General features: G+C 65.0%; 104 protein-coding genes, 1 tRNA gene and 4 pseudogenes (2 of these 109 only partly in view). 74 read left to right on the top strand and 35 right to left on the bottom strand.

Going from position 1 to position 111,895, the window contains the following annotated elements:
- Nucleotides 1-373: the 5' end (the start) of a diaminopimelate decarboxylase gene (lysA, locus tag DFLDMN_RS15620; RefSeq protein WP_423195800.1), read on the bottom strand. Its footprint begins 887 nt before the window's first position; 373 of the gene's 1,260 nt are visible here — the first part of the coding sequence; the start codon lies at nt 371-373; the stop codon falls past the left edge of the window.
- A gap of 2 nt (nt 374-375) precedes the next feature.
- Nucleotides 376-810, bottom strand: a complete 435-nt coding sequence (locus DFLDMN_RS15625) for a hypothetical protein (protein WP_423195801.1) — start codon at nt 808-810, stop codon at nt 376-378.
- Between the two features lie 50 nt (nt 811-860).
- Between DFLDMN_RS15625 and cyaY the strand changes: the two genes are divergently transcribed.
- Nucleotides 861-1,193, top strand: a complete 333-nt coding sequence (gene cyaY, locus DFLDMN_RS15630) for an iron donor protein CyaY (RefSeq protein WP_423195802.1) — start codon at nt 861-863, stop codon at nt 1,191-1,193.
- Nucleotides 1,194-1,250: 57 nt separating this feature from the next.
- On the opposite strand, the gene DFLDMN_RS15635 is transcribed toward cyaY, so the two are convergent.
- Nucleotides 1,251-3,632: a penicillin-binding protein 1A gene (locus DFLDMN_RS15635; RefSeq protein WP_423195803.1), complete on the bottom strand. Its 2,382-nt coding sequence runs from the start codon at nt 3,630-3,632 to the stop codon at nt 1,251-1,253.
- Nucleotides 3,633-4,150: 518 nt separating this feature from the next.
- Here DFLDMN_RS15635 and pilM point away from each other — a divergent pair.
- From pilM to DFLDMN_RS15690, 11 genes and pseudogenes are all read left to right on the top strand, one after another.
- Nucleotides 4,151-5,221 carry a type IV pilus assembly protein PilM gene (pilM, locus tag DFLDMN_RS15640; RefSeq protein ID WP_423195804.1) on the top strand — a complete coding sequence of 357 codons (1,071 nt, stop codon included), beginning with the start codon at nt 4,151-4,153 and terminating at the stop codon, nt 5,219-5,221.
- A 20-nt stretch (nt 5,222-5,241) separates the two neighbouring features.
- On the top strand, nt 5,242-5,883 hold the full coding sequence (locus tag DFLDMN_RS15645) for a PilN domain-containing protein (RefSeq protein ID WP_423195805.1): 642 nt from the start codon (nt 5,242-5,244) through the stop codon (nt 5,881-5,883).
- A 2-nt stretch (nt 5,884-5,885) separates the two neighbouring features.
- The gene (locus DFLDMN_RS15650; RefSeq protein WP_423195806.1) at nt 5,886-6,557 is read left to right on the top strand and encodes a type 4a pilus biogenesis protein PilO; all 672 of its coding nucleotides are present in this window, start codon (nt 5,886-5,888) and stop codon (nt 6,555-6,557) included.
- Nucleotides 6,554-7,087, top strand: a complete 534-nt coding sequence (locus tag DFLDMN_RS15655; protein ID WP_423195807.1) for a pilus assembly protein PilP — start codon at nt 6,554-6,556, stop codon at nt 7,085-7,087. The genes DFLDMN_RS15650 and DFLDMN_RS15655 overlap by 4 nt, the downstream gene beginning before the upstream one ends.
- On the top strand, nt 7,084-9,216 hold the full coding sequence (gene pilQ, locus DFLDMN_RS15660) for a type IV pilus secretin PilQ (protein ID WP_423195808.1): 2,133 nt from the start codon (nt 7,084-7,086) through the stop codon (nt 9,214-9,216). Before DFLDMN_RS15655 ends, pilQ begins: the two co-directional genes overlap by 4 nt.
- A 318-nt stretch (nt 9,217-9,534) precedes the next feature.
- A pseudogene (locus DFLDMN_RS15665) lies at nt 9,535-10,044 on the top strand (shikimate kinase); the annotation flags it as partial.
- A 140-nt stretch (nt 10,045-10,184) separates the two neighbouring features.
- Nucleotides 10,185-11,291: a 3-dehydroquinate synthase gene (gene aroB, locus DFLDMN_RS15670; protein WP_423195809.1), complete on the top strand. Its 1,107-nt coding sequence runs from the start codon at nt 10,185-10,187 to the stop codon at nt 11,289-11,291.
- Between the two features lie 81 nt (nt 11,292-11,372).
- Nucleotides 11,373-12,509, top strand: coding sequence for a deoxyguanosinetriphosphate triphosphohydrolase (locus DFLDMN_RS15675; RefSeq protein WP_423195810.1), 1,137 nt, complete (start codon nt 11,373-11,375; stop codon nt 12,507-12,509).
- 116 nt (nt 12,510-12,625) lie between these two features.
- A complete protein-coding gene (locus DFLDMN_RS15680) occupies nt 12,626-13,357 on the top strand; it encodes a transposase (protein ID WP_423195811.1) in 732 nt (243 codons plus the stop codon).
- Nucleotides 13,358-13,779: 422 nt separating this feature from the next.
- The gene (locus tag DFLDMN_RS15685) at nt 13,780-18,447 is read left to right on the top strand and encodes a glutamate synthase-related protein (RefSeq protein ID WP_423198438.1); all 4,668 of its coding nucleotides are present in this window, start codon (nt 13,780-13,782) and stop codon (nt 18,445-18,447) included.
- A gap of 125 nt (nt 18,448-18,572) precedes the next feature.
- Nucleotides 18,573-20,036: a glutamate synthase subunit beta gene (locus DFLDMN_RS15690; protein ID WP_423195812.1), complete on the top strand. Its 1,464-nt coding sequence runs from the start codon at nt 18,573-18,575 to the stop codon at nt 20,034-20,036.
- 244 nt (nt 20,037-20,280) lie between these two features.
- On the opposite strand, the gene DFLDMN_RS15695 is transcribed toward DFLDMN_RS15690, so the two are convergent.
- On the bottom strand, nt 20,281-20,820 hold the full coding sequence (locus DFLDMN_RS15695; protein WP_423195813.1) for a GNAT family N-acetyltransferase: 540 nt from the start codon (nt 20,818-20,820) through the stop codon (nt 20,281-20,283).
- A gap of 208 nt (nt 20,821-21,028) precedes the next feature.
- On the opposite strand from DFLDMN_RS15695, the gene DFLDMN_RS15700 reads away from it, so the two are divergent.
- From DFLDMN_RS15700 to DFLDMN_RS15835, 28 genes are all read left to right on the top strand, one after another.
- Complete coding sequence (locus DFLDMN_RS15700) at nt 21,029-22,099, top strand: tripartite tricarboxylate transporter substrate binding protein (RefSeq protein WP_423195814.1); 1,071 nt, start codon at nt 21,029-21,031, stop codon at nt 22,097-22,099.
- A gap of 224 nt (nt 22,100-22,323) precedes the next feature.
- Nucleotides 22,324-23,124, top strand: a complete 801-nt coding sequence (locus DFLDMN_RS15705; protein WP_423198439.1) for an ABC transporter ATP-binding protein — start codon at nt 22,324-22,326, stop codon at nt 23,122-23,124.
- Nucleotides 23,121-23,906: a lipid asymmetry maintenance ABC transporter permease subunit MlaE gene (mlaE, locus tag DFLDMN_RS15710; RefSeq protein ID WP_423195815.1), complete on the top strand. Its 786-nt coding sequence runs from the start codon at nt 23,121-23,123 to the stop codon at nt 23,904-23,906. Before DFLDMN_RS15705 ends, mlaE begins: the two co-directional genes overlap by 4 nt.
- 32 nt (nt 23,907-23,938) lie before the next feature.
- Entirely contained in the window at nt 23,939-24,505 is a 567-nt protein-coding gene (gene mlaD / locus DFLDMN_RS15715; RefSeq protein ID WP_423195816.1) for an outer membrane lipid asymmetry maintenance protein MlaD, read from the top strand.
- Nucleotides 24,505-25,368, top strand: a complete 864-nt coding sequence (locus DFLDMN_RS15720; protein WP_423198440.1) for an MlaA family lipoprotein — start codon at nt 24,505-24,507, stop codon at nt 25,366-25,368. Before mlaD ends, DFLDMN_RS15720 begins: the two co-directional genes overlap by 1 nt.
- Nucleotides 25,369-25,607: 239 nt before the next feature.
- Entirely contained in the window at nt 25,608-26,231 is a 624-nt protein-coding gene (locus DFLDMN_RS15725; RefSeq protein ID WP_423195817.1) for an MlaC/ttg2D family ABC transporter substrate-binding protein, read from the top strand.
- A 198-nt stretch (nt 26,232-26,429) separates the two neighbouring features.
- Nucleotides 26,430-26,726, top strand: a complete 297-nt coding sequence (locus tag DFLDMN_RS15730; RefSeq protein WP_423195818.1) for an STAS domain-containing protein — start codon at nt 26,430-26,432, stop codon at nt 26,724-26,726.
- Nucleotides 26,727-27,083: 357 nt separating this feature from the next.
- Complete coding sequence (locus tag DFLDMN_RS15735; protein ID WP_423195819.1) at nt 27,084-28,034, top strand: ABC transporter ATP-binding protein; 951 nt, start codon at nt 27,084-27,086, stop codon at nt 28,032-28,034.
- On the top strand, nt 28,031-28,888 hold the full coding sequence (locus tag DFLDMN_RS15740) for an ABC transporter permease (protein ID WP_423195820.1): 858 nt from the start codon (nt 28,031-28,033) through the stop codon (nt 28,886-28,888). Before DFLDMN_RS15735 ends, DFLDMN_RS15740 begins: the two co-directional genes overlap by 4 nt.
- A gap of 41 nt (nt 28,889-28,929) precedes the next feature.
- Nucleotides 28,930-29,181, top strand: a complete 252-nt coding sequence (locus DFLDMN_RS15745; protein ID WP_423195821.1) for a BolA family protein — start codon at nt 28,930-28,932, stop codon at nt 29,179-29,181.
- A gap of 6 nt (nt 29,182-29,187) precedes the next feature.
- Nucleotides 29,188-30,438: a UDP-N-acetylglucosamine 1-carboxyvinyltransferase gene (gene murA, locus DFLDMN_RS15750; protein WP_423195822.1), complete on the top strand. Its 1,251-nt coding sequence runs from the start codon at nt 29,188-29,190 to the stop codon at nt 30,436-30,438.
- Nucleotides 30,439-30,519: 81 nt separating this feature from the next.
- On the top strand, nt 30,520-31,194 hold the full coding sequence (gene hisG / locus DFLDMN_RS15755; protein WP_423195823.1) for an ATP phosphoribosyltransferase: 675 nt from the start codon (nt 30,520-30,522) through the stop codon (nt 31,192-31,194).
- 19 nt (nt 31,195-31,213) lie between these two features.
- Entirely contained in the window at nt 31,214-32,551 is a 1,338-nt protein-coding gene (gene hisD, locus DFLDMN_RS15760; RefSeq protein ID WP_423195824.1) for a histidinol dehydrogenase, read from the top strand.
- Between the two features lie 34 nt (nt 32,552-32,585).
- The gene (hisC, locus tag DFLDMN_RS15765) at nt 32,586-33,686 is read left to right on the top strand and encodes a histidinol-phosphate transaminase (protein ID WP_423195825.1); all 1,101 of its coding nucleotides are present in this window, start codon (nt 32,586-32,588) and stop codon (nt 33,684-33,686) included.
- Between the two features lie 7 nt (nt 33,687-33,693).
- Nucleotides 33,694-34,281, top strand: a complete 588-nt coding sequence (gene hisB, locus DFLDMN_RS15770; RefSeq protein ID WP_423195826.1) for an imidazoleglycerol-phosphate dehydratase HisB — start codon at nt 33,694-33,696, stop codon at nt 34,279-34,281.
- Between the two features lie 77 nt (nt 34,282-34,358).
- Nucleotides 34,359-34,982: a YchE family NAAT transporter gene (locus DFLDMN_RS15775; protein ID WP_423195827.1), complete on the top strand. Its 624-nt coding sequence runs from the start codon at nt 34,359-34,361 to the stop codon at nt 34,980-34,982.
- Nucleotides 34,979-35,629: an imidazole glycerol phosphate synthase subunit HisH gene (gene hisH / locus DFLDMN_RS15780; protein ID WP_423195828.1), complete on the top strand. Its 651-nt coding sequence runs from the start codon at nt 34,979-34,981 to the stop codon at nt 35,627-35,629. The genes DFLDMN_RS15775 and hisH overlap by 4 nt, the downstream gene beginning before the upstream one ends.
- Nucleotides 35,630-35,759: 130 nt before the next feature.
- Nucleotides 35,760-36,503 (top strand): 1-(5-phosphoribosyl)-5-[(5-phosphoribosylamino)methylideneamino]imidazole-4-carboxamide isomerase, encoded by a 744-nt coding sequence (hisA, locus tag DFLDMN_RS15785; RefSeq protein ID WP_423195829.1) that lies wholly within the window; start codon nt 35,760-35,762, stop codon nt 36,501-36,503.
- A gap of 78 nt (nt 36,504-36,581) precedes the next feature.
- Nucleotides 36,582-37,352 (top strand): imidazole glycerol phosphate synthase subunit HisF, encoded by a 771-nt coding sequence (gene hisF / locus DFLDMN_RS15790; protein ID WP_423195830.1) that lies wholly within the window; start codon nt 36,582-36,584, stop codon nt 37,350-37,352.
- A 3-nt stretch (nt 37,353-37,355) separates the two neighbouring features.
- The gene (gene hisI / locus DFLDMN_RS15795) at nt 37,356-37,760 is read left to right on the top strand and encodes a phosphoribosyl-AMP cyclohydrolase (protein ID WP_423195831.1); all 405 of its coding nucleotides are present in this window, start codon (nt 37,356-37,358) and stop codon (nt 37,758-37,760) included.
- Nucleotides 37,757-38,128 (top strand): phosphoribosyl-ATP diphosphatase, encoded by a 372-nt coding sequence (locus DFLDMN_RS15800; protein ID WP_423195832.1) that lies wholly within the window; start codon nt 37,757-37,759, stop codon nt 38,126-38,128. Before hisI ends, DFLDMN_RS15800 begins: the two co-directional genes overlap by 4 nt.
- A gap of 125 nt (nt 38,129-38,253) precedes the next feature.
- Nucleotides 38,254-38,631 (top strand): DUF4870 family protein, encoded by a 378-nt coding sequence (locus DFLDMN_RS15805; protein ID WP_423195833.1) that lies wholly within the window; start codon nt 38,254-38,256, stop codon nt 38,629-38,631.
- Between the two features lie 96 nt (nt 38,632-38,727).
- On the top strand, nt 38,728-39,084 hold the full coding sequence (locus DFLDMN_RS15810; protein ID WP_423195834.1) for a histidine triad nucleotide-binding protein: 357 nt from the start codon (nt 38,728-38,730) through the stop codon (nt 39,082-39,084).
- Between the two features lie 167 nt (nt 39,085-39,251).
- Nucleotides 39,252-39,488, top strand: a complete 237-nt coding sequence (gene tatA, locus DFLDMN_RS15815; protein ID WP_423195835.1) for a Sec-independent protein translocase subunit TatA — start codon at nt 39,252-39,254, stop codon at nt 39,486-39,488.
- 99 nt (nt 39,489-39,587) lie between these two features.
- Nucleotides 39,588-40,121 carry a Sec-independent protein translocase protein TatB gene (gene tatB / locus DFLDMN_RS15820; RefSeq protein WP_423195836.1) on the top strand — a complete coding sequence of 178 codons (534 nt, stop codon included), beginning with the start codon at nt 39,588-39,590 and terminating at the stop codon, nt 40,119-40,121.
- Nucleotides 40,122-40,178: 57 nt separating this feature from the next.
- Nucleotides 40,179-40,967: a twin-arginine translocase subunit TatC gene (gene tatC / locus DFLDMN_RS15825; protein ID WP_423195837.1), complete on the top strand. Its 789-nt coding sequence runs from the start codon at nt 40,179-40,181 to the stop codon at nt 40,965-40,967.
- Nucleotides 40,968-41,581: 614 nt separating this feature from the next.
- Entirely contained in the window at nt 41,582-43,066 is a 1,485-nt protein-coding gene (locus tag DFLDMN_RS15830) for a YadA family autotransporter adhesin (protein ID WP_423195838.1), read from the top strand.
- A 439-nt stretch (nt 43,067-43,505) separates the two neighbouring features.
- The gene (locus DFLDMN_RS15835) at nt 43,506-44,654 is read left to right on the top strand and encodes a porin (protein WP_423195839.1); all 1,149 of its coding nucleotides are present in this window, start codon (nt 43,506-43,508) and stop codon (nt 44,652-44,654) included.
- A gap of 518 nt (nt 44,655-45,172) precedes the next feature.
- On the opposite strand, the gene DFLDMN_RS15840 is transcribed toward DFLDMN_RS15835, so the two are convergent.
- On the bottom strand, nt 45,173-46,369 hold the full coding sequence (locus DFLDMN_RS15840; RefSeq protein WP_423195840.1) for a Do family serine endopeptidase: 1,197 nt from the start codon (nt 46,367-46,369) through the stop codon (nt 45,173-45,175).
- A 19-nt stretch (nt 46,370-46,388) separates the two neighbouring features.
- Here DFLDMN_RS15840 and DFLDMN_RS15845 point away from each other — a divergent pair, with 19 nt between their 5' ends.
- Nucleotides 46,389-47,135: a Nif3-like dinuclear metal center hexameric protein gene (locus DFLDMN_RS15845; protein WP_423195841.1), complete on the top strand. Its 747-nt coding sequence runs from the start codon at nt 46,389-46,391 to the stop codon at nt 47,133-47,135.
- 34 nt (nt 47,136-47,169) lie between these two features.
- On the opposite strand, the gene mscL is transcribed toward DFLDMN_RS15845, so the two are convergent.
- Nucleotides 47,170-47,598 (bottom strand): large conductance mechanosensitive channel protein MscL, encoded by a 429-nt coding sequence (mscL, locus tag DFLDMN_RS15850; RefSeq protein WP_423195842.1) that lies wholly within the window; start codon nt 47,596-47,598, stop codon nt 47,170-47,172.
- Between the two features lie 216 nt (nt 47,599-47,814).
- On the opposite strand from mscL, the gene petA reads away from it, so the two are divergent.
- The 8 genes from petA (at nt 47,815) to DFLDMN_RS15890 (ending at nt 53,439) form a co-directional block, all read left to right on the top strand.
- A complete protein-coding gene (petA, locus tag DFLDMN_RS15855; protein WP_423195843.1) occupies nt 47,815-48,432 on the top strand; it encodes a ubiquinol-cytochrome c reductase iron-sulfur subunit in 618 nt (205 codons plus the stop codon).
- A 2-nt stretch (nt 48,433-48,434) separates the two neighbouring features.
- On the top strand, nt 48,435-49,838 hold the full coding sequence (locus DFLDMN_RS15860; protein WP_423195844.1) for a cytochrome b: 1,404 nt from the start codon (nt 48,435-48,437) through the stop codon (nt 49,836-49,838).
- A 39-nt stretch (nt 49,839-49,877) separates the two neighbouring features.
- Nucleotides 49,878-50,621 carry a cytochrome c1 gene (locus tag DFLDMN_RS15865; protein ID WP_423195845.1) on the top strand — a complete coding sequence of 248 codons (744 nt, stop codon included), beginning with the start codon at nt 49,878-49,880 and terminating at the stop codon, nt 50,619-50,621.
- 256 nt (nt 50,622-50,877) lie between these two features.
- Nucleotides 50,878-51,489 carry a glutathione S-transferase N-terminal domain-containing protein gene (locus DFLDMN_RS15870; RefSeq protein ID WP_008643086.1) on the top strand — a complete coding sequence of 204 codons (612 nt, stop codon included), beginning with the start codon at nt 50,878-50,880 and terminating at the stop codon, nt 51,487-51,489.
- 27 nt (nt 51,490-51,516) lie between these two features.
- The gene (locus DFLDMN_RS15875) at nt 51,517-52,011 is read left to right on the top strand and encodes a ClpXP protease specificity-enhancing factor (RefSeq protein ID WP_423195846.1); all 495 of its coding nucleotides are present in this window, start codon (nt 51,517-51,519) and stop codon (nt 52,009-52,011) included.
- Nucleotides 52,012-52,062: 51 nt separating this feature from the next.
- Nucleotides 52,063-52,138, top strand: a tRNA-Thr gene (locus DFLDMN_RS15880).
- Nucleotides 52,139-52,666: 528 nt separating this feature from the next.
- Entirely contained in the window at nt 52,667-53,170 is a 504-nt protein-coding gene (locus DFLDMN_RS15885) for a hypothetical protein (RefSeq protein ID WP_423195847.1), read from the top strand.
- 20 nt (nt 53,171-53,190) lie between these two features.
- A complete protein-coding gene (locus DFLDMN_RS15890; protein ID WP_423195848.1) occupies nt 53,191-53,439 on the top strand; it encodes a hypothetical protein in 249 nt (82 codons plus the stop codon).
- 218 nt (nt 53,440-53,657) lie between these two features.
- Here DFLDMN_RS15890 and DFLDMN_RS15895 read toward each other — a convergent pair.
- Nucleotides 53,658-53,921, bottom strand: a pseudogene (locus DFLDMN_RS15895) (hypothetical protein); the annotation flags it as partial.
- Nucleotides 53,922-54,004: 83 nt separating this feature from the next.
- On the opposite strand from DFLDMN_RS15895, the gene tnpA reads away from it, so the two are divergent.
- The 3 genes from tnpA to tnpC are packed head-to-tail and all read left to right on the top strand — an operon-like array spanning nt 54,005 to nt 56,440.
- Complete coding sequence (tnpA, locus tag DFLDMN_RS15900; protein ID WP_008652244.1) at nt 54,005-54,469, top strand: IS66-like element accessory protein TnpA; 465 nt, start codon at nt 54,005-54,007, stop codon at nt 54,467-54,469.
- Nucleotides 54,469-54,819 carry an IS66 family insertion sequence element accessory protein TnpB gene (gene tnpB, locus DFLDMN_RS15905; RefSeq protein WP_008652247.1) on the top strand — a complete coding sequence of 117 codons (351 nt, stop codon included), beginning with the start codon at nt 54,469-54,471 and terminating at the stop codon, nt 54,817-54,819. The genes tnpA and tnpB overlap by 1 nt, the downstream gene beginning before the upstream one ends.
- A 31-nt stretch (nt 54,820-54,850) precedes the next feature.
- Complete coding sequence (tnpC, locus tag DFLDMN_RS15910) at nt 54,851-56,440, top strand: IS66 family transposase (protein ID WP_008652249.1); 1,590 nt, start codon at nt 54,851-54,853, stop codon at nt 56,438-56,440.
- Nucleotides 56,441-56,488: 48 nt separating this feature from the next.
- On the opposite strand, the pseudogene DFLDMN_RS15915 reads toward tnpC, so the two are convergent.
- From DFLDMN_RS15915 to DFLDMN_RS15930, 4 genes and pseudogenes are all read right to left on the bottom strand, one after another.
- Nucleotides 56,489-59,383 (bottom strand): annotated as a pseudogene (locus DFLDMN_RS15915) (BPTD_3080 family restriction endonuclease); the annotation flags it as partial.
- Nucleotides 59,384-59,394: 11 nt separating this feature from the next.
- Nucleotides 59,395-62,130 carry a site-specific DNA-methyltransferase gene (locus DFLDMN_RS15920; protein ID WP_423195849.1) on the bottom strand — a complete coding sequence of 912 codons (2,736 nt, stop codon included), beginning with the start codon at nt 62,128-62,130 and terminating at the stop codon, nt 59,395-59,397.
- 113 nt (nt 62,131-62,243) lie between these two features.
- The gene (locus DFLDMN_RS15925) at nt 62,244-62,402 is read right to left on the bottom strand and encodes a hypothetical protein (protein WP_423195850.1); all 159 of its coding nucleotides are present in this window, start codon (nt 62,400-62,402) and stop codon (nt 62,244-62,246) included.
- Between the two features lie 58 nt (nt 62,403-62,460).
- Nucleotides 62,461-62,874, bottom strand: a complete 414-nt coding sequence (locus DFLDMN_RS15930; RefSeq protein ID WP_423195851.1) for a DUF6573 family protein — start codon at nt 62,872-62,874, stop codon at nt 62,461-62,463.
- A 1,097-nt stretch (nt 62,875-63,971) separates the two neighbouring features.
- On the opposite strand from DFLDMN_RS15930, the gene DFLDMN_RS15935 reads away from it, so the two are divergent.
- Nucleotides 63,972-64,589 carry a replication-relaxation family protein gene (locus tag DFLDMN_RS15935; protein ID WP_423195852.1) on the top strand — a complete coding sequence of 206 codons (618 nt, stop codon included), beginning with the start codon at nt 63,972-63,974 and terminating at the stop codon, nt 64,587-64,589.
- Between the two features lie 808 nt (nt 64,590-65,397).
- Here the strand turns inward: DFLDMN_RS15935 and DFLDMN_RS15940 are convergent.
- The 5 genes from DFLDMN_RS15940 to DFLDMN_RS15960 form a co-directional block, all read right to left on the bottom strand.
- The gene (locus DFLDMN_RS15940) at nt 65,398-66,501 is read right to left on the bottom strand and encodes a helicase RepA family protein (RefSeq protein WP_423195853.1); all 1,104 of its coding nucleotides are present in this window, start codon (nt 66,499-66,501) and stop codon (nt 65,398-65,400) included.
- Entirely contained in the window at nt 66,498-66,716 is a 219-nt protein-coding gene (locus tag DFLDMN_RS15945; protein WP_423198441.1) for a DNA-binding protein, read from the bottom strand. Before DFLDMN_RS15945 ends, DFLDMN_RS15940 begins: the two co-directional genes overlap by 4 nt.
- A gap of 350 nt (nt 66,717-67,066) precedes the next feature.
- Nucleotides 67,067-68,074 (bottom strand): hypothetical protein, encoded by a 1,008-nt coding sequence (locus tag DFLDMN_RS15950; protein WP_423195854.1) that lies wholly within the window; start codon nt 68,072-68,074, stop codon nt 67,067-67,069.
- A 34-nt stretch (nt 68,075-68,108) separates the two neighbouring features.
- Nucleotides 68,109-69,503 (bottom strand): tyrosine-type recombinase/integrase, encoded by a 1,395-nt coding sequence (locus DFLDMN_RS15955; protein WP_423195855.1) that lies wholly within the window; start codon nt 69,501-69,503, stop codon nt 68,109-68,111.
- Nucleotides 69,504-69,797: 294 nt separating this feature from the next.
- On the bottom strand, nt 69,798-71,144 hold the full coding sequence (locus DFLDMN_RS15960; protein WP_423195856.1) for an MFS transporter: 1,347 nt from the start codon (nt 71,142-71,144) through the stop codon (nt 69,798-69,800).
- Between the two features lie 302 nt (nt 71,145-71,446).
- On the opposite strand from DFLDMN_RS15960, the gene DFLDMN_RS15965 reads away from it, so the two are divergent.
- From DFLDMN_RS15965 to DFLDMN_RS15980, 4 genes are all read left to right on the top strand, one after another.
- The gene (locus DFLDMN_RS15965; protein WP_423195857.1) at nt 71,447-72,484 is read left to right on the top strand and encodes a LacI family DNA-binding transcriptional regulator; all 1,038 of its coding nucleotides are present in this window, start codon (nt 71,447-71,449) and stop codon (nt 72,482-72,484) included.
- A gap of 172 nt (nt 72,485-72,656) precedes the next feature.
- The gene (locus DFLDMN_RS15970) at nt 72,657-74,438 is read left to right on the top strand and encodes an IlvD/Edd family dehydratase (RefSeq protein WP_423195858.1); all 1,782 of its coding nucleotides are present in this window, start codon (nt 72,657-72,659) and stop codon (nt 74,436-74,438) included.
- A gap of 29 nt (nt 74,439-74,467) precedes the next feature.
- Entirely contained in the window at nt 74,468-75,661 is a 1,194-nt protein-coding gene (locus DFLDMN_RS15975; RefSeq protein ID WP_423195859.1) for a fumarylacetoacetate hydrolase family protein, read from the top strand.
- Nucleotides 75,662-75,968: 307 nt separating this feature from the next.
- A complete protein-coding gene (locus tag DFLDMN_RS15980) occupies nt 75,969-76,913 on the top strand; it encodes a DUF535 family protein (protein WP_423195860.1) in 945 nt (314 codons plus the stop codon).
- A 6-nt stretch (nt 76,914-76,919) separates the two neighbouring features.
- On the opposite strand, the gene DFLDMN_RS15985 is transcribed toward DFLDMN_RS15980, so the two are convergent.
- The 7 genes from DFLDMN_RS15985 to DFLDMN_RS16015 form a co-directional block, all read right to left on the bottom strand.
- Nucleotides 76,920-77,144 (bottom strand): hypothetical protein, encoded by a 225-nt coding sequence (locus DFLDMN_RS15985; protein WP_423195861.1) that lies wholly within the window; start codon nt 77,142-77,144, stop codon nt 76,920-76,922.
- 321 nt (nt 77,145-77,465) lie between these two features.
- Nucleotides 77,466-78,167 carry a GntR family transcriptional regulator gene (locus tag DFLDMN_RS15990; protein ID WP_423195862.1) on the bottom strand — a complete coding sequence of 234 codons (702 nt, stop codon included), beginning with the start codon at nt 78,165-78,167 and terminating at the stop codon, nt 77,466-77,468.
- Between the two features lie 181 nt (nt 78,168-78,348).
- Nucleotides 78,349-79,344, bottom strand: coding sequence for a 2Fe-2S iron-sulfur cluster-binding protein (locus DFLDMN_RS15995; protein WP_423195863.1), 996 nt, complete (start codon nt 79,342-79,344; stop codon nt 78,349-78,351).
- Between the two features lie 54 nt (nt 79,345-79,398).
- Complete coding sequence (locus DFLDMN_RS16000) at nt 79,399-79,878, bottom strand: GlcG/HbpS family heme-binding protein (RefSeq protein WP_423195864.1); 480 nt, start codon at nt 79,876-79,878, stop codon at nt 79,399-79,401.
- A 35-nt stretch (nt 79,879-79,913) separates the two neighbouring features.
- Entirely contained in the window at nt 79,914-81,374 is a 1,461-nt protein-coding gene (locus tag DFLDMN_RS16005) for an aldehyde dehydrogenase family protein (protein ID WP_423195865.1), read from the bottom strand.
- 123 nt (nt 81,375-81,497) lie between these two features.
- Complete coding sequence (locus DFLDMN_RS16010) at nt 81,498-82,229, bottom strand: TenA family transcriptional regulator (RefSeq protein ID WP_423195866.1); 732 nt, start codon at nt 82,227-82,229, stop codon at nt 81,498-81,500.
- A 157-nt stretch (nt 82,230-82,386) separates the two neighbouring features.
- Entirely contained in the window at nt 82,387-83,313 is a 927-nt protein-coding gene (locus DFLDMN_RS16015) for an ornithine cyclodeaminase family protein (protein ID WP_423195867.1), read from the bottom strand.
- Between the two features lie 406 nt (nt 83,314-83,719).
- On the opposite strand from DFLDMN_RS16015, the gene DFLDMN_RS16020 reads away from it, so the two are divergent.
- The 6 genes and pseudogenes from DFLDMN_RS16020 (at nt 83,720) to DFLDMN_RS16045 (ending at nt 89,385) form a co-directional block, all read left to right on the top strand.
- A complete protein-coding gene (locus tag DFLDMN_RS16020) occupies nt 83,720-85,270 on the top strand; it encodes a hypothetical protein (protein ID WP_423195868.1) in 1,551 nt (516 codons plus the stop codon).
- Nucleotides 85,271-85,414: 144 nt separating this feature from the next.
- On the top strand, nt 85,415-85,762 hold the full coding sequence (locus DFLDMN_RS16025; RefSeq protein WP_423195869.1) for a 2Fe-2S iron-sulfur cluster-binding protein: 348 nt from the start codon (nt 85,415-85,417) through the stop codon (nt 85,760-85,762).
- A gap of 35 nt (nt 85,763-85,797) precedes the next feature.
- On the top strand, nt 85,798-86,100 hold the full coding sequence (locus DFLDMN_RS16030) for a ferredoxin (RefSeq protein ID WP_423198442.1): 303 nt from the start codon (nt 85,798-85,800) through the stop codon (nt 86,098-86,100).
- Nucleotides 86,101-86,130: 30 nt separating this feature from the next.
- Nucleotides 86,131-86,421 (top strand): annotated as a pseudogene (locus DFLDMN_RS16035) (2Fe-2S iron-sulfur cluster-binding protein); the annotation flags it as partial.
- A gap of 167 nt (nt 86,422-86,588) precedes the next feature.
- Nucleotides 86,589-88,061, top strand: a complete 1,473-nt coding sequence (locus tag DFLDMN_RS16040) for a gamma-glutamyltransferase family protein (protein WP_423195870.1) — start codon at nt 86,589-86,591, stop codon at nt 88,059-88,061.
- Nucleotides 88,062-88,413: 352 nt separating this feature from the next.
- Entirely contained in the window at nt 88,414-89,385 is a 972-nt protein-coding gene (locus DFLDMN_RS16045) for an endo alpha-1,4 polygalactosaminidase (RefSeq protein WP_423195871.1), read from the top strand.
- On the opposite strand, the gene DFLDMN_RS16050 is transcribed toward DFLDMN_RS16045, so the two are convergent.
- Nucleotides 89,380-89,874 (bottom strand): YgjP-like metallopeptidase domain-containing protein, encoded by a 495-nt coding sequence (locus tag DFLDMN_RS16050; protein WP_423198443.1) that lies wholly within the window; start codon nt 89,872-89,874, stop codon nt 89,380-89,382. The genes DFLDMN_RS16045 and DFLDMN_RS16050 overlap by 6 nt on opposite strands.
- Nucleotides 89,875-89,924: 50 nt before the next feature.
- On the bottom strand, nt 89,925-90,146 hold the full coding sequence (locus tag DFLDMN_RS16055; protein WP_423195872.1) for a hypothetical protein: 222 nt from the start codon (nt 90,144-90,146) through the stop codon (nt 89,925-89,927).
- A 195-nt stretch (nt 90,147-90,341) separates the two neighbouring features.
- Here DFLDMN_RS16055 and ettA point away from each other — a divergent pair, with 195 nt between their 5' ends.
- Nucleotides 90,342-92,009: an energy-dependent translational throttle protein EttA gene (ettA, locus tag DFLDMN_RS16060; RefSeq protein WP_423195873.1), complete on the top strand. Its 1,668-nt coding sequence runs from the start codon at nt 90,342-90,344 to the stop codon at nt 92,007-92,009.
- Between the two features lie 70 nt (nt 92,010-92,079).
- On the opposite strand, the gene DFLDMN_RS16065 is transcribed toward ettA, so the two are convergent.
- The gene (locus DFLDMN_RS16065) at nt 92,080-93,213 is read right to left on the bottom strand and encodes a metallophosphoesterase (protein WP_423198444.1); all 1,134 of its coding nucleotides are present in this window, start codon (nt 93,211-93,213) and stop codon (nt 92,080-92,082) included.
- Between the two features lie 266 nt (nt 93,214-93,479).
- On the opposite strand from DFLDMN_RS16065, the gene DFLDMN_RS16070 reads away from it, so the two are divergent.
- The gene (locus DFLDMN_RS16070) at nt 93,480-95,936 is read left to right on the top strand and encodes a carbohydrate-binding family V/XII (RefSeq protein WP_423195874.1); all 2,457 of its coding nucleotides are present in this window, start codon (nt 93,480-93,482) and stop codon (nt 95,934-95,936) included.
- Here DFLDMN_RS16070 and DFLDMN_RS16075 read toward each other — a convergent pair.
- A complete protein-coding gene (locus DFLDMN_RS16075) occupies nt 95,933-96,406 on the bottom strand; it encodes a winged helix-turn-helix transcriptional regulator (protein ID WP_423195875.1) in 474 nt (157 codons plus the stop codon). The genes DFLDMN_RS16070 and DFLDMN_RS16075 overlap by 4 nt on opposite strands.
- A gap of 159 nt (nt 96,407-96,565) precedes the next feature.
- On the opposite strand from DFLDMN_RS16075, the gene DFLDMN_RS16080 reads away from it, so the two are divergent.
- From DFLDMN_RS16080 to DFLDMN_RS16090, 3 genes are all read left to right on the top strand, one after another.
- Nucleotides 96,566-97,978 (top strand): chloride channel protein, encoded by a 1,413-nt coding sequence (locus tag DFLDMN_RS16080; RefSeq protein ID WP_423195876.1) that lies wholly within the window; start codon nt 96,566-96,568, stop codon nt 97,976-97,978.
- Nucleotides 97,979-98,151: 173 nt separating this feature from the next.
- Nucleotides 98,152-98,496: a hypothetical protein gene (locus DFLDMN_RS16085; protein WP_423195877.1), complete on the top strand. Its 345-nt coding sequence runs from the start codon at nt 98,152-98,154 to the stop codon at nt 98,494-98,496.
- 81 nt (nt 98,497-98,577) lie between these two features.
- Complete coding sequence (locus DFLDMN_RS16090; protein ID WP_423195878.1) at nt 98,578-99,417, top strand: hypothetical protein; 840 nt, start codon at nt 98,578-98,580, stop codon at nt 99,415-99,417.
- Between the two features lie 40 nt (nt 99,418-99,457).
- Here the strand turns inward: DFLDMN_RS16090 and DFLDMN_RS16095 are convergent, their stop codons facing one another.
- Nucleotides 99,458-99,907 carry an Lrp/AsnC family transcriptional regulator gene (locus tag DFLDMN_RS16095; protein WP_423195879.1) on the bottom strand — a complete coding sequence of 150 codons (450 nt, stop codon included), beginning with the start codon at nt 99,905-99,907 and terminating at the stop codon, nt 99,458-99,460.
- A 138-nt stretch (nt 99,908-100,045) separates the two neighbouring features.
- Between DFLDMN_RS16095 and DFLDMN_RS16100 the strand changes: the two genes are divergently transcribed.
- The 3 genes from DFLDMN_RS16100 (at nt 100,046) to DFLDMN_RS16110 (ending at nt 103,087) form a co-directional block, all read left to right on the top strand.
- Nucleotides 100,046-101,227, top strand: a complete 1,182-nt coding sequence (locus DFLDMN_RS16100; protein WP_423195880.1) for a saccharopine dehydrogenase C-terminal domain-containing protein — start codon at nt 100,046-100,048, stop codon at nt 101,225-101,227.
- Entirely contained in the window at nt 101,224-102,744 is a 1,521-nt protein-coding gene (locus DFLDMN_RS16105; protein ID WP_423195881.1) for an aldehyde dehydrogenase family protein, read from the top strand. The genes DFLDMN_RS16100 and DFLDMN_RS16105 overlap by 4 nt, the downstream gene beginning before the upstream one ends.
- A gap of 124 nt (nt 102,745-102,868) precedes the next feature.
- Nucleotides 102,869-103,087, top strand: coding sequence for a hypothetical protein (locus DFLDMN_RS16110; protein ID WP_423195882.1), 219 nt, complete (start codon nt 102,869-102,871; stop codon nt 103,085-103,087).
- Nucleotides 103,088-103,274: 187 nt separating this feature from the next.
- Here the strand turns inward: DFLDMN_RS16110 and DFLDMN_RS16115 are convergent, their stop codons facing one another.
- The 6 genes from DFLDMN_RS16115 to hemA form a co-directional block, all read right to left on the bottom strand.
- Nucleotides 103,275-103,901 (bottom strand): UbiX family flavin prenyltransferase, encoded by a 627-nt coding sequence (locus tag DFLDMN_RS16115; protein WP_423195883.1) that lies wholly within the window; start codon nt 103,899-103,901, stop codon nt 103,275-103,277.
- Nucleotides 103,902-103,909: 8 nt separating this feature from the next.
- On the bottom strand, nt 103,910-104,221 hold the full coding sequence (gene grxD, locus DFLDMN_RS16120; protein ID WP_061953372.1) for a Grx4 family monothiol glutaredoxin: 312 nt from the start codon (nt 104,219-104,221) through the stop codon (nt 103,910-103,912).
- A 132-nt stretch (nt 104,222-104,353) separates the two neighbouring features.
- Nucleotides 104,354-105,175 carry a peptide chain release factor N(5)-glutamine methyltransferase gene (gene prmC, locus DFLDMN_RS16125; protein WP_423198445.1) on the bottom strand — a complete coding sequence of 274 codons (822 nt, stop codon included), beginning with the start codon at nt 105,173-105,175 and terminating at the stop codon, nt 104,354-104,356.
- 350 nt (nt 105,176-105,525) lie between these two features.
- On the bottom strand, nt 105,526-105,849 hold the full coding sequence (locus tag DFLDMN_RS16130; RefSeq protein ID WP_423195884.1) for a hypothetical protein: 324 nt from the start codon (nt 105,847-105,849) through the stop codon (nt 105,526-105,528).
- Nucleotides 105,850-106,162: 313 nt separating this feature from the next.
- Complete coding sequence (gene prfA, locus DFLDMN_RS16135) at nt 106,163-107,245, bottom strand: peptide chain release factor 1 (RefSeq protein ID WP_423195885.1); 1,083 nt, start codon at nt 107,243-107,245, stop codon at nt 106,163-106,165.
- A 124-nt stretch (nt 107,246-107,369) separates the two neighbouring features.
- Nucleotides 107,370-108,674 (bottom strand): glutamyl-tRNA reductase, encoded by a 1,305-nt coding sequence (gene hemA, locus DFLDMN_RS16140; protein ID WP_423195886.1) that lies wholly within the window; start codon nt 108,672-108,674, stop codon nt 107,370-107,372.
- 158 nt (nt 108,675-108,832) lie between these two features.
- On the opposite strand from hemA, the gene DFLDMN_RS16145 reads away from it, so the two are divergent.
- Nucleotides 108,833-109,087 (top strand): GlsB/YeaQ/YmgE family stress response membrane protein, encoded by a 255-nt coding sequence (locus DFLDMN_RS16145; protein ID WP_423195887.1) that lies wholly within the window; start codon nt 108,833-108,835, stop codon nt 109,085-109,087.
- Between the two features lie 65 nt (nt 109,088-109,152).
- On the opposite strand, the gene DFLDMN_RS16150 is transcribed toward DFLDMN_RS16145, so the two are convergent.
- Nucleotides 109,153-109,920: a 5'-methylthioadenosine/adenosylhomocysteine nucleosidase gene (locus DFLDMN_RS16150; RefSeq protein ID WP_423195888.1), complete on the bottom strand. Its 768-nt coding sequence runs from the start codon at nt 109,918-109,920 to the stop codon at nt 109,153-109,155.
- A 235-nt stretch (nt 109,921-110,155) separates the two neighbouring features.
- On the opposite strand from DFLDMN_RS16150, the gene DFLDMN_RS16155 reads away from it, so the two are divergent.
- Complete coding sequence (locus tag DFLDMN_RS16155) at nt 110,156-111,280, top strand: DUF2157 domain-containing protein (protein ID WP_423195889.1); 1,125 nt, start codon at nt 110,156-110,158, stop codon at nt 111,278-111,280.
- Nucleotides 111,277-111,895: the 5' portion of a DUF4401 domain-containing protein gene (locus DFLDMN_RS16160; RefSeq protein WP_423195890.1), read on the top strand. Its footprint extends 500 nt past the window's final position; only the first 619 of its 1,119 coding nucleotides appear in the window; it begins with the start codon at nt 111,277-111,279; the stop codon falls past the right edge of the window. The genes DFLDMN_RS16155 and DFLDMN_RS16160 overlap by 4 nt, the downstream gene beginning before the upstream one ends.

The following is a 111,895-nucleotide window of genomic DNA, read 5'->3' on the forward strand; positions in this document are numbered from 1 at the left end:
CATTGAAGCCGCGCACGTCGTGCGCGAGCGCGAGTTCCATCTCGGCCTCGCTCTTGCCGACGCCCGAGAACACCACCTTGCGCGGATCGCCACCGGCGGCCAGCACGCGCAACAGTTCGCCCCCGGAGACGATGTCGAAGCCCGCGCCGAGCCTGGCAAAGACCTGCAGCACGGCCAGGTTGGAGTTGGCCTTCATCGCGTATTGCACGTGGGCACGGTAGCCCTTGCAGGCGGCCGCATAGGCCTGGTACGCGGCGGTCAGCGCGGCGCGCGAGTAGACGTAGGTCGGTGTGCCGAAGGCCTCGGCGATGCGGGCCAGCGGTACCTGCTCGACGGCGAGGGCGCCGTCGCGGCGGTGAAAAAATGCGTTCATGTTCAACGGGCGGTGGGGACGGGGGCGCCGGGGCGGGCGTCGGGGGCGCGGTCGGCCGGCATCGCGGATGCACCTTCGGCGCCACCGCGGGTCGGACTGGCGGCCGCGCCATCGGGGGCTGCCCCGGGAGCGGACTCAGGCGCGCGCGGCGGCACCGTCGTCAGCGGGAGATTCGGGTTGCCGAGGCCGGGGTCGGGCACGTTCGGCGCGGTCGGTGCCGGCGGCACCCGCGGCATCGTGAGCGGCCCGCGAATGCCGCATCCGGCAAGGGGCATCGCGAGGCCGGCGGCAAACGCCGATACAATCGCGGCACGGCGCAGCATCGGGAAGTCCTTCATGGTCTGGATGGCTAGGAAGTCAATGATCAGCGGGATAACCGGCGGATGCGGTGCCAGCAGCCATCGACGAAACGAATCAACCGGCCGGGCCGGCCGCAACGCCTATCCACGTCACGGTATGCGTGCGGACGGCGGCCATGGAGTTTAGCATGCCCCCCATGAGTGAAACCGAGTTCCTGACGCTGGCCAGCGAGGCCCTGGACCGGCTCGAAGCCGCCGTGGAAGCGGCCGCCGATGCGGCCGATGCCGATATCGAGATCAATCGTACCGGCAACGTGCTGGAGTTCGAGTTCGAGGACGGTTCCAAGATCATCGTCAACAGCCAGGCGCCGATGCAGGAACTGTGGGTGGCCGCCAAGGCCGGCGGCTTCCACTTCCGCCACGACGGTGGCCAGTGGATGGATACGCGCGGTGGCGGGGAGCTGTACGGCGCGCTGTCGGCCTACATGAGCCAGCAGGCTGGCACGACCATCCAGCTGTAACGGAGTCGGGGCGGGCCATGGCGACAGGGGTGTCGTCAGGGCCGCGCCGCGGGCGCATCACGCGCCGCCGAACATCTCCAGGATCTTCTTCTTTTCCGACTCGGTATCCGGAGTGGGCGCATGCGGCGTCTCCTCCGGCTTGCCCGGCCACGGGTCGCCCAGGCCCACCGAGGCCACGCCTGCACCGCCGGCGTTCTCCTCGAAGGCCCAGTCGCCCGCCACCATTACCACGCCCTCGGGCGGCTGGCGCTCCGGCGATTCCGGCACGCCCTTGAGCACCTTGCCCATGTAGCTGGCCCAGATCGGCAGCGCCAGGCCGCCACCGGTTTCGCGCGCGCCCAGGCTCTTGGGCTGGTCGTACCCCATCCAGGCGATGCCTACGAGCTTGGGCGTATAGCCGGCAAACCAGGCATCGACGGAATCGTTGGTGGTGCCGGTCTTGCCGGCAAGGTCGTTGCGGCCAAGGCGCTGCTTGGCCGGATTGGCGGTACCCGAGCGCACCACCTCGCGCAGCATGCTGTCGGCGATAAACGCCGTGCGCGCGTCGAGCACGCGCACGGCGTCCTGGCCGGCGCGTTGCGGCTGCGTTTCCGACAGCACCTTGCCGCGCGAATCGACTACCCGCTGGATCAGGTACGGATTGACGCGATAGCCGCCGTTGGCGAATACCGCGTAGGCCCCGGCCATCTGCAGCGGCGTGACGGTGCCGGCACCGAGCGCCATCGGCAGGTAGGCGGGATGCTTGTCGGCTTCAAAGCCGAAGCGCGTGATGTAATCCTGCGCGTACTGGGTGCCGATGGCGCGCAGGATGCGCACCGAAACCAGGTTTTTCGACTTGGCCAGCGCGCGGCGCATGGTCATCGGGCCTTCGAACTTGCCATCGTAGTTCTTGGGCTCCCACACCTGGCCGCCGGTGTCCGGGCCGATGGTGAGGGGCGCGTCGTTGATCACGGTGGCAGGCGAGAAGCCCTTCTCGAGCGCGGCCGAATAGATAAACGGCTTGAAGCTCGAGCCCGGCTGGCGCCATGCCTGTGTCACGTGGTTGAACTTGTTGCGGTTGAAGTCGAAGCCGCCGACCATCGCGCGGATCTCGCCGTCCTCCGGGTTCATCGAGACGAACGCGGCGGCCACCTCGGGCAGCTGCGTGACCGACCACGTATTGTCCTTGCCGTCCTGCGTGACGCGGATGATCGCGCCAGGCCGGATGCGTACCTTCGGCTGCGCGTTGCTGGCCAGCGAAGGCGCGATAAAGCGCAGCGCCTGGCCCTCGATGGTGGCAACCTCGCCCGACAGCAGCGTGGCCTTGACCTGCTTGGGCGAGACACTGGTGACAACGGCCGAGCGCAGGTCGTCGCTGCCCGGGTGCTCGACCAGCGCGTCGTCGATGGCCTGCTCGCGCTCGGCCGGATCGGACGGCAGCTCGATAAACGCCTCGGGACCACGATAGCCGTGGCGGCGCTCGTAATTCATGATGTTGGCGCGCACGGCGTCGTACGCGGCATCCTGGTCCGGCTTGAGCAGCGTGGTGTAGACGGTGAGCCCGCGCGTGTAGGTTTCTTCGCGGTATTGCGCGTACATCAGCTGGCGCACAATCTCGGCCACGTACTCGGCATGAGTCGAGAACTCGTTGCCCTCGCTGCGCACATGCAGTTCCTCGCGCACGGCCTGGTCGTACTGCTCGGGCGTGAGGTAGCCCAGATCGCGCATGCGCTGCAGGATATATTCCTGGCGCACCTTCGCGCGGCGCGGGTTGACCACGGGGTTGTAGGCGGACGGCGCCTTGGGCAGGCCGGCCAGCATCGCCGCCTCTGCGGGGGTGACATCCCTGATCGACTTGCCGAAGTACACGCGCGCCGCGCTGGCAAAGCCGTAGGCGCGCTGACCCAGGTAGATCTGGTTCATGTACAGCTCGAGGATCTGGTCCTTGGTCAGGTTGCGCTCGATCTTGTACGCCAGCAGCATCTCGTAGATCTTGCGCGTATAGGTCTTCTCGCTCGAGAGGAAGAAATTGCGCGCGACCTGCATCGTGATGGTCGACGCGCCCTGCGACAGGCCGCCACGCAGGTTGGCGAGGCCGGCGCGCAGCACGCCGACAAAGTCCACGCCGCCGTGCTCGTAGAAGCGATCGTCCTCGATCGCCAGCACGGCTTTCTTCATGACATCGGGAATCTCGCCGATGGGCACGAAGTTGCGGCGCTCCTCGCCGAACTCGCCGATCAGCACGTTGTCGGCCGTGTAGATGCGCAGCGGAATCTTGGGCCGGTAGTCGGTGATGGTGTCCAGCGACGGCAGGTTCGGGTTCGCCACCAGCAGCGCGTAGCCCACCAGCAGTGCGACCGCGACGACACCCGCGACGAACAGTCCGACCACCCAGAACATGGCGCGCACCCAGAGCGGGCGGCGAACGGGAAGGGACGGCTTCTGTTGTGCTGTGGCCATAAAGGTTTACCTGATCAGAATGCCCCGGATTATATCGTCGGGCATGGCCCGATCCAGGCACGTGGTGAGGCAAGAGGCGCTATCACGCTGTTACAAGATGTAATGCTGTTGAGATCTGCCTTTAACGCAGCCTTAGACGCAGGGGAGACGACGTGGCGGCGAGGGGGGAGCGCCGACCCGCGCTGCGGGCGGACTGCGAATCCATGAATCCGCGAATCCGCGAATCCGCGAATCCGGCGGGGATTCGATAGTGCGATGTCTCGTACGGCGCGGGGTGTTGGCGATGGCGCGAGCCTCGGACGCGGCGCCGAGCGTCGGATTTTGGCAACGCTTTCAGGGACGACCTCACAAAAAGAAAGCGTGTTGAAACAGCCACATTGCCACGGTCCCGGCTTTTTGTGAGAATCCTCCAACAATAAAAGAGCAAACGTTTCATCCAAGAAACTGAATCGCACCATTAGAGCAGTCATGCCGTGTGCGAGTTCAAATGTCAGGGGGTCACCTTGCGACGGGGCATCTTGTCGGGTCTTCTGCGCCGGACTACGGTCGGCGTGGATATTGGGTCGTCTAGCGTCAAGGTTGTCGAGCTGTCCGTTGGGGCGGGCAGGCACGATTACCGGCTGGAGAAGTGTGCCAGCGAACTGCTGGACCGGAATGCCGTTGCCGATGGCAACGTCATCAACATCGAGGCCGTGGGCATCGCGCTGAAGCGCGCGCTCGGCAAGGCCGGCATTCGCACCAAGGATGTGGTGCTGGGGGTGCCGTCCATGCTGACCGAGTCCCAGACGGTCAGTCTGCCGGACAACCTGTCCGAGGACGAACTCTATTCCCAGGTCGAATCCGAGGCGCATCGCCTCTATCCGCCTTCGCAGGCGGTCAACTTCGATTTCGCGGTCATCGGACCGAACGAGACCGAGGGCGGGATCGGCGTGCGGGTGACTGCGGCCAACAGCGACCGCGTGCAGGAGCGCGTGACCGCGGCGGAAATGGCCGGGCTCAAGCCCCAGGTCATGGACGTCGAGGAGTACGCCGTGCAGCGTTCCATCGTGCAGATGCTCGGCGTGCCCGAGGGCCTGACCGAGGCGGACGCCAAGGACCTGCCGGTGATGGCGGTGATCCACCTCGGTGGCAGCCGCTCCAAGGCGATCTTCTACCAGGGCTGGAAGGAGCTGTACGAGCAGCCGCTCAACAGCTACGGCGACCAGCTCACGCAAAGCGCGGCGCGCATGTTTACGCTCGACGCGCTCAAGGCGGAAATCAAGAAGCGCAAGAACACGCTGCCGGAAGCCTGGCGCGCCCAGTTGCTCAAGCCCTCGCTGGAGGCGCTGGCAATGGAGGTGCAGGGCGCCATCGGCAACTTCATTGCGAGCTCGAGTCTTGGCCGGGTCGACGAGATCCTGCTCTCGGGCGGCCACGCCTCGTTACTCGGCGTGCAGGCCGCCATTCAGCAGCAGACGCAGATCACCACCACGCTGGCCAATCCTTTCGCCAACATGACGACCGCGGGCAAGGTCAATGAGCGCTATCTCCAGCGCGACCTGCCGGCCTATATCGTCAGCGCGGGACTGGCATTGCGCGGGCTGCAATAACCCAAACCGGGGGGAGAAGCATGTCCACGAACACGATCCCGTCGGTCAACCTGCTGCCGTATCACGAGGCGCGCAAGGCAGCCCGGCGCAAGAAGGTCTACACCATGCTCGGCGGCGCCGCTGGCGCCGGCGCGCTGGTGGTGCTGGCGGGCGGGTTCTATATCGATCACCGCATCGATGCCGAGGTGGCCCGCAACGCGCAGCTCAAGGCGGCGAATGCGCAGATGGATGCGCAGATCCGCGAGGTCAACACGCTCAAGAAGGATATCGAGGCGCTGCTCGAACGGCAGCGCGCGATCGAGGGCCTGCAGGCGCAGCGCAACCTGCCCGTGCAGTTGCTCGAGGAACTGGTGCGGCAGGTGCCCGAGGGGGTCTACCTGACGGGGCTCACGCAGACCGGCGACGCGTTCGTCATCAAGGGCGTGGCGCAATCGAACGAGCGTATCTCCGAACTGCTGCGCAACCTCAGCCTGGTGAGCTGGCTCGACAAGGCCGAGCTCAACGAGTCGAAGGCGGTCACCATGACCAACAACCTGCGCGAGCAGCGCCGGTTGTTCGATTTCTCGATGCGCTTTGCCTATCGCGCGCCCGAAGGAGCCGACAAGAAGAAGACCGGCGCCAGTGGCGTGCAGGCGGCGGGCACCCAGGGCGGGAAGGTCTGATCATGGCACTCGATACCAATCTCTCGCTGACGGATCTCACCGCGCAGTTCCGCGGCCTCAACCTCAACGAACCGGAAAGCTGGCCGGCCGCGCCGCGCTTGCTGTTCTCGGTGCTGGCGGCCGTGCTGGTACTTGCGCTCGGCTGGCAGTTCTACTGGAGCGACAAGACCGACGAGCTGGAGCGCAAGCAGGCCGAGCAGCAGCAGTTGCGCCAGGCGTACCAGAGCAAGGTTGCGCAGGTGGCCAACCTGGACGCATTGCGCGCGCAGAAGGTCGAGGTGGAAAAGCGCGTCGCGCTCGCCGAGCGCCAGTTGCCCAACAAGACCGAGATGGATGCGCTGCTGGCGGACGTCAACCATGCCGGCGTGGCACGCGGGCTGCAGTTCGAGCTGTTCAAGCCGGCTGCTGCGACGGTACGCCAGTACTACGCCGAGATTCCGGTCGACCTCAAGGTCACGGGCCGCTACCACGACATCGCGCAATTCAACGCGGACGTTGCCGCGCTCTCGCGCATCGTGTCGATCCGCGGCCTGAACCTGGCCACGGGCAAGGACGGCGTGCTGTCGATGGGCGCGATCGCGATGGCCTATCGCGCGCTCGATCCCGACGAGCAGGCCGCACAGCGGCGTGCCGCCGCGGATGCCGCCGCCAAGAAGACCGGAGGTGCCAAATGAGCCGCGCCCACGCTCCCCGGGTCTGCCTCACCGTCGCCGTGATGGCGCTGGCCACGAGCCTGCTCGCCGCGTGTGGCGGCGGCGAAGACGAGAACCTGCAGCAATGGATGGCATCCACGCGCGCGGCCCGGGTGCCGCCGCCTGAACCGCTGCCCGACGTCAAGCCGTATGTGCCGCGCGAATACGCGGGCCGCGGCGCGCCGGAACCGTTCGCCCAGACCAAGATCGGCGAACTGAACAAGGCAATGTCTGAGTCGCCGGAGGCCGGACGGCGACACGAGCCGCTCGAGGATTTTCCGCTGGAAAACTTCAAGATGCTCGGCATGATGAGGAAAAACGGCGAGACCTACGGTGTGGTACGCGTAGATAACAAGATCCACCACGTCAAAGTGGGTCAGTATCTCGGCCAGAACTATGGCCGGGTGGTCCGCATCAGCGATCAAGAGATCGTGTTGCGCGAATTGGTTCGGGAAGGGGTCACAGATTGGAAAGAGAAAATGACCAGCCTGAAGCTGGAGGGGTCCGCATGATCACGGCACGTTGGTACCGGGCGCTTGCGGGCGCTGCAGCGATGGCGCTGGTGCTGGCCGCACCAGTCGCCCAGGCGCAGACAAACCAGGTAAAGCAGGTGGACGCCAACGTGATTGGCGAGCAGACCGTATTCACGGTCGACCTGCAATCGGCGCCGGCGGAGAAGCCGGTGGACTTCACCACGCAGACGCCGGCCCGGATCGCGATCGACTTTATCGACACGGGTTTTGCCGCAGGCCGCGCGCAGTACGATTACGCGGGCAAGCTGCTCAAGGGCGCCAACGTGATGCAGATCGGCAACCGCACGCGCGTGGTGCTGGACCTGACGCGCTCGGCGCCGTATCGCACGGAGGTGCGTGGCAACCAGTTCGTCGTGCTGCTGGAGAACGCCGCCCAGGCCACGCGGCCGAGCGCGCCGACCTTTGCGCCAGGCCCGGCCGCTGCCGCCGCGGTGGCCGCCAACCGGCCCTCGGTGCGCAATATCGACTTCCGCCGCGGCGCCGATAACGCCGGCCGGGTGGTGGTGGACCTGTCCTCGCGCGACTCGGGCATCAATATCGCGCAGCAAGGGCAGAATCTCGTGGTCGATTTCATCGGCACCACGCTGCCCGCGGATCTGCGCCGGCGCTTCGATGTCAGCGACTTCGGCTCGCCCGTGCAGGCGATGCGTGCCAGCGATACCACCGGCAATGCGCGCCTGACCATCGAGCCGCGCGGTAACTGGGAGTACAGCTCGTACCAGACCGACACGCAGTTCGTGGTGGAGGTGCGTCCGGTCAAGGAAGATCCCAACAAGCTGATCGCGGGCTCGGGCTATCGTGGCGAACGGATGTCGCTGAACTTCCAGAACATCGATATCCGCTCGCTGCTGCAGGTATTTGCCGACTTCACCGGCCTCAACATCATCACGAGCGATACCGTGCAGGGCAACCTGACGCTGCGACTGAAGGATGTGCCGTGGGACCAGGCGCTGCAGATCGTGATGGACTCCAAGGGCCTCGCGTCGCGCCGCAATGGCAACGTGCTGTGGGTCGCGCCGAAGAACGAGCTGGCCGAGAAGGAGAAAGCCGAGCTCGAGGCGCGCGCGCAGATCGTGGAACTGGAGCCGATGCGCAGCCAGGTGTTCCAGCTCAACTACCAGCGCGCCGACGACGTGCGCCGCATGCTGCTCGGTATCGCCACCGGCGGCGCCGCGGGCGGCGCGGTGGCCCCGGTCGGTGGCGTGGGTGGCGCGTCGGCCGGACGTATCCTGTCCAAGCGTGGCTCGCTGACGGCGGATCCGCGTACCAACCAGCTGTTCGTGTCGGACATCGGCAGCAAGCTCGAGGAAGTGCAGTCGTTCCTGCAGAAGATCGACATCCCGGTGCGCCAGGTCATCATCGAGGCACGCATCGTCGAGGCCACCGATACCTTCAGCCGCAATCTCGGCGTCAAGCTCGGTTTCGCCTCGCAGCGTAGCGGCGCGGGCTACGGCAACTCGTACACCAACGTGACCAGCCCGTTCACGCAGAATGCCACCTGGGACAACAGCCCGGCGCTGAGCCTGCCGGCCGCGGCGATCGGCGCGGCCAACCCGGCCTCGGTGGCGGTGAGCCTGTTCAACGCCGGTGCCGGCCGCTTCCTGGCGCTGGAGCTGTCGGCGCTGGAGGCCGATGGCAAGGGCAAGGTCATTTCGAGCCCGCGTGTGGTGACGGCGAACAACATCAAGGCGCTGATCGAGCAGGGCACGGAACTACCGTACCAGCAGTCGACGTCGAGCGGCGCCACCTCGATCGCGTTCAAGAAGGCCAACCTGAAGCTGGAAGTCACGCCGCAGATCACGCCGGAAGGCAACGTGATGCTCGATGTGGACGTCAACAAGGACACCCCGGGCGATCCGACGCCGGGCGGTCTGGCCATCAATACCAAGCACGTGCAGACCCAGGTGCTGGTGGAGAACGGCGGCACCGTGGTGATTGGCGGTATCTACCAGCAGACGCTGAAGGACAACTCGAACAAGGTGCCCTGGCTCGGCGACGTGCCAGTGCTCGGCTACCTGTTCCGGGACAACTCCAAGCAGGACGATCGCACCGAGCTGCTGGTGTTCCTGACGCCGCGTATTCTCAACGACAGCGTTTCGCTGAAATAACGGCGGCGGGTCGTCCAGACCTTCCGGATGCAGTAGACTGGCAGGCCGCGTCACATCGACGCGGCCTTTTTGTTTGTCGCACCGTTTGCCATCCGGCTGGCATCGCGATGTGATGCTTTAAGCGTCACATTCCGCTGACGGGACGATGCCAACCGATGCCAACCGATGCCAACCGATGCCAACCGGTGCCAATCGATGCCAACCGATGGCAATCGGTGCTACCCGGTGCCAGCCGGTGCCGACACCACAGAGTAAATCGCAGCAGTGACCGCAGCCACTCGTCCGAATCTTCCCCCCAACCTGTTCTTCGTCGGTCTGATGGGGGCCGGCAAGACGACGGTTGGCCGTACCGTGGCCAAGCGCCTCGACTACCCGTTCTTCGATTCCGATCATGAACTCGAGGCCCGTTGCGGCGTGCGTATTCCGGTAATCTTCGAGCACGAGGGCGAGGCCGGCTTCCGCGATCGCGAGACGCAGGTGATCGCCGAACTGACCGGGCGGCGCGGCATCGTGCTGGCGACGGGCGGCGGTGCGGTATTGCGTGAGGCCAACCGGGCCGCGCTCAAGGCTAACGGCACGGTGGTGTACCTGCGCGCCAGCCCGCACGATCTCTGGCTACGCACGCGTCACGACCGCAACCGGCCGCTGCTGCAGACCGAAAATCCGAAGGCTCGCCTCGAAGCGCTCTACGCCGAGCGCGACCCGCTCTATCGTGAGGTGGCGGACTTCATTATCGAAACCGGCAAGCCATCGGTGGCACAGCTTGCTAATATGGTTCTCATGCAACTCGAAATGGCCGGTGTGGTGTTTCCGTCCGGGCAGTCGTCGGCACCGCCTGGGATGGTGCCCGTGATGGCGCCCGTGAAGGTGCCCGTGAAGGTGCCAGCGGTGGCGCCCTCGGTGGCGCCCGGCGCGGATGCCGACGCGGAAGCCAACGCGGATGCCGGGCCAGTGCAGGATTCTCACTCATGATTACGCTCCAAGTCGATCTGGGCGCGCGCAGCTACCCGATCCATATCGGCGGTGGCCTGCTTGGCCGCGCCGACCTGCTGGCTCCGCACGTGCGTGGCCAGCATGCCGTCATTGTCACCAACGAGACCGTGGGTCCGCTCTATGCGGCGCGCGTCGAGGCCGCGCTCGCATCGCTCGGCAAGACCGTGCGCGTGGTGACGTTGCCCGACGGCGAGCGTTTCAAGCAGTGGGAAACGCTGAACCTGATCTTCGACGCGTTGCTGCGGGCGGGTGCCGACCGCAAGACCACGCTGATCGCACTCGGCGGCGGCGTGGTGGGCGATATGACGGGGTTTGCCGCGGCCTGCTACATGCGCGGCGTGCCGTTTGTGCAGATGCCGACCACCTTGCTCGCGCAGGTCGATTCGTCGGTGGGCGGCAAGACTGGCATCAACCATCCGCTCGGCAAGAACATGATCGGCGCGTTCCACCAGCCCAACGCGGTGATCGCCGATATCGACGCGCTGCGCACGCTGCCGCCGCGCGAGCTGGCGGCGGGGCTGGCCGAAGTCATCAAGCACGGCGCCATTGCCGATGCAGGATACTTTGGCTGGATCGAAACCCATATCGGCGCGCTGAACGCGTGCGATGCCGAGCTGATGGCCGAGGCGGTGCGGCGCTCGTGCGAAATCAAGGCCGCCGTGGTGGCGCAGGACGAGCGCGAGGGCGGGCTGCGCGCCATCCTCAATTTTGGCCATACCTTCGGCCACGCGATCGAAGCCGGCATGGGCTACGGCGAATGGCTGCACGGCGAGGCGGTGGGCTGCGGCATGGTGATGGCGGCCGACCTGTCCCACCGGCTCGGCTTTATCGATACGGAGGCGCGCGCACGCATCCGTACCCTGACGCAGGCGGCCATGCTGCCGGTGGTGGCGCCGGACCTTGGGGCCGACCGCTATATCGAACTGATGAAGGTGGACAAGAAGGCCGAGGCCGGGAGCATCAAGTTCATCCTGTTACGGCGCCTCGGGGAAGCGTTCATTACCACCGTGCCGGACGCGGACCTGCGCGAGACGCTGCGCCACGCGATCCTGAAACCCCCCACCGAGGCACCGGTCGCCTGACCGATCGGCCATGCCTCGCAACCCCGAACCCAACGCCAACTTCCCCTGGTACGTTGCAATGTTGGCTCCACGGATTGCCGCATGACCGATCTCGAAACCCATCTCGCTCCCTACGCCGCACGCTCCGCGCAGTCGCGCGGGCGCGTGCATGCCGAGCCGGCGTCGTCGTCGCGCAGCGAATTCCAGCGCGACCGCGACCGCGTGATCCACAGCACCGCATTCCGGCGGCTCGAGTACAAGACCCAGGTCTTCGTCAACCACGAGGGCGACCTGTTCCGTACCCGGCTCACGCACAGCCTGGAAGTCGCGCAGATCGCACGCTCGATTGCGCGTAACCTGCGCCTCAACGAGGACCTCGTCGAGGCCATCTCGCTCGCGCACGACCTCGGCCACACGCCGTTCGGCCACGCGGGGCAGGATGCGCTGAACACCTGCATGAAGAACCATGGCGGCTTCGAGCACAACCTGCAAAGCCTGCTGGTGGTCGACGAGCTGGAGGAGCGCTACGGTGGCTTCAATGGCCTGAACCTGACCTTCGAGACGCGCGAAGGCATTCTCAAGCATTGCTCGCGCGTCAACGCGGCCGCGCTCGGTGAACTCGGGCGGCGCTTTCTGGAAGGTTCGCAGCCATCGCTGGAAGCGCAGCTGGCCAACCTCGCCGACGAGATCGCGTACAACAATCACGATATCGACGACGGCCTGCGCTCGGGCCTGCTGACGCTGGAACAACTGGACGAGGTGCCGATGTGGGCCCGCCATCGTGCCGAAGTATCGACGGCGTTCCCGGGCATCAACGGCCGTCGGGCCATCAACGAGACCGTCCGGCGCATGATCAATACGTTGATCGTCGACCTGATCGATACCACCACGCAGAACATCGCGGCCGCTGGCGTGAAGTCGATCGATGCGGTGCGCGCGGCCCGGCCGCTGGTGGCATTCAGCCCCAAGGTGCATGAAGAGGCGGCCGCGCTCAAGCGCTTCCTGTTCCGGCATCTGTACCGGCATTACCTGGTCATGCGCATGTCGGCCAAGGCGCAGCGCATCGTCTCGGACCTGTTCGGCGCGTTCATGGCCGACTGCCGCCTGTTGCCGCCCCAGTACCAGGCCGGCCATGGCGGCGACCAGCCGCGCCTGATCGCGCATTACATCGCCGGCATGACCGACCGCTATGCGATTCGCGAGCACCGGCGCATCTTCGCGGTCAGCGAAAGCAACTGACCCGCCCAGGGGCGAAAAAATAGGGACGGATTGGCCTCCGCGCCGGCATCGCCGGGAAGCACCGGAGCTATCATGTCGGCATCGCTGATGCCGGCTCGCCCCGAACCCCCTTCCGCATGGCCCGTCTTCCCCGTTTTTCTCCCGCCGGTCTGCCGGCGCTCGTGTTGCAGCGTGGCAACAACCGCCAGCCAGTGTTCCTCGGCCCCGACGACTACGCGTACTACCTCGACTGCCTGCGCATGGCCGCGCGCGAGCACGACCTGGCCGTGCATGCCTATGCGCTGCGGCCAAACCACATCCACCTGGTGGCCACGCCCAAAGGGCCGGACTCGCTGAGCCTGGTCATGCAGGCGGTGGGCCGTCGCTATGCGCGGCATTTCAACCGCGTGGCGGCGCGCACCGGCACCCTCTGGGAAGGCCGCTTCCGCTCCGCCGTGATCGAGCCCGAGGCGTGGGTGTTGCCGGCCATGCTGTACGTCGAAGGCAACGCCGTGCGGGCGGGCGACATCACGGCGCCCGAACTCGATCCTTGGAGCAGCTACCGGCATCACGCCGGCATCGAAGCCAGTCCATTTGTGAGCGATCACTCCTGCTATTGGGCACTGGGCAACACGCCCTTCGAGCGGCAATCCAACTATCGGCTACTGATGGCCGAGGGGCTCTCGGGCCAGACGCTGGCGACCTTGCGGCGCCACGCCCATAGCGGCTGGCCGTTGGGCAACGATGCGTTCCTGGCGCAACTCGAGCGCCAGGCGACGCGGCGGGTGCAGCCGCTGCCGAAGGGGCGACCGAAGGGTGAGTCGAAGGGTGAGTCGAAGGGAGCCCGAGCCGTCGAGCTCACACCCTAGACCTCTACCGGAGTAATCTGTCCCCACATAATGACCCTGTTCAAAATGGTGCGACCATAAATATGTTCTGACCCCATTTAATATTTTTGCGAGTCATTCCTGATTCTCATATAGTTGCTCCACCCACATTCATTGTGCGGCGCGTCACGCCCGTGTACGCCGCTGCGGTCCCCGTTGCCAGCCACCGGCCCTTGAGAGCCAGGTGCGGCAGCGACGCCCTCCGGTCTGCCCGTGCTGGCTGCGCAGCCTTCACCGGAATTCTGCCCGTGGACCACTCGCAACACTCTTCCGACCTGCCTGCTCACGTCACCGTGGGCCCCATCGTGGACACCACCGTGGGCGTCACCGAGGCAGCCGCCGGGCGCCCGCAGGCGCAGGGCCTCTATGACCCGACCAACGAACATGACGCGTGCGGCGTCGGCATGGTCGCGCATATCAAGGGCAAGAAGTCCCACGAAATCATCTCCCAGGGCCTGAAGATCCTGGAGAACCTCGACCACCGGGGCGCGGTCGGCGCGGATGCGCTGATGGGCGACGGGGCCGGCATCCTGATCCAGATCCCCGACCAGTTCTACCGCGAGGAAATGGCGCGCCAGGGCGTGACGCTGCCGCCGGCCGGCGAGTACGGCGTCGGCATGATCTTCCTGCCCAAGGAACATGCATCGCGCCTCGCCTGCGAACAGGAACTCGAACGCACCGTGCGCCTGGAAGGCCAGGTCGTGCTCGGCTGGCGCGACGTGCCGGTGGACTGCAACATGCCGATGTCGCCGACGGTCCGCAAGACCGAGCCGGTCATCCGCCAGATCTTCATCGGCCGCGGCCGCGACATCATGACCACGGACGCGCTGGAGCGTAAGCTCTACGTGATCCGCAAGACCGCCAGCCACGCGATCCAGGCACTCAAGCTCAAGCACGGCAAGGAGTATTTCGTGCCGTCGATGTCGGCGCGCACGGTGGTCTACAAGGGCCTGCTGCTGGCCAACCAGGTCGGCGAGTACTACCTCGACCTGCAGGACTCGCGCACCGTCTCGGCGCTCGCACTGGTGCACCAGCGCTTCTCCACCAATACCTTCCCGGCCTGGGAACTGGCCCACCCGTACCGCATGGTCGCCCACAACGGCGAAATCAATACGGTCAAGGGCAACGTGAACTGGGTCAACGCGCGTACCGGCGCGATCTCGTCGCCGGTGCTCGGCGACGACCTGCCCAAGCTGTGGCCGCTGATCTATCCGGGCCAGTCCGATACCGCGTCGTTCGACAACTGCCTCGAGCTGCTGACGATGGCCGGCTATCCGCTCGTGCACGCGATGATGATGATGATCCCGGAAGCGTGGGAGCAGCACACGCTGATGGACGACAACCGTCGCGCATTCTACGAATACCACGCCGCCATGATGGAGCCGTGGGACGGCCCCGCCGCGATCTGCTTCACCGATGGCCGCCAGATCGGCGCCACGCTCGACCGTAACGGCCTGCGTCCGGCACGTTTCTACGTGACCGAGGACGATTTCGTGGTGCTCGCCTCGGAAGCCGGCGTGCTGCCGTTCCCCGAGTCGCGCATCGTGCAGAAGTGGCGTCTGCAGCCCGGCAAGATGTTCCTGATCGACATGGAGCAGGGCCGCATCATTGACGACAAGGAACTCAAGGACAACCTCGCCAACGCCAAGCCTTACAAGAGCTGGATCGATGCCGTGCGCATCAAGCTCGACGAGCTCGACGCCAAGGCCGAGGACGTGGCCGCCGAGAAGAAGCCGGTGGCGCGCCTGCTCGACCGCCAGCAGGCGTTCGGCTACACCCAGGAGGACGTCAAGTTCCTGATGGCGCCGATGGCGCTCGCGGGCGAGGAAGCCACGGGCTCGATGGGCAACGACTCGCCGCTGGCCGTGCTGTCGTCCAAGAACAAGACGCTGTACCACTACTTCAAGCAGCTGTTCGCGCAGGTAACCAACCCGCCGATCGACCCGATCCGCGAGAACATGGTGATGTCGCTGGTGTCGTTCATCGGCCCCAAGCCGAACCTGCTCGAGCTGAACAACATCAACCCGCCGATGCGCCTGGAAGTGTCCCAGCCCGTGCTGGACTTCAAGGACATCGCCAAGATCCGCAACATCGAGCACTACACGGGCGGCAAGTTCCGTTCGTACGAGCTCAACATCTGCTATCCGACCGCGTGGGGCAAGGAAGGCATCGAGGCGCGCCTGGCGTCGCTGTGCGCCGAGGCGGTGGACGCGGTGCGTTCGGGCTACAACATCCTGATCATCTCCGACCGCCGCGTCGATGACGATCACGTTGCCATCCCGGCGCTGCTGGCCACCTCGGCCGTGCATCACCACCTGGTGGAGAAGGGCCTGCGTACCTCGACCGGCCTCGTGGTGGAAACCGGCTCCGCGCGCGAGGTGCACCACTTTGCGCTGCTGGCCGGCTACGGCGCCGAAGCCGTGCACCCGTACCTGGCGATGGAAACCCTGGCCGACATGGCCACGGGCCTGTCCGGCGACCTCTCGCCCGACAAGGCCGTGAAGAACTTCGTCAAGGCGATCGGCAAGGGCCTGTTCAAGGTGATGTCCAAGATGGGCATCTCGACGTACATGTCGTACACCGGCGCGCAGATCTTCGAGGCCATCGGCCTGTCGCGCGAGCTCGTGCAGAAGTACTTCCACGGTACGCCGTCGAACGTCGAGGGCATCGGCATCTTCGAGGTTGCCGAGGAAGCGCTGCGTCTGCATCGCGACGCGTTCGGCGACAGCCCCGTGCTCGAGAACATGCTCGATACCGGCGGCGAATATGCGTACCGCGTCCGCGGTGAAGAGCATATGTGGACACCGGACTCGGTGGCCAAGCTGCAGCACTCGGTGCGCGCGGACGACGGCAAGGGCGCCTACCAGACGTACAAGGAATACGCCAACATCATCAACGACCAGAGCCGCCGCCACATGACGCTGCGCGGCCTGTTCGAGTTCAAGGTCGACCCGGCGCGCGCCATTCCGCTCGACGAAGTGGAACCGGCCAAGGCGATCGTCAAGCGCTTTGCCACCGGTGCCATGTCGCTCGGCTCGATCTCGACCGAGGCCCACACGACGCTGGCGGTGGCGATGAACCGCATCGGCGGCAAGTCGAACACCGGCGAAGGCGGCGAGGACGAGAAGCGCTACCGCAACGAACTGCGCGGCATTCCCATCAAGCAGGGCGATACGCTCAAGGGCGTGCTGGGCGATCACGTGATCGAACGCGACCTGCCGCTGCAGGCCGGCGATTCGCTGCGCTCGAAGATCAAGCAGGTGGCATCGGGCCGGTTTGGCGTGACCGCCGAATACCTGGCGTCGGCCGACCAGATCCAGATCAAGATGGCGCAGGGCGCCAAGCCCGGCGAGGGTGGCCAACTGCCCGGCCACAAGGTGTCCGACTACATCGGCAAGCTGCGTTATTCGGTGCCCGGTGTGGGCCTGATCTCGCCGCCGCCGCACCACGACATCTACTCGATCGAGGATCTGGCCCAGCTGATCCATGACCTGAAGAACGTGAACCCGGCCTCCGATATCTCGGTGAAGCTGGTGTCGGAAGTTGGCGTGGGCACCGTGGCCGCGGGTGTGGCCAAGGCCAAGGCCGATCACGTGGTGATTGCCGGTCACGATGGCGGCACCGGCGCTTCGCCGTGGTCGTCGATCAAGCACGCCGGCACGCCGTGGGAACTGGGCCTGGCCGAGACCCAGCAGACGCTGATGCTCAACGGCCTGCGCAACCGCATCCGCGTGCAGGCCGACGGCCAGATGAAGACCGGCCGTGACGTCGTCATCGGCGCGCTGCTCGGCGCCGACGAATTCGGCTTTGCCACCGCGCCGCTGGTAGCCGAGGGTTGCATCATGATGCGCAAGTGCCATCTGAACACCTGCCCGGTCGGCGTGGCCACGCAGGATCCGGCGCTGCGCAAGAAGTTCCAGGGCAAGCCGGAGCACGTCGTCAACTTCTTCTTCTTCGTGGCCGAGGAAGCGCGCGAGATCATGGCGCAACTGGGCATCCGCACGTTCGACGAGCTGATCGGCCGCGCCGACCTGCTGGATACGCGCGCCGGCATCGAGCACTGGAAGGCGCGCGGCCTGGACTTCAGCCGCATCTTCTACCAGGCCCCGTTCCCGGCGGAGCTGCCGCGCTTCCACACCGACGTGCAGGATCACGGCCTCGCGCCGGAAGCCGGCAAGGCGCTCGACCATGTGCTGATCGCCAAGGCACGGCCGGCCATCGACAAGGGCGAGCGCGTGTCGTTCATCCAGCCGGTCAAGAACGTCAACCGCACGGTCGGCGCGATGCTGTCGGGCGTGGTGGCCAAGCAGTACGGCCACGAGGGGCTGCCCGACGACACCATCCATATCCAGCTGCAAGGCACGGCCGGCCAGTCGTTCGGCGCGTTCCTCGCGCACGGCATCACGCTGGACCTGGTGGGCGACGGCAACGACTACGTCGGCAAGGGCCTGTCGGGCGGCCGCGTGATTGTGCGCACGCCGCACGAGTTCCGTGGCGATCCGACCCGCAACATCATCGTCGGCAACACGGTGCTGTACGGCGCCATCGCGGGCGAGGCGTTCTTCAACGGCGTCGCCGGCGAACGCTTTGCGGTGCGCAACTCCGGCGCCACCGCGGTGGTGGAAGGCACCGGCGACCATGGCTGCGAGTACATGACCGGCGGTACGGTGGTCGTGCTCGGCGGGACCGGCCGTAACTTTGCCGCGGGCATGTCGGGCGGCGTGGCCTACGTCTATGACGAGGACGGCCTGTTCGACAAGCGCTGCAATACGTCGATGGTGGCACTGGAAGCCGTGCTCGCCGCGGCCGACCAGGAGAAGGGCCAGCCGCAGGCGCAATGGCACAAGCTCAACGGCAAGCGCGAGCTGGACGAAGCGATCCTGCGCGGCCTGATCGAGCAGCACTTCCGCTACACCGGTTCCGAGCGCGCCAAGGCGCTGCTGGCGGACTGGACCACGGCGCGCCGCAAGTTCGTCAAGGTCTTCCCGACCGAGTACAAGCGCGCCCTGGGCGAGATGTACGCGAAGGAGCAGGCCGCACGCGACAGCGACCGCGAGGCGATTGCCGCCTGAGCAGCCTCGGCGGGCCCTCGTGCCACGAACGGCGCCGCGCACCGCGCGGCGTCCACAAGACTATGACCTCACAGCGGGGCTGGCAGCATCGTGCCGGCTCCGCCCAGCAAGACCAAGGACGCAACATGGGTAAGGCGACTGGCTTTCTCGAATTTCCGCGCCAGAACGAAGGCTATGAACCGGTAGTCAAGCGCGTGAAGCATTACAAGGAATTCGTGTTCGCGCTCTCCGACAGCGAAGCGAAGCTCCAGGGTGCGCGCTGCATGGACTGCGGGATTCCGTTCTGCAACAACGGCTGCCCGGTCAACAACATCATTCCGGACTTCAACGACCTCGTGTATCGCCAGGACTGGAAGTCGGCGATCGAGGTGCTGCACCAGACCAACAACTTCCCCGAGTTCACGGGCCGCATCTGCCCGGCACCGTGCGAGGCCGCCTGCACGCTTGGCATCAACGAGCTGCCGGTGGGCATCAAGTCGATCGAGCACGCCATCATCGACAAGGCGTGGGAAGAAGACTGGGTGGCGCCGCAGGTGCCCCGGCACAAGACCGGCAAGACCGTGGCCGTGGTCGGCTCGGGCCCGGCGGGCCTGGCCGCCGCGCAGCAGCTCGCGCGTGTCGGCCACGACGTGACCGTGTTCGAGAAGAACGACCGCATCGGCGGCCTGCTGCGCTACGGTATTCCTGACTTCAAGATGGAGAAGTCGCTGATCGACCGCCGGATCGAGCAGATGCAGGCCGAAGGCGTGACGTTCCGCCCCGGCGTGATGGTGACCGACGGGGCGCTGCCGGCCGGCATCAAGAACTATGCGCGCGAAACCATCAGCGCCCAGGCGCTGATGGACCAGTTCGACGCCGTGGTGCTGGCGGGCGGGTCCGAAGTCCCGCGCGACCTGCCGGTGCCGGGCCGCGAGCTGGCTGGCGTGCACTACGCGCTGGAATTCCTGATTCCGCAGAACAAGGAAGTGGCCGGCGACGGCGAGAACGACATTCGCGCCGAAGGCAAGCACGTGATCGTGATCGGCGGTGGCGATACGGGTTCGGACTGCGTCGGTACCTCGAACCGTCATGGCGCCGCCTCGGTGACCCAGTTCGAACTGCTGCCGCAACCGCCGGAAGAAGAGAACAAGCCGCTGGTGTGGCCGTACTGGCCGATCAAGCTGCGCACGTCGTCCTCGCACGAGGAAGGCTGCTCGCGCGACTGGTCGGTGGCGACCAAGGAATTCATCGGCGAGAACGGCAAGCTCACGGCGCTCAAGGCGTGCCGCGTCGAATGGCGGGACGGCCGCATGCAGGAAGTGCCCGACAGCGAGTTCGTGCTGCCGGCGGATCTGGTGCTGCTGGCCATGGGCTTTACCAACCCGGTGGGTTCGGTGCTCGAGGCATTTGGTGTGGACACCGATGCGCGCAAGAACGCCAAGGCCTCGACCGAAGGCGAGCGCGCGTACTACACCAACGTACCGAAGGTGTTTGCCGCCGGTGACGTGCGCCGTGGCCAGTCGCTGGTCGTATGGGCCATCCGCGAAGGCCGCCAGGCCGCCCGTTCGGTGGATGCGTTCCTGATGGGCCACAGCGAACTGCCGCGCTGAGTCGCCGCCGGCGTCGTTGCCACACGGCGCGGGCCGGCTGCGGCCGGCCCCGGTGCGGGTCTGTGTTCGCGCCTTTGCCCTCGCGCTGCCGCTGGCCTGGCGCGAGGGGGCGTGCGAAGGGGAGTGCAAAGCGGCGGGCAACCGGGGCCTGCCAACCGGCCACGCCCGACCGGACGTGCCAACCGGACGTGCCCAACGGAGGCGACCAACGGACGCGCCCAACCGGACGCGCCGATCGCGCATGCTAATCCTGCCGCCGATCGCGCCCGTCCGCCAGGCACCGTTCCATCATCACGGCTGCCTCTCCATACGCCGCCAGCTTGGCCGCGTACTGCGCCTGCGCCACGACCGGCGCGTACCCAAGCCTGCACCACCATGGCGCCGCCGCCTGCACGGCGATCAGGCGCGACCGCGTCAGCGCCAGCTTCCGGGCCGCCGCGTGCGCGGCCGCATAGAGCCGTGCCGCCACGCCGGTGCCACGCCCCGCGGGCGCGACCGCGAGGTCGTGGATAAACCAGACCAGCGGTTCATCCGCGCCCCAGTCGCGCACGAGCCGGCCGTCGAGTGCGGGCAGGCCGGCCGCCGGCCACGCGTGGGTCAGCAGGTAGGCCATTGGCACGCCGTCGGCGCGCGTGGCGAACCAGCAGGTATCGGGGGAGAGCGTGAGCCGGCTTTCGAGCGCGGCGACGGACTCGAGCAGGGCGTCGCCATAGCACTGTGCCTGCACGGCGAGCACGCCGGGCAAGTCGGCGCCGGTCATGTGCCGGAGAATGAATTCGGACATGGCGCGATTATAAGGACCGCCCCCGCCCCTTTTCGTCTCGCGTGCCGCCATGGGGTTCACCCGGCTATGGTTTACGTGGTCTGTGCCGGCCCGGAGCGAGTTCGTACAATGCCCCGAACGAGACCAGACGAGTCCCGGGAAGAGACTGCCTCGCTATCCCTTTCAGCCGATCATGAGCCATGGCAATGCCGCGGCCCGGAGGAAATTGATGCCCGAAGTACGCATTTGGACGCGGCTTTGGCGAGGTCAAGCGCAGTTGCCTGCGCTCGCTGCCATCATCCTGTCCCTGGCCTGCTGGGCTGTGCCGGCGCTCGCGCAGGCACAAGCAGGCACGACCGCCGCCGCCATCCCGCCGACCACCAATCCGGTCCGGCCAGGAGCGTTTCCTGCCGGCACGATCCGCCTGATCGTGCCATTTCCGGCCGGTAGCGTGGCCGACGCCGTCGCCCGTCTGCTGGCGGAGCGGCTGGCGGCGCGCTTCGGCGTGCCGGTGGAAGTCGACAACCGGCCGGGCGCGGCTGGCACCATGGCCGGCGACGTGGTGGCCAAGGCCAGTTCCGACGGCCAGACGCTGCTGTTCCACCAGGCCAACATGCTGATCCAGTCCGGGCTGGAACCGGTGCCCTACGACGTGGTGCGCGACTTCACGCCGGTCGCGCGCGTGGCCGCGATGCCGCTGTTTCTGGTTATCGACGGCCGCTTGCCGATGCAGACCACGCAGCAGTGGAGCACCGCGGTGCGTGCCAACCCGGCGTCGTACAGCTACGGCTACGGCCAGCCCGGCAGCCCCGCCCACCTGTATGCCGAATACGCGGTACGCGGCGTTCCCAACGGGGCGGTGCCGCTGATTGCGGCCAAGGGCGAGAACGCGGTGGTGCAGGAGATGCTGGCCGGGCGCATCAGCGCCTGTTTCTGTTCCTATGCGGCGGTGCAGACCCATTTGCGCAGTGGCGCGCTGCGCATGCTTGGCGTTACCGGCGTGGCCCGCTCCGCGTTGGCGCCGCAGGTGCCGACGCTGCAGGAATCCGGCCTCGAGGGGTACGCGGCGGGGGCCTGGTATGGCGTGATGGCGCCGGCCAAGACGCCGCGCGCGATCGTGGCCCGCCTGGCCGCCGAGCTCGACAACGTGGTGGCCGAGCGCGAGGTCCGGGCGCGCCTGCTGGCGGCCGGGCTGACGCCCGAGCGCGATTCCCCCGAAGCCTTTGCGGTGGCGATCCGCAGCGAATCGATCCAGTGGCAGGTCATCCTGCGCCAGACCGCGCAGGGGCGCGAACCCTGAGGCAGATCCCGCCGATGGGACGGTCATCGCTAATTGGCGAATTTGCCATTAGTGATGACTGCGCGTGTAAATGTAACGCGACCCACACAGCATCCGGCACGTCTAGGTGGTAGCCCTTATAATGGCCGCCTGTCCAATCCGGTGCCAATGTGACCGCTTCCACTCCCGACCTTTCCGGCCGACCGCTTCCCGCCCCCGGGGCCGGCACTGACGCGCGTCCCGATATCGTCGTGCTGCATGACGTGGATTTTGCGTACGCGGACGGCGACAAGCCGATTCTTTCCGGACTGAGCATGCGCTTTCCGCGCGGCAAGGTGGTCGCCGTCATGGGCGGGTCCGGCTGCGGCAAGACTACCGTCCTGCGCCTGATCGGCGGGCAGGTCCGCGCGCGTCGCGGGCAGGTCTCGTTCAACGGCGACGATATCGACCGGCTTGACCAGCACGGCCTGTACGCGGCACGCCGCCAGATGGGCATGCTGTTCCAGTTTGGCGCGCTGTTCACGGACTTGTCGGTCTTCGACAATGTCGCCTTTCCGCTGCGCGAGCACACCGACCTGCCCGAGTCCATGATCCGCGACCTGGTGCTGATGAAGCTCAACGCGGTGGGCCTGCGCGGCGCGCGTGACCTGATGCCGGCGCAGATTTCCGGCGGCATGGCCCGGCGTGTGGCGCTGGCGCGCGCCATCGCGCTCGATCCGACGCTGCTGATGTACGACGAACCGTTTGCCGGCCTCGATCCGATCTCGCTCGGCCTGACCGCGCGCCTGATCCGCAGCCTCAACGACGCGCTCGGCGCCAGCACGATCATCGTGTCGCACGACGTGCACGAGACCTTTCTGATCGCCGACTACGTCTACTTCATCGCCAATGGCCGTATTGCCGCCGAAGGCGAGCCGGACGCCCTGCGCGCCTCGTCGGACCCATTCGTGCACCAGTTCGTCCACGCCGAGGCTGACGGGCCGGTGCCGTTTCACTATAACGGCCCCACCCTGGCCGACGATTTCCTTGCCGGAGGGCGCCGATGAACGCGGTGGCGTCGTTCTTCAGCGCCATTGGCGCATTCGTGCGCGAGGGCGTGACCGGCGCCGGTCATGGCGCGCGCATGTTCCTGTCGATGCTGGCGCTCTCACCGGCGCTGCTGCGTCGGCCGCGGCTGATCAGCGACCAGGTTTTCTTCGTCGGTAACCTGTCGCTGGTGATCATCGCCGTCTCGGGCCTGTTTGTCGGCTTCGTGCTCGGGCTGCAAGGCTACTACACGCTCAATCGCTATGGTTCCGAGCAGGCGCTGGGCCTGCTGGTCGCGCTCTCGCTGGTGCGCGAGCTCGGGCCGGTGGTGTCGGCGCTGCTGTTCGCGGGCCGCGCCGGTACCTCGCTGACGGCCGAGATCGGCCTGATGAAGGCCGGCGAGCAGCTCACCGCGATGGAAATGATGGCCGTCAATCCGCTGCAGCGCGTGGTGGCGCCGCGCTTCTGGGCCGGCGTGATTGCCATGCCGGTCCTGGCCGCGATCTTCAGCGCGGTCGGCATCCTCGGCGGTTATCTGGTGGGCGTGCAACTGATCGGCGTGGACGCCGGCGCGTTCTGGTCGCAGATGCAGGGCGGAGTCGACGTGCGGGCCGATGTGCTCAACGGGGTGATCAAGAGCTTTATTTTCGGGGTCGCGGTGACGTTCATCGCGTTGTACCAGGGCTTCGAGGCACGGCCCACGCCGGAAGGCGTCTCGCGCGCCACCACGCGCACCGTGGTGCTGGCCTCGCTGGCCGTGCTCGGGCTGGACTTCCTGCTGACCGCGCTGATGTTCAGCTGAGTCGGCAGCAACAGAATGGACAAGAGAATCGCATGAAGAAAAATTCCCTCGATTTCTGGGTGGGGCTGTTTGTGGTGGCCGGGTTTGCCGCGCTGCTGTTCCTCGCGCTCAAGGCCGGCAACATGAGCTCGTTCTCGTTCGAGGACACCTATCGCGTGCAGGCCCAGTTCGACAATATCGGCGGCCTCAAGGCACGCGCCCCGGTCAAGAGCGCAGGCGTGGTGGTGGGCCGCGTGGCGGACATCCGCTTCGACGACAAGACCTACCTCGCGACGGTGGAGCTGAACCTCGAAAAGCGTTACCAGTTTCCGAAAGATACTTCGGCCAAGATCCTGACGTCGGGTCTGCTGGGCGAGCAGTACATCGGCCTGGAGGCGGGTGGCGATACCGCCATGCTGGCCGACGGCGGCAAGATCACGATGACGCAGTCGGCGGTGGTGCTCGAGAACTTGATCGGCCAGTTCCTGTACAACAAGGCGGCCGATGCGGGCGCTGGCGGCGGTGGCGGCGGTAATGGTGGTGGCGGCGGCGGTGCGGCCCCGGCCAGCGGCGGCGCTTCGCTGCCGGCCGCGCCGGGCATGGGCGGGAGCGGCAAATGATGCGCTCGCAAGCAATGTACCGCCTGCGCGCGGGCCTGGCGGTGGCCTCGTTCGTTGCCATGGCAGGCTGCGCGACCGGTCCCGACGCGAATCCGCGCGATCCGCTGGAGCCGTTCAACCGCGGGGTTTCGCGCGTCAACGACGAAATCGACAAGTACGCGCTCAAGCCGGCCGCGCAGGTCTATAGCGACTATGTGCCGTCGCCGATGCGCACCGCGGTGGGTAACTTCTTCTCCAACGTCAGCGACGTCTACTCGGCGGTGAACAATCTGCTGCAGGGCAAGCCGAGCCGCGCGCTGGAAGACACCATGCGGGTCGCCATCAACTCGACCCTCGGCATCGGCGGCCTGATCGATATCGCCACGCCGGGCGGGCTGCCCAAGTACAAGGAAGACTTCGGCCAGACCCTGGGCGTATGGGGCGTGCCGTCCGGCCCGTACCTGGTATTGCCGCTGTTCGGGCCGAGCAACGTGCGCGATACCGGCGGCATGCTGGTCGACCGCCTGATGGACCCCACCTCGTATATCTACCCGGTGTGGGCGCGCTTTGCCGTCTCGGGCGTGCGCGTGGTGGATGGCCGCTCGCAACTGCTGGCCGCCACCAGCCTGATCGATGCCGCGGCGCTGGATCGCTACACCTTCCTGCGCGATTCCTACATGCAACGCCGCGAATATCTGATCTATGACGGCAACCCGCCGGGCCGCGACGACGGCGCGCCGGAGGGCTCGTCCGACGGTGCCCCCGACGGTTCCGGCAACCGCGCGCCGGCCGGTGGCGGCGCGAGCCAGGCGCCGGAGCAGCAGTCGCTGCCAGTGTCGCCGGCCCAGCGCTTGATTCCAGGCAGCGGTATCCGCATTCGCTGAGCGCTCGCCCGGGCGGGGTGACCGGTGCCTGGAATCCACTGTGAAAGTGCTGTGATCCCTGAAACAAAGTGTTTGGAAGTGGCGCTCAAGGCTCGCGACGTGCGCGCAGCGGCCGGGCGCCTGTGTTTCAATGGGCCCGGTAGCCGGTCGCGCCGATGCGGCCTGGCGACAGCCGGGGTCGAAGGGCGGCTCCGGCGGCAACGCTCCAGACACGCTCTAGATAGAAAGGAAATACGCTCATGTTGAAGCGACTGTTGGTTCCCCTCCTCACCGTTCTCGCCTTCGCGGGTACCGCGCAGGCTCAGTCGGCGGACACCTCGTCGCCCGATGGCCTGGTCAAGTCCGTGGTGACGGACGTGATGAACACCGTCAAGAGCGACAAGGACATGCAGGCCGGCAATATCGGCAAGATCACCGAGCTGGTCGAGCAGAAGATCTTCCCGCATGCCAACTTCCAGAAGACCACGCAGATCGCGATGGGGCGCAACTGGTCCAAGGCCACGCCGGAACAGCAGAAGATCATCACCGACGAGTTCAAGATGCTGCTGATCCGCACCTACGCCGGCGCCATCGCGCAGATCCGCGACCAGACCGTGCAATACCGTCCGTATCGCGGCACCGCGGGCGACACCGACGCGACCATCCGTACCCAGGTGATCAACAAGGGCGAGCCGATCCAGATGGACTATCGCCTCGAGAAGACTCCCGAGGGCTGGAAGGTCTACGACATCAACGTGCTCGGCGCCTGGCTGACGGAAGCCTACAAGGGCAGCTTCAACACGATCGTGTCGCAACAGGGCGTCGATGGCGTGATCAAGACGCTGCAAGACCGCAACAAGCAGCTCGCCAACGCCAGGAACTGAACGCCGGGCGCGCGGCCGGCGCTGGCGCGCGCCGAACTGGCGTACAATGCCTCTCAGCGCCCGCGGCTTGCGCCGCGGGCGTCTCGTTTGGGGCGATTGCTGCCAGCCCGCAGCACCGCCGCGCCGAAACTTGTCTCGATACCTGTCCCGATACCTGTCTCGATACTCACCTCGACTCTCACCTCGATAGCCCCTTCGATGCCTTCGCTCGGAACCTCGCTCACCAACCGCAACGCCGCCGCCGTGCTGCGCGACGGGCTCGCGCGCGTAGCCCAGGGCGATGTCGCGGTCGATTGCAGCGGGCTGGCCCAGGTCGACTCCTCCGCGGTGGCCGTGTTGCTCGGCTGGCAGCGTGCCGCCACGGGTCGAGGCCAGGCGTTATCGATCGTCAATGTGCCGCCGCAGCTTGGCGAGCTGGCCGCGCTCTACGGCGTGGCGGAGCTGCTTGGCCTGCCTGCCGCCGCCGGCCATTCTCCGGTCCACCATCGACATTGAACCGGCATCCTCGGTAGCCTGGCCCGATATCGGGCCGGGGCCCACCGAAGCGATGCCCGGTGGCGGGTCCCCCAGCGGGACCTACCCCTGATCCCCTATAATTCCGGGTTGTTTGGCCCATATGCGCCCCCATATGCGCCCCTGTATGTCCCGTAAGTGCGAATTGGTGTGAGCGGCGTGAAGCCAGTGGGCCGCAACGTGGCAGCGATGGATGGCCAGCGATGTGCGGCCTGAGATGCCCTCACACCAGCCCCGCCGGGTGCAGCGCAACATATCCGGGTACCCCCATGCCATGCCAGGCCGGGCCTTCAGGCCAGGTCAATCTGACAAGCGGACCCCGCTACAAGACATTCGGCCATGAAAGCCATTGAAATCACCGACGTTCGCAAGCGCTACCGCAGTCTGCAGGCGCTCAAGGGCGTCAGTTTCACCGTCGAACGCGGCGAGTTCTTCGGCCTGCTCGGGCCCAACGGCGCGGGCAAGACCACGCTGATCTCGATCCTCGCCGGCCTCAACCGTGCCGATTCCGGCAGCATCCGCGTGCTCGGCCACGACGTGGTGGACGACTACCGCATGGCCCGACGCATGCTCGGCGTGGTCCCGCAGGAGCTGGTATTCGACCCTTTTTTCACGGTACGCGAGACGCTGCGCCTGCAGTCGGGCTACTTCGGCCTGCGCCGCAACGACGACTGGATCGACGAGATCATGGCCAACCTCGATCTCACCAGCAAGGCCGATAGCAACATGCGCCAACTCTCGGGCGGCATGAAGCGTCGCGTGCTGGTGGCGCAGGCGCTGGTTCACCGGCCGCCGGTCATCGTGCTCGACGAACCGACCGCGGGCGTCGACGTGGAACTGCGCCAGACCTTGTGGAAATTCATCTCGCGGCTGAATCGCGAGGGCCACACGATCATCCTCACCACGCACTACCTCGAGGAAGCCGAGAATCTCTGCGATCGCATCGCCATGCTCAAGTTCGGCGAGGTGGTCGCGCTCGACCGCACCAGCAACCTGCTGACGCAGTTTGCCGGATTGCAGTTGGTGCTCACCCTCGCGCATGGCGTTCTGCCGCCCGCCCTGGAGGCGCTGCGCATGCCGGCCAATCCGGGCGAGCGCGCGCATCGGCTGCGACTGTCCGGCTACGAGGCCGTGGAACCGATCCTGGCCGCGCTGCGCGAGGCCGGCTGCGAAGTGGAAGATATGGAAATCAGCAAGGCCGACCTCGAGGACGTGTTTGTCCAGATCATGCGCCGCGAGGGACACATGCCCGGCGCGGTGCCGGCTGCCGCCATGGAGGCAGCGGCATGAAGCGTCCGGTCGAGATCGAGGTATCCGAACGGGCCGGCGACAGCGCGCCCGAGGCCCTGTCCGAGCACGCGCGCCTGGCCGCCATGTCGGTCGGCGGTTTGGTGGGTTTCCGCACGCTGCTCTACAAGGAAGTGTTGCGCTTCTGGAAGGTCGCCTTTCAGACTGTGGCTGCGCCGGTGCTGACTGCGGTGCTGTACCTGCTGATCTTCGGGCACGTGCTCGAAGGCCGCGTGCAGGTGTACGACCAGGTCACGTACACCTCCTTCCTGGTGCCGGGCCTGGTCATGATGAGCGTGCTGCAGAATGCGTTCGCGAACAGTTCGTCGTCGCTGATCCAGTCCAAGATCACGGGCAACCTCGTCTTCATCATGTTGCCGCCGTTGTCGCACTGGGAGATGTTCGGGGCGTACGTGGCGGCGTCCGTCATCCGCGGCATCTGCGTGGGGCTGGGCGTGCTGATCGTGACGGCGCTGCTGGTGCCGCTGCACCTGGCCAATATCGGCTGGGTGCTGGTATTCGCGGTGCTCGGCGCCGGCATTCTCGGCACCCTCGGCCTGATCGCGGGGATCTGGGCCGAGAAGTTCGACCAGCTGGCGGCATTTCAGAATTTCCTGATCATGCCGGCGACGTTCCTGGCCGGCGTCTTCTACTCGATTCACTCGCTGCCGCCGGTCTGGCAGGTGGTATCCCATGCCAACCCGTTCTTCTACATGATCGACGGGTTCCGCTACGGATTCTTCGGCGTGTCCGACGTATCGCCGCTGTACAGCCTCGCGGTGGTCGGCATTGCCTTCGTGGTACTCGCGGCGCTCGCGCTGCGACTGCTGAGGTCGGGTTACAAGCTGCGGCACTGACGACGCGCCTGCCGCACATACGGATTTCACAAGAGACAGACATGCTGCCAACACCGGAACAAGTCAGGGACTACATTGCCCAAGGATTGCCCTGCGAACATCTGGAGGTCGAAGGCGACGGCCAGCACTTCTTTGCGACCATCGTCAGCGCCGAGTTCGACGGCAAACGCCTGATCCAGCGTCACCAGCGCGTGTATGCGGTGCTGGGCGATCGCATGCGTGCGGAGATCCACGCGCTGTCGATGAAGACCCTCACGCCTGCCGAGTGGCAGGCCGACGCGGGACGCAACTGATACGACATGGACAAATTCCAGATCCAGGGCAACGGCCCGCTCTCCGGCGAGATCCGCATCTCGGGCGCCAAGAACGCGGCCCTGCCGATCCTGTGCGCGGGCCTGCTGACGGCTGACGACGTGGTCATCCGCAACGTGCCCGACCTGCAGGACGTGCGCACCATGCTCAAGCTGCTGCGCGAGATGGGCGTGCGCGCCGAGCGCGACGGCGCCACCGTGACGCTCAACGGCGCCGGCATCGACCGCCCGGAAGCCTCGTACGAGCTGGTCAAGACCATGCGCGCGTCGATCCTCGTGCTGGGCCCGCTGGTGGCGCGCTTCGGCGAGGCCCGGGTGTCGTTGCCGGGAGGCTGCGGCATCGGCGCGCGCCCGGTGGACCAGCACATCAGGGGCCTGCAGGCGATGGGCGCCGAGATCGCGATCGAGCACGGCTTTATCCATGCCCGCGCGCGCCGCCTGAAGGGCGCGCGCGTGGTCACGGACATGATCACCGTGACCGGGACCGAGAACCTGCTGATGGCGGCGGTGCTGGCCGAGGGCGAGACCATCCTGGAGAACGCCGCGCGCGAACCCGAGGTGACCGACCTGGCGCAGTTGCTGGTCAAGATGGGCGCGCAGATCGAAGGCATCGGTACCGACCGCCTGGTGATCCAGGGCGTGGAGCGGCTCCATGGCGCCGAGCACACGGTGATCGCCGACCGCATCGAGGCCGGCACCTTCCTGTGCGCGGCCGCGGCGACGCTCGGCAGCGTGGTGCTGCGCAATGTGCCGCCGCTGATCCTCGATGCCGTGCTGGCCAAGCTGGCCGAAGCGGGTGCGACGCTGGAGACCGGCGACGACTGGATTCGCCTGGCCATGCCGCGCCGCCCGCAGGCGGTCAGCTTCCGCACTTCCGAATATCCGGCATTCCCGACCGACATGCAGGCACAGTTCATGGCGCTCAACGCGGTGGCGGAAGGCTCGGCGCGCATCACGGAAACGATCTTCGAGAACCGTTTCATGCACGTGCAGGAGCTCAACCGACTCGGCGCCAACATCACGGCCGAGGGCAATACCGCGGTGGTGACCGGCGTGCCGCGCCTGTCCGGCGCGCACGTCATGGCGACCGACCTGCGGGCCTCGGCGAGCCTGGTCATTGCCGGACTCGTGGCCGACGGCGAGACGGTGATCGACCGCATCTACCACCTGGATCGTGGCTACGACCGCATGGAAGACAAGCTGTCCGCGGTGGGCGCCCGCATCCGGCGCATCGCCTGAGCCATCGACCATCGATCCGCGACCCCAGCGACCGCCCCCAGGCCATAGCTAGCCGCCCCCGAACATTTACGAGAACATTCCATGAGTCCCGCCTTCCATGCCTCCCCCGGTCAGCTCACGCTGGCGCTGTCCAAGGGCCGCATCTTCACCGAAACCCTGCCGCTGCTCGAAGCCGCCGGGATTCACGTGACCGAGGACCCGGAAACCTCGCGCAAGCTGATCCTGCCGACGTCGGATCCGGCCGTGCGCGTGATCATCGTGCGCGCCTCGGATGTGCCGACCTACGTGCAGTACGGCGCCGCCGACTTCGGCGTGGCCGGCAAGGACGTGCTGCTGGAGCATGGCATGACCGGCCTGTATGCGCCGATCGACCTCAATATCGCCCGTTGCCGCATGTCGGTGGCGGTGCCGGCCGGATTCGACTACGCCAACGCGGTGCGCCAGGGGGCGCGGCTCGCGGTGGCCACCAAGTATGTGCAGACCGCGCGCGAGCACTTTGCCAAGAAGGGCGTGCACGTGGATCTGATCAAGCTGTATGGCTCGATGGAACTGGGCCCGCTGGTGGGCCTGTCCGATGCCATCGTCGACCTCGTCAGCACCGGCGGCACGCTGCGTGCCAACAACCTGGTCGAAGTCGAGGAAATCATGCAGATCTCGTCGCGGCTGGTGGTCAACCAGGCCGCGCTGAAACTGAAACGCGAACGTCTTGCGCCGATTCTCGAGGCATTCGAGGCCGCCTCGGCGGCGCTCGCCTGAGAACGCGAGGAAGGATGTCATGAACGAAACCGATATGGAAAACCTGTCGATCCGCCGGCTCGACTCCGCCGAGCCCGGGTTTGCCGCGGCGCTGCGCCAGGTGCTGGCCTTCGAGGCTGGCGAGGACGAGGCGATCGATCGCGCGGCGGCGCAGATCCTGGCCGACGTGCGCGCGCGCGGCGATGACGCCGTGCTGGAATATACGAAGCGCTTCGACCGCGTGGAGGCCGCCTCGCTGTCCGCGCTGGAACTGACGCAGGCCGAACTCGAGGCCGCGCTCGAGGAACTGGAGCCCAAGCGCCGCGCGGCGCTGGAGGCCGCCGCCGCGCGCGTGCGCGCATACCACGAGAAGCAGAAGATCGAATGCGGCAGCCATAGCTGGGAATACACCGAGTCCGATGGCACCATGCTGGGCCAGAAGGTGACCCCGCTCGACCGCGTGGGCCTGTACGTGCCCGGCGGCAAGGCCGCCTACCCGTCGTCGGTGCTGATGAACGCGATCCCCGCGCGCGTGGCCGGCGTCAAGGAAGTCATCATGGTGGTGCCCACGCCGGGCGGCGTGCGCAACGAGCTGGTGCTGGCCGCCGCCCAGATCGCCGGCGTGGACCGTGTGTTCACGATCGGCGGCGCGCAGGCCGTGGGCGCGCTCGCCTATGGCACCGCCACCATGCCGCAGGTCGACAAGATCGTCGGCCCGGGCAATGCCTATGTGGCGGCCGCCAAGCGCCGCGTGTTCGGCACCGTCGGCATCGACATGATCGCCGGCCCGTCCGAAATCCTGGTGATCTGCGACGGCACCACCGACCCCGACTGGGTGGCGATGGACCTGTTCTCGCAGGCCGAGCACGACGAGCTCGCGCAGTCGATCCTGCTGTGCCCCGATGCGGCGTACCTCGATGCGGTCGAGGCCAGCATCCAGCGCCAGATCGGCACCATGCCGCGGCGCCAGGTCATCGGCGCCTCGTTGTCCGGCCGCGGCGCGCTGATCAAGGTGCGCGACATGGAGGAAGCGTGCGACATCGCCAACGCGATCGCGCCCGAGCACCTTGAGATCTCCGCGGAAAACCCGCGCCAGTGGAGCGAGAAGATCCGCCACGCCGGCGCCATCTTCCTGGGTCGCTTCACCAGCGAATCGCTCGGCGACTACTGCGCCGGACCCAACCACGTGCTGCCGACCTCGCGCACCGCACGCTTTTCGTCGCCGCTCGGCGTGTACGACTTCCAGAAGCGCTCGAGCCTGATCGAGGTGAGCGAGGGAGGGGCGCAGATGCTGGGACAGATCGCCGCGGAACTCGCCTATGGCGAGGGTCTGCAGGCGCACGCGCGCAGTGCCGAGTACCGCTTCAAACGTTCCTGATCGTTGACCGTTTTTCTACCGTAGAGGATTTTTCATGTCAGTCGTAGCGCCTTCCCTGATCGAACGCATTATCCGTGACGACGTACGCGCCATGGGCGCCTATCACGTGGCGGACTCGCATGGTCTGGTGAAGCTCGATGCCATGGAAAATCCGTACCGGCTGCCGCCGGCCCTGCGCGAGCAGCTCGGCAAGCGCCTGTCCGAGGTGGCGCTCAACCGCTACCCGGTGCCCACCAGCGAGGCGCTGCGTGCCAGGCTGAAGACGGTCATGGAGGTGCCGGCCGGCATGGACATCCTGCTCGGCAACGGCTCCGACGAAATCATCAGCATGCTGGCGATGGCCGCGGCCAGGCCGGGCGCCAAGGTGCTGGCGCCGGTGCCGGGCTTCGTCATGTACGCCATCTCGGCGCAGTTTGCCGGCCTGGAGTTCGTGGGCGTACCGCTGCGCGCCGATTTCACGCTCGACCGCGCCGCGATGCTGGCGGCCATGGCCACGCACCAGCCTGCCATCATCTACCTGGCCTATCCCAACAATCCGACCGGCAACCTGTTCGATGCCGCCGACATGGCGGCCATCGTGCGCGCCGCCAACGGCGAGGTCTGCCAGAGCCTTGTGGTGGTCGACGAAGCCTACCAGCCGTTTGCGCAGGACAGCTGGATGCCGCGCCTGGCGGACTTCGGCAACCTGCTCGTCATGCGTACCGTGTCCAAGCTCGGCCTGGCCGGTATCCGGCTCGGCTACATGGCCGGCGCGCCGGCGTGGCTGGAGCAGCTCGACAAGGTCCGCCCGCCGTACAACATCAATGTGCTGACCGAAGCCACCGCGCTGTTCGCGCTGGAGCACATCGATGTGCTGGACGAACAGGCCGCGCAGTTGCGCGACGAGCGCGCGCGCCTCGCCGCCGCGCTGGGCGCGTTGCCGGGCGTGACGGTGTTCCCGAGCGACGCCAATTTCCTGCTGCTGCGCGTGCCGGATGCCGCACAGACGTTCGATCGCCTGCTCGCGCGGAAGGTATTGATCAAGAACGTGAGTAAAATGCACGCATTGCTGGCCAACTGTCTGCGCGTGACGGTCAGCACCCCCGAAGAAAACGCGCAGTTTCTGGAAGCCTTTGTCGCTTCGTTGCAGGATTAACCCCACCATGCGTGTTGCAGAGGTCACCCGCAATACCTCCGAAACGCAGATCCGCGTTTCGCTGAATCTCGACGGCACCGGTCGCCAGAAGCTGGCTTCCGGGGTGCCGTTCCTCGACCACATGCTGGACCAGATTGCCCGCCACGGCATGATCGACCTCGAGGTCGAAGCCACCGGCGACACCCATATCGACGATCATCACACGGTCGAAGATGTCGGCATTACGCTCGGCCAGGCGGTCGCGCGCGCGATTGGCGACAAGAAGGGCATCACGCGCTACGGCCACAGCTATGTGCCGCTCGACGAATGCCTGTCGCGCGTGGTGATCGACTTCTCCGGCCGTCCCGGCCTGGAGTTCCACGTGCCGTTCACGCGCGCCCGCGTGGGCAGCTTCGACGTGGACCTGACCATCGAGTTCTTCCGTGGCTTCGTCAACCATGCCGGTGTGACGCTCCATATCGACAACCTGCGCGGCATCAATGCGCACCATCAATGCGAAACCGTGTTCAAGGCGTTTGGCCGGGCGTTGCGCATGGCGGTGGAGCTGGATCCGCGCGCGGCCAACACGATTCCTTCGACCAAGGGCACGCTCTGACCTAGCGCTTCAGGCAATTCCCATCAGGCGAGCCGGCTGGTTGCGGCGGCCAGATTGTCAGCGATCGACCGCAACCCATGGATACGCTCAAATCGTTCATTTCGCTGCTGGCGCTGATCAATCCGATCGGGGCGATCCCGTTCTTTATCAGCCTGACCAGTCAGCAGACCGAAGCGGAAAAGCTGCGAACCATCAAGACGGCGTCGATCTCGGTGGCAATCGTGGTGGCAGTGTCGGCATTGCTGGGCCAGCAGATCATTGAGTTCTTCAATATCTCGGTGGCCTCGCTGCAAGTGGGCGGCGGCCTGATCATGATCATGATGGCGATGAACATGATCAACGCACAGGCGGGCCGCACGCGCGCCACGCCCGAGGAAGAGGACGAGGCCGAGATCAAGTCGAGCATTGCGGTGGTGCCGCTGGCGCTGCCGCTGCTGACGGGACCGGGTTCGATCAGTACGGTGATCGTGTATGCCGGCAAGACGCAGCACTGGTATCAGCACCTGGTGCTGGTCGGGATTGGCGTGGTGCTGGGGGCGGTGGTGTACCTGACTTTCCGCGCCGCCGATCCGATCGCCCGCGTGATTGGCCGGACGGGCATCAATATTGGCACGCGCCTGATGGGACTGATCCTGTCGGCGCTGGCCGTGGAATTCATTGTGGACGGGCTCAGGACCCTTTTGCCTGTTTTGAAATCATGACTACCATAGCAATTGTGGATTACGGCATGGGCAACCTGCGCTCGGTGGCGCAGGCACTGCGCGCCGCGGCGCCGGAGGCCGATGTTGAGGTGGTGGACCGCCCTGAAGCCATCCGCGCGGCGGACCGCGTGGTGTTGCCGGGGCAGGGCGCGATGCCGGACTGCATGCGAGCGCTGGGCGAGTCGGGCCTGCAGCAGGCCGTCATGGAAGCGGCGGCGAGCAAGCCGATGCTCGGTGTGTGCGTTGGCGAACAAATGCTGTTTGGCCACAGCACCGAAAGTCGTTCCGATGCCGTCACGCCGTGTCTCGGACTGATGCCGGGAGAAGTCATCCGCTTCGAGCTGGAAGGCCGCACGCAGCCGGACGGCTCGCGTTACAAGGTGCCGCAGATGGGCTGGAACCGCGTGCGGCAGGCGCGCGGGCACGCGCTGTGGCAGGGCATTCCGGACGACAGCTGGTTTTACTTCGTGCACAGTTACTATGTGCACGCGCAGGACCCGGCGCATATTGCCGGAGAGACCGAATACGGCGTCGTGTTTACCAGTGCGGTGGCACGCGATAATATTTTCGCCACGCAGTTCCACCCCGAGAAGAGCGCAGCAATGGGTTTGCAGCTATACCGGAACTTCGTGCACTGGAATCCCTGAGATCCTGAGAGCTGACCGACCCTTAGTGCCAGACCCGCAGCGCCCCGATCATCCGTCGTGCCTGGACCTGTAAATCCGCGCCGGTCCGGTTTATCTTTTTCCTTTTTACACAACCACGCTCGTCACGCATATGTTGCTCATTCCGGCCATCGACCTGAAGGACGGTCAATGTGTACGCCTCAAACAAGGCGACATGGACCAGGCCACCGTCTTTTCCGAAGATCCCGCCGCCATGGCACGTCACTGGGTGGACCAGGGCGCGCGCCGTCTCCATCTGGTCGACCTCAATGGTGCGTTCGTGGGCAAGCCCCGCAACGAAGCCGCGATCAAGTCGATCATCGCCGAAGTCGGCGACGAGATTCCCGTGCAGCTCGGCGGTGGCATCCGTGACCTCAACACGATCGAGCGCTGGCTCGATGACGGGCTGTCGTACGTCATTATCGGCACCGCCGCGGTCAAGAATCCCGGTTTCCTCAAGGACGCCTGCTCGGCGTTCGGCGGCCATATCATCGTTGGCCTGGACGCCAGGGATGGCAAGGTGGCGACCGACGGCTGGAGCAAGCTGACCGGGCACGAAGTGGTCGACCTCGCGCGCAAGTACGAGGACTACGGCGTGGAGGCGATCATCTATACCGATATCGGCCGGGACGGCATGCTGCAGGGCATCAACATCGACGCGACGGTCAAGCTGGCGCAATCGATGTCGATTCCGGTCATCGCCAGCGGCGGACTGTCCAATCTCAGCGATATCGAACGCCTGTGCGAGGTGGAGCGCGAGGGCGTGGAAGGTGTCATCTGCGGCCGCGCCATCTATTCGGGCGACCTCAATTTTGCCGACGCGCAGGCGCGCGCCGATGTGCTGGGCGCCGAGTAATTTTTATACACACCCGGCGCCGGGTCGCCGCCACACGGAAGAACGACGCAACGCCGGTGGCGGCGTCGAAGGATCCTCATGCTAGCCAAACGTATCATCCCCTGCCTGGACGTCACCAATGGGCGGGTGGTCAAGGGCGTCAACTTCGTCGAGCTGCGCGACGCGGGAGACCCTGTCGAAATCGCGCGCCGCTACGACGAGCAGGGCGCTGACGAGATCACATTTCTCGATATCACCGCCACCAGCGATGGCCGCGACCTGATCCTCCATATCATCGAGGCGGTTGCCTCGCAGGTATTCATTCCGCTCACGGTGGGTGGCGGCGTGCGCGCGGTGGAAGACGTGCGGCGCCTGCTCAACGCGGGCGCGGACAAGATCAGCGTCAACTCGTCGGCGATCGCCAATCCGCAACTGGTGTCGGATGCCACCGGAAAGTACGGCTCGCAGTGCATCGTGGTGGCCATCGACGCCAAGCGCTGCTCGGCAGCGGGCGAGCCGCCGCGCTGGGAAGTCTTTACCCATGGCGGCCGCAAGGCCACCGGGCTGGACGTCGTGTCGTGGGCCCGCGAGATGGCCGCGCGCGGCGCCGGCGAGCTGCTGCTGACCAGCATGGATCGCGACGGCACCCGGAGCGGCTTTGACCTGGAGCTGACGCGCGCTGTCAGCGACGCGGTGTCCGTTCCCGTTATTGCATCGGGTGGGGTCGGCGGCCTGCAGGATCTGGCCGACGGCATTACGCTCGGCCATGCCGACGCGGTGCTGGCCGCCAGCATCTTCCACTATGGCCAGCACACCGTTGGCGAGGCGAAGGCGTTCATGGCCCGGCAGGGCATCGCGATGCGGATCTGAATCATGGCAAAAAAGTGGCTCAATAAAGTGAAGTGGGACGATAACGGCTTGGTGCCGGTAATCGTCCAGGAAGTCGGCTCCAACGATGTGCTGATGTTTGCGTTCATGAATCGCGACGCGCTGCAGCGGACCGTGGAGATCGGCGAGGCCGTATTCTGGTCGCGCTCGCGCAAGCGCCTGTGGCACAAGGGCGAGGAGTCGGGTCACGTGCAGAAGGTGCATGAAATGCGCCTCGACTGCGACGAGGATGTGGTGCTGCTGAAGGTCGAGCAGGTAGACAGTATCGCGTGCCATACCGGCCGCCATTCCTGTTTCTTCCAGAAGTTCGAGGGCGATGTGGAAAACGGCGACTGGCAGACCGTCGAGCCCGTGCTGAAGGACCCGTCCACCATCTACGCCAAGCCATGAGCGCTTCTCAACCGAATGCGGCCGACGTGCTCGCGCGCGTGGCCGCCACGCTGGAATCGCGCAAGCCCGAGAACGGCGGCGATCCCGACAAATCGTATGCGGCCAGGCTGTTCCACAAGGGCGACGACGCCATCCTGAAGAAGATCGGCGAGGAAGCCACCGAGACCGTCATGGCTGCCAAGGACGCGCGTGCGGCCGGGCTTTCCGCCGAGGCGACCGGCAAGGTCGTCTACGAGGTGGCGGACCTGTGGTTCCACAGCATGGTGCTGCTGGCGCGCTTCGGCCTGCAGCCCGCCGACGTGATCAACGAACTGGCGCGACGCGAGGGCATGTCCGGTCTCGAGGAGAAGGCGCAGCGCAAGGAGTAAGGTAACGGGTACGGCAGCGAACGGGTACGGCAGCGCGCCATTTGCCACAACGCCTTGCCTTCGGATCCTGGTCCTCGATCCTGGCTCAGGTCCCCGGCCAGGACCTTCACTTTGGGAGCGCCACGATGGCACACGACTTTACCAGCCAGGTCACCACCACCGCCGACAGCGGTCAACTGGACAGCCTGCGGAAGCTGACGCACATCCTGTATGCGCTGTACGCGATTTTCTGGGTGACCGGCGGCATTACCGCGCTGATCGCCATTGTCATCAACTACGTCAAGCGCGACGATGCGCGCGGCACGCTGTACGGCTCGCACTTCACGTGGCAGATCCGCACCTTCTGGTGGTACCTCGCGTGGATGGCGCTGGGCGGCCTGTGCGCGATCACCGTGCTGCTGTTTCCGCTGGCAGTCGCCATATGGAGCATTTTGTCATTGTGGATGCTGTATCGTATCGTCAAGGGTTGGCTATACCTGAACGACAGCAAGCCCATGTATTGAGGACAAGGCGCGGGGCAAACCTCCAAGCCAGAACCTTTGAGCGCCTGGTCGGAACGCGACAACGGTAATGTTCCGACAAACCGCAACAAAAACTTCATGAAATCCCAGGACAATTGCATTTTCTGCAAGATCGTGGCCGGCCAGATACCGTCTCGCAAGCTGTACGAGGACGATGAACTGCTGGCGTTTCACGATATCCACCCCAAAGCCCCGGTACACTTTCTGCTGATCCCGAAGTCGCACGTCGACTCGTTGGCGGATTGCGGCCCCGGGGAGGCGGAGGTGCTTGCTAGAATGATGCTCAAGGTGCCCGAACTCGCGCGCCAGGCCGGCTGCGACAATGGCTTCCGCACCGTGATCAATACCGGTCACGATGGCGGGCAGGAGGTGTATCACCTGCATGTCCATGTGCTCGGCGGCCCGCGCGACCAGTGGAAGGCACCGGCACCCTGACGGCGCGGATCACGCTGACGTTAGGGGCAGCCTGGGCATAAGGCGGCCGGAAGACGATTCCGGCCTGTTGTCGCGTCGGCAACCGTCGCCCGATGCGATCTTCGAAGGACGGAAAATACGGGGCGGAACGGCAGGATGGCCGTTCGAGGCTTCATCAGGAGCAAAAGATGGGTTCGTTTAGCATTTGGCACTGGCTGATCGTGCTGGTGATCGTCATGCTGGTGTTCGGTACCAAGAAGCTGCGCAATATCGGCCAGGACCTGGGCGGCGCGGTCAAGGGCTTCAAGGACGGCATGAAGGACGGTAGCGAAGACGCGCAAGGCACGCCGGGCGCGCCCGCCAAGGAGCTGCGCGATTCGACCACGATCGACGTCGAGGCCAAGGAAAAGTCGCGCCAGCAGTAAGCGGCCGGCTATTTTCTCCGGAATCGCCTTGCGTTTCTCCTCATCGGCGGCCACGTTGCGCGTGGCCCGCATTCCCCGTGTCCCTGGTTCGACGTCAGCATGATCGATCTCGGCATTTCCAAGCTGGCACTGATCGGCGCCGTGGCGCTGATCGTGATCGGTCCCGAGCGCCTGCCCAAGGTCGCGCGCACGGTGGGCGCGCTGGTCGGACGCGCCCAGCGCTATATCAATGACGTCAAGGCCGAGGTCAGCCGCGAAGTCGAGCTCGACGAACTGCGCAAGATGCGCACGGAATTCGAGAACGCCGCGCGCAACGTCGAGCAGACCATCCACAAGGAAGTCAGCGACCTCAACAAGGAGGTCAGCGACCAGGCGCAGGCGTTGAACGAAGCGCTGTCCGGCACTGCCGGCGCGGGCACGCACGATGATACGGGGCTGGGCGGCGGCTTTGTCCCGAGCTGGGATACCGCGCACAAGTCCCACAATGGCCGCAAGAGCTGGCGTGTCAAGCAGGGTGCGCGTCCGCTCTGGTTCAAGCGCCAGCACAACACGCGCGTCTGGGTGCAATCCGGCGCTGCCCGCGTCAAGCGTCACCGGCCGGCGCGCGGCCAGGCGCGCTCCTTTTTCGACTAGCATGCCGGTCGCCCACCGAATTCCTATGCCAGCCAGCGTGGCTGAGCGGTCCTTGCCATGAGCGACACGCACGCCCCCGATCCTCAAGACGAATCCCAGCAGGAAACCTTCATCTCGCACCTGATCGAGCTGCGCGAGCGGCTCGTCAAGGCGGTGGCGGGGGTTCTCATCGTGTTTCTCAGCCTGGTCTACTGGGCGCCGAACATCTTCAACCTGTTTGCACGGCCGCTGATGGAATCGCTGCCGAAGGGCGGCCGGATGATCGTCACCGATGTCACGGGCTCGTTCTTCGTGCCGATGAAGGTGACGCTGCTGGTGGCGTTTCTGATCGCGCTGCCGTGGGTGCTGTATCAGGTCTGGCAGTTCGTCGCGCCGGGGCTGTACCAACACGAGAAGAAGCTGATCGTGCCGCTGGTGTCGAGCAGCTACTTCCTGTTTCTGTGCGGCGTCGCGTTTGCGTATTTCCTGGTGTTTCCGACCGTCTTCCACTTCATGGCGCATTACAACGCGCCACTGGGCGCGGAGATGTCGACGGACATCGACAAGTACCTCGGGTTCGCCATGACCACGTTCCTGGCGTTCGGCATCACGTTCGAGGTGCCGGTGGTGGTGATCGTGCTGGTGCGCTTTGGCGTGGTCGAACTCGCCAAGCTCAAGCAGATCCGCCCATACGTCATCGTGGGTGCATTCATCATCGCTGCCGTCGTCACGCCGCCGGACGTGCTGTCGCAAATGCTGCTCGCGGTGCCCCTGATCGCGCTGTACGAACTCGGCCTCCTGATGGCACGCTTCGTGACCAGGCCCGCGGTCGAGATGCCCTCGGCGAGCGAAACCACGTCGGACTGATCCGGCACACGAACGCCCCGGTTTTCCTCTTCATGCAAACGGCCGACGCCAGCAGCGTCGGCCGTTTGCATTTACGCCGCGCTCTTTTATCCGCTTTCTCCATTGCGCGGATTTTCACTCACGTCACATACGGAACTGGGCCGGTCAATTAAGCGTCGGCCTAGTTCATTCCCTTTATCGCCCACCTATTCTGCACCACTGATTCAGTGCTCCAAAAAAGCGATAAAGGGTATTCCTGTTCCACGCCCCGATTGCCACGGATATCCGTCCGCGGCGTCCGCGCGGTAAGTCCCCCGACGTCAGATATCGCCGCCGTCCCGGTGGCGTAAAGGTACTCGCTTCCGCCTCGTCGCAATGCGCTGCAGCCATGGCCGCAGCCGTGCCGCCCGGAGCGGGTCGCGATGCAATTGGCACTGGATTCAATGGGCGCCATTTATCTGCTTCTGATGGCGAAGTCGTATTAAGTCGCAACACATATCCGATCTGCAGAAATTGATCGGTGGCTCTCTGCTGCGGCGTCTACAGATAGTTGAATAGCAATGAGTAACATTCGTAGCGTCAAATCAACGCGCACAACCCTTCAATTCACCACGCCGATTCCTCGCACCTTTCGCATGGGCAATCTGATTTTCGCGCGTGCCGTTTCCGCCATCGCACTGTGCGCGGCAAGCCATGCGGCGCTCGCGGGTAGCCTGGATGGCGGCACGAACTCGGGATCGCTGTCAGCGGCTTATGGGCCGTCCGCCCGGGCCGATGGCGCCGGCTCACTTGCGGTTGGCGGCGAAGCCGGTGCGATGGCGGGCGATGCGACTGCCATCGGCGCCGGCGTGGTGGCCACTGGCGTCAATTCCACGGCGGTAGGTAACCAGGTTCAAGTCGACGCCGAGGGCGGTATCGGCATTGCGGGAAATTACGGCACGCGCGTTGCCGTGGACAGCGCCTCCGTGAACGGCATCGCCATCGGCACCAATTCAGCGGTCCGGAACGCTCCGTCCGCTATCGCAATCGGTCGCGCGACCAGCACGACGGCCGAGAACGGCGTGGCAATCGGTGGCGCCGCCTCGGCAACGGCAGCCAATTCCGTGGCACTGGGCGCGGGCGCCAAGACGACTTCCGATCTGGCGGCCGCGGGCTATAACCCGGGGAGCGGCGAGCTTTCCGGTGTGGCCTCCGTCGCCAACGGCGAAGTATCGCTGGGCAGCTCCGGCGCCGAGCGTCGCATGACCAATGTCGCGGCCGGCTCTGCGCCGACCGACGCCGTCAACGTCAGCCAGTTGAAGTCCGCCGATGCCAAGATCAACGAGATTGGCGGCAGCACGGCAGCGGCGCTCGGCGGCGGCTCTGCGTACGACGCCACCACCGGCAGCATCTCCGCTCCTGCCTACACCATCCTCAAATCCGATGGCACTGCCACGACGGTTAACAGCGTCGGCGACGCCCTTGCCGCGGTGAGCGCCACGGCAGGCTACTTCCGCGCCGACGGCAATGGCGACGGTACGGATGCCGCAACCGTAGCCGCTGGCATGCATGCTGTCGCGATGGGTGCCAATGCCAGCGCGCAAGCCGAGAACAGCGTGGCGATCGGCGCCAATTCCGTGGCTGATCGCGCCAACACCCTGTCCGTGGGCAGCGCTGGCAGCGAACGGCAGGTCACCAATGTTGCCGCGGGCACGCAGGACACCGACGCGGTCAACCTCGTTCAGATGAAGGAATACGGCACCGGCGTGTTGCAGCAAGCCAACGCCTATACAGATCAGCGGACTGGCAACGCACTGCAGCAGGCGAATGCCTATACAGATCAGCGGACCGGCAACGCACTGCAGCAGGCGAATGCCTATACGGACAAGCAGGTCGCCGGTGTGCGGCGCGACGCCAACGCCGGTTCGGCTTCCGCCATGGCGATGGCGGGCCTGCCGCAAGCGGTGTTGCCTGGCAAGGGCATGGTCGCCCTGGCCGCCAGTACGTACGCCGGAGAATCGGCACTTGCGTTGGGCGTGTCGACCCTCTCGGGTACGGGCAAATGGGTCTACAAGGCCAATCTGACTACCAACACGCGAGGGAATGTCGGCGCCGCGGTCGGCGCGGGGTTCCACTGGTAATTTCCGCGGATAACACAGGGATACGGCGCGCAGGGATACCGCGCGCGCATTCGTCTCCCGCTTCCCATGCGATAGCCTTGCAGCGGCCACGTCACTTCACGGTGCGTGGCCGCGCCTCCTTGGGTTCTCGTACACGCTTCCCCAGCGGCGCGGCAAGCCATTGATTTTTCTGACGATGGCGGTGATCTGCACGCCTTGTCGCAACGCCCCGCGCCGGCCACCCTCGCAATAGCGGGATGGCACCGGCGTGGTGAATGGTGTTTCGAGGGTTGTTGCAGTATCACAACAAATCACGTTCGCACTTCGCGTTTACGGCGAAAAAGTCTTCTGGCGAGCTGGACCCCTGTCACATAATACGACGCAGACGTGAAGGTTAATGCGTCGCCCAAGCACTTGGGCAACCAAGATTTCCCAATCAGTTGACAAGGAAAGTGTCGATATGAAGATGAAACTGTTTGCAGCTGCCGTTGCCGCCCTGGCCGCCGGCGGTGCGTATGCCCAGTCGAGCGTGACCCTGTACGGCGTGGTTGATGCCGGTATCGAATACCAAAACCATGCACCGAACGCCGCTGGCGTGACCGGCAGCCACGACGTGGTTCGCCTGACCTCGGGCAACATGTCCGGCAGCCGTTGGGGCCTGCGCGGTGTGGAAGACCTGGGTGGTGGCCTGAAGGGTGTGTTCGTGCTGGAAAGCGGTTTCAGCGTTGACACCGGTACCTCGGGCCAAGGTGGCCGTCTGTTCGGTCGTCAAGCCTTCGTCGGTGTGCAGAACCAGTTCGGCACCCTGACCCTGGGTCGTCATCAGACCCCGTTCTATGAATTCGGTCTGGCCTTCGACCCGATGGCCATCTCGACGAACTACTCGATCACGGCTCAAGGTACCGAGTTCCAGTCGCGCGCCGACAACTCGCTGAAGTACATGGGCAAGTTCGGTGGCGTGAGCGCCACGTTGCTGTACAGCACCGGTAGCAACACCGGCGCGACCTCGGGCAATGCCTTCCAAGGCAACGCTGGCGAGATCCCGGGTAACTACCACACCGGCCGTGAGTACAGCGCCAGCCTGTCGTATGCAGGCGGCCCGTTCTCGGTTGGCGTGATCTATGACGAATCGAACGTCGGTATCAACACCGTTGCTCTGCAAGACGCCAAGATCCGTCGCGCAGCTGTTGCCGGTACCTACGCTTTCGGTCCGGTCAAGGCCTTCCTGGGCTACCGCTACGCCAAGGCTTCGGACGGCGCACTGCTGCCGGGCGCTACGCCGCTGGGCTTCGCAGCTCCGGTGACCGACAAGTCGAACCTGTACTGGGGCGGCGTTGGCTACCAAGTGACCCCGGCTCTGTCGCTGACGGGCGCGGTGTACTACCAAGACTTCCGCAACACCGGTGCTGATCCGTGGCAATTCGTGGTGTCGACGGACTACGCTTTCTCGAAGCGTACCGACGCATACCTGAACCTGGCCTACGTGAAGAACAAGGACGGTTCGACCCTGGGTCTGTCGGGCACGGGCGCTGCTGGTTCGGGCTTCGGCGCGAACGTTGGCGCGGCCAACATGTTCGGCGCAGTGGTTGGTCTTCGCCACAAGTTCTAATTCGACGCAGGCGTAAGCCTGCTTTGAATTGGCTTGAAACGCCGGCATCCGCAAGGATGCCGGCGTTTTGTTTTTGTCGTCCTTCGCTCGCGTCGATATGTCGGCCGAGCGCCATCTGCGCGCGGTCTTCCGGCATGGCCGCGTTGCCAATGGGCGCGGCAACCTCTGCGCCGCGGTAATGCTGCAGGCCGCTTGACCGTTGGCTTGGCTCGGCCGCCGGCCAGGGCGAGGGCAGCGGGTAAGGCAGCGGAAGGTAAAGCGGGGAAGGTAAAGCGCGAAGGTAAAGCGAAGCGAGGAAGCGGGGAGAAGAGGGGGAAGAGGGGGAAGAGGGGGAAGAGGGCAGGCAGGGAAGTCGCAGAAACTGCTGCGTAGGCAAGCAAGGTTCCCGTATGTGACGTGGCACCCCGTCGGACGGGTCGCCGCCTGGCGGCAACGACCCATCGTCAACGCAATTCAAAAGCTGGCAGGACAGAACAGGCCGCAGCCCGCGGCCTTACAAAGCGAAAGCCGCTACGCGTTCAGTTCTCTTCGTCGAGCGGCATCGCGCGGCGCGGCGGCGGAGGGCGCTTGCCGATCGTCACGGTGACTTCCGCGGGCTTGCCGCGGCGGATTACCTTCATCCTGACCTCCGCACCCGGCTTCAGTTGCGCGATGGCATTGAGCAGTGCCGTAGTATCGTTGATCGACTGGCTATCCACCGACACCAGCACATCGCCCGGCCGCACGCCTGCCTTGTCGGCCGGTCCACCCTGGACCACGGCGGCAATCAGCGCGCCTTCCTTGGCGTCGAGGCTGAAGGACTCGGCAATCTCTGGCGTCATGTCCTGCGGTTCCACGCCGATCCAACCGCGCGTGACCGTGCCGGTGGAAATGATCGACTCCATGACCTGCTTGGCCGTCGACACCGGGATCGCAAAACCGATCCCGAGTGAACCGCCCGACCGCGAATAGATCGCCGTATTGATCCCGAGCAGATTGCCCTGCGCATCGACCAGCGCGCCACCGGAGTTGCCGGGATTGATCGCCGCGTCGGTCTGGATAAAGTTCTCGAACGTGTTGATGCCCAGATGGCTGCGGCCGAGCGCCGACACAATGCCCATCGTCACGGTCTGGCCGACGCCGAACGGATTGCCGATGGCCAGCACCACGTCGCCGACCTTCACGTTCTCGATGCGGCCAAGCGTAATGGCGGGCAAGTCCTTGAGCGTGACCTTGAGCACCGCCAGATCGGTCTCCGGGTCAGAGCCGACCACTTTGGCGTTGGCCTTGCGACCGTCGGTCAGCGCCACTTCGATCTCGTCGGCACCGTCCACCACATGGTGGTTGGTTAGAATGTAGCCCTCCGCGCTGACGATCACGCCCGAGCCCAGACTGGATACCGGCTCCTGGCGCTGCTCCGGCGGCCGGTCGCCAAAGAAGAAACGGAACCACGGGTCCTCGGCCTGCGGATTCGGCGAGCGTCTGTTGCCGTTCTTGCTGGTGAAAATATTGACGACGGCTGGCATGGCCTGCTGTGCCGCGCCGCTGTAAGACCCCTCGGCCGCGCTGCCGGCCACGTTTGGCACCACTTCCTTGAGTGCCACGATGGGTGAGCCCGATTGCACGGCCACCCGGCCCCGTTGCAGCCACTCGGGTTTGAGTGTGGCGATCACGAACCACACGGCCAGCACAACGGTGACGGCCTGAGCGAAGAACAGCCAGAAGCGGCGCAACATATCGGAGATTGATCAGAAAATGAAAACAAAAGAGCTTGAATTGTACTTGAACGAACTTCTGGAAGTTCCTCGTTTCAAGGACTATTGCCCGAATGGATTGCAAGTGCAAGGCCGGCTGGAAACCCTGCATGTGGTGACCGGAGTGACCGCGAGTCTCGCGTTGGTCGAGGCGGCGATCGAGGCAGGCGCCGATGCGATCCTGGTGCATCACGGTTATTTCTGGAAAAACGAGGATGCGCGTGTGATCGGCCAGAAGCATGCGCGTCTGAAACGCTTGCTGGGCGCCGATATCAACCTGATGGCCTATCACCTGCCACTCGATAATCACGCCGAGTTAGGCAACAACGCCCAACTCGGCGCGCAGCTGGGCATCACCCCGACGGGCCGCTTTGCGGACGATCAGCTCGGCTGGACCGGCACCTTGCCACGCCCGATGCCGTTGTCGGAGCTGGCCGCGCACGTGGCCGGGGTGCTTCAGCGCGAGCCGCTCGCCATTGGCGATGCCGACCGGCCCGTCCGTACGGTGGGCTGGTGTACCGGTGGCGCGCAAGGGTATTTCGACGCCGCAATCGCGGCCGGCGTGGATGTCTATATCAGCGGCGAAGTGTCGGAGCAGACCACGCATCTGGCGCGCGAGAGCGGAGTGGCCTATCTCGCGGCCGGCCATCATGCCACCGAGCGCTACGGCATTCGCGCGCTCGGCGAGCATGTGGCGCAACGCTTCGGGCTGCGCCATACCTTCATCGATATTCCCAACCCGGTCTGACCTGAAGTCGGGCGGCCAGCCCGCCGTGCCGCGGTCAGGGACGCTTGAGGCTGTCGCGGATCTCGCGCAGCAACTGGATGTCTTCCGGCGTCTCGGCGGGCTTCGGCGCCTCCTCGTGCTTGGCGCGCATGTTGTTGAACGCGCGGACCATCAGGAAGATGATGAACGCCAGGATGATGAAGTTGACCACGATGGTCAGGAAATTGCCGTAGGCAAAGACGGGGACCCCGGCCTTCTTGAGCGCGTCGAGTGTATGGGGTACGCCCGGGGGCGGCTCGGCCAGCGCGACGAACATGTTGGAGAAGTCGAGTTTTCCGATCACGCGGCCGACCAAAGGCATGATCAGGTCGTTCACCACCGAATCCACGATCTTGCCAAAAGCCGCGCCGATGATCACACCAACGGCCAGATCGATGACGTTGCCGCGCATCGCGAAGGTCCTGAATTCGGTCATCATGCCCATGCGTTTTCTCCTTCTTGTTGCTTGCGATTAACGTTCCGAAGTCTCAAAGACTGCCGCAGGACTTCCCTGAGTGCAAGCCTGCAAGCGGCTATCGCGCATGCGTGACCGATAATCGACCAATTACCTATAGGTGGTTTGCCTATCGCTGGCAGATGTGCCTCGGGTATAATTTTCGGTTGACGCAAGATCAAAATTGACAATCCCCTGGGGTTTGGAATGAGTGACCAGCAGAACGTGAATAACGTGGACAAAGGTCGCCGCAATTGGTTGATCGCGACTTCTGTCGCGGGCGGCGTAGGAGGCGTGGCTGTAGCAGTTCCTTTTGTCAGTACCTTCGCACCCTCGGAGAAGGCCAAGGCCGCCGGTGCCCCGGTGGAGGCCGATATCGGCGGACTGAAGGCCGGCGAGATGATGACCGTTGAATGGCGAGGCAAGCCGGTCTGGATTCTGCGTCGTACCCCGGAGATGCTCGCATCGCTCAAGAAGACCGATGCGGAAGTCGCCGATCCCAATTCCGACGTCCCCTTCACCATGAAGACGCCGGATTACTGCAAGAACGAGACGCGATCGCGTGCCGAGCACAAGGACGTGCTGGTCGTGGTGGGCATCTGTTCGCACCTGGGCTGCTCGCCGTCGGGTCCCTTCGCTTCGGGCGCCAATCCGCAGCTTGGCGCCGATCCGGGCTTCCTGTGCCCGTGCCACGGATCCACCTTCGACCTCGCCGGCCGCGTGTTCAGGAACAAGCCGGCCCCGCAGAATCTTGACGTACCCCCGTACCAGTTCCTGACCGACACCAAGATCGTGATCGGCAAGGACGAGAAAGGAGAAGCTTGATCATGGCGGCCGAAAAAGAAGTCAAGACTACTGGCCTGCTCGGCTGGATCGACGCCCGCTTCCCCGCCACGCAACTTTGGGAAGACCATCTCTCCAAGTACTACGCGCCGAAGAACTTCAACTTCTGGTACTTCTTCGGCTCCCTGGCGTTGCTTGTGCTGGTGATCCAGATCGTCACCGGCATCTTCCTCGTGATGAACTACAAGCCGGACGGCACGCTGAACGCCGCCGGTATTCCCGTGGCCTTTGCCAGCGTGGAATTCATCATGCGCGAAGTTCCCTCGGGCTGGCTCATCCGCTATATGCACTCGACGGGCGCCTCCGCGTTCTTCGTCGTGGTGTACCTGCACATGTTCCGCGGCCTGCTCTATGGCTCGTACCGCAAGCCGCGTGAGCTGGTGTGGATCTTCGGCTGCCTGATCTTCCTGTGCCTGATGGCCGAAGCGTTCATGGGCTATCTGCTGCCGTGGGGCCAGATGTCGTACTGGGGCGCGCAGGTGATCGTGAACCTGTTCTCGGCCATTCCCGTGATCGGCCAGGACCTGTCGCTGTTCATCCGCGGGGACTACGTGGTGAGCGATGCCACGCTGAACCGCTTCTTCTCGTTCCACGTGATCGCGGTTCCGCTGGTGCTGCTGGGCCTGGTGGTGGCGCACATCATCGCGCTGCACGAAGTGGGCTCGAACAACCCGGACGGCGTCGAGATCAAGGCGAAGAAGGATGCGAATGGCGTGCCGCTCGATGGCATTCCGTTCCACCCGTACTACTCCGTGCACGACCTGCTGGGCGTGGCCGTGTTCCTGATCTTCTTCTCGGCGGTGATCTTCTTCTTCCCCGAGGTGGGCGGCTACTTCCTTGAGGCGAACAACTTCTTCCCGGCCGATCCGCTGAAGACCCCGCCGCATATCGCGCCGGTCTGGTACTTCACGCCGTTCTACTCGATGCTGCGTGCCACGACGTCGAACTTCCTGCCGATCCTGTGGGTGTTCTTCGCGGTGGTGCTGGGCATGGTGATCCTGCGCAGCAAGGACACGCGCGTGAAGATCGGTTCGGTCCTGATCCTCGTGATCCTGGCGCTCGGCTTCTGGCAGATCGACGCCAAGTTCTGGGGCGTGCTGGTGATGGGCGGCTCGGTCATCGTGCTGTTCTTCATGCCCTGGCTGGACTGCTCGCCGGTCAAGTCGATCCGTTATCGTCCTGCTTTCCACAAGTCGATCCTGATCGTCTTCGTGGTGGTGTTCCTGGTCCTCGGCTACCTCGGCGTGCAACCGCCGTCGCCGGTGGGTGAGAAGGTGTCGCAGCTCGGTACGCTGCTGTACTTCGCCTTCTTCCTGACCATGCCGCTGTGGAGCCGCGCCGGCGAATTCAAGCCGGTGCCGGAGCGCGTCACGTTCCACCCGCACTGAGCGTCGCGCGCATTCCCGACAAGAGGACAAGGACACAAGATGAAAAAGCTGCTTTCGATCTTCGCGCTGGTCGGTGCCTGTTTCGCGACCATGCCCGCCATGGCCAGCGAGGGGGGCTATCCCCTCGAGCCGGCACCGCTCGATACGAGCGACATCTCGTCGCTGCAGCGGGGCGCCAAGCTGTTCGTCAACTATTGCCTGAACTGCCATAGCGCCTCGATGATGCGCTACAACCGGCTGAAGGACCTGGACCTGACGGATGACCAGATCCGCCAGAACCTGCTGTTCTCGGCGGACAAGGTGGGCGAGCTGATGACCATCTCGATGCCGCCGAAGGATGCCAAGGCGTTCTTCGGTGCCACACCGCCGGATCTGTCGGTGATCGCGCGTGCGCGCGGCAACGACTGGCTCTATACGTACCTGCGCACGTTCTACCGCGACGACAGCCGCGCCACCGGCTGGAACAACCTGGTCTTCCCGAGCGTCGGCATGCCGCACGTGTTGTGGGAGCTCCAGGGCCAGCGCGGCGCCAAGTTTGCCGAGGTCGAGGAACACGGCGAGAAGGTGCACAAGTTCGCCGGCTTCGAGCAACTGACGCCGGGCAAGATGAATACGCAGGAGTACGACCAGGCTGTGGCCGACCTCGTGAACTACCTGAACTGGATGTCGGAACCGGCCCAGAGCCACCGCAAGCGCCTTGGCGTATGGGTGATTCTGTTCCTGCTGGTATTCACGGTATTTGCCTGGCGCCTGAACGCGGCATTCTGGAAAGACATCAAGTAAGTTGTAACAGAAATACCGGGTAAACCCTAAGGGTCGGCGCGGACGTTGCCTTATCGCAGCACCGCGCCGGCCCTTTTGCCATGCGGCTTTCGAGGATTCAGTGGCGCCGGCGCCACGTCTCGTATTTGTAACTTATTTGCTTTCCAATAGGGCGTTCTGACAGAATGTTTGCCCTGTCTGAACCAGCGCTGCCGGTTCGTCGATCCGACACGGTTTGTGCGTCGATCCGACGACCTTCCACCCAAGGAATCCAACCATGATGGTGTTGTATTCGGGTACGACTTGCCCGTTTTCTCAACGTTGCCGCCTTGTCCTGTTCGAAAAGGGCATGGACTTCGAGATTCGCGACGTTGATCTCTTCAACAAGCCCGAAGACATCTCGGTCATGAACCCGTACGGTCAGGTGCCGATCCTGGTCGAACGCGACCTGATCCTGTACGAGTCGAACATCATCAACGAGTACATCGACGAGCGCTTCCCGCATCCGCAGCTGATGCCGGCCGATCCGGTCCAGCGCGCGCGCGCGCGTCTGTTCCTGTTCAATTTCGAAAAGGAACTGTTCACCCACGTGTACGTGCTCGAGAACGAAAAGGGCAAGGCCGCGGAGAAGAACCACGAGCGCGCCCGTGCCGCGATTCGTGACCGCCTGACGCAACTCGCGCCGATCTTCGTCAAGAACAAGTACATGCTGGGCGAGGAATTCTCGATGCTCGACGTGGCTATCGCGCCGCTGCTCTGGCGCCTGGACCACTATGGCATCGAACTGTCGAAGAACGCCGCGCCGCTGCTCAAGTATGCGGAACGAATCTTCAGCCGTCCGGCCTACATCGAAGCACTGACCCCGTCTGAAAAGGTGATGCGTCGCTAAGACGGATCTGACGCCACCGCAAGCGCAATGTCTGAAACTTCCACTAAGCCCTATCTGATCCGCGCCATCTACGAATGGTGCACCGATAACGGTTTCACACCGTATATCGCGGTCTTTGTCGACGCCAACACCAGCGTCCCGCGCGAGTTCGTCAAGAACAACGAGATCGTGCTGAACGTGAGCTTTGACGCGACCAGCGGCCTCGATATGGGCAACGACTGGATTACGTTCAGCGCGCGCTTCGGCGGGGTATCGCGCAAGATCGATGTGCCGGTAGAAAACGTACTGGCCATCTATGCGCGCGAGAACGGCCAGGGCATGGCCTTCCCGGTGGAGCGCAGCGTCCCCGAGACGCAGGCCGCCACCGAGCGCGAGAACAATCCGCCGCCGAAACTGGCACCGGTCGAATCCGATGCGCCCGCGCCGGTGACTGCCGAAACCAGCGAGCCGGAAGACGATCCGACGCCGCCGCCGGTACCGCGGATCGGGGGCAAGAAGCCGTCGCTGAAGGTGGTCAAATAAGCTTCCGACTTTGAGACCGCATGCAGTAGAATCGCGGTCTGCACCAGACATGCCGGCTTAGCTCATCAGGTAGAGCAGTTGATTTGTAATCATCAGGTGGCGGGTTCGAGTCCTGCAGCCGGCACCAATAAAATCAAGGGGTTACAAGATTTTTCTTGTGACCCCTTGTTCATTTCTAAAGCCGTGTAGGCACCGTGTAGGCATTTCATGCCATCTTGGCGGCGCTGTGCGGTTGCCGTCAGAGCGGGCATCGACCAGGCTGACCCGCTTACGGGAACTCAAGTGAGGCGGCCAAGCCGTTTCACCTGGCCACTCTAATCGCTACCTCCGGTGTCGGTGTCCCGGCGGGTGTCGGGGATTGCCCCGCCCCTCACTCTGCCGACAGCACCCGTCGCAGCTCGGTTTCAGTCACTTTCCCCAGTGGTGGTGGCCCACTTGCGAAGCATTTCTGCTGAAACCGGTCGGTCAGGCACGGGCGGTCATGGCCGTCACGCGATTCTCTCCAGGTAGTTGGGTGTAAATACCCCAGCCCCCCACTCTTGCGCCCCCACTGGCACCCCACCTGATTCTGTCGGTGCTGTGAGCGACGCCACGTAAGGCGAAATGCTCAGACGCACAAAGGCAATTTCAGCAAGCTACCAATGGAGAAATGACTATGCTGCCGCAAGAACAACTGACCGACGACCTGAGCCTGCCGTTCATGCGAACGATGATGAGCCTCTATTTTACCAACGAGGTCACGCCGTATGCCGGTCAGGATGAAGCGAAAACGCTCCCGCCGATGGAGGCACTCGTGCTCGGTATGATGTGCCTGACACAAACGTACAACAGTCAGCACGTCAATAACCTGCTCTATCGCAAGTACCGCATGTTCAGTTCGCGGGAGTGCGGCATCTTCGCCGAAGTCGGCATCCTCGGGCTGGTGGCACGCGGATACTTGCGGCCCGCTTCAAAAAAAGCTGAACAGGCCATCTGCGAGCGGAACGAGAGAGTCTGGGGCCTCGGAAACGTGCCGTTCGTCGTGACTGCGAAAGGTGCCCGTCGCATCGGCTACCTGGTAGCTAACCTCCGGGGCGGGCTCTACAAAGATGTCGTCAAGGAGTTGCAAGCCGAGTCGCGCGCAGCCGCGAAAGGCTGGCGAGCCGATGTCCGCGCCTAACTGAGGCTAGGAACATCAAGATGTTGGAATTCGAAACCCTCGAAGAATTCTCGGTGGCATCGGAGGTCAGCGACGCCACGGTCACCGTGAAGCTGCGTCGTATGCTAAACCACAAGCCGACCCGGTTCAGTCCCGAGCCGTACTGTCTCGACCTGGCGGTCGGAAGCATCTGTCGTCAGCATTACGGCATTGACGAGCTGCGCGCCCACGGGACGGCTGCTCGGTTCTTGATGAAGCACGTTAAGGGGATTGCTCCGCCGCTACATTGAAGGCAACTTGGTTGAGAGAAAGCCGTCCCGTGAGAGGTGACTTCCGACCCGTCCCATAACGGAATCCATGACTACAACAACGAAGAAACCATTGTAAAAAATTGGCAGCAACAGTTACCTCCACGTGCCCCGCCAAATAGCCGAATAATCGAGCAGAATCAAAAGGCCACAGAACGGAAGTTTCCATGGCCTTTTGACCCGAATGACCACGTAAGTGCTCAATCCAAGTTATCGAGCAACTGCATCAAGTCTGCCGGGTGCTTCATCAGGTGATAGCTCCAGCGACCGTATCGGCCGTCGCGGTTCACGGCCTCGCACCACCGCTTGGCTGCCGCTTCTTTTATGAGAGCGTCGTCAATCACTTGTCCCTTGATTTCGACCACCAGCTTTTCGCCCGACACCAGCTCGACGATGAAGTCCGGCAAGTAGTTCCGCTTGGTTCCATCTTTCCGATACGGTACGACGAAGCCAAGGTGGTCGTTCGTAAGCGCTCAATTGACGACGTCTGGTATTGAAGGCTGAACGTTGGCAGGCTAGCGTCCGCAAAGACTTTGCGGACGCAAACATGATCCAAGACGAGATTGACCTATTTCCGCTGCAGGCGGTGCGAGTCCGCTCCAATGGGAAGCGCGACTACGAGCCAGCGGCCAAGCGGCGTCTGATTGAGTTCTGTCTTCAATCGGGAGCATCGGTCTCGGGCACGGCGCTCAAGGCCGGTATCAACGCTAACCAGTTGCGCAAATGGATTCGGGACTACCGAGATTCAGTGCAGGCGCGAGGTGCGTTGCCGGCATTCGTGCCGGTTGTCCAGGAGGTTCAGGATTCGCGGCCAATCGAGACACTTGCAAAGGTTGCGGTGCCGCGTCACGAAGCGGCATCAGCGACTGGCGATCCGCCACCGCGGCAAGCGCAACCGCTGGCGCTCTTGAGCGCAAAGCTGCCCAACGGTGTATCACTTGAGCTCGAATGCAGCGAGCGAGACGTTGGGCTCGTAAAGGCAATGATCGAAGCACTGAGTGGAGACCGTTGATGTTTCGGCTCGACGCTGAGCTGCGGGTGTATCTGCATCGCGACGCAGTGGACTTCCGTAAGAACATCAACGGCCTGGCACTGCTGGTCGAGCAGACGCTCGGGCTGGATCCGTTTGCATCGGCTGTATTTGTGTTCCGTAACCAGCGGGCCGATCGCATCAAGATTCTCGGGTGGGATCGCAACGGCTTCTGGCTATTGTTGAAGCGATTGGAGGCGGACCGGTTTGCCTGGCCACGCGAGGCGGCTGTGGCTACGCTGACGGTCGAACAGTTGCACTGGCTGCTCGAGGGAATCGACATCGAGGCGATGCGCCGGCACCCGCACCGAGAATACCATCGCGCTGCGTGAACGCTGTTTGGCGGCAGCGGTCTAACCCGCCATGCCATCCACGCCCGTCACCGTTACCGCCGCCGAGCTGCAACTGTTGCGAGACGCCGAGCGCGAGCTCAAGGCAATACTCGCGGAACGCGAGGCAATCAAGGGCGAACTGCGTGTGATGACGGTCCAGCGAGACCTGCTCTTGGAACAGCTCAAGGCGTTTCAGCGTAAGCTGTTCGCCGCAAAGAGCGAGGCGCGAGGCTCGGAGCAGAAGGACTTGTTCCTCAATGAGGCCGAGGCCTTGGCGACGGCGGCCGCGCAGCCGGCGCAGGAAGAAGAAGGTACGCCCGAGACCGAAGTGGCCGGACACAAACGCAAGAAGCGCGGCCGCAAGCCGCTCGACCCGGCGCTGCCCCGTGTCGAGGTTCGTCACGAACTACCCGAATCGGAACGCGTCTGCCCCCTCGATGGCCAGGCTCTGGTCGAGATTGGCGTCGAGGTCAGCGAACAGCTCGACATCGTGCCGCAGCAGGTCCGCGTGATCCAGCACCAGCGGGTCAAGTACGCCTGCCCATGCTGCGACGGCGGCATCAAGACGACGCCGGCACCGGCGCGCATTATTCCCAAGGGACTCCTTACCGAATCGGCGCTGGCCTGGTGCATCACCTCGAAGTATCAGGATGGCCTGCCGCTGTACCGCCAGGCAGCGCTGCTGCATCGCTTCGGCGGGGACCTCTCTCGCGGCACCCTGGCCGCAAGCATAGTGCGAGTAGGCCAGGCGGTGCAGCCAATCATCAACCTGCTGCGTGACCATCTGCTGGAAGCAGACGTCGTGTACGGTGACGAGACAACGGTACAGGTGCTCAAGGAGCCCGGCAGGCCTGCCCAGAGAAAGAGCTTCCTATGGGCGCAGATGAATGGCACAGGGCCGCCGGTACGGTTGTTTGCCTATAGCCCGACACGCGAGACAAAGCAGGCTACGGCTCTCTATGCCGGCATCAAGCCTGGGGCGGTGTTGATGACCGACGGCTATGCACCATACGACGACGTCGCAAACACCTATCAGTTGGTGCATCTCGGATGCTGGGCACACGCGCGCCGCTACCTGGTCGAGGCGGAGCAAGCCTTGCCCAAGGACAAGCGCCCCGACCACCCGGTCACCGGATTCCTGCAGCGCATCGGCAAGCTGTTTGCCATCGAAAGCCACACGCTCAAGATGAAGCCGGAACAACGGCAGCAGGTTCGCGCCGAACAAAGCCAGCCGCTGCTGGCCGAGATCGAAACGATGCTGCTGCAACATCTGCATACCGTGCTGCCGCAAAGCCTGTTCGGCAAGGCGCTGCACTACCTGCATGGGCAGTGGCCAAAGCTCGTGCGCTACATCGAGAACGGAACCTGGCCGATCTCGAACAATCCCTGCGAGAACGCGATTAGGCCATTCGTGATCGGACGGAGAAACTTCCTCTTCTGCGACACCGTGGCCGGTGCCAACGCTAGCGCAAGTCTTTACTCGCTGGTGGAAACCTGCAAGGCCAACGACGTCGATCCGTATCAGTATCTCGTTGCCTTGTTCAAGGCGTTGCCACACGCACAGACCGCCGACGACTACGAGGCTCTGCTGCCCTGGAGGCTCAAGCCCTCAACCGTCTAGCGGATACCGCCGGCGGCCGCAAGGGGCGCCCTTAAAAGACCGCTTACGGTCGTTCTTGACCCAGGCTCGAACCTGCTGGTGCGTATCGAGACAGTAGGCCGCACTCTGCTCCCATTTCTTAGTATCCGCCACCATCGCGTTCAGGTGGCTGCGCGTAACCGGCCAGAGGTCGCGGCCCGTGGCAAATTCAACGAAGCGCGTCGAACGCATGCCCGCTGCGCCTGCCGTAATGATGGGCCGCTCCTGAGCCTGTCCGCTCTCATCGACGGCCTGCAAGTTGTCGATGATGTAGCCGACCGCCTTGCCGAAATACGGGTTCAGCGCCACGTCCTGCGGCGCACGGTTTCCCTTGCAGACGAGCTTAGTCGCCAGAAACTGCTGCGCGTAAGCCAGAAGCTGCGGAAAGAGACGATGCATCGGAATACTGTCGCCTTTTTCTTTCTGCCACTGTTTGACCAGTGTGCTCGCAAGGGTGAAAGCGACCTGCTGTACGCGAATACGTGCTCGCCACGCTTCCAACGTGACCAGTTCAGCGGCGCCAGGGCCATAAGCGGCAAGGCTGCCATCGGCACCTGCCAACCCCTTCATGAGGGTCGTATCCGGCACCTCAAGCGGGTCGAGTGTGAGCGTGGGAATCTTGGCCCAATCCAGCGAAATGCGAGTGATGCCGGGGTCTGCGTAGCCTTCGACCACAGGGAAAGCGATTTCAAAGCCAGCCTTGGCCGGGTCAGCGTATATCTGGTTAGACGGCGGTGTCGGGGGTGGTGCTGCACCACCTTCAACTTTGAACGGAATCAGCTCGAACGGGACGCCGAAAACCTTGGCGGTTTCCTCTCGGAAAAAACCTGTGGCCTCGTCGATAGCGTAGGAAGTACGGCGCAGCGCGCGGCCCACCACCTGCTCACACAGCAACTGCGAGCCAAAGGGACGCAGGCCGACGACGTGAGTCACGGTGTTGCAGTCCCAACCTTCCGACAGCATCGCGACGCTGATGATGCATCGCACGTCGCGCCCAGGGGGAATGCTGGCGTCGATGGTCACTAGACCGCTGTCTTCATCGTCCAGTGCTTTGCGGTTGTGTTTCTCGACCAGTGCTTCGTATTCTTCTGGGATATGGCCGCCAGGCCAGGCTGTCTTACCAATGGTGTCCAGCACAAAACGCAGACGCCGAGCTTCATCGCTACCACTCGCACCGGAAGCGATGTCCTCCGCAATCTTGCTGTCCACACGGATGGTATTTTCCTGGCCTGGCTTGTTGCGGAACTCAATCGGCGACTGGCCATAGTCCTGCTTGCCATTGGCCAGCCATTCATACAACTCCTTGGCCAGCGCGGTATCGCGGCACACGACAATGAAGACAGGTGGCACATCGGTCTTGCGGAAGCCCTCTTTGAATTGGGCTTTCCACGTATCCAGTGTCTTGCGCCACTCATCGGCGAGCTGAGTGATAGGCGTCGTGGCATATCGCATCACCATGTCCGGACTGAGTTTCGCTTTGCCGCCACCGTCTTGCTCGATACGCTCTTGAACCCAGCGCCACACATTGAAGTAGGCCGGAGTTTCACCACCGGTGATGTCCTGGGTCGGCAACTGCGGGATTTTCACTAGCCCCGCTTCAATGCCCTCCAGCAGGCTGAAGTCGGACACCACCCAAGGGAAGGGTTTGCCCACTTCGTTGCCGGAACCTTGGATGAAGAAGGGGGTAGCAGACAGGTCAACGCATAGGCGCACGCCATTCTTCGACCCATTCAATGCCTTGTTGATGCGGTCCAGTCCTTCAATCCAGACGGTGGCCTCGCGCGCATCGGCGTCGGCGGTTTCCTCGTCGAGAGCGTATTCATCGTCGGGTTCGGCCTTGCCGCGCCGGTAGGCGTGGTGGGCCTCATCATTCATCACCATGATGGCGGAACTGCGCCCCTTGCGGTTGCCCAGCACCCGGCGCAGGAATGCAGTGTCGCTCTCGTAGTATCTGGTTTCCTTGACCTCGAAAGCCGTCAAAACACCGTGGCGGTCCTTCACCTCGCCCACGATTTCAAACGCGCCCGTCAGCGCCTGCTGCCGAAGGTCAGCCTCAGTCAGTTGGTCTTTGCCGCCCAACTTGACCGTGCGGCGCTTTTCCATAGGCGTGCCGCGCTTTACTACCTTGGCCGACGTGCCATTTACGTCCGAAAGCTCGCGGCGCTCAAGGTTGTGCCAGTTGGTAACAAACACCTCGCCACGACGGAGGTCGGGCATACGATGCAGCGGTACCAGCTCACGTGTGCGATAGAGGCTGATTTCGTCCAGGTTGGGGTCAAGTTCGTGCAACCGGTCGCGGACGGTGACGTTAGGACAGACGATGAGCACCGTGTCCGAGTAATTCGGATTGGTGGAATCGGCCACCTTGTTCAGAATCGACCACGCGGCCAGCATGCCCATAACCGTGCTCTTACCTGAGCCGGTACACATCTTCACTGCGTAGCGGATAAATGCCTTGTATCCGGCGGCCTTGGCATCATCTCCGGGCTCATCGGTAGGGATGCGGATACCCTGCTTGAGGTCCTCCGGACCTTCTACGAGAAGGAGTATCGTTTCGACCGCCTCAAGCTGGGCGAAGAAAAGTCGCTGCTTACGGTCGGCCGAGTGCCACAGAGCTATCAACTCCTTCGTGATTTTCGTCGCTCCGCTGTATTCGCGAGCACGCCATTCCTTCAGGCGCTGACGGATGAGGTTCGCTGTATCGAGCAGGTACTCGTTGCCTTTTGCGTCCTGGTCGAACAGCACAGTCTGCTTCTTGGTTTTTTTTCCGCGGCCGGCATGTTCCGGCACGCGGAAGAAGTAGCTGGCTGGGCGACGACCTTCCCGCTTTTGTGGCTGCTTGCCTTCCTCGATGTGCCAGTGGAATTTCGGCTCATCGAACGGGGAATTGATGATGGGCGCTTCGACGGCGTTGATTTGCGACATTGCTTGCTCCCTTATGCAATGTTCTCAATAACGCGCATCAGCTCGTTGCCACGCTCGTCAATTACCTTCACTGCAATCCGGCGACGCTCGCCCAGCACAAACGGCTCGCTCGTGGTACCTGCCAAGTGCGACCACACCGATTCATCGAAACTGGCCTTCAGCGACTTTTGTAGATTGTCCCAGGCGCCAGTCTTCGGGAAGAACACCTGCGTGGCGTAAAAGGAGCCAGACGGGTCGTAGTCTGTATCCAGCATCCAGCACGGCAGGTTTTCCCCTTCGACTGACTCCTGTTCCATGTTTGCTGGGTTGAAGATGTCTAAGCCCTTCACATCCACCTGATAGAGAGCCTCGCCCGAGTTGTTCTTCTGCTGAAGCTTGGTAAGCTTCACGTCCGGCAGGCCGGTGACCGAGAAGATTTCCGATGCACGAGTGGTCTTGAGCAGGTCGCTCATAGCGACGTCTGGTGTAACGGCCACGTAGGTGCAATGAATGCGTAGCTTGGGAGCGCCATCCTTATTGCGTTCCTCAATGAGTTCGCGTGCTTTGGCCTGAATAGCAAAGGCGAAGAAGTACAACTGGTCATAGCGCAGGAAGTGGGCTTCACGCGCGGCCTCAAACACCATGTCAGCCGAAATAGCACCGGATTCGGGTCCGAAGACGATGGCGACACGTTTACCATCCGCATCACTGGCTTCGGCATGCAGGATGTCGCCGTCATTGGTGCGGCGAACCTGCTCTAGCACTAGTTCTCGATTTCCCGGTAAGTGCAGTGTCTTGGACTGGCGCAGCACCTGAGTCATGCGTTCGATGTGGGTGGCTACATCGCCGTGGGTCACCATTGGCTCGGCATCAACCACCGTACCGTCACTTTGCGCCCTAGCAGTACCATCCAACGCTTCCATTGTTTGCGCTGGAGCAATGGTCGCCTCGACCACAAACGGACCCGCAACTCGCACTACGTCCTTGCGGTCTCGCTCTTCAGGTCTGTCAACTAGCACTTCCATTGCAGGCTGTTCGTCGTTAGCAATTGACTTCAACGTAACGTGTGGTACCAACCCTCCCACTTCTTCGCCTTTGCGGTTTTGCTTACGCTGGTAGATGAAGCCACCGGCGGGGCCTAGCTTTGGGTCTTTTAGCTCGTAATAGGGGAAGGTGGCCGTGAGCAGGCGTTGGCGTGCTAAGGCCAAAGGTACCCGCGACGTGTCACAGGTAATCCAACGACGTCCCCACTGTTCGGCGACATATGCCGTCGTCCCAGAACCGCAGGTCGGGTCGAACACCAGGTCACCAGGCTCCGTGCACATCAGCATGCATCGCTGGATTACCTTCGGCGAGGTTTGAACAACATACAGTTTGTCGGAGCTAAACCCAGCAATCCCGGTGTCAGCCCACAAGTTATTTAACCCAGACACCGGGAAATCGTCGAGATAGCGAATGAATCGCAGAGTATTTCCCACGGCGGATATTCGTCCAGCCTCAATCAGGCGAGCCATCGATTCGGGCGTTGTTCCCCACCACCGAGCTCCGGGGCTGAAGCGACGTCCCTCGAAGTCTACGTCGTATCGCGAGCCAGGCCCGGGCTTGGTCAAATCGGAAAGCGTGAAAATACGAGCCCCCTCTGGAATGGGGGATTTCCCAGCCACTTCGTCACTCGTCATGCGACGTGAACTTCCGTCTTTGAGCAAAATGTGGGTATAGCCGGAACTTCCGAGCGCAGATTTGGATTCCCACAGGCTTCTGTATTTAACCCTTTCTTTATCCCTCGCATACCAAACCAGATAATCGCAGGCGGATGAAAGCGAGGAAGCTGCTTCCAATCCAGATGTTTTGGCAAATTGAATAATTGAGACAAAATTATTTTGCCCGAATACCTCATCCATCAATTCGCGAACGTGGTGAAGGTTTTCGTCAGAGATTTGAACGAATATGCTACCGCTCTCGTTGAGCAATTCCTTCGCGAGCATCAGCCGGTCTCGCATATACGTCAAATAAGAGTGAAGCCCTAACTCCCATGTGTCGCGATAGGCTTTGACCATTTCGGGTTCGCGGGTCATCGCGTCGTCCGCGCCATGCTTCACGTCCCGTTTACGAACAAAAGGCTGAAAATTCGAGCCGAACCTCACGCCGTAGGGTGGGTCGAAAAACACCATCTGCACCTGCCCGCCTAAGCCCTCGAATTCCAGCATGGAATTCATGACCTGGAGACTATCGCCCAGAATCATTCGGTTTTGCCAAGGCCCTTTGTGTTCGTAGGCGTCGAGCCGGTCGGTCACGTCCAGGTGCGGGTCGCCGAAGAGGTCAAGGTTGGTACCTTTTGCTTTGCGGCTCTCAATGCCTTCCAGAATAGCTTTGGTGGAATGCCGCTCATGCACGAACAACGGCGTGGTCGGCACGCTGAGCTGATGTCGTTCAGCTTTGCCAGCCCAATTCAAGAATGGCTGCGAGAGCGTCTGCAGCAAGCCCGTCGCTGCCTTGAGAGACTGCACCTGAACGCCGCCACCATTCCAGACTTGCGGCCCCTGAAAAACTGCCGCTTCGCCTTCCTCCGCGCAGCGGGCAACCAGACCAATGAGCCACTCACCAAGTTCGCGTTCGCGGTTCTCGTCCCATGACATGGCCGGGTCAAGACTGGAATCGTAGCTATAGACTCGGTTCGGCTTCTTGATGCTGAACTGGTCCTGGACACCTACGTCAGGGCGTTGCACCGCTTCTTGTTTGTGTTCGTATTGGGCTGACGTGTCGCTCACAGGGGCTCCTTTATCCCATCGCTGGTCATCTGACTAACCTCGGATGATAGCGCCTCGGCTTGGAGTGGTCATTCATTTGCCGAGGCGCTGTGCAGCGGTACGACTAGGTAGGCTTAAAAACCATCGCTCATACAGCCAAAATCGGTGGAAATCCACGGATTATGATGCGTGTGAATGTCGATGCCGTACGGGCTGCCGCCGACATCGACTCCACCGTAACCGTCGCCGGTCATCGGCAGGCCGGTCGCGGGGTTAATCGGGGTATGTGACATAGTTGCTCTCCTGTCGAGGATGGTTAAATGCCCGCTGCAATCAGCGGGGCGGAAAACGTCAGTCGTCGCCTGGAAACATGAAAGTCACGACGGGCTCAGCGTTATCTCCCGGCCCAATGGCCATCAGGAGGGTTATCGGTGTGCGATGCACGAAATTCCCACCGCGCGGCACGCGATGATGCTGAAAAGGCATGCGGTTGCCTTTGTGATAGCGAGCGAGGTTGACGGCAGCCCACAGCAGGTCGTTCAAGCGTCCGTGTTCGTCCTGATGGATTTGTCGGGCGCTGTCTTCGGCTGACCATGCCACCACCTCCGCCCAAACCGTCGCCGTGAGTGCCACCGGGACTTTGAAGCCCGCATCGTTTGCCTCTGCCGTGACATCAATCAGCACGCCATCCGCGATTGCCTGCGCGCGCGTGTACATCGAAATAACTTCACCGAAGATGTCTTGCAGACCGTCTCGTTTTTCCATAGTGCTTTCTCCAAGGCTGACCGGGTTCCAAGATTCCGAGCCCCCTCACGTTCCCGGCTGCGGCGTGGGGGTGGTGCTGCTGTTTTGCTACCGTCCTTCCTGAGTTCGTCGCCCTGGCGTCGCGCGACACCAGGCGAGAAGGCTGGATGGCAAGGGCACGCCCGGAAGCCGCAGCCCCGCAGGGGACCGGGTGAGGACGTGCGCGGAAGCGCCGCAGGTCCTTGCCATGCAGACCGCCTGGGGTACTGTCGCCAGTGGGTGGGCGGCGAATCAGGAAGGATGGGGGCAAGCACCAAACTGACGACGCAGACGATGTCGCGGTCTATGACCGCGACCTAAGCGCGGCCATGCCGCGCGTGACCTGCAAGCCAAAGGCGCGCAGTCTGAGCGTGAGCGCGCAGACGGTAGGGGAGCCGCAGCAGCCCGCAGGGATGGAGTGGGGCAAGTGCGTTCAGCACGCCGCCCAATCCGGCGCACCAGCCCCCAGGGCTGGTCGGTGGATTGCAGGGGGGAGCCGGTCATCGCTGGAGGCCCCAGCCTCCAGAAGGTGCCCCAGCCACCTGATAGATGAACCGGGGGGCAGCAATGCCCCGCGCCCCGAGCTGCGCGCGGGCAAGGTAGTCATGTCGTAGCGCAGCAAAGACCGTAGGCCAAAGGCCGGAGCCAGCGTCGCGTTCAGCGAGGCAGGGTGAGTACCTTGCCCGCGCGCAGTGCGGGGCGCCGCTTTTGGAGACATGAGCTACGTCCAGTGGCGAAAATGCCCGGCAAAACGTCCAGTTTTGTGAAAAGGGCATGGTGGCTCGCCGCGCAAGCGGCTACGCCTTCCGTGTTCGTCCTCCGCCGTCCAGGAGGTCGAACGCGGGATGCTGCGTCTTTCGCGCTATACGAAATATCGACACCTTTTTGGGAGATACTTCGTGACAGCGCGGGACGGACGCATCATCGCAGCAGAGGCAGAGGGACGGCTGCTAAGGTCGCTCGCGCGCTTCGGATTCTTGAGAACCCGAGATTGCGCCGCATTGCGCCCGGTCTGGTCCAGTGGCGCATCCGGTGAGCCAGCGCTAGAAGCGCCGGTCGCCACGGCGTCCGACCTACGCATGGCGCAACGCACGCTCCGGCGGCTCGCCGATGCCCGGCAGGTACTGCGCGGGCAGGGACCGGACGGCAGCGTGATTTACGCACTGTCCGAGGCTGGCGCACGTCGCCTGCAACACATGGGCATTGCGGCAACAACGGGAAAAGACCTGGTGCGAGCGTTTAGCTCCGCGCACTTTCGGCACCGCACGATTGCCAACCAGATTGCCATTCGCGGCATCCTGGACGGCTATCGCGTCTCGACCGAACGCGAGATTGCTCAGGACAGGTGGCTGGGCGGCGTCGATGGCATCGCGGGTAAGAAACCCGATGTTCTGTTACGGGGTGCGGATGGTCGGCTATGGTTCGTGGAAGTCGAACGAAGTCGTAAAAATGCCTCGGATTACGCCAAGTTATTGAAATGGCTCGACGCTGTTGCCGCCGATGCGGCCAGTGCGTCGGGCTCCAAGCTGCTGGGGAATGGCCTGAGATGGGGCAAGGTCATCTTCGTCTGCACGCCTGCGTTCCGTGCGAAGCTCACGCGCGACCTGATGGCAAAGGGCTGGAAAAAGAGTGCGCTCGATGCGCTCATCGCGTTCTCGACGGAGCTATACAAATTCGAGGACATCGTGTTTGCCTGATGGCCTGGGCGTTCGTATCCAGGCCGTCAGCAGGATAGGCAATCGACGGGGGGAGACACCTCCCCAGCCTGCGGCATTGACCCGCCGCTTGTACTCGTGAACTCCTTCGTGGCTACCTTTTAATTTGAAGGTGTCCGCCGTGCAGAATGCATCTTGGTCTCTGCCTGAAAAAAGAGGATTGGGCAGCGTCCCCATCGGAGGCATCTGGTGGGGGCGTTGCTTTTTTGTGCGTCCAGTTTCGGCACGAAACTGGTCGGTCTGGTCGTTGCGGTCATGAGCGATTTCGCCTCGCCGCCGCTCGATGAGGCATAGGCTTACCCGGGGCCTGGTTTGTGCTGTCATCGCGCGTCCGCAATCTGCGAGCGGGCCACTCGCCCGCGACGGGGCGTGTGACCGACTCGCCGATTTGCTGGCGCCGTGAGAAGCATGGGTAAGCCCGCACGGGCTACGCCCGTGATTGCGCCGTGCCGGATGCCTCTGGCAGCGCGACGGCTTGCCTCCGCGCACTGCTCTTCCTGGTGGCCCATCGTCCGCGCAGAACGGGCGAATGAAATCGCTGTCTTGAACGATGGCTTATGCGTTGCGCCAAGGAGGAAAGGCGGGCAGCCAGGAAGCGATGCTGATGGCGTGGTGCCGTCCATCGTTTTCCTGGTCAGCTGGGTTTTCATAACGCTTCCCATCCAACTTGTTGCGAGCACAACGTTTAGGTACGTAGGTACACATCTATATAGATGTGTACCTACGTACCTAGATGTACGCCGGGTACGTGTTCGGCTTTAGTACCTGCACGTACCTCTATGCACCTGATTTACGTCGCAGTGCCTGTGACGGACAGGACATCATCAGCCTCGCGAAGTTGCTCTGCCGTTACCAGGTCCTGGATGACGCGATACACCGATGATGCTGCGCCGCCGCCCTTGACGACATGCTCGACAACATCAGCTTTCTTCATCCCAGTGGTGTGCTCACGCAGGAGCGCCATGACCCTGCTCTCGATTGTGCTGTGCTTCGGGCCACTGCTGCGTTTTGAGCTGCTGCCGGTTCTCGTGCCACTGCGGCGCTCGGGGGCAGCGGCTGGAGCAACTACGCAAGTTGTCGCCGTTTCTCCCCATTTCGTCGTGCCAGCCTCGACCACATCCAGAGCGAAGCCAATGCGCTCGCCCTTTGAGCCGAGGTCACGATTCTTCGTCACTTCAGCGCATCGTCCGCCCGCATGGTCAGTTACTTCGAGTTCGACATCAACGGCCGCTCGCACGCCATTCCATCCTCGGGCACCAGCGGCGGCATTCTTGCCACTGTGATGAATCAGCATGAAATGCGCTCCGCACTCGATGCGAATGCGGTCGATACGCGAAACGACGACCCCCATGTCCTGGCCCATGTTTTCGTTCGCACCTGCGCTCAGGCGAGCCAGCGTATCGCCGACAATCAGGCGCACCGGCTGTTTGCGTCGAGCCTCCATCATCTTGACCGTTTTGATGATGGCGTCGGTATCAGTGTCGTCTGCGAATAGGTTCATCGGGCTCTTGACGACGGCGAAGTTGGGCATGCGTACACAGTAATGCCTCTTATACGCCTGAAGCCGAGAGCGTACCGAATCAGGGGATTCGGCAGCCAGGTAGAGCACCAATCCTGGCTCGGTTCGCCGTCCCATCCAGTCGATACCGAGAGCGATTGCAGCCGCCAGGTGGATGACGAAGAATGTCTTGCCACTATTCGAGTCCCCATACACCAGGCTGCTGCCGCCAACGGTCAACAGCCCTTGTACCAGCTCGTCGGGAGCTTCATAGGTGTCTGGAAGCTCATCTGCAAACACGACATCCAGAGGAAATTTCTCCTCCTTTTTCAGGGGCGCGGATGCGGGCGTGGTGGTGCGAGCGACCAGGTCTTTCGCATTGGTTTCTGCGCTCATGCTGCCACCCCGCCCAGCAGAGCCTGAATATCGGCGACTCGCCACGCCAGGCGACCGTTGATACGGACAGGGCGGATTGGGCCGTTTTCAAGACAGGCCCATTTGCGCAAAGTCTGCGGGCGGCGGTTCAGCGCGGCGGCGGCGATGTCGGTCGGAACGACAGCCTGGATGGCATCACGGCTGAAGCTAAACGAAATACGGTTGGTCGTGTTCATGTCAACGATTGCATCTTGCCGTGCGCAGCGGGGCTCGAATGTCTGTTGATAACGCGCCGAATTCGTTTCAACGTTCATCCGAGCATTCCGCTGTGTGTGGCTGTTTTCTTCGGCGTTGACGAACTATCAAGTCGGGGGATGGTGGAGTCGCAAGACTGGAGGGGTGGGGTATTTGCGCCCCACTACTGGCGGGACGGTGTCTGGTGTTTCGCCGCGTGACCGTGGTGACCAGACTGACTGGCTTTTGCAGAAAAGCGTTGCACGTGGATTGCCGTTGCAGCGAGGGGCGTACAGGCAAGTAAAAAGGCCATCGCAAACCGCGATGGCCGGGTTGCATCTGGGCGATGCGCCTACCGCCCGGCGAACTTGTTTCGGTTCGCCATCACGATTCGGTCGGCTTTGCTTGCCGCTTTCCAGGCATCATCGAACGGAGAATCACCCGCGCCGAACAGGCTTGGATGTGCAGCTTTGCATAGGTCACGAAGCCTCGCTTTGCCGCCATCCGGGATTTGCTTGCGTGGATACCGCTCTTTGTCGGCCATGTCCTCGATGGCTCGAATCTGCTGCTCTCGCCTTGTCATCCCGCCATCATGCTCACCTGGCGTCCTGGCCAGTTGCATTTGCTGGTCTGTTGGCGGCACGGCATTCGCTTCGTTATCTGGTTGTGCTTCTGGCGCTTCGAGCGGCCACACGTGGCCCTGGTGCGCAAACCAGGCGCGCACGTCGGCGTGGGCTAGCATCCGCTTCCCGGAAGCCGTCGACTCGCCAATAGTCCCGCGCTCGACTGCGTCGGACAGCGCCTTGCCCCATCTATCAAAGACATCGTCATGGTCGGGCGAATGGCGTTCGGCTGCGACCGTACTGGCTGTGAGAATTCCCACGGCCCGGCTGTATGGAATCCAAGCCTGGCAGTCGTAGCCCAGTATCCAGCCAGGAATACGCCGCCCATCAGGAAAGACTCGGTTCTCGGAGTCCTCGTCACCTGGGCGCGCAATGGCAATGTCGTGGCGGGCAAGGAATGGGTAGATGTCGGACGTGTAGAACCCGAATCGCTCGAATGTCGTCGGAGCTTCGTCGTTCGGTATGCCGTCATCATCGAACAGCGTGCCCTGGCTTCCGAAAATATTGAGCAGCCGCACCAGGCGCAAACGGCCATCTATGTCGAGTGGACAAAGAATGCCCAGTTCGTCACGGCGACGGATGAAGTTCATGCCTACAGGGTCATCGGACAGGCAGGAGGCAAAATCACGAGCAGCCTCGTAGCCATATATCGCCTCAGCTTTTCCAATCTGAGCAAACAGTTCCCACAAGCTGATAAATTTGCCGCCGTCGCCCGGGCGGTTTGCCGCTTCACTCACTGCTTCCTCGCATGTACCAGGTTAATTTCGGCAGCTATTCTAACGGTGGGAGTTCGGTGGTTTCATTGGTGACCGGGGCTTTGAAGTCGATGCCAGCCTGCTCAAGCATCCACGCCTCAATCTGGTCATGCCACTTGCGTAACAGGTCAATCGTCCGACGGCGGTAATGCTTCTCGGCAAGTGCGCTCGGCTTGTGACCCTGGATTTGTGCCACGATGCCCACGGGCGCATCGCACCATTCCGCTAGCGTGCCGAACGAACGGCGTAGGCCGTGCAGCGTGATATGGGGGAGGCCTGCCGCCTCGATTGCCGCCTGGTGTGCATAGCGGGGTTCCGCGATGTGACCGCTTTTGGACGTGGCGCTTGGAAATACCCACGGCGATGGCTCCCACGTTTTGCCCTTGGCTGCCATGACCTTCAATTCGATGACGCCGGGCGGTGTTTCGTTGGCGGTCTTGAGACCAAGCAGCAGAGAACGGAAATAGGGCGTCAGAGGAATTCTGCGAGAGCCTTCTACCTTGTCGCGAAGCGTGATGCTGTTCCAGTCGAAATCGACGTCTTTCCACTTCAGTTCAGCCATTTCCTCTCGGCGTGGGCCATTGATGAGCAAGCCTTGCAGATACGCCGAGAGGACAGGGTTACTCAGGCCGCGCACCGCAGAAAACCACACCGCCAGTTGTTCGCGCTGTAGGCTGTCGCCATCCTTGGTGCCTGCGCTGGGTAGCAGGGCTGTCACCTTCTGGGACGAATAGCAATCAGCCGGAATCAGGCCAGAGAATCGTTCTTGACCCTCGCACCACCTCGCCCAGGCCTTAAGCATGCGGTAGGCGTAGGCTGCACTGGTCGGGCGTTCGGCCACTTCATCTTCTAGCCATGCAGCTATCTTCGTGCCGGTCATTGCCGACAGTTTTAGTGGCATGAGCGAATGAAGCGGACCCTGCGAAGTCAGTCCTTTACCCCGTTTCTTTTCCGTGCCGCCCGCCGCTGCTAGCTTGCGATGGTCCTCAATGTATTGCGGACTGCGCGGTTTTTTTGTCTTTGGGGAAACCTTCTTCTGTAGGTCGGCGAGATAAGCATCCCATGCGTCTGCAAAGGTCACGCTTTGGCGCACCACTTCCGCCTTTCGGGCGGAGTGTGCCGCTTGCTGCTCGGCGGCCTGCTCGCGAGGGTCCTGGCCGCCGTCAATAACGGTTTTCAGGCGGGCCGCCTCGGTGCGGGCCTTGGCGAGTGGCCACGCCTGAGCGGTGCCGATGGTCACTCGGATGGTTTTGCCAAAGAGGCGGGACTCGAAGATGTATGACCGTGCCCCGCCTGGGGTCACGCGCAGGCCTAGCCCCGCCGCTTTGGCATCCCAGTAAATCGTCTGTGTCTTGCCGGGAGCTGCCTCGAATGAGGACACTCTTTCTGCCGTGAAGCTGACCTTTGCCATCTCTTTTTCCGTGTAGGCATCATGTAGGCAAATTGTGTGGCAAACGGTCAACTCTGGTCAACATGAAAAATCATCGGGTATCCATGATGGTCATTGATTTATATGTATTCTGCCTGCCTACATGATTGAGCATCAACATCCAGGAATACATATTTCCGATGATTTGTAATCATCAGGTGGCGGGTTCGAGTCCTGCAGCCGGCACCAGAAATTGAGAAGGGGTCACGCGATTGCGTGACCCCTTTTGATTTTGACCCGCGCACACCGTGCGCCCACCTCACCGCTTCATCGGCGTCATCGCTCCGCCGGCGGATTCAGCATGCTCTTCGGAATCAGCGTGATCAGCACGCAGCTCACCAGCAGGCAGGCGCCGAGGGCGTAGGTGCCGTTGTTGATGTCGCCCGTCAGCTCTTTGGCGACGCCGGTGATCATCGAGCCGGTGAAGCCGGACAGGTTGCCGACTGAATTGATGAGGGCGATGCCGGCCGCCGCGGCGGTGCCGGACAGGATCTGGCCGGGGAAGGTCCAGTAGATCGGCATCAGCGCCAGGATGCCGCACGTGGCAATGGTGAGCAGCACGATCGACAGGGCCACGTGATGCGCGAAGGCGGCGCTCAGGATCAGGCCGACGCCGCCGATGAATGCCGGCACCGCTGCGTGCCAGCGGCGCTCGCCGGTCTTGCGCGAGTGCGAGGCGTTCCACAGCATGGCGAAGATCGCGGTCAGGTACGGAATGGCGGTCAGCACGCCGATATGCAACGGACTCTGGACGCCCGAGGCCCGGATGATGGACGGCAGCCAGAACGCGAGGCCGTAGAAGCCGGTGTTGAACGTCAGCAGGATAAACGTCAGCAGCCACACGCGCGGACTGCGCAGCGCGGCCCCGACCCGATGGGATTTGTGAGTGGCTTCGCGATCGAGGTTGCGCGCCAGCACCGCTTTCTCATGTGCCGAGAGCCAGTCGGCCTTGTGCGGGCCATCGCCCATGAAGGCCAGCACTACGAAGGCGACCAGTATCGACGGCAGGCCTTCGAGCAGCAGCATCCATTGCCATCCGCTCATGCCGGACAGGCCATGCGTCTGCTCCATCAGCCAGCCCGATACCACGCTGCCGAGTGTGAGGCTGAGCGGAATCGCCACGAGAAAGCCCGACATCGCCACGCTCTGACGACGCGCCGGAAACCAGTAGTTCATGTACAGGATGACGCCCGGGAAGAAGCCCGCCTCGCAGATGCCGAGCAGAAAGCGCAAGGCATAGAACATGGTGGACGTCTGCACGTGGAAGACGTGGGCCAACGGCACGATAAAGGCCATCGAGGACGAGACGATGCCCCAGGTGATCATGATGCGGGCGATCCAGAAGCGCGCGCCGTAGCGATGCAGCAGCAGGTTGCTCGGCATCTCGAACAGGAAGTAGCCCCAGAAGAAAACGCTCGCGCCCAGCGCGTAGACGCTGTCGCTCAGGTGCAGATCGTCGAGCATCTGCAGCTTGGCAAAGCCGACGTTGACGCGATCCAGGTAGGCCACCACGTAGCACAGCAACAGCAGCGGCAGGATGCGCCGCATGACCTTGCGGTAAAGCGCGTCTTCGGACGCGTCTGCCGCGGCCGGCAAGGCCGCGGTCTGGGTGATGGATGGCATCGGGAGTCTCCTGTTCGTTATGGTCTTGTCTGCGCCGGATGCTGCGGCAAATAGTTACCGATAACATTCGATAACCAAAAAAATGCCGGCACGTGGACGGCGGGGCGAGCGGGGCGCAACCGGTCGACGTTAGTATTTAGTTACCGGTAACAAAAACTAAGGTAGCACGTCATGTCGCGGAACGACAAGTCCTCCTGTGCAAGGAGTTTCCCTAGGGTCGGCGCATGCTGGCCGGGCGCGCCGTGCGGAGAGGGTGCGACGGTATGATGTGGGCTTTACAGCCTTTGCCGTCTGCGAATCCGATGACCAGCTCCAACGCCTCCCGGCATGCCGGACCGCCTCGCATGTCAGATGTCGCCCGCGTGGCGGGGGTGTCCAAGATGACCGTCTCCCGCGTGCTGGCGGGACATCGCGTGGCCGACAAGACGCGCGAACGCGTGCGTCAGGCGATCGACAAACTTGGCTATGTGGCCGATGCGGCGGCGGGGGCGCTGTCGTCAGGGCGCTCGGAGTTTGTCGCGGTGCTGGTGCCGTCGCTATCGAGCTCCAACTTTTCCGATACCGTGCGTGGCCTTACGGCCGTGCTCGAACCGCATGGGCTGCAATTGCTGCTTGGCGATACCGACTACGAGCTCGATCGGGAGGAGCGGCTGGTGCGCTCGCTGCTGCGCCATCAGCCGCGCTGCATTGCGTTGACGGGCTCGCAGCATACCGACGCCACGCGCAAGCTGCTGGAGCGCTCGGGCATTCCGGTGGTCGAGATGTGGGAGCTGCCGACCCATCCGATCGATACCGCAGTGGGCTTTTCCAACGTGCGCGCGGCACGTGCAATGGTTCGCCATCTCGCGGAGCGCGGCTATCAACGCATCGGCTTCCTGGGCGGCGCCAGCGCGCTGGACACACGCGGGGTCGATCGCCTCAAGGGCTATCGTGCCGAAATCAAGGCGCTCGGCCTGGGCGAGCCACGTGTGGTGCGCGTCGGCGAATCGCCCATCACCATGAGCCACGGGGCGCCCGCCATGGCCGCGTTGCTCGCCGAGTGGCCGGACACGGATGCGGTGATGTGCGTGAGCGACATGTCGGCCTTCGGCGCGATCATGGAGTGCCATCGGCGTGGCCTCTCGGTGCCGGGCGATATGGCGGTGGCGGGCTTCGGCAACTTTGAAGTGGCCGAGTGCTGCCATCCGCGCATCACCACGGTATCGGTCGATCCGTATGGCATCGGCCTGCGCACCGGTGAGGCGCTGCTGGCCGCGCTGGAAGCGCGCGACGCGGGCATCGAGGCCGTGTCGCAAAGCATTCGCATCGACTTCTCGATCGTGGCGCGCGAAAGCGCCTGACGAACCCCGCCGCAAAAGATTCGCTTTCCCGCGCGGAAATCTCCGTGCTACCATCCGCAAAAATTGTTACCGGTAACTATTTGCGCGACGCTGATCGGGACGTCCCACCGACGTGCAGGCGCCCATCGCGCAGCCGGTCGCGCCACAATTGCCAGACAGGAGACAGCACCAGATGTCGGATATCCCACGCCGCCTGCGCAGCCAGGAATGGTTCGATGACCCTTCGCATGCGGACATGACCGCGCTGTACGTCGAGCGCTTCATGAACTACGGGCTTACGCGCGAGGAATTGCAGTCGGGCCGGCCCATCATCGGCATTGCGCAAACCGGTAGCGACCTCGCACCATGCAACCGCCACCATCTCGAGCTGGCCGCGCGCACCAAGGCCGGCATTCGCGATGCCGGCGGCATTCCGATGGAGTTTCCGGTCCATCCGCTCGCGGAGCAAAGCCGCCGGCCTACCGCCGCCCTCGACCGCAACCTCGCTTACCTCGGGCTGGTGGAGATCCTGCACGGATTTCCGCTCGACGGCGTGGTGCTCACGACCGGCTGCGACAAGACCACGCCCGCGTGCCTGATGGCTGCCGCAACGGTCGATATGCCGGCCATCGTTCTGTCGGGCGGGCCGATGCTCGACGGTTGGCACGAGGGCAAGCGCGTCGGCTCGGGCACCGTGATCTGGCACGCGCGCAACCTGCTGGCCGCCGGTGAGATCGACTACGAAGGCTTTATGGCGCTGACCACCGCCTCGTCGCCGTCGATCGGGCATTGCAACACCATGGGCACCGCGCTGTCGATGAACAGTCTGGCCGAAGCGCTCGGCATGTCGTTGCCCGGTTGCGCCAGCATTCCAGCCGCCTATCGCGAGCGTGGACAGATGGCGTACGCCACCGGCAAGCGCGCGGTGGAACTCGTGCGCGAGGATCTGCGGCCGTCGAAGATCATGACCCGCGCGGCGTTCGAGAATGCCATCGCGGTGGCCTCCGCGCTCGGCGCATCGAGCAACTGTCCGCCTCATCTGATTGCGATCGCGCGGCATATGGGCGTCGACCTGAGCCTGGAGGACTGGCAGCGCCATGGCGAACAGGTGCCGTTGCTGGTCAACTGCATGCCGGCCGGCGAGTATCTGGGCGAGAGCTTTCACCGCGCCGGCGGCGTGCCCGCCGTGCTGCGCCAGCTCGATGCGGCCGGCCTGCTGCGCCGCAATTGCATGACGGTGTCGGGCCAGCGCCTCGGCGAGATCGCCGACCGGGCGCCCGACGCCGATCGCGATGTCATTCGCACGGCGGCGGAACCGCTCAAGCATGGCGCCGGCTTTATCGTGCTGTCCGGCAATTTCTTTGACAGCGCGATCATGAAGATGTCGGTGGTCGGCGACGCATTCCGCAGTACCTATCTCAGCGAACCCGGTGCTGAAAACAGCTTCGAGGCGCGCGCCATCGTGTTCGATGGCCCCGAGGACTATCACGCGCGCATCAACGATCCGGCGCTTGAGATCGACGATCGATGTATTCTCGTGATTCGCGGCTGCGGCACCGTGGGCTATCCGGGCAGCTCGGAGGTCGTCAATATGGCGCCTCCCGCCGAGCTTGTGCGCCAAGGCATTACCTCGCTGCCGTGCATGGGCGATGGCCGGCAGAGCGGTACGTCCGCCAGCCCCTCGATCCTGAACATGTCGCCCGAAGCCGCCGTCGGCGGCGGCCTGGCGTTGCTGCGCACGAACGACCGCATTCGCGTCGACCTCAATAATCGTAGCGTGAATGTGCTGGTCGACGCCGACGAACTGGAGCGTCGCCGCGAGACGGCAACCTTTGCGGTACCGCCCGCGCAGACGCCGTGGCAGGAGCTCTATCGGCAAACGGTGGGCCAGTTGTCCACCGGCGGCTGCCTGGAGCCGGCCACGTTGTACCTCAAAGTGATCGAGCAACGCGGCAATCCGCGTCACTCGCATTGAGCCCGACTACCACACTACCCACGCTGACCATGCATACCATCCATGCTTCGGATTGCCTGCCGCAGGATCTTGCCCAAGCGCTGCTTGTCGGCCGGGTGTGGCGCGAGGATATCGCTCACCCGGGACCCAGCGTCGTTGCCGTGCGCCATGGCGAGGTCTTCGATATCACGCGCGCGGTCGCGACCACGGCGGACCTGTTCGATCGGCCCGATGCGGTGGAGCTTGCGCGCCATGCACCCGGCGAGTCGCTCGGCCGTGTGGAAGCGCTGGTACAGTCCGCGCTCGATGGTCGGACTGATGGCAGCAAGGCCAGCGTCACGCTGCTGGCACCGTGCGATGTCCAGGCCATCAAGGCCTGCGGCGTGACGTTTGCGGTCAGCCTGATCGAGCGCGTGATCGAGGAGCAGGCCGGTGGCGATCCCGCCAAGGCCCGCGCCGTGCGCGAGACCATCTCCGCCACCATCGGCACCGGTCTGTCGAAGATCGTGCCGGGCTCCGATGCCGCGCAGCGCTTGAAGGCCGAACTCGAACGGCGTGGTGCGTGGTCGCAATACATGGAGGTCGGCATCGGCCCCGATGCCGAGGTCTTCTCGAAGTCGCAGCCGATGTCGTCGGTTGGTTTTGGCGCGGATGTCGGGTTGCTGCCGGTGTCGGTGTGGAACAACCCCGAGCCCGAGATCGTGCTCGCGGTCAACCGCGCCGGTCAGATCGTCGGTGCGACGTTGGGCAACGATGTGAATCTGCGCGATATCGAGGGACGCTCGGCCTTGTTGCTCGGCAAGTGCAAGGACAACAACGCCTCGTGTGCCATCGGTCCGTTCGTGCGGCTGTTCGACGATGCCTTTACGCTGGACAGCGTGCGCGCCGCCAGCCTGACCCTGCGTGTGGATGGCGCCGACGATGACTTCGTGCTCGACGGTATCAGCCATATGCGGGAAATCAGTCGCGATCCGGCCGACCTGGTGGCGCAAACCTTTGGCGCGCATCACCAGTATCCGGATGGCTTCATGCTGTTCCTCGGCACCATGTTCTCGCCGATCCAGGACCGCGATGCGCCGGGCGGCGGCTTTACGCATCACCTGGGCGACCGCGTCACCATCGCCACCCCCACGCTGGGCGCGCTTGTGAATACTGTTCAGCTGTGCACGGAGATCGCGCCCTGGACCTTTGGCGTGCGCGCGCTCTACGGCAATCTTGCCGCGCGCGGGCTGCTGGCGCGCTGAGCAGGCGGGCGGGGCGCTTAACGCGCGATAAGCCCCGCCGGCACAGGACATCCGGGGAGAATGGGATCTGCCGTCGCATGGGGCGGTAGAGCGACCGGCTACGCCTAGGGGAGCGGAGGCGCAAGAAGGACAAGTCCGAGCACAAGCCGAACGCTCTAGGGCACGCCTTAATTCACGATCTCAATGTTGGCCCCGAAGATGGAACTGAGAATTTAACGATTCTCCGATGTAGAACATCGTCGACGGCGCCTAGAGTGGCGCGTGCCACAGCGTGGCATCGCCTCTCCAATCCCGTGTCTGTATCGCCGTGTTCCCGCCCCTTCCCATTCTGTCGCTGCTCTCTCTGCTTGCCCCGCTCGCGTTCCGGCCCGTCTCCGCGCTATCTTCCCTGCTGAGTTCCGCGTCGTTTGCCGCGCGCTCCAAATGGGACACTGACTACTGGAAATACCTGCTACGCGCACTCGCCTCCTATCGATGCTCGTGCGTATGGGCACGTTTCCTTCTGTCGGACTGCCGCTTGCGCAAGCTCGCGATGCTCGACAGGACGTTGCTGTTCCGTCTGCAACGTCCTTATCAGCGCAAGGCGCTCTCGACGGCACAGAAGCTCGATCTCCTGGTGGACCACTATCAATGGCAGCTGGATGCCTGGCCCTGGGGCTTCACGCGCAACCTGTACGGTGGTCACGATGTCACGATCGCGGCGATAGCGGGCGCCGAGGGACGCGCGTATCGGCTGGTCCTGTCGCGCGCGGGCCGCAATGGCAAGGAAGGGGAGTTGACGCTGAAGCTGATGCGGGAGGAGACCTCGCTGATGCTGGCCGCCTTCACGGTGCACGGTCGGGGCGATGCCACGGTCCTCAGCATCGGCTGCCTGCAGGGGCATCGCGACGCCGCCGCGCGCGATCTGCTGAAGCAGGCCACGCGCGACATGCATGGGCTCAGGCCAAGCCAGGCGCTGCTGGTGGGCCTTTATGCTTTTGCCGCGCGCCACGGCATCGGGCACCTGCTCGGCGTTCCGAACGACGCGCATATCTATCAGGCGCGCCACCGCACCCGTGCACGCGTGAAGACTGATTTCGATCAGTTATGGACGGAAGCCGGGGCAAACCGCGAAGGCCAGCATTTTCGCTTGCCTGCGAGGTTGTCTCGCAAGCCGATGGAAGCGGTGCCGTCGCACAAGCGTGCGCAATATCGGCGACGGTATGCGCTGGAAGATGCGCTTGCCGCGGCCATCGCGGCCGCGCTGCCGTGAAACGCCTCAGGCGTGGTGGGTCTTCATGCCGCCGAGGGCACGGAGAAAGCGCACGATATCGGCAAATCGCACCGGGACGAGCGGCGTGGCGTGGCGGACCGCATCGCGTCGGGCATAGTGCTTGAGCAACTGTGCGCCGACGCGCATGTCGAGGTACTGGCTATCGGGGTAAGTGCCCGGGTAAGTTCGAGGCTTGGGACCCGAAACGGCGCGGTTGTTGGGGTACTGCATGGTCTCTACCTATTGAATCCAAACGATGAATATAGTATACACCTGCGCGGCATTTTCTGCATCAGGACGGGGCGTGCCGTGCCTTGCATCCGTGCATGATGCGCCGTAATGACGCACCGGCTGATGCACCGTCGGCAGGTACGGCGACGCAACTGGGATGTGGGAGTATGACCGGCTGGGCAGTACGACCGGCTGGGTGGGTACGCCGGCTGGAAGCGATTCAGGCCGCGCAAGCGGCCTGATGGAGGGGGCAACCATGATGCCACTGCACTGCAGCCGGTGCGGCGAGTGCAGCAAGCACAGCCGGTGCAGCGAGTGCAGTCAGGCGGGCTTGCTCTCGACCGGTAGGTCGGCCGCCTTGGCCGCGCTATAGACGTGGCGGGCGGCCAGCAGGGCCGCCAGGTCGGCATCGCCGGCGATCACGGCTTCCAGGATCTGTGCGTGCTCATCCCAGTTTTGGCGGGCGCGCACGGTATTGGCAGGGCCGAACAGCGCCGCGGTCCGTTCGCGTAGCGAGCGCACCATTTCCTGCAGCACGCTGTTGGCGGCGATATTGCCCAACACCTCGTGAAAGCGTGTATTGAGCGCCAGCAGCCGGTCCGACTGGCCGCCGTCGGCGGCCTCGACGCCCTCGCGCAGCACCGCTTCGAGTTCGGCGATCAGATTCGGATCGCGACGCTGCGCCGCCAGCTTGGCATTGAGCCCTTCGAGCGTGGCGCGGACTTCCACCATCTCCTTGACGACGTCGGCCGAGAACCGCGCGACCGAGGCGCCGCGGCGCGGCTCGATCAGCACCAGGCCTTCGGTCGCGAGCGTGCGCAATGCTTCGCGCACCGGAATGCGCGAGACGCCGAGTTCGGTCGAGAGCTTGTTTTCGACCAGCCGCTCGCCGGGCGCGTACTCCCCGTTGAGGATGCGCTCACGCAGCTTGTCTGTCACCAGCGCGAACAGCGGCGAATGCCCTGCGCCAAGGCTGACGACTTCAGGGTCTGCCGGGGTGCGGATGGACGAAGTGGCGGACATGATCGGGTGCGGAAAAATGGATGCCATGACAGAACGGCTGGAGGACCAGCCGCGCGTCATTGTATACCATCCACATCTCGCCGCTGCGGCCACCTCGTGTAAACCACCAGCAATATCGCCAGCACGGCACACCGCCGTCGTGGCGATCGGGTATACAGAAAACCCAGCGCGTCAGCGCAGGCTAGGTACGCTGAAACGTGAAGCTGTCCGCATAGATGTGATCGGGACTCGCGCCGCGTTCGAGGAACGCCTGCTTCGCGTCGCGGATCATGTCGGGCGACCCGCACAGGTAGATGGCGTGTTCGGACAGGTCGGCCATGTCCTCGGCCACCGCATGCTGCACGTACCCGCGCCGCCCCTGCCACGCGTCGCCCGCGCGCGAAAGCACCGGCACGTACTGGAAGTCGTACAGCCGCTCGCCCCAGCCCTGGATATCGGCATCGAGGTAAAGATCAGCCGGCTGCCGCGCACCCCAGTACAACGACACGGGCGGACAGTCGTCGTCGTCCATGAGGGACTCCAGGATGCTCTTGATCGGCGCCAGGCCGGTGCCGGTGGCGACCATCAGCAGTGGCCGGTAATCGCTGGCGCGGTAGAAGAACGAGCCGTGCGGCAGTTCGACATCGAGCGTATCGCCGCGGCGCAGCTTGCCGAGTGTGGCCTCGGTGAACGCGCCACCGGCGATGCGCCGCACGTGGAGATCGACGCGGCCGCCGGCGGGTCGCGACGCCATCGAGAAGCTGCGCGGCAGGCCGTCTTCGCCAACGATCTTCAGATACTGTCCGGGCCGGTAATCGATCTCGACCTCGGGGATCTCCAGGTCGAGATGGATAACGTCGCCGCACAGCGCGCGCAGATCACGAATGACCGCGCGATGCCGGGCCGGATCCACGCAGGCTTCTTCCGCCCGCGCCGTGCTGACCACGAGGTCGCCTTGCGGTTGCGCCTGGCACGCCAGCGCATAGCCAGCCGCCTCTTCCTCGGGGGTGAGGCCGAACGGCATTTCGTCGTAGGCGACGCTGCCCTCCACCAGCTTGAGCCGGCAACTGCCGCACCCGCCGAGCTGGCAGTCGTGCGGCAGCGCCACGTCGTGGCGTAGCGCGCCCTGGAGCAGCGTTTCGCCCGGCGCTACCTGGAACACCTGCTGCGTTTCGAGAATCTGGATCCGATACGTCATGACCGCCACCGCTATCGATGCTTTCGTTGTCCGTGCGCGCGCGTCACCGCGTGCTCAGCGCTTGATGTCCGCCTGCACCACTACCGACAGGTCTTGCGGCGCCAGCAGTTCCTGCAGCGCCTGCAGCGCGGCGAGGCCGGCCTGCGTGTCCTGCTCGCCATTGCCGCCGCTGAGGCCGATGCCGCCGATCACTTCGTCGTTCACGACGATCGGAAAGCCGCCGACGAAGACGGCAAACTTGCCGTCGAAGCTCCACTGGATGCCGAAAGCCTCGTTACCGGGCAGGGCCGGGCCATTGGGCGGCGTATTGAACAGGTGCGTCGAGCGCTTGTGGCCCGCTGCCGTAAACGCCTTGTTCCAGGCGATCTGCGGACCCGTGATGCGCGCGCCGTCCATGCGTTCCAGCACCAGCGGATAGCCGCCGTCGTCGACCACGCAGATCGACTCCAGCACGCCGATTTCCTCCGAGCGGCGGATGGCTGCGGCCACCATGTGACGGGCTTCTTTCAGTTCGAGCTTGATGGACTTCTTCATAAGTTTCTCCTGATGGGTCGTGCCGAGCCGTGCGCTCAGCAACCCCGATAAACGGTCTTGATCTGGGTGTAGAACTCGAGCCCGGTGCGACCCGACTCGCGGAAGGTCGATGTGCTCGACCGCTTGAGTCCGCCGAACGGTGCGTTGACCAGGTTGCCCGTGGTCGTGCGGTTGATCTTGACCGTGCCGGACTGGATGTCGTTGGCAAAGCGATGGATATAGCGAGGATTGCCGGTGGCGATGGCGGCCGACAGCCCGTATTCGGTGTCGTTGGCCTTGGCGATGGCATCGGCGTAGTCAGCGCATTCGATGATCGCGATCACGGGCCCGAAGATCTCTTCGCGCGCGATGCGCATCGACTGGGTGACATCGGTAAAGACCGCGGGCGACATGTAGTAGCCCTTGTCGTAGTCGCCGCCGGTCAGCCGCGCGCCGCCGCACAGCAGCGTCGCTTCCTGCTTGCCGATCTCGACATAGCGCAGCACGTTGTCGAGCTGCTTGCGGGTGGCGAGCGGCCCGAGGTCCATGCCCGGCGTCATGCCGCTGCCGATTTTCAGCGTGCGCACCCTGGCCAGCAGGCGCTCGGTGTACGCGGCCTTGACCGACGCCACCACGAGCACGCGGCTCGTGCCCGTGCACGCCTGGCCGCTCAGCGAAAAGCCGCCCTTGATGGTGAGGTCGACGGCCTTGTCGAGGTCGGCGTCCTCCATCACGATCAACGGGTTCTTGCCGCCGAGTTCCATCTGCGTGCGCGTCGTCATCGGGACGGCGCGATGAATCTGCTCGCCCGCCTGCGTCGAGCCCGTAAAGGAGATTGCACGCACGGCCGGCGCCTCGGTGATCGCTGCGCCGACGTCGCCGGCGGAACCGGTGATGAAGTTCAGCACTCCCTTGGGAATGCCGGCGGCAACAAACGCTTCGGCCAGGCGGTAGCCGCTCAGCGGCGCATCGGACGACGGCTTGAAGACAACGGTGTTGCCGGTGATCAGCGCGGGCGCGATCTTGCGCGCGGGAATCGAGACCGGGAAGTTCCACGGCGCGATCACGGTCACCACGCCGAGCGGCTCGCGCTGCGAGTAGACCAGCATGTCGGGATCGTCCTGCGGAAAGGTCTCGCCGGTAAAGGTCTGGCCCTCGACGGCGTAGAAGCGCAGGGTTTGCGCCGAGCGCAGAACTTCATCCTTGCTCAGGTTGAGCGCCTTGCCTTCCTCGCGCGTGAGCTCGGCCGCGATGCTGTCGGCATTGGCTTCGAGGTGCTCGGCGGCGCGATTGAGGATTGCCGCGCGGCGCGACGGGGCAAGCGCGCGCCAGCCCTCGAATGCCGCTGCGGCCGCCGCCACCGCCGCCTGCGCATCGACCGCCGCCGACGCCTGGAAACGGCCCACGATGTCGCCGGTATCGGCGGGATTGATGTTGTCGAAGGTCCGGCCCGAATGGCATGGAGTCCATTCGCCGTCGATGTAGTTGTGGAACGTGTCCTGGGGTCCGACAGTCATGGTGGCACTTGGTTGTCGGCCGGGGGCTAGCCCCGCGCCGTTCGCTATCACATCGCCCGCGCGGGCGGGGCCGCGCGGACGTCCGCCGCACGCGAGCCCGCCCGGGCCGCGCGCCGCGACGCTTCAGGCCGCCATCGCAAGTTCGGTCAGCGGCAGTTCGTTCTCGACGTAGTCGTGATAGAGCGCGGTGGTATAGAGCAGGCGCATCTGCGCGCCGATTTCGCAGATCTTCAGGCAACGCTGCTGCAGGTCGACGGTGTTGGCGTGCTCCAGGACGATCTGGTAGCCGCGTTCGCCGTGGATTTCGTCGGACACGATGTGGAGGTCGAAGAATTCGACTTCCTCGTCGGTGAACTGGTACTTCTCGCGCAGCGTCGGGGTCTGCTTGCGATAGATCGACGGCACTTGCGACTCCAGGCCCACCACCAGGCCTGCCACCGCGACGATCGGGTCTTCGCGCATGGCCACCGCATAACACCATGCCTGCAGGCCGCGCGTGGTCGGCGACATGTTGTCCGGATCGATGACGCGCTCGCGCGTGGTGCCGCAAGCCTCGGCAAAACGGATCAGCAGGTCGGTGTGGCGATCGCCGCCGATCTCTTCTTCGTACATGTTGGCCAGCAGGAAATCCTTGGCTTCGGTATACCGATCGGGCGTGCGCGCGTAGATATAGCCGAGGTAGTCCGCAAACGGTCCGACGTAGTGATAGTGGTTTTCCGCCCAGCGCGCGAGGTGCGCGCGCGTCAGCTTGCCGCTCGCCCAGGCGACGCTGAACGGCGCCTTGTTGGCGCTTTTGCCCTTGATTGCTTGTTCGAGCGCTGCGCGGAATTCTTCTCGGTTCATCAGTTCGGCCATGTTGGGGGCTCCAGGTTTGGCGTGGGGAGAACACGTCGACCGCGAGTCAGGAGGACCGGTAGCGACGTTGTTTCGGTATACTATATACAGATGGGAGCGAGCGGCAAGCGTTTTTTGAAATGTCGCGAGCGAGCGGCCGGACGCGTGCCGGTCGCCCTCAGCGCGCGGCGCCCGCGGCCTCGATGGCCTTCCAGGCAAAGCCGGCCAGCGCGACGTCCTCGAGGCCGACGCCAACCGACTTGTAGATCACGATGTCGTCGGCATGCCGCCGCGCCTGCACCGTGCCCAGCACTACCTCGGAGAGCTCCACGATCTTGTCGGGCGGCAGTACGCCGGGGGCGGCCAGGACGATATCGCCCGCCTCGCGCACCGACTGCGGTCGCCATTCGACGACCACGCTGGCGGCGCGCGACAGCGCCACGTCGTCGAGCTCGCGCGTATGCGGCAGGCTGGAGCCGATGGCGGCGACGAAGGTGCCGGGTCGGATCTGCGCGCCGGCAAACAGTGGTGTCGTCGCGCGCGAGGCGGTCACGATGAGATCGGCCTGCGCGACCGCATCGGCGGGCTCGCCAAACGACACCGGCACGCCGCACGCGGCGGCGAGACGCTCTGCCGTACCCGCGTCGGCGTATGGGTCGGAGAGCACGATGTGTTCGAGCCCGAGGGCTTGGCTCAATTGCCGCGCATGCGCGGTGCCCTGCGTACCGGCGCCGAACAGCGCCAGCGTGCGAGCTCCGGGGCGCGCCAGATGGCGTGCGGCCAGCACCGTGCAGGCGGCCGTGCGCAGGCGCGTGATCGCGCCGGCGTCGAACGACGCCAACGGCCGTCCATCCTCGGTGGAGAAGATCAGGATCACAAACGAGAACTGGCCGTTGATGGTCGTGTAGACCTTGGCGCCGGCCACGCCCTGGTCGGGAATCACGGCGCCTAGCGTGGACAGCTTGACGCCACCCGCCTCGGTACGGATGCGCTCCTGCATGGCGGCCCGTGCGCGGCCAAAGCTCGCAAATGCCTCCTGCATGACGTGCTGGGCCTGTGCGCCGGTCACGTGGCGGTCGATCATGTCGTCGGTGATATGCAGCATCCTGGCTCCGGGTGTGAAGGGGAATGGGTGGAGGGGGGGCGGAGAAATCGGCGGAAAAAGCCAGGTCGCCGTAAAAGTCGGCTGGATGCCCCTGACGCGGCAACCCCGAACCAACCTTACCTGGCACGCTTTTGGTATACAGTCTACCATTATGGCGACTTAAGGCGCAAGCGGCGGTCTCTTCCGCACCATCCGGTGGCGTGCCGATTGCCCTTATGCCCAATATTTGCGCTGGCAACGCGGCTACGCACCAACTCCGGGACAAGGAAAACACTGATACGCCAGTGCTTGTGGAGCTGGTGATATTGAATATAGTATACCAACGATGCGACTCGAATCTGCCGCTTCGAGTCGTAATCCGTACCCCGCAGTCCCCATCAGAACTCTTCGCCCCACGGGAGCCGTCATGCAACACGAAGTCGTCATCGGTGCCGCGCACTGGATATATCTATTAGGCGTGGCCGTCATCGTGCTTACGATGATCTTGCGCGCCAATGTCGTGGTTCCCTCCATCGTCGGCACCTGCCTGGTCGTGTTCGCGCTGACCGGCAGTCCCGTGGCGGCGCTCGGCGGCATCTTTTCCGCGAGCCTGGTCGCGGCCAAGGAGCTGTTCAACATCTTCCTGGTCATTGCGTTCATGACCGCCTTGCTCAACGCGCTCAAGACCCTGCGCTCGGATATCCGCATGGTCGAGCCGTTCCGCGTGGTGATGAAGAATGGCCACTCCGCGTTCTTTATCCTGGCCGCGATCACCTATGTGATCTCGCTGTTCTTCTGGCCGACGCCGGCGGTGCCGCTGGTGTCCGCCATCCTGCTGCCGGCGGCCATCGCCGCCGGGCTGCCGCCGCTCGCGGGCGCGATGGCCATCGCCATTGCCGGGCAAGGCATGGCGCTGTCGTCGGACTACGTGATCGGCGTCGCGCCCGGCATCAGCGCCAAGGCCGCGGGCGCCGCGGTCAGCGCCTCGGTGGTGGCCGACCGCGCGCTGACGCTGTCGATCATTACCGGCGCCATTGCCCTCACGCTCGCCTACCTGTCGATGCGCAAGCAGATCGTGCCCGCCAGCGGCGCGCTGCTGGACCGCTGGCAGGCACGGGCCGCGGGCGCCACGCCGGAGCCGGAAGCCGAACCCGTGCACGGCGGCGGCACCTTCGACAAGGCCGAGATCGCGCGTGGCACCAGCCATGCGGAACCGCTGATTACCGACCGCAACATCGAGGCGAGTCTGTCGATGGTCGAGCGCAAGCGCATCAAATGGTCGAAGTGCTTCGCCATCGTGACGCCCATCGCGTTCCTGATCGTGGTGGCCGTGATGGTGATGCCTAAGCTCGGTGCCGGTACCGATCTCAAGGGCGGCGATGCCGCGGCGCTGGTCGGTGGCGTGGCCGCCGTGCTGATGATGCTGGCGACGCTGGCCGCCGAAGGTCCGCGCAAGATGCTCGACGTCTGCCCCGAGCACATCACCGACGGCTTCGTGTTTGCATTCAAGGCGATGGGCTCGGTTCTGCCGATCGCCGGCTTCTTCTTTGTCGGCGCGGGCGAGACCTGTGCGCAGATCCTCGGCCTGCCGCCGGGCAAGGCGCCCAGCCTGCTGTTCGAGCTGATCCAGGCCTACCAGCACATGATTCCCGATAACCACGTCTTCGTCGGCTTTGGTGTGCTGCTGGTCGGCATGATCACCGGTATCGACGGTTCCGGCTTTGCCGGCCTCCCATTGACCGGCACGCTGGCCGGCGCGCTCGGTCCGGTGGTCGGCTTCGATCCCGCCACGCTGGCGGCCGTAGGTCAGATGGGGGCGGTATGGACCGGCGGCGGCACGCTGATCGCCTGGTCGTCGCTGATCGCCGTGGCGGGCTTTGCGCGCGTGCCGGTGCTCGAGGCCGTGCGGGCGCTGCTGCTGCCGGTGCTGATCGGCCTCGCGTGCTCGACCGCGGCCGCGATGGTGCTGTGGTCCTGATCGTTCCCTCCAGCACACCCGGCTCCGCAATCATTAACCGTTAATCCGCCCGGCGCCGCACGCGCACTGGCTTGCAGGTTGTCTCGCAGGCTCGCTTGCACGCTGTCACCGCCGGGCTTACCGCACCATGCAGGAATCCGCGCCATGCCAAAAGTCATCTTTCACAAGCACGGCCAAGTCTTCGAGGACGAGGTCAAGGAAAACACGAACCTCGTGGTGCGCGCCGGCATCAAGCAGTTTCCGTATCCCAACCTCGCCTACCAGTGCGGCATGGGCAAGTGCGCCACGTGCGCGTGCCGGGTGATCGACGGTGCCGCACACCTGCCGCCGCCTAACTGGAAGGAAAAAAAGCAGCTCGGCGAGCGGCTGGAGCAGGGCTACCGGCTGGTGTGCCAGCTGTGGATCCACCACGATATCGAGCTGCTCCAGGATGACCAGACGGGCAGTGCACCGGTGGGCGCGGTCGGGGCCGGCAGCCAGTGCACGGCATGACCACGCATCTTCATCTCGTCCGGCGGGCCGCGACCATGTACGTGATTCTTACCAGCAAGACCGGGCGGTTCCATACCGAGCCCGTCGCGGGCGTGACGCCGGTAGAAGCCTATGACTATCTGTTCTACGGCAAGAAGACCGCGCACTTCGTCATTGCCGAACTGGCCGACGATGCGCGCAACGTGAAGGTGCGCGTGGTCGAGGCGCCGCCGTCGACCACGGTCAACCTCGTGCCGACCAAGTTCCTCGAAAAATTCGACACGCTCGACGCCGCGCGCGCCGAGCTGCGCCAGCTGGCCACCTTCGGCAGCATGGACCTCCGACTCGAGCGCGTCTGAGCGGCGCGCGCCTCCGTAGCGAAACACACGATGCCTCAGATCACCTTCCTTACCAACGACAACAAGGTTGTCGATGCCCCCGCCAACAGCAACCTGCTGCGCGTCTCGTTGCGCGAGCAGGGCGGCATTCCGTTCAAGTGCGGTGGCGGCCTGTGTGGCACCTGCCGCTGCCGGATCGAGTCCGGCCTGGAGCATACCGATGCGGTCAAGCCGAAGGAGCGTCGCCATCTCAATGACGACGATCTCGCCAACGGCTATCGCATGGCCTGCCAGACCTTCGTCAACGGCGATATCAGCGTGTCGTGGGACAAGCATGCGCCCGCACCGCGGCCGCCGTCGATCGCCGTGCGGCCGCCAGCGTCACCGGCGCGGCCTGTACCGGCGAACGCGGCACCGCAGCCGGTGACCGGTGCGGACGTCGATGCCGGCGATTCCGGTGATCCCGCGCCGGCAGCGTCGGCACTGGCCGGCGTCGGCCAGGACGCCTCGTGAGCGCGCCGGCCACACCGGGCGACCATGGCGTGCGGGCCATGGCATCCATGGTCGCCACCGGGCATCCGCTGGCGGCGCGCGCGGCGCGCCAGATGCTGCGCGACGGTGGCAGCGCGGTCGATGCGGCGATCGCCGCCGACGCGATCCTCGGTGTGGTCGAGCCGATGGCCACCAGCATCGGTGGCGACCTGCTGGCGATGATCGTGGCACCCGGCGGCGAAGTGCGCAGCTATAACGGCACCGGCCGTGCGCCGGCGGCCTTCGATCCGGCCATGCTGAACGACCTTCCAGGCCAGCGGATCCCCGAGCGCCATCCGCTCTCCCTGACCACGCCCGGCGCCGTGCGCGGCTGGCATGACCTGCATGCCAGTTACGGTCGCCTGCCATGGCGCACGCTGCTGGCGCCGGCCATCGCGCTCGCGCGCGACGGCTTTGCGCTCGCGCCCGTGGCGGCGCGCGAATGGCGGCTGTTCGACAAGGTCCTGCACCACGACCCGGTGTGCGCGGCGCTCTATCGTGCGGGCCGTTCGCCCGCGGCGGGCGAGACCTTCGTCAACCCGCAACTGGCGCGCACGCTGGCGGCGATTGCCGCGGACGGCCCCGACGCGTTCTATCGGGGCGAGCCCGCGCGTGCCGCCGAGGCTGCCGCGCGATCGCACGGCGGCGTGCTGGCCGCGGCCGACTTTGCCGGACACCACGGAGACTTTGTCACGCCGGTGACCACACGCTTCCGCGGCACCGACGTCTACGAGTGTCCGCCCAACACGCACGGCGTGGCGATTCTCCACGCGCTGGCCGCGCTGGAGCCGCAGACCTTGAACGCCGACGATCCGGCCACGGTACTGGCGACCGTGCGCGCGATGGGCGACGCGATGCGGCATGCCAGGCAGACCGTGGCCGATCCGGCCGGCAATACCGTGTGCACCGTGGTGGTCGATCGCGACGGCCTTGCCATCACGCTGATGAGCAGTATCTTCAAGCGGTTCGGCTCCGGCATCGCGGTGCCTGGCTGCGGCTTTGTGCTGCAGAACCGGGGCTTCGGTTTTGCGGGGCCTGGCCATATCAACAGTCCGGCGCCGGGCAAACGGCCATATCACACGGTGGTGCCCGGCGCGGCGCTGCGCGGTGGGCGCTTCCACGCGGGCTTCGGCGTAGTGGGCGGACTGATGCAGCCGCAGGGACAACTGCAACTGCTGGTACGGCTGCTGGCCTGGCAGCAGCCGTTGCAGGCCGCGCTCGATGCGCCACGCTGGCGGCTCGAATCCGACACCGCGCTCGCGCTCGAGGCGGGCATGCCACCGGCCATTGCGGCAGCGCTGCGCGCGGCCGGCTACGAGGAACCGGCCGGCCTCGGCGAGCTCGGCGGCCGCAGCGATTTCGGCGGCGCCCAGGTAGTGATGCGGGCCGCCGATGGCTCGCTGCTGGGCGCGTCGGACCGGCGCAAGGATGGCTGCGCGCTCGGCGACTGAGCCGGAGCGCCGACTCCGTGTTGCCCCCGGTCTTGCCCCCGGTGTTGCACCCGGCCACGCGATGGGTGTCGCCCGCCGCGCTGGAGTCCCGGTGCCGCGATGGTGGGACGCGATGTGCCAAACGCGATGTGCCGAATGCGATGTGCCGAACCATGGGCTCGGCACGGCGATTCCTGTCGCGCCCGCCGCGCGCGCGGGCTGGAGTGTTGCGATCTTGCCGCGTTTGACGTGACGACATACTTTCCGTAACGTCCCCGATACATAATGCCCGGGCAACGCATGACCGCCGCGCGATCCCACCGGACGACGCGGCCGGCATCCATCATTCGGGATCGTTAACTGAAGGGGCAATATGTCTGGCAAATTCGCATGCCTGCGCGGAAGCGCGCGCCTGCGCGGTGCTTCCACTCCGCTCGTCCTGTCATGGCTGGTGGCACTGGCGCTCCCCTTGTCCGCCTGCGGCGGCGGCGATGACAACGGCCATTCGGTCGTGCGCGTCTCCGATACCGCGTCCGCCGGTGGCACCACCGCCGGCAATACCGCCGGGACCGGCACCAGCACCGGCAGCAGCGCACCGGGTCCCCTGCAACCGGCCGTCACCCGCTGGGTGCCGCAGGAAAACGACACCTGGCAGCTGCAATTGCAGGGCACCGCCAATACCGCCTACAACGTGACGGTATTCGATCTCGACATGTTCGATACGCCGCAGGCCACCATCGACGCCATCAAGTCGCAGGGCAAGCGTGTGGTCTGCTATTTCTCGGCGGGCAGCAGCGAGAACTGGCGCGCGGACTTCAGTCAGCTGCAGGCGTCCGACATGGGCAACGGGCTTGCCGGCTGGCCCGGCGAGCGCTGGCTCGATACACGCTCGGCCAATGTGCGCGCGATCATGGCGGCGCGCATGGACATCGCCAAGGCCAAGGGATGCGATGGCGTGGATACCGACAACGTCGACGGCTATGCCAACAATACCGGCCTGCCGCTGACCGCCGATACCCAGCTCGACTACAACCGCTACCTTGCCGCCCAGGCGCATGCGCGCGGGCTGGCGATCGGCCTCAAGAACGATGTGGAGCAGGTGGCGCAACTGGCTACGGACTTCGACTTCGCGGTCAACGAGCAGTGCTTCCAGTACAACGAGTGCGGTGCCTACGCGGCGTTCACCACGCAGGGCAAGCCCGTGTTCCAGGTGGAATACGCCACCCGCTACAAGGTCGATGCCACGCGCGCCACGCTGTGCGCGTCGGCCAGGGCCCTGAACCTGCGGACGCTGGTGCTGCCGCTCAGCCTCGACGACAGCTACCGGTACAGCTGCGACTCATGAGCGCACCGGCTCGAGTTCGCGCCAGGCGAGGTAGAGCCGCGTGTCGAATTCGAGCTGGTGGTAGTTCGGCTCCATGTGTTCGCAGAGCCGGTAGAAGGCCTTGTTGTGGTCGCTCTCCTTCAGGTGAGCGAGTTCATGCACGACGATCATGCGCAGAAATTCGGCCGGCGCTTCCTTGAACAGCGCCGCCACGCGGATTTCCTTCTTGGCCTTGAGCTTGCCGCCCTGCACGCGCGAGATCGCAGTATGCAGGCCGAGCGCATGCTGCGCGCTATCGAGCCGCGCGTCGTAGCCCACCTTGTGCAGCGGCGGCGCGCTGCGCAGGAATTCCTGCTTGAGCCCGGTGGTGTACTCATACAGCGCGCGATCGGTCTGTACGGTGTGGTGCGACGGGTAGCGCCGCGCCAGATGCTCGCCGAGCTTGCCCGCGGCCACCAGCGCACGCACCTGGTCGAGCACGTCGGGCGCATATCCGCCCAGGAAGCGCATCGGGTCCTTGATGGCGGGACGCCACGTCGCGCTCACGGCTGGCCCTGCGCTCAGTGGTGGTGGTGATGGTGGTGCATCCAGCTATTGTCGAGCGAGTTCACGAACGACTCGACCGCCTCCTTGTCGCCGGTGGCATGGCGCATCATCTCGCCGCACTTGCAGAAGCCCTGGTATGGCGTGATATGCGAGCAGGCCGAGGTCTTCTGCAGATACAGGGTGACCGGCTTTGCACACGACTTGCATTTGAACTTGAGGGTCAGGGCGGGTTTCATGGCGGTGCGGAGCGAATGTGATGGGGAGCAAAGAGGGGGAGCAAGGAGAATGCGAGCCGTATTGTAGAACGATGCGCCGCAACACCCGTGCGACCGGTGCGATCAGTGGAACGACGGGCCGTCCGCCGGAGCACCAGCGCGCGGGGCGCCCCTGCTACACTTCGCCCATTCCGGCTTCCTCCAATCGCTACCACCATGGCTCAGTACGTATTCACCATGAACCGCGTGGGCAAGATCGTTCCGCCCAAGCGTCACATCCTCAAGGACATCTCGCTGTCCTTCTTTCCCGGCGCCAAGATCGGCGTGCTGGGCCTCAATGGCTCGGGCAAGTCCACGCTGCTGAAGATCATGGCCGGCCTCGAGCAGGAAATCGAGGGCGAGGCCACGCCGATGCCCAACCTGAATATCGGCTATCTGTCGCAGGAGCCCGAGCTCGATCCCGAGCAGACCGTGCGCGAATCGGTGGAAGCCGCGCTGGGCGGCGTGTTCGAAGCGCGCAAGAAGCTCGACGAGATCTATGCCGCGTACGCCGAGCCGGACGCCGACTTCGACGCGCTGGCCGCCGAGCAGGCCAAGTACGAAGCGATCCTGGCGGCGAGCGACGGCAATAACGCCGAGCTGCAGCTCGACATCGCCGCGGACGCGCTGCGCCTGCCGCCGTGGGATGCCAGGGTCGGCAACCTCTCGGGCGGCGAGAAGCGCCGCGTGGCGCTGTGCCGCCTGCTGCTGTCGCGCCCCGACATGCTGCTGCTCGACGAACCGACCAACCACCTCGACGCGGAATCGGTCGACTGGCTCGAACAGTTCCTGACCCGCTTCCCGGGCACCGTGGTGGCCGTCACCCACGATCGTTACTTCCTCGACAACGCCGCCGAGTGGATTCTCGAACTCGACCGCGGCCACGGCATTCCATGGAAGGGCAACTACAGCTCGTGGCTCGACCAGAAGGAGAACCGTCTCAAGCAGGAGGAAGCGAGCGAGTCCGCGCGGCAGAAGGCCCTGCACAAGGAACTGGAGTGGGTGCGCCAGAACCCGAAGGGCCGCCAGGCCAAGTCGAAGGCGCGTCTGGCCCGCTTTGACGAACTGAACAGCCAGGAATACCAGAAGCGCAACGAGACGCAGGAGATCTTCATTCCGGTCGGCGAACGCCTGGGCAACGAGGTGATCGAGTTCGACGGCGTGAGCAAGGGCTACGGCGACCGCCTGCTGATCGATAACCTCAGCTTCAAGGTGCCGCCGGGCGCGATCGTCGGCATCATTGGCCCCAACGGCGCCGGCAAGTCGACCTTCTTCCGCATGATCACCGGCAAGGAACAGCCGGACAGCGGCGAGATCAAGATCGGGCCGACCGTCAAGCTGGCGTATGTGGACCAGAGCCGTGATGCGCTGGACGGCAGCAAGACCGTGTTCGAGGAAATCTCGGGTGGCGCGGATGTGCTGACGGTGGGCCGCTACGAGACGCCGTCGCGTGCCTATATCGGCCGCTTCAACTTCAAGGGCTCGGACCAGCAGAAGCAGGTCGGCACACTGTCGGGCGGTGAACGCGGCCGCCTGCATATGGCCAAGACGCTGATCGCGGGCGGCAACGTGCTGCTGCTGGACGAACCGTCGAACGACCTCGATGTGGAAACGCTGCGTGCGCTTGAGGATGCGCTGCTGGAGTTTGCCGGCTGCGTGCTGGTGATCTCGCACGATCGCTGGTTCCTCGACCGTATCGCCACGCATATCCTGGCGTTCGAGGGCGACTCGCACGTCGAGTTCTTCCCCGGCAACTACCAGGAATACGAAGCCGACAAGAAGCGCCGGCTCGGCGAGGAAGCGGCCAAGCCCAAGCGCATCCGCTACAAGCCGATCACGCGCTGATCGGCATTCGGGCCGGAATGGCGCACCGGCCACACCCGCCACGCCGGCCGCGCCAGGCGTGGCGGCGCCATCACGATGCGGCCACCAGCCGCACCCTGGTGATTTCCGAAGGCGCGCCGAAGCGCTTCGGCGGCCCCCAGTAGCCTGTGCCGCGGCTCACGTAGATCCACATCCGCTCGTGCCGGTTGAGCCCGTGCACATACGGTTGCTGCATCGGCACGAACAGGTTCCACGGCCAGAACTGGCCGCCATGCGTATGGCCCGATAGCTGCACGTCGAAGCCCGCTGCCGCGGCGGCGGGTGCGCTGCGTGGCTGGTGGGCCAGCAGGATGCGCACCGCCGCCGACTCCGGCGCACCCGACAACGCCAGCACCGGGTCGCTGCGATGACTCTCGATAAAACGTCCCGCCGAATAGTCCGGCACGCCACCGAGCACCAGTGCGGCGCCCTCGCGTTCCACGACCACGTGCTCGTTCATGAGCACGCGCAATCCGAGCCGCCGCAACTCCTCGATCCAGGCCTCGGCGCCTGAATAGTATTCGTGATTGCCGGTCACCACGAAGGTGCCGTGCGTAGACGACAGCCGCGCGAACGGCGCGGTGTGGTGCGACAACTCGGGCACGGTGCCGTCGACGAGGTCGCCGGTAATGGCCACCGCATCCACGCCGAGGCTGTTGACGCGGTCGACGATGCGATCGAGGTAGGGCCGCTTGATGGTCGGGCCGACGTGAATATCGCTGATCTGCGCGATGGTGAAGCCATGCAGCGCCTGCGGCAGGCCCGCCACCGGCACATCGACCTCCACCACGCGTGCCAGCCCGCGCGCATTGACATAGCCGATCAGGCTGACCACGAGCGCGGCCACCGGCGGCACGATGGCGCTGTCGGCGAGCAGGGTCGGGGTATGCCAGCCGGCGGCGAGCGCGATCAACAGGAAGATATCGCGCGCAAAGGTGGCAATCAGCAGCGACGAGAAGAACCCCATGGCCAGCATGCCGAGCCAGCTGACATGGTCTCCCCAGGGCGCAAAACGCCGCGATTGCAGGCTGGCGGGCAGCAGCCAGGACGACGCGGCAAGCCACAGGGCCATCAGGATCTTGATGGCCATCGGCACCGGCAAGTCAGGCAGCAGCCGCACACCGATGTAGATGTGCAGCAACGCGGTGATCGAGGCGGCAAACAGGATCGAGCGACGCGGGGGCAAGGAGCTCATATCGCGGTGAGAAGGACGGGGGCGGAGGGGGCAGGGAGGGAATGCGGAGCAGGTGAGGCCATCCCGATCCGCTTCAAGGGCAAGCACGATCGGTGCCATCTGGCAATCGGTGGCGTCCCCGGGGCAGATCTGTCTTTTTCCGGGGTCATCATGAATGTTTTTGCTCCCAATTGTGCGCGATTTCGCTCTAACTTAGATTCGTCGGGCCAACTCCGGCATGTCTTGCCCAGTCCACCCCGAACCCGAGAACCCTTCGCATGTCATCGTCTCCCTTCCATCCCTGGCTGGCCGCGGCGCTGCTGGCCGCCGTGCCGCTTGCGGCGAGCGCCGCCCAGCGCGGCACCGCCGCGCCTGCCGCGTCGGCAGCCACGGCGCCAGCCGCGTCGCTGGGCTGGCCGCGCCATTTCGATACGGCCAACCAGCAAATCGAGGTCTATCAGCCGCAGATCGACACCTGGGACGGCAACCGTATCGCGGGGCGCGCGGCGGTGGCGGTGGGGGCCGGCGCCGGCGCTGGTGCGGAGGGCGCGGCCTCGGGCAACGCGTCCGCGCCGGCTTATGGCGTGATCCATTTTTCCGCCACGGCCGACGTCGACAAGCCGTCGGCGCTGGTCCAGCTGTCGCAGCTACGCCTCAACAAGGTCGAGGTACCGACCCGGCCCGAGGCGGCCGACACGGTGCGTCAGGCGCTGATCGCCCAGTTGCCGGCGCGCGGCCTCACGGTGCCGCTCGAGCAGCTCCAGGCGAGCTATGCGGTGGCGCAGCAGCGCGGTCAGCGCCAGGGCGTGGCGGTGCGCAACGATGTGCCGCAGATCCTCTTTGCCACCACGCCGACGATCCTCGTGCATGTCGATGGCGAGCCGGCCTGGCGCAAGCTGGTGGGTACCAGCTTCGAGCAGGCCATCAACAGCCGCGCGCTGCTGCTGCGCGCGGCCGGCGGCGAACTGTTCCTGCAGGCGGCGGGTTACTGGTATCGCTCCGAGTCCGCCGGCGGTGCGTGGGAGGTCGTGGCGGCACCCCCGGCAGCCCTGACCGCGGCCGCCGCCAAAGTCGCGAGCGGCAAGGACGCGGCCAGGCCGGATCCGATGTTGCCCGCCGATGGCCGCAAGCCCGCGCAGGCCCCCGCGGTGCTGCTTGCCACCGGTCCCGCCGAACTGATCGTCACCACCGGCGCGCCGCAGATGGCACCGGTGGCCGAGGTCGGACTGCTGACCGTGGCCAATGCCGACCACGCGGTGTTCGTCGATCCGGCCTCGAACCAGTATTACGTGCTGCTGTCGGGCCGCTGGTTCCGCGCGCCGATGCTGCCGGGTCCGTGGGAGTACGTGCCGGGCGACCAGCTTCCGGCCGACTTTGCGCGCATCCCTGCGCACGACGCCAAAGCCAATGTCCTGGTCTCGGTGCCTGGTACCCCGCAGGCACGGGAGGCCGCCATCGCGGCCACGATTCCGCAGACCGCATCGGTCTCGCGGGCCAAGGCGACGCTGGCCGTGAGCTATGACGGCGCGCCACGCTTCGAGCCCATCGCCGGCACCTCGCTGCGCTATGCCGTCAATACCGGCACCCCGGTGATCGAGGTCGACGGCCGCTACCTGGCGGTGGCCAATGGCGTGTGGTTTGCCGCGCCCGCGCCGGAAGGGCCGTGGTCGGTCGCGACCGAGGTGCCCGCGGCCGTCTACACGATTCCACCGGCTTCACCGTTGTATTACGTGACCTATGTGCGTATCTATGACGTGACCCCCGAGACGGTCGTGGTGGGCTATACGCCAGGCTACTTCGGCGTGGTGGTGAATCCTTCCGGCACGGTGGTTTATGGCACTGGCTATGCCTATCCGCCTTACCTCGGGACCTACGCCGGCGGCGTGTACTACGGCTATCCGGTGACCTACGGCTATGGCGCCGGCTTTGGCATCGGTGCCGCCGAGGGCTTTGCCTTCGGGTTTGCCGCCGGGGCCATCTGGGGCGCGGCCAGTCCCTATTGGGGACCGTACTGGGGCGGCGCCTACAGCTGGAACTACGTCAACGTGAACCAGGCCAACGTGTACGGCCGCTGGGGGCAGGGCACGGTCACCCATGCCCAGGGCTGGAACGCGTGGACCGGCACGCAGTGGCGCGGCACCGCCGCGGCCGGCTACAACCCCGCCACCGGCGCGCGCGCGCAGGGCAGCCGCGGCGCGGCGTTCAACCCCTATTCGGGCAACTATGCGGCGGGGCGCGAGGGCAGCTTTGCCAATCCGTCCACGGGCAGCGCGGTGGCCGGACGCGGCGGCGTGGTCGGCAATGCCAATACCGGCAACTACGCGGCCGGCCGCCAGGTGGCCGGGTACGACGCGCAGACCGGCCGCGTGGGCGCCGCGGAGGTGGGCGTCGCGGGCAACGCCCAGACCGGCGCCCAGAGCGCGGCGAGCCGCGGCTTCGTCGCCAACCCGGGCAAGGACAACGCGGTGGCCTGGAACAACGGCAACGTGTATGCGGGCCACGATGGCAATGTCTACCAGCGCACCGATAATGGCTGGCAAAAACATACGTCAGGCGGCTGGGAGGCCGTGCAGCCCGGTCCCGATACCGCCACCGGGCTCGAAGCGCAGCGCCAGGCGCGCGAGGTGGGCCAGCAGCGCTTCCAGGGCAGCGCCCAGCAATGGCAGGGCCGCTTTGGCGGTGGGGGCCCTGGCGGTGGGCGCCTCGGCGGTGGCTTTCACGGCTTTCGGCGCTAGGCGGGCCGCGTCTGGCCTGACCGCGCGCCTGGCCCGGGGAGTACGCGCAGGTCGCCCAGCGAGATCTCGCTGCCGTCGCCGCGCAGCAGGCGCGGCGGCGCGATTTCCGCGCCACTCTGGGCATCGACGAGAACCGTAAGCGGTCCGTTCGCGCCGCCACGATAGCGGTCGGCCCAACCCTTGAGCGAGACGAACACCGGAAAGAAATCGCGCCCCGGTTCGGTGAGCGCATAGATATGTCGCGCGCCGCCGCCAGGCGCCTGGGTGCGGGCGAGCAGGCCCGCCTCGACCAGCGCCTTGAGCCGTGCGCTGAGGATGTTCGGCGCAATGCCGAGCCGCCGCTCGAATTCATCGAAGCGCGTGCTGCCGTAGAACGCCTCGCGCATGATCAGCAGGGTCCACCGCTCGCCCAGCACACTGAGTGAACGGGCGATCGGGCAGGGCATGGCGGCAAAGTCCTTGGGTGCCATGGCAGGAAGATCCATCACTTTCTATATGCAAGTCTTAGCACTATAGCTTGCGTAATGAAAGCTTGCTGGCATGCGAACCGCGTGTTGCGGGGCCGGGCTGCCCGCGTATAGTGACCTCGTGTCGTCACTGTCCCCAGGTCCTTTGCCAGGTGAGCCGCCATGTCCGATTCGAGTGAGCCGTCCCCGCCCCCCGGCCACGAGCGTGGCGAGTCGCGTGCGTGGGGCAGCCGCGCGCGGCGGGCCGTGGCGCGCAAGTCGCGGCAGGCGGGGCGCATCTCGCGTACCACGCGCCGCTACGCGGTCTTCATGTGCGGCGCCGGCGGTGTCGCGCTGTTCTCGATGGTGTTCGCCTGGGTGGCCGATGTGGTGCTGCGCTGGAACGCGCAGGTCACCGCCCACTCGCCCTGGCTCGCCTTCGTGATGCTGCCGTGCGGGCTGGCCGCGCTGCGGTGGCTGACGCTCCGGTTTGCCGCGCAGGCGCGGGGCAGCGGCATCCCCCAGGTCATTGCTGCCATCACGTTACCGCCGGACGGTCCGCCTCAGCGTCTCCTCGTGTCGTTCCGCCAGTCGATCTGGAAGGTATGGCTGACGACCGGTGCGCTGCTGGTGGGTGCCTCGGTCGGCCGCGAGGGTCCGTCGGTGCAGGTGGGCGCGGCCGCCATGCTGGCCTGGGGCCGCTGGTGCGAGCGCAGGCTGGGCTTCCGCATCGGCTTTCATCCGAATGCGCTGATCGCGGCGGGGGCGGCGGGCGGCCTGGCGGCGGCCTTCAACACGCCGCTGGCCGGCGTGGTGTTCGCCATCGAGGAGCTTGGCCGGGGCACGTCGGTGCGCTGGGACCGCCTGGTCCTCTCGGGCGTGCTGACGGCGGGCTTTGTTTCGCTGGTCGTGCTCGGCAACAACGCCTACTTCAGTCTCAAGGTACCCATCCTTGCCCTGCACGACGCGTGGGGGCCGGTGCTGCTCTGCGCGGCGGTCAACGGCGTGCTTGGCGGCGTGTTCGCGCGCCTGCTGCTGGGCGGTGCAGCGGGGCTGGTGCCCGTGCGCTGCCGCCGCTGGACCGAGGCGCATCCGGTTGCGGTGGCCTTCGTCTGCGGGCTGCTGGTCGCGGTAATCGGTACGCTCACCGCCGGCGCCACCTTCGGTACCGGCTATGCGCAGACGGCGGCCCTGATCAACGGCGAGTCGGGCGGCACGCCGTGGTTCGGCCTTGGCAAGTTCCTGGCCACCGTGCTGTCTTACCTGGCCGGCGTGCCGGGCGGCATCTTCACCCCGGCGCTGGCCATCGGCGCGGGTATCGGCGACAACGTCGCGCATTGGCTCGGGTACCTGCCGGAGCCACGCATGCTCGCGCTGATCTCGATGGCGGCGTTCCTCGCCGCTGCGACCCAGGCGCCCGTGACCGCGAGCGTGATCGTGATGGAGATGACGCGCACCGAAGACCTGACCGTGTATCTGCTGGCAGCCGCGCTGCTGGCTTCGTTCCTCGCGCGCCAGTTCTGCCCGCGTCCGTTCTATCACCAGATGGGCAAGGCATTCCGGCGCGAGGCGCTGGAAGTCGCGCACCGCCGCTAGCGGCCGGGTTGTGTGAGAGATGCCACGGGCCGCCGGCCGGCCCATGGATTTCCGTAACGCTATGCCCTACCATGTGCCGCGCGCGTACCTGGGACAGCAGATCGAGGCCGCGCGTGTGTTCCGGCGGCACACTTCGGCGCGCCGGCAAGCCGATGCACTCGGGGGAGCGCAAGATGGCCACGCAACGACCTGTGGGAAGGGGACAATCCAGGCAGCAGTCCCCGCAGCAATCGCAGCAGCAATCGCAGCAATCGCAGCAGTCCCGAACACCGCGCCCGCTCGTCCGACCGTCGCAACCGGCGCCGGCCCGGCGCGGCGCCGACCTGCACGAGCCGACCGGCGACACCATCTGGCATACGCGCGGCCTGCAGACCAATACGCGCATGCGCATGACCATGCCGCGCCGTGTCCCGCCGCGGCAGCTGCCGCCGAGCCGCCTGCCGCGTCTGTTACTCTGGGGGATATTGCTGGCTATCGCCGGCATGCTGGCCAACGCCGTGTTCCATATGTTGCGCTAGCGGCACCCGCGCATGCCGGAACATCTGGCGCGCGCCGGGCTCCAATGCGGAGCCTTTTCCGCTTCACCCAGGAGTTCAGTTTTGAGATTTCCCTTTGCCAGGCTGGCCGCCGCCGGCCTGTTCGCGGCCGGCGTGGTCGCCACTGCCGCCGCCCAGGCGCCTTCCGCGGCAAAGCCCGCGGTGAACCCTCCCGCAAGTCCGGCCACCAGCCCGTCCACCACCGCGGCCGCCACCGCCGCACCGACCGTTGCCGGCGTGGACGCCCTCAAGCCCATGCTCTCGGTGCTCGAGATCGGCAACCCGCTGCCGCAGTTGCCCGATTGCGCCGACCATCGGACCGCCGACGGCCGTGACGTGACCGCGCTATGCGTGGAATTGCAGGGCGATGGCACCATGCGCCAGGTCGGCGTGCCGCGCGACAAGCGCCCGGCCTTTATGGACGGCGCGCGCCTGGTGGCGTTCGTCGACGGCAATGCGCTGGTCGGCCTGATCGTGCCGACCGACGGCATCCGCTCGCAGGAGGCCGCGCTGCAAAGCCTCAATACGCGCTATGGCAAGCCGTTCCGCCAGGAGCAGGAAGACCTGCGCGACAAGGCCGGCAAGCCGGTCAAGGCGATTCACGCGGGCTGGATGAAGCGGCCGTTGACGATCGAGCTGTACGCCATTCCCGACGATCCGTCGGAAGGTACGATCGAACTGCTGCTGCCCCAGGCGCGCGCGCTGATGGCCAACCGCGATGCGGAGGTGGCCAAGTCGCTCGCGCCGGCATCGGCCCCGGCTGCCAGGTCGGGGGGTAAGGCGGGAGAGAAGACGGGAGAGAAGGCAGGCGCCAAACCGGCGGACAAGCCCGCCGACAAGCCTGCGGACAAGGGCGTCGACAAGAAGAGCCCGGTCAAGCCGGTCGATCCCGGCAAGTGGTAATCCGTGCGCCCCTGATCGCCGCCCTGCCGCCTGCCGACCGCTAGCCCGCCGCGCGGCGCCGGTCGATCTTGCGCGCCAGCACGATCGACGTGGTCGTATGGTTCACGCCATCGAGCATGCCGATCTCATCGAGCAGCTTGTCGAGCCGCGCGTGCGTATCGCAGCGGATCACCGCCATGTAGTCGACCGGTCCGCTGACCGAGTTGAGTTCCTCCACCTCCGGTAGCCGCTGCAGCGCCCGCACCACCGCGGGCGCGGCCTTGGGCTGCACCGACAGCCCGCAGAACGCGAGAATCGCGTTGTCCTCCATCTGCCGGCCCAGCCGCACGCCATAGCCGGCGATCACGCCGTTCTTCTCCAGCCGCGCAATACGCGCCACCACCGTGGTGCGCGCAATGCCGAGCGCGCGCGCGAGGTTGGCCGCGCTTTCGCGCGCATTGCCTTGCAGCAGCGACAGCAGATGCCGGTCGATCGGGTCCAGTTCCGCCATGGGGTCGTCTCGGTGTCGTATCGTCGAAAGATCTTGTCGAATCGCCAGATTATGCCGGGCTTTCGTCAATCTTGCGCCTACATTCCGTGCGTGCCGGCCACCATACTTGAGTGCAGAACAACACTTGCTGGAGCCGCCATGCAACCTTCTACGCTCGCACGCGCCCCGCGCGACCTGTCCCCATTACCACGGCCACTGCCCGTCGTCGTGCTTGGCGCCGGCAAGATCGGCCGCACCATCGCCATGCTGCTGCACGCAAGCGGCGACTATCGCGTGACCGTGGTCGACCACGATGCGCGCCGCCTCGACGGCTTGCCGCACGAGATCGCGGTCCGCGTGGGAGATCCGACCGAACCCGGCACCTGCGCGGCGTTGCTGTCCGGCGCGGCCGCGGTGCTGAACGCGCTGCCGTTCCATGCCGCGATCGGGGTGGCCAGCGTGGCGGCGCAGCTCGGGGTCCATTACTTCGACCTGACCGAGGACGTAGCGGCCACCCACGCGATCCGCGCGCTCGCATCCGACGCGCGTTCGGTGCTGATGCCGCAATGCGGCCTGGCGCCGGGCTTTATCGGCGTGGTCGGCCATGCGCTCGCGCAGCGCTTTCTGCGCGGCGGCGAACTGCTCGACCTCCATATGCGCGTGGGCGCGTTGCCGCGCTATCCGAGCAACGCGCTCAAGTACAACCTGACGTGGAGCACCGAAGGGCTGATCAACGAGTATTGCAACCCGTGCGAGGCGATCGTCGACGGCCGCCGCGTGGAGCTGCCCGCGCTGGAAGGGCTCGAGACTTTTGCGCTGGACGGCATCGAGTACGAAGCGTTTAATACCTCGGGAGGGCTCGGTACCTTGCCGGACACGCTGGCCGGCCGCGCGCGGCACGTCGACTACAAGTCGATCCGTTATCCCGGCCATTGCCCGCAGATGAAGCTGTTGCTCAACGACCTGCGCCTGCGCGAGCGGCGCGACTGGCTGCGCGACATCTTCGAGCGCGCGATTCCGGAGACGGAGCAGGACGTGGTGATCGTGTTTGCCAGCGCCACCGGCTACCGGCCGACCGCCGAAGGCGCGCGCGGCGCGCTCACCCAGGCTTCGTTCTCGACGCGCATCGGCGGCATGGACGGGGTGGACGGCATGGGACACGTCAACGCGATCCAGCTGACCACCGCGGCCGGCATCTGCACCGCGCTCGATCTGGTCGTCACGGGCATGCTGCCGCAGGCCGGCTTTGTCCGGCAGGAAGCCATGCCGCTCGATCTGTTTCTGGCCAATCGTTTCGGCCAGCATTACGCGCATCATCCTCTGCGGGAGACCGTCGCATGAAAGCGCAAGAGATTGCGGCCTGCTGGCAGGCCATGGCATTGCCGCAGGCCTGGGAGGCCGGGGCCGGCGGCACCGGGACCCTGACGCTGCGCTCGCCGATCGACGGCGAGGCGTTCGGACAACTGGCCGCATGCACGGTGGCCGAGGCCGATGCCCGCATCGCGCGCGCGCACGCGGCCTTCAGCACCTGGGCGCTGGCGCCCGCGCCGGCCCGCGGCGAGGTGGTGCGGCGCTTTGGCGAGACGCTGCGCCGGCACAAGCAGGCGCTGGGGCGGCTGGTCTCGCTGGAGTCCGGCAAGATCCTCCAGGAGGGTCTGGGCGAAGTGCAGGAGATGATCGATATCTGCGACTTTGCCACGGGCCTGTCGCGCCAGCTCCATGGCTTGACCATCGCGTCCGAACGCCCGCGCCATGCCATGCGGGAAACCTGGCATCCGTATGGGCTGTGCGGCGTCATCTCGGCTTTCAATTTCCCGGTGGCGGTGTGGGCATGGAACGCAGCGCTCGCGCTGGTGTGCGGCAACGGCGTGGTATGGAAGCCGTCCGAGAAGACGCCGTTATGCGCGCTGGCGGTCCAGGCACTGTTCGACCGCGTGCTGGAAGCCGAGGCGCCGCAGTACGCCGGCATCGCCACCGTGCTGCCGGGCGGACGCGCGCTCGGCCATCACCTGGTGCAGCATCCCTCGGTGCGGCTGATCAGCGCAACCGGCTCCACGCGCATGGGGCGCGAAGTGGGTAGCGTGTGCGCGGGGCAGTTCAAGCGCACCATCCTCGAACTCGGCGGCAACAATGCCGCCATCGTGGCACCGTCTGCCGACCTGGAACTCACCCTGCGCGCCATGACGTTCGCGGCGGCGGGCACTGCCGGGCAACGCTGTACCACGCTGCGGCGCGCGTTTGTCCACGTCGACCGGATCGAGGCGGTTGCCGGCCGCCTGCGCCAGGTCTATGCGCGGCTGCCGGTGGGCGACCCGCTGCAGGATGGCACGCTGGTCGGGCCGCTTATCGATGCCGCCGCCGGCGATGCCATGGCCAACGCGCTCGCCAGCTGCCGCGCGCAGGGCAATGTCGTGCACGGTGGCGAACGCCTGCTCGCCGATCGTTATCCGCACGCATGCTATGTGCGGCCGGCCCTGGTGCTCACCGACACGCAGCACGACACCATGCTGACCGAAACCTTCGCGCCGATTCTCTACCTGATGCCATACACCTCGCTCGACGAAGCGATCGCGCTCAACAATGCCGCCGCGCATGGACTGTCGTCGTGCATCTTCACCGAGTCGCTGCGCGAGGCCGAATGGTTCCTCTCCGCGGCGGGCAGCGATTGCGGCATTGCCAACGTCAATATCGGTACCAGCGGCGCGGAAATCGGTGGAGCCTTCGGTGGGGAGAAACAGACCGGGGGCGGACGCGAGTCGGGATCGGATGCGTGGAAGGGCTACATGCGGCGGGCCACCAATACCGTCAACTATGGCGATGCGTTGCCGCTCGCGCAGGGCATCCGCTTCGACGTTTGACCGACACCTGCGTGTAGCGAATCGTAACAGGGGTTACAGCGGCTTGACCCTGTATTACCGCAGCCGGCCGTATAACGTTCCTGAAGGCATGGGCAATCCTGTGCCCGCCCCAAGGACAATACAAATGAGAGCAATCCTGACTGGAGTGGCCGTTGCCGGTGCGGCCGTACTGATGAGTGGCTGCGCGGTGTACCCGACGCCGATGGGTCCCGTGGTGGAACCCGCGGTGGCGGTGGCGCCGGCGCCTGTGTACGTGGGCCCGCCCGCGGTGGTGGTGGCACCGCGGCCGTATTATTACGGCGGCTATGGTTATTATGGCCGGCGACACTACCGCCACTGGTAAGCGGATGGTCGGGTAGCGTGGGGGGAACTGACGCCGATTGCGCCCGGCGCAGGCGTCCGCGTTATCGCTGTTCATGCACCCCGGCAGTCCATGCACCCCGGCCACCTCATCAACTTCGGCAGCCTCGGCAATCCTGGCTGCGTTAGCTGGCTTAGCTGGCTTAGCTGCCTTAGCCGCTTCCACGACGTCAGGTGTATCCGCGCTCCGTGTCCGGCGTCGCGTTGCCGTCCCCATGCAGGCCACCCCATCCTGGCGCGAGCGTCGCGCCGATCTGCGGCAGATCGACCAGATCGAGCACGCGGCCAACCGTATGGTCGACCATCTCCGCCAGGCTGCGCGGCTTCTGATAGAAGCCCGGCACCGGTGGAAACACGATGCCACCCATCTCGGTCACGGCTGTCATGTTGCGCAGATGCGCCAGGTTGAGCGGGGTTTCGCGCACCATCAGCACGAGCTTGCGCCGCTCCTTGAGCGTAACGTCCGCCGCGCGCGTGATCAGGTTGTCCGCCAGGCCATGCGCGATGGCCGCGAGGGTACGCATGGAGCAGGGGGTCACCACCATCGCATGCGCGCGGAACGAGCCGCTCGCGATGGTGGCGCCGATATCGCGCACGTTGTGCACGACGTCGGCCAGCGCCTCCACCTCGGCGCGCCCGATCTCGAGTTCATGCTGCAGGTTCATCACGCCCGCCGGCGATATCAGCAGGTGGGTCTCCACCCCCGGCGCGCCCCGCAGCACCTGCAGCAACCGCACGCCGTAGATGGCGCCGGTTGCGCCCGTGATGGCGACGATCAGTCGTTGCGGCACGGGCATCGGCGGACTCAGGCCTTCAGCAGCGATTGCAGTTCGCCGTTCTGGTACATCTCCATCATGATGTCCGAGCCGCCGACGAACTCGCCGTTCACGTACAACTGCGGGATGGTGGGCCAGTTGGCGTATTCCTTGATGCCCTGGCGAATGCCGTCGTCCTCGAGCACATTGACCGTGGTCGGCGCGTCCACGCCGCAGGCCTTCAGGATCTGGATGGCACGGCCGGAGAAGCCGCACATCGGAAATTGGGCGGTGCCCTTCATGAACAGCACTACCGGGCTGCCCTTTACGATCTGGTCGATCTTTTGCTGTACGTCACTCATGATTTTGCGTATCCGCTAGCAGGTCGGGGCCGGCAACAGGCTGGCGCCGCCTTGGGGAAATGAATCGGGGGGAACAGGTTGGGGATTTTACCGGAATCGCCGCCAGCCTTCAGCGCGGGCCCCCGGCACCGGTCAGCCGGGCCACTGGCCGCCGCTGCACCGCTCGTTGTCGCCGAGGTCGCGTGCGGTGAAGATGGCCTCGAATCCGGCGTTTGCAAGCAGGGCGCGCGTGGCCGCGCCCTGGTCGTAACCGTGCTCCATCAGCAGCCAGCCGCCGCGAGCCAGTCGCGACACCGCGCCAGTGACGATCGCGGCCAGGTCGGACAGACCGTCCTCATGGTCGGTCAGCGCATCGATCGGCTCGAAGCGCAGGTCGCCTTCGTCCAGATGCGGGTCGCCCGCGGCGATATAGGGTGGATTGCTCACGATCAGGTCGAAGCGCAGCGCTGGCGGCAGCGCGCGGTACCAGTCCGAGACCAGAAAATGGATCGGCCCTGCCGCCAGTGCGCGCGCATTGTCCTGCGCCACCATCAGTGCGCCCGGCGAGATATCGGTGGCCCAGACTTCCGCGTCCGGACGCTCGCGTGCCAGCGTGACCGCCAGCACACCGGAGCCGGTGCCGAGATCGAGGATGCGTGGCCCCGGCACCTGTGCCAGACGCGCCAGTGCCGCCTCCACCGCGACTTCGGTGTCGGGCCGCGGGATCAGCACGTCCGGTGTGACGCGGAACGTGCGGCCGAAAAACTCACGCTCGCCGATCAGGTACGCCATCGGCTCGCCCGCCAGGCGCCGCGCCAGCAGCGTGGAAAACGCGTCATGCTGGGCCGGCGTCAGGTGCTCGCCATCGCGCGTGATCAGCTGGGTGCGGGTAAAGCCCGTCACATGGGTCAGCAGCATGCGCGCCTCGAGCGTGGGCAGGCCGGCCATCGCGGCCAGCGACTGGGCTTCGCGCAGGGTGGGCGGGGGAGGGCGGAGGACCGGGCGGGGTGCCGGAAGTGGGCGACGTCACGATGCGGGCGAATGCAAGGCAGAAGGTGGATTGCAGGGCGGAACAAGGCGCGGCACAGCGGGCGGCACAGCGGGCGGGCCGCACATGAGCCGCACCTGAGCGGCGCTGCCGCCCGTAACGACGTCGATCCAACGAAAAAACCCCGTCGCACATCCGCTCGACGGGGTTCGGGGGCAAGCCTTCCGGCTGGCGCCTGGGTTTCAAGCTGGCGACTAGTGTAAGCCGTTTTGCCCCCGGCTTGCCGGGCCGGCGCGGGTACAGCCGTCGCCGAGCCGGTGCGCCGTGACCGGCGCGCTTACTTGTTGACGGCGTCCTTGGCCTTGTCGGCGGTGGTGTTGACCGCATCGCGCGCGGCGCTCTTGGCGTTGGCCATGGCGGCGGCAGCGTCGTCCTTGGCCTTCTCGGCCGCGGCGGAAACATCCGCGGCGGCGCCGCTGGCCGCGGCCTGGGCCGCATCGGCGGCGTTGCTGGCGGCAGCGGCGGCATCGCTTGCGGCGGCCTTGGCCGATTCCGCCGCGCTTTGCATGGCGCTGTCGGCGTTGGTCTGGGGAGCCTCTTCCTTCTTGCTGCAAGCAGCCATGGCAGCGGTGATCATCAACAGCGCGAGCAGTTTCTTCATGATTTCATCCTTTGTGTCTGTTTGAGGAGTCGACATCAGCCGGACCATGCATGCGCCATTCAGGCGATGCCCGGATCAATCCTGGGCATGTGACGGAAAGGAGGCGGTCCGGTCGGATTCGATTATAGACAGGCGCCTTTTCGCGGCCAGTGCTGTTTCAAGCATTTACAACAGATACAAAGATTTGCCCGTGCGTTCACGGATGTTGTGGGGGGAAAGCCGGGCCGCCGGGTTTGAAGCGGCCGTTGGAGTCGCCCGTCGCGGGGACGCGACGCGGTTTCCGACCCCGGCGCGCCCGCGACACCGCGCAATCTCAGCCTTCGTCGCCGAGCGCCGCCAGCTGGTCGGCCTGGTGTTCGGCCGCCAGCGCACCGATCAGCTCGTCCAGGTCACCATCCATGATCATGTCGATCTTGTAGAGCGTCAGGTTGATGCGGTGGTCGGTCACGCGCCCCTGAGGAAAGTTGTACGTGCGAATCCGGTCGCTGCGGTCGCCGGAGCCGATCAGGTTGCGCCGCGTGTTAGCTTCCTTGGCCTGCGCCGCGCGCAGCTGCATGTCCTTGATGCGCGCCGCCAGGACTTTCATCGCCTTGTCCTTGTTGCGATGCTGGCTGCGGTCGTCCTGGCACTCCACCACGATGCCGGTGGGCAGGTGGGTCAGGCGCACGGCCGAATCGGTCTTGTTGACGTGCTGCCCGCCGGCGCCCGAGGCGCGGAAGGTGTCGATGCGCAGGTCGGACGGATTGATCTCGACCTCGCCCACCTCATCCGCTTCCGGCATGACCGCCACGGTGCAGGCCGAGGTATGGATCCGCCCTTGCGCCTCGGTGGCCGGCACACGCTGCACGCGATGACCGCCCGATTCGAACTTCAGACGCGAAAACGCGGCATCGCCGGCGATGCGGACGATAACTTCCTTGTACCCCCCAAGGTCGGACGGCGATTCGCTCATGATCTCCACCTGCCAGCGCCGGCGCTCCGCGTAACGCGTGTACATGCGCAGCAGATCGGCGGCAAACAGCGCGCTTTCCTCGCCGCCGGTACCGGCGCGGATTTCCAGCAGCAGGTTGCGATCGTCGTTGGGATCGCGCGGCAGCAGCAGGGTCTGCAGGCTGGCTTCGAGCGACGTCAGGCGCGTGCGCGCCGCCTCGATCTCGTCGGCGGCAAATTCCTTCATGTCGGGGTCGTCGAGCAGCGCCTGCGCGGTGGTCAGGTCGTCCTGCGCCTGGCGGTACTGGCCATATTGCTCGGCCACCGGCGAGAGCTCGGCATGTTCGCGCGAGAGCTTGCGGTACTGGTCGATATCGGCAGTCGCGTCCTCGCGGGCGAGCAGCGCGTTGACTTCGTCGAGTCGCTCGGCCAACTGGTCGAGCTTTTTGAGCATGCTGGCTTTCATGGAAATCCGGGAATCCGACAGAGGCGTCGCGACGGGTGCGCGGCGCGGATGACAAGAAGGGCGGCCGGGTGGCCGAGGCCGGCACGCCGTGCCGGACCAGACGCGAGCAGGCAGGCGCCTGTCGCTAGCGTTCGGAGTGGCTGCTGTGGCGGAACAGGCCCGGTACCAGGCGCAGCAGGGCCTCGCGGTCGTCGCCCTGGGTATGGTTGAGCGCGTGGGTCGGGCCGTGCAGGAACTTGCGGGTAAGGGCGCCGGAGAGGGCTTCCAGCACGGCCTCGGGATCGTCGCCGCGAGCCAGCATGCGGCGGGCGCGTTCCAGTTCGGCCTGGCGCATCGATTCGCCCTGGGCCTGCAGTTCGCGGATCACGGGCACCACGCTGCGCGTCTCGAGCCAGTGCATGAAGTTCTGCACGCGCGTCTCGATAATCGCCTCGGCCTGGGCCACGGCGGCCTGGCGCAGTGCATTGCCCTCGCGCACGATCGCACCCAGGTCATCCACGGTGTACAGGAACACGTCGTTCAGGCGCGCGACTTCCGGCTCCACATCGCGCGGCACGGCCAGGTCGACCATCATGATCGGGCGATGCTTGCGGCGCTTGACCGCGCGCTCGACCGCGCCCAGACCGATGATCGGCAGCGAACTGGCGGTGCAGGACACCACGATATCGAATTCGTGCAGGCGCTCGCCCAGCTCCGACAGGCGGATCGCCTCGGTGGTCAGGCCCTGGCCGGCAAGCTGCTCGGCCAGCTTTTCGCCGCGTTCGACGGTACGGTTGGCCACCACGATCTGGCGCGGCATCTGCGCGGCAAAGTGGGTCGCGCATAACTCGATCATCTCGCCGGCGCCGATAAACAGCACGCGCTGGGTCGAGACGCTTTCAAAAATCCGCTGTGCGAGGCGGACCGCGGCGGCGGCCATCGAAACCGAGTGCGCGCCGATTTCGGTCTGGCCCCGAACTTCCTTGGCCACCGCGAAGGTGCGCTGGAACAGCTGGTTCAGATACGTGCCGAGCGCGCCGGCCTCGCCGGCGGTGCGGACCGCGTCCTTGAGCTGGCCGAGAATCTGGGTTTCGCCCAGCACCATGGAGTCGAGGCCGCTGGCCACGCGGAACGCGTGACGGACCGCCTCGGACTGCGGCAGGGCGTACAAATGCGGCGCCAGCTCGCCTGCCGGCACATTGTGATGCTGGGCCAGCCAGCGCAGTGTGTGCTCGAAGCCTTCCGAGCCCGGCGCGAGGACGTCCGTCGCGCAATAGATCTCGGTGCGGTTGCAGGTGGAGAGGATGGCGGCCTCGGTGCCGCTGCGCCCGGCCAGATGCGCGCGCAGCGTACCAAGGGCGGGTTTGATCTGCTCAAGCGGAAACGCCACCCGTTCTCGAAGCGAGACGGGTGCCGTCGTGTGATTGATGCCGATCGCTAGCAGTTGCATTTGTGGGGATATTCATGCAATCCGGAACGTCGCCGGAGCGCTGGCCATTATACCGCCGGGCGCGGGTCTTGCAGGATATGGGGGTAATGCCCCGGATATGAAGTATCGTATGGACGCAGCCAATTTGCTGTGCCTTTTGCGACACAGGAGTGAGGGAGATGCTCGGATTGCTGGTGGTCGGCGCCCTGGTCGGCCTGGCGGGACGGTTCTGGCACCCGGCCGGACGGGTGGTCACGGTCGTCGCCGCGCCCATCCTGGGCGCCATCGGCGCGCTGGTCGCGTTCTATGGCGGGCGGGCGCTTCATGTCTTCAGCGATGGCCAGCTGCTGGGCTGGGGCGCCGCCATTCTCGGGGCGGCGTTCCTGGTGGCGGGGTGGGGCCTGGTGCGGCCGCGCCGCCAGTCGCGCCGCTAGCGCTGCCGGCATATCCGCCTGGTACGCCCTCAAGCGTGCCTTCAAACGTCTCTTCAAACCTCTCGTCAAGCGCGCCCGCGCAGCAGGCGCTCGATCACGCCGCTTGAGTAGTGACTGGCCACATCGCGCAGGAACGCCGGGAAGTCGACGTGCGCGGTGTCGTCGGCGCGGTCGGAGACGGTCCGCATGACCGCGTAGGGCACGCCATATTCGTGGCAGATCTGCGCCAGCGCGGCGCCTTCCATCTCCACCGCCTGCAAGGCCGGCAGGCGTTCGCGCAGTTCCGCCACGGCGGCGGGCGCGTTGATGAACTGGTCGCCGCTCGCCACCATGCCCACATGCAGCCTCGGGTCGCGTACGCCAAACCGGGCCAGCACCTCGGGCGGCACGGTCTGCGGCAGATCCTCACGCAAAAAGCCTTCCACGGCGCGCTGCAGTTCGGCCGTGAGCCGCGCGTGGGCGGGAAATTCGGCGCGGTCCAGGAGCGGGACTTCGTGACGCTGGAAGAACGGCCGCGCGTCCAGATCGTGCTGCAGCGTGCGATCGGCCACCACCACGTCGCCCACGCGTGTTTCCGCGCCGATGCCGCCGGCCAGACCGGTGAAGACGATCTCGTCGACGTCGAATTCGCGGATCAGCGTGACGGTGGTGGCGGCGGCCGCCACCTTGCCCATGCGGGCGAGCACGAGCACGCACGGATGCCCATGCAGTTCGCCCACGTGGTAGTCGCGCATGCCGATGGTGTGCACCTTCGCGCGCGCATCTTCGTGTTGCATGGCGGCGATGAGCGCGTCGACTTCATCGTGGATGGCGGCGAGGATACCGAGGGTCATGACAATGCTGAGGATAGGGGGATGCGCGGAGCATAGCCGGCATCCGCGCGGCTTGGAAACCTCGATTCGTCAAATCGCACGATGGGCCGCATGGCCGCTGGCGGAACAGGTCCGATGGGCACGGCGGCATACCTGCACGATGCGCGCATGCCGACCGGACCGAAGCATGTTTCGAACGACTTTTGCCCGCGTGCTGCTACATTGGAGCCCATGCCGACTCCGGGGAGATCGACGGTTGGAACCATTTTCGAATCGCCGCATTCTTCAGCAGGCGCTGGCCGACTGGCGCGGTCGCGGCCGGCTGTCCGCCGAGGCGCTGACGCAGGCCTGGCAGCCCACGCTGCCCACGCGCGCCGACTGGCATGACTGGCTCGAGCGCGCGCTGCTGATGCTGGGCGTGGCGCTGGTCTGTGCCGGGGTCATCGTCTTTTTTGCTTTCAACTGGGCCGCCCTTCATAAATTCACCCGCTTCGGTCTGCTGGCCGCCGCGCTGACGTTGCTCGCGGGCTTTGCCGCGCTACGGCTGTCCGGCAGCGTACGCGCGATGGTGGCCCGCGACAGCGCATTCGGTGAGGCCGGCGGAACCCCATCGACCGGTGCCAGGTCCGGTGCCAGATCCACCCGCAGGTCCCACGATAGCGACGATATGGCCGCCCGCGCGGCCCTCGCTGCCGCGCAGATTGTCTCCGGCGTGCTGATGGCGGTCATCGGGCAGACCTACCAGACCGGTGCCGATGCCTGGCAACTGTTCGCGCTATGGACGCTGCTGGCCACGCCATGGGCGCTCGCGGCACGCGCCGCGCCGCACTGGTGGATCGTGCTGGCGGTCGGCAACGTCGCACTGCTGCGCTATGGCAGCGTGCAACTGGGTGTGGGCGGCATGCTGGAACTGCTGTTTACCGCCGAGCGGGCGGCCGCCACCATGCGCCTGCTGCTCGGCGCCGCGCTGGCGCAACTGGTCCTCTGGTACGTGCTTGCCGCGCACGCGCTGGCATGGGGCTTCCGCGGCCAGACCGGGCCAAGGCTGCTTGCGCTGCTGGCCTGCGCCTATGCCGGGTGGGTCGGCCTGATGAGCGTATTCAGCCATCGGGTCGATATCGCCGGTGCGGGGCTGGCGCTGGCAGTGCTGGCCGGGCTCGGTGCCTGGTTCCGCTGGCGCCGCTTCGATATCGTCGTCCTCAGCGTGGTGTGCCTCACCGCCATCGGCCTGATCGTGGCATGGGCGGGGCGCTGGCTGTCCGGCCCGCAGGCCGGCTTTGGCGTGTTCCTGGTGCTGACGGTGCTGACCGTGGGGCTGGCGGCAATGGCCGGCAGCTGGCTGATGCGCGCATGGCATGCGCAAGCCAGGAGCCCGGCATGAACGCGACACCGATCGAACGCCGGCTGTGGGATCACCTCGCCAGCCGCGGCCAGGTGCAGGGCGAATTCACGGCGACGGTGCGCGCGCCGTGGCCGATCCGGCTGCTGATGGGCGCGGCCGGCTGGCTGGGCGCGCTCTTCTGCCAGTTGTTCGTGCTCGGCTTCGTGTTCGGCTTCGCGCGTACCAGCGGCGCGGGCACGCTGGTGGTCGGACTGGCGCTGCTGGCCGGCGCGGCAGCATGCTACCGCGCGGCGGGCCGCGATGGCACCCGCATCGCGATCGGGCAATTCGCGCTGGCGCTCAGCCTGGGCGGTCAGGGCCTGATGGTGGCGGGGCTGAGCCTGCTGCTGGGCAGCGGCATCTGGGGGCAGGGCAGCCTGTTCTGGCTTATCGTTGCCGCGCTGGAAGCTGTCCTGTTCTTCCTGATTCCCAGCCGCCTGCACCGGTTCCTGATGGCACTGGGCGCGTGGAGTGCGCTGGCGGTTGCAGCCACGCTCGCGATCGGTCCGCTCGGCGGCGCCCGCACGATGTTGCTGCCGATCCCGGTTGGCGGACTGTGCGCCTTCGCCATGGCAGGGGTGGCCGCCTTCGTGTGGCAGGAGGACGCGGTGGCCG

Source organism: Cupriavidus sp. H19C3, from assembly GCF_049393815.1.
Lineage (GTDB): Bacteria > Pseudomonadota > Gammaproteobacteria > Burkholderiales > Burkholderiaceae > Cupriavidus.

Excerpts from the sequence above, each read along its gene's own strand:
- cyaY (WP_423195802.1), top strand. The coding sequence starts at position 861 with ATGCCCCCCATGAGTGAAACCGAGTTCCTGACGCTGGCCAGCGAGGCC.
- DFLDMN_RS15635 (WP_423195803.1), bottom strand. The coding sequence starts at position 3,632 with ATGGCCACAGCACAACAGAAGCCGTCCCTTCCCGTTCGCCGCCCGCTC.
- DFLDMN_RS15645 (WP_423195805.1), top strand. The coding sequence starts at position 5,242 with ATGTCCACGAACACGATCCCGTCGGTCAACCTGCTGCCGTATCACGAG.
- DFLDMN_RS15650 (WP_423195806.1), top strand. The coding sequence starts at position 5,886 with ATGGCACTCGATACCAATCTCTCGCTGACGGATCTCACCGCGCAGTTC.
- DFLDMN_RS15655 (WP_423195807.1), top strand. The coding sequence starts at position 6,554 with ATGAGCCGCGCCCACGCTCCCCGGGTCTGCCTCACCGTCGCCGTGATG.
- pilQ (WP_423195808.1), top strand. The coding sequence starts at position 7,084 with ATGATCACGGCACGTTGGTACCGGGCGCTTGCGGGCGCTGCAGCGATG.
- aroB (WP_423195809.1), top strand. The coding sequence starts at position 10,185 with ATGATTACGCTCCAAGTCGATCTGGGCGCGCGCAGCTACCCGATCCAT.
- DFLDMN_RS15675 (WP_423195810.1), top strand. The coding sequence starts at position 11,373 with ATGACCGATCTCGAAACCCATCTCGCTCCCTACGCCGCACGCTCCGCG.
- DFLDMN_RS15680 (WP_423195811.1), top strand. The coding sequence starts at position 12,626 with ATGGCCCGTCTTCCCCGTTTTTCTCCCGCCGGTCTGCCGGCGCTCGTG.
- DFLDMN_RS15685 (WP_423198438.1), top strand. The coding sequence starts at position 13,780 with ATGGTCGCGCATATCAAGGGCAAGAAGTCCCACGAAATCATCTCCCAG.
- DFLDMN_RS15690 (WP_423195812.1), top strand. The coding sequence starts at position 18,573 with ATGGGTAAGGCGACTGGCTTTCTCGAATTTCCGCGCCAGAACGAAGGC.
- DFLDMN_RS15695 (WP_423195813.1), bottom strand. The coding sequence starts at position 20,820 with ATGTCCGAATTCATTCTCCGGCACATGACCGGCGCCGACTTGCCCGGC.
- DFLDMN_RS15700 (WP_423195814.1), top strand. The coding sequence starts at position 21,029 with ATGCCCGAAGTACGCATTTGGACGCGGCTTTGGCGAGGTCAAGCGCAG.
- mlaE (WP_423195815.1), top strand. The coding sequence starts at position 23,121 with ATGAACGCGGTGGCGTCGTTCTTCAGCGCCATTGGCGCATTCGTGCGC.
- mlaD (WP_423195816.1), top strand. The coding sequence starts at position 23,939 with ATGAAGAAAAATTCCCTCGATTTCTGGGTGGGGCTGTTTGTGGTGGCC.
- DFLDMN_RS15720 (WP_423198440.1), top strand. The coding sequence starts at position 24,505 with ATGCGCTCGCAAGCAATGTACCGCCTGCGCGCGGGCCTGGCGGTGGCC.
- DFLDMN_RS15725 (WP_423195817.1), top strand. The coding sequence starts at position 25,608 with ATGTTGAAGCGACTGTTGGTTCCCCTCCTCACCGTTCTCGCCTTCGCG.
- DFLDMN_RS15730 (WP_423195818.1), top strand. The coding sequence starts at position 26,430 with ATGCCTTCGCTCGGAACCTCGCTCACCAACCGCAACGCCGCCGCCGTG.
- DFLDMN_RS15735 (WP_423195819.1), top strand. The coding sequence starts at position 27,084 with ATGAAAGCCATTGAAATCACCGACGTTCGCAAGCGCTACCGCAGTCTG.
- DFLDMN_RS15740 (WP_423195820.1), top strand. The coding sequence starts at position 28,031 with ATGAAGCGTCCGGTCGAGATCGAGGTATCCGAACGGGCCGGCGACAGC.
- DFLDMN_RS15745 (WP_423195821.1), top strand. The coding sequence starts at position 28,930 with ATGCTGCCAACACCGGAACAAGTCAGGGACTACATTGCCCAAGGATTG.
- murA (WP_423195822.1), top strand. The coding sequence starts at position 29,188 with ATGGACAAATTCCAGATCCAGGGCAACGGCCCGCTCTCCGGCGAGATC.
- hisG (WP_423195823.1), top strand. The coding sequence starts at position 30,520 with ATGAGTCCCGCCTTCCATGCCTCCCCCGGTCAGCTCACGCTGGCGCTG.
- hisD (WP_423195824.1), top strand. The coding sequence starts at position 31,214 with ATGAACGAAACCGATATGGAAAACCTGTCGATCCGCCGGCTCGACTCC.
- hisC (WP_423195825.1), top strand. The coding sequence starts at position 32,586 with ATGTCAGTCGTAGCGCCTTCCCTGATCGAACGCATTATCCGTGACGAC.
- hisB (WP_423195826.1), top strand. The coding sequence starts at position 33,694 with ATGCGTGTTGCAGAGGTCACCCGCAATACCTCCGAAACGCAGATCCGC.
- DFLDMN_RS15775 (WP_423195827.1), top strand. The coding sequence starts at position 34,359 with ATGGATACGCTCAAATCGTTCATTTCGCTGCTGGCGCTGATCAATCCG.
- hisH (WP_423195828.1), top strand. The coding sequence starts at position 34,979 with ATGACTACCATAGCAATTGTGGATTACGGCATGGGCAACCTGCGCTCG.
- hisA (WP_423195829.1), top strand. The coding sequence starts at position 35,760 with ATGTTGCTCATTCCGGCCATCGACCTGAAGGACGGTCAATGTGTACGC.
- hisF (WP_423195830.1), top strand. The coding sequence starts at position 36,582 with ATGCTAGCCAAACGTATCATCCCCTGCCTGGACGTCACCAATGGGCGG.
- hisI (WP_423195831.1), top strand. The coding sequence starts at position 37,356 with ATGGCAAAAAAGTGGCTCAATAAAGTGAAGTGGGACGATAACGGCTTG.
- DFLDMN_RS15800 (WP_423195832.1), top strand. The coding sequence starts at position 37,757 with ATGAGCGCTTCTCAACCGAATGCGGCCGACGTGCTCGCGCGCGTGGCC.
- DFLDMN_RS15805 (WP_423195833.1), top strand. The coding sequence starts at position 38,254 with ATGGCACACGACTTTACCAGCCAGGTCACCACCACCGCCGACAGCGGT.
- DFLDMN_RS15810 (WP_423195834.1), top strand. The coding sequence starts at position 38,728 with ATGAAATCCCAGGACAATTGCATTTTCTGCAAGATCGTGGCCGGCCAG.
- tatA (WP_423195835.1), top strand. The coding sequence starts at position 39,252 with ATGGGTTCGTTTAGCATTTGGCACTGGCTGATCGTGCTGGTGATCGTC.
- tatB (WP_423195836.1), top strand. The coding sequence starts at position 39,588 with ATGATCGATCTCGGCATTTCCAAGCTGGCACTGATCGGCGCCGTGGCG.
- tatC (WP_423195837.1), top strand. The coding sequence starts at position 40,179 with ATGAGCGACACGCACGCCCCCGATCCTCAAGACGAATCCCAGCAGGAA.
- DFLDMN_RS15830 (WP_423195838.1), top strand. The coding sequence starts at position 41,582 with ATGGGCAATCTGATTTTCGCGCGTGCCGTTTCCGCCATCGCACTGTGC.
- DFLDMN_RS15835 (WP_423195839.1), top strand. The coding sequence starts at position 43,506 with ATGAAGATGAAACTGTTTGCAGCTGCCGTTGCCGCCCTGGCCGCCGGC.
- DFLDMN_RS15840 (WP_423195840.1), bottom strand. The coding sequence starts at position 46,369 with ATGTTGCGCCGCTTCTGGCTGTTCTTCGCTCAGGCCGTCACCGTTGTG.
- DFLDMN_RS15845 (WP_423195841.1), top strand. The coding sequence starts at position 46,389 with ATGAAAACAAAAGAGCTTGAATTGTACTTGAACGAACTTCTGGAAGTT.
- mscL (WP_423195842.1), bottom strand. The coding sequence starts at position 47,598 with ATGGGCATGATGACCGAATTCAGGACCTTCGCGATGCGCGGCAACGTC.
- petA (WP_423195843.1), top strand. The coding sequence starts at position 47,815 with ATGAGTGACCAGCAGAACGTGAATAACGTGGACAAAGGTCGCCGCAAT.
- DFLDMN_RS15860 (WP_423195844.1), top strand. The coding sequence starts at position 48,435 with ATGGCGGCCGAAAAAGAAGTCAAGACTACTGGCCTGCTCGGCTGGATC.
- DFLDMN_RS15865 (WP_423195845.1), top strand. The coding sequence starts at position 49,878 with ATGAAAAAGCTGCTTTCGATCTTCGCGCTGGTCGGTGCCTGTTTCGCG.
- DFLDMN_RS15870 (WP_008643086.1), top strand. The coding sequence starts at position 50,878 with ATGATGGTGTTGTATTCGGGTACGACTTGCCCGTTTTCTCAACGTTGC.
- DFLDMN_RS15875 (WP_423195846.1), top strand. The coding sequence starts at position 51,517 with ATGTCTGAAACTTCCACTAAGCCCTATCTGATCCGCGCCATCTACGAA.
- DFLDMN_RS15885 (WP_423195847.1), top strand. The coding sequence starts at position 52,667 with ATGCTGCCGCAAGAACAACTGACCGACGACCTGAGCCTGCCGTTCATG.
- DFLDMN_RS15890 (WP_423195848.1), top strand. The coding sequence starts at position 53,191 with ATGTTGGAATTCGAAACCCTCGAAGAATTCTCGGTGGCATCGGAGGTC.
- tnpA (WP_008652244.1), top strand. The coding sequence starts at position 54,005 with ATGATCCAAGACGAGATTGACCTATTTCCGCTGCAGGCGGTGCGAGTC.
- tnpB (WP_008652247.1), top strand. The coding sequence starts at position 54,469 with ATGTTTCGGCTCGACGCTGAGCTGCGGGTGTATCTGCATCGCGACGCA.
- tnpC (WP_008652249.1), top strand. The coding sequence starts at position 54,851 with ATGCCATCCACGCCCGTCACCGTTACCGCCGCCGAGCTGCAACTGTTG.
- DFLDMN_RS15925 (WP_423195850.1), bottom strand. The coding sequence starts at position 62,402 with ATGTCACATACCCCGATTAACCCCGCGACCGGCCTGCCGATGACCGGC.
- DFLDMN_RS15930 (WP_423195851.1), bottom strand. The coding sequence starts at position 62,874 with ATGGAAAAACGAGACGGTCTGCAAGACATCTTCGGTGAAGTTATTTCG.
- DFLDMN_RS15935 (WP_423195852.1), top strand. The coding sequence starts at position 63,972 with ATGGCGCAACGCACGCTCCGGCGGCTCGCCGATGCCCGGCAGGTACTG.
- DFLDMN_RS15940 (WP_423195853.1), bottom strand. The coding sequence starts at position 66,501 with ATGAGCGCAGAAACCAATGCGAAAGACCTGGTCGCTCGCACCACCACG.
- DFLDMN_RS15945 (WP_423198441.1), bottom strand. The coding sequence starts at position 66,716 with ATGAACACGACCAACCGTATTTCGTTTAGCTTCAGCCGTGATGCCATC.
- DFLDMN_RS15955 (WP_423195855.1), bottom strand. The coding sequence starts at position 69,503 with ATGGCAAAGGTCAGCTTCACGGCAGAAAGAGTGTCCTCATTCGAGGCA.
- DFLDMN_RS15960 (WP_423195856.1), bottom strand. The coding sequence starts at position 71,144 with ATGCCATCCATCACCCAGACCGCGGCCTTGCCGGCCGCGGCAGACGCG.
- DFLDMN_RS15965 (WP_423195857.1), top strand. The coding sequence starts at position 71,447 with ATGACCAGCTCCAACGCCTCCCGGCATGCCGGACCGCCTCGCATGTCA.
- DFLDMN_RS15970 (WP_423195858.1), top strand. The coding sequence starts at position 72,657 with ATGTCGGATATCCCACGCCGCCTGCGCAGCCAGGAATGGTTCGATGAC.
- DFLDMN_RS15975 (WP_423195859.1), top strand. The coding sequence starts at position 74,468 with ATGCATACCATCCATGCTTCGGATTGCCTGCCGCAGGATCTTGCCCAA.
- DFLDMN_RS15985 (WP_423195861.1), bottom strand. The coding sequence starts at position 77,144 with ATGCAGTACCCCAACAACCGCGCCGTTTCGGGTCCCAAGCCTCGAACT.
- DFLDMN_RS15990 (WP_423195862.1), bottom strand. The coding sequence starts at position 78,167 with ATGTCCGCCACTTCGTCCATCCGCACCCCGGCAGACCCTGAAGTCGTC.
- DFLDMN_RS15995 (WP_423195863.1), bottom strand. The coding sequence starts at position 79,344 with ATGACGTATCGGATCCAGATTCTCGAAACGCAGCAGGTGTTCCAGGTA.
- DFLDMN_RS16000 (WP_423195864.1), bottom strand. The coding sequence starts at position 79,878 with ATGAAGAAGTCCATCAAGCTCGAACTGAAAGAAGCCCGTCACATGGTG.
- DFLDMN_RS16005 (WP_423195865.1), bottom strand. The coding sequence starts at position 81,374 with ATGACTGTCGGACCCCAGGACACGTTCCACAACTACATCGACGGCGAA.
- DFLDMN_RS16010 (WP_423195866.1), bottom strand. The coding sequence starts at position 82,229 with ATGGCCGAACTGATGAACCGAGAAGAATTCCGCGCAGCGCTCGAACAA.
- DFLDMN_RS16015 (WP_423195867.1), bottom strand. The coding sequence starts at position 83,313 with ATGCTGCATATCACCGACGACATGATCGACCGCCACGTGACCGGCGCA.
- DFLDMN_RS16020 (WP_423195868.1), top strand. The coding sequence starts at position 83,720 with ATGCAACACGAAGTCGTCATCGGTGCCGCGCACTGGATATATCTATTA.
- DFLDMN_RS16025 (WP_423195869.1), top strand. The coding sequence starts at position 85,415 with ATGCCAAAAGTCATCTTTCACAAGCACGGCCAAGTCTTCGAGGACGAG.
- DFLDMN_RS16030 (WP_423198442.1), top strand. The coding sequence starts at position 85,798 with ATGTACGTGATTCTTACCAGCAAGACCGGGCGGTTCCATACCGAGCCC.
- DFLDMN_RS16045 (WP_423195871.1), top strand. The coding sequence starts at position 88,414 with ATGTCTGGCAAATTCGCATGCCTGCGCGGAAGCGCGCGCCTGCGCGGT.
- DFLDMN_RS16050 (WP_423198443.1), bottom strand. The coding sequence starts at position 89,874 with ATGCGCTTCCTGGGCGGATATGCGCCCGACGTGCTCGACCAGGTGCGT.
- DFLDMN_RS16055 (WP_423195872.1), bottom strand. The coding sequence starts at position 90,146 with ATGAAACCCGCCCTGACCCTCAAGTTCAAATGCAAGTCGTGTGCAAAG.
- ettA (WP_423195873.1), top strand. The coding sequence starts at position 90,342 with ATGGCTCAGTACGTATTCACCATGAACCGCGTGGGCAAGATCGTTCCG.
- DFLDMN_RS16070 (WP_423195874.1), top strand. The coding sequence starts at position 93,480 with ATGTCATCGTCTCCCTTCCATCCCTGGCTGGCCGCGGCGCTGCTGGCC.
- DFLDMN_RS16075 (WP_423195875.1), bottom strand. The coding sequence starts at position 96,406 with ATGGCACCCAAGGACTTTGCCGCCATGCCCTGCCCGATCGCCCGTTCA.
- DFLDMN_RS16080 (WP_423195876.1), top strand. The coding sequence starts at position 96,566 with ATGTCCGATTCGAGTGAGCCGTCCCCGCCCCCCGGCCACGAGCGTGGC.
- DFLDMN_RS16085 (WP_423195877.1), top strand. The coding sequence starts at position 98,152 with ATGGCCACGCAACGACCTGTGGGAAGGGGACAATCCAGGCAGCAGTCC.
- DFLDMN_RS16095 (WP_423195879.1), bottom strand. The coding sequence starts at position 99,907 with ATGGCGGAACTGGACCCGATCGACCGGCATCTGCTGTCGCTGCTGCAA.
- DFLDMN_RS16100 (WP_423195880.1), top strand. The coding sequence starts at position 100,046 with ATGCAACCTTCTACGCTCGCACGCGCCCCGCGCGACCTGTCCCCATTA.
- DFLDMN_RS16105 (WP_423195881.1), top strand. The coding sequence starts at position 101,224 with ATGAAAGCGCAAGAGATTGCGGCCTGCTGGCAGGCCATGGCATTGCCG.
- DFLDMN_RS16110 (WP_423195882.1), top strand. The coding sequence starts at position 102,869 with ATGAGAGCAATCCTGACTGGAGTGGCCGTTGCCGGTGCGGCCGTACTG.
- DFLDMN_RS16115 (WP_423195883.1), bottom strand. The coding sequence starts at position 103,901 with ATGCCCGTGCCGCAACGACTGATCGTCGCCATCACGGGCGCAACCGGC.
- grxD (WP_061953372.1), bottom strand. The coding sequence starts at position 104,221 with ATGAGTGACGTACAGCAAAAGATCGACCAGATCGTAAAGGGCAGCCCG.
- DFLDMN_RS16130 (WP_423195884.1), bottom strand. The coding sequence starts at position 105,849 with ATGAAGAAACTGCTCGCGCTGTTGATGATCACCGCTGCCATGGCTGCT.
- prfA (WP_423195885.1), bottom strand. The coding sequence starts at position 107,245 with ATGAAAGCCAGCATGCTCAAAAAGCTCGACCAGTTGGCCGAGCGACTC.
- hemA (WP_423195886.1), bottom strand. The coding sequence starts at position 108,674 with ATGCAACTGCTAGCGATCGGCATCAATCACACGACGGCACCCGTCTCG.
- DFLDMN_RS16145 (WP_423195887.1), top strand. The coding sequence starts at position 108,833 with ATGCTCGGATTGCTGGTGGTCGGCGCCCTGGTCGGCCTGGCGGGACGG.
- DFLDMN_RS16150 (WP_423195888.1), bottom strand. The coding sequence starts at position 109,920 with ATGACCCTCGGTATCCTCGCCGCCATCCACGATGAAGTCGACGCGCTC.